We start from the raw sequence: 102602 nt of genomic DNA on the forward strand, positions 1-102602 counted from the left end.
GGCTCTTCGGGGCCGGCCCGCCGCCGTTTTTGCGCGCGGCAGTCTTTTTTGTGCGCGGCAGTCTTTGTGCGCGGCAGTCTTTGTGCGCGAAATCCGGCAGCCGTCCGGACGCAACGGCAGGATGCGCCGGTCCCTAAACAGGACGCAACGGTCCTGTCAGACTCCAACAGTCCCGTGACGATGCAACGGCCGCGTCAGGATGCAACGGTCCCGTCAGGAGGCAACGGTGCGGCGGCGCTGCTGCAGGACGAGCCCCACAATGCACAGCAGCACGCCCGCCACGCCCACGGACATGAAGCCGCCAGCGGGCCCGACGCCGTCGATGAAGAGCCCCGCCAACGGAGCGCCGAGCGCCACGCCGGCGGTCAGCGCAGACCCGTACCAGCCCATGGCCTCACCCCGCCTGGCCTCGTCGACGAGTTCGGCCACTTTCTCCGAGGCGGCCGAAAGGACAGGAGCGCACAGGAGCCCCGGCAGCAGCGACAGCAGGCTCAGGGTCAGGGTGTCGGTGGCGAAGCCCATGGGAATGGTCAGGGCAGCCATCCCCAGCAGCAGCAGGACCGGCGAGACGGGGCGGTGCATCGCCCCGTACACCAGGCCGCCGACCACAGAGGCGGCGCACCAGAACAGGAACACCAGGCCGATTTCGCCCTGGTGGCCGCCCGTCTCCAGCGCGGCCACGATTCCGACGTCGGTGCCGCTAAGAACCATCCCCGCCCCGCCGGCAACGGCGAACACCGCGGCCACGGCACCGGTGAACCAGCCGAAGCTGCGGACTACGCGCCGTTTCAGGGCCGCCCGGCGCCTGCTGCCCGCCGCCGGTGCGAGTTCAGCCGCCGCTTCCTGCAGATGTGCGGGGGCGGCGGCGACTACGGCCACCTCGGCGGCTTCCTGCTCGTCCGCTTCGCGCGCCTCCGAGCGGTCCGGGCTGCGGGTGGGCGGGTTGAACCACATCAGGAAGAGCCCGGCCAGCGATGTCGAGACGCCGACCGCGGTCAGCCCCAGCACGGAGTGACCGCTCGTGGCCACCACGGCGCCGACAGCCGGGCCGATCATGAAAACCATCTCAGTACTGACGGCATCCAGCGCGAAGGCGGTGCGGCGCTGGTCACCGTCGGCCAGGACTCCCAGCGACTGCCGCACCACACTGAAGATGGGGAGCGTCAGCAGGCCGCCCACGAACACAAGCGGCAGCAGCCACTGGTAGGAGACATGCGGGACGATGGACCAGATGACCGTCTCGGAAACCACCGAGGGTATGAGCGCCTTCCGCAGGCCTGCGGTATCCACCCGGCGGCCGCGCCAGGGCGCGCCGAGCGCGATGCCAATGGTCATCACGGCCGCCGCTGTTCCGGCAGCCGCGTAGCCTTCGCCGAGTGTCAGGACGATGTGCAGGGTCAGCAGGACGCCCGCCGCCGAATGGGGTATGCGGGCGATCATGCCGACGGCCAGGAGCCGGCGGATGGGCCGGACGGCCAGCAGCTCCCTGTACAGGCTGAAATTCACAGGTGGGTCCTCGGTTCCGCGGCCGGACAGCAGCGGAACGGGCCACGGACCCCCGGCTACTGCGCGGCGCGCCTTAGCTTGACTTCGATCGAATCAACGCGCTCAGCAAACAATACATTCCGGCTCCACTCGGCCTGGAGGCCGGCAACGAGCTCCTGGACAGCAGCCGCGTCGAGGCCGTCCTCGAGGTAGAGCACCACCCGCAGTTCCGGTCCGGCCCCGCCGCCGCCGACGGGTGCGCCTGAGGCTGTGGCGGTGGCCACTCCCCCGCCGGGAAGGACGTCGAGTCCGCGGACCGCGGGCTTGCCATCGGCTCCGGCGCGAAGCACGGCTGCCAGCTCCGGGTCCAGGTAGGCGGGCACCCACGGCCGTTGTTGCGCGAGTGCCCAGACGCCCGGCCGCCGGATCACGAAGGTCACGTCCGAGCCGGGGTCCACCACCAGCAGCTCGGCGCCTTCGGAGACGGCGGACAAGGCCGCCCTCGCGGCGTAGACCGCCACGGGCCGTGCCTCCGGGTGCCAGGCCGCCAGGGCTGCTGCCGAGGTGAACACAGGCATGGCACGCCGGCCATCCGGCGCCTTGAGCGTCACCAGTGCCATGTCCGCCTGCTTGTCGGCATGTACGCCGTGCACGCCCTCGGCTTCCTCTGCCAGCTGGGCGACCACGGGGACGAAGACGCGCGCGGTGGCGAGCGAGGCGACCACCGCGGCCTCATCGCCGTCGCCCGCAACGAGGGCGGAAACTGCGGTGAGATATCCGGCGTCGGCCGTGCCGTCGTCGTCCTCGAAGTTATGGATCCTGGCGTCGTCACCGGCCAGGCTGCGCCCGGCCCAGGGCTGGCCGGCAGAGTCGGCGGCGCCGCCGGCCCCCGCGAGGGCGGCCTCGATGTGGCCGGGCAACCGGCGGGGCTGCGCACCCCCGCCGGCAACGGGCAGGCCGTTTTCCGGCTGTACGCCGTCCGCGGGATTGGTGTGATGCTCAGCCACGGCGGTGCCTAGCGGCGTCCGGCGACGTCGAGCGCCTCGGGCAGGGTGAAGGCGCCGGCGTACAGGGCCTTGCCGACGATGGCCCCTTCGACCCCGAGCGGCACCAGGGAGCGCAGCACCTTCAGGTCGTCCAGGCTGGAGATGCCGCCGGATGCCACCACCGGCTTGCCGGTCTTCTCCACCATCTGGCGCAGCAGCTCAACGTTGGGACCCTGCAGCGTGCCGTCCTTGGTGACATCGGTAACCACGTAGCGGGCGCAGCCGGCCTCTTCGAGGCGGCCCAGTACATCCCACAGGTCCCCGCCTTCCTTGGTCCAGCCGCGTCCGGCGAGGGTGGTCCCCCGGACGTCCAGGCCGACGGCGATCCGGTCACCGAAGCGGTCGATTGCCCGGGCCGTCCATTCCGGGTTCTCGAGGGCAGCGGTGCCGAGGTTGACCCGGGCTACGCCCAGGTCCAGCGCCTTCTCCAGGGACTCGTCGTCGCGAAGGCCGCCGGAGAGCTCCACCTTGATGTCCAGCCGGCCCACCACCTCGCGCAGCAGCTCCGCGTTCGAGCCGCGTCCGAAGGCGGCGTCCAGGTCCACGAGGTGGACCCATTCGGCGCCCTGCTGCTGCCAGTTGAGTGCTGCTTCCAGCGGCGTTCCGTAGCTTGTTTCGCTGCCGGCCTCGCCCTGGACCAGGCGGACCGCCTGGCCGTTCACGACGTCGACGGCGGGCAGCAGTTCAAGTACCGGCAGCTCGTTTTGGCTGGTCATCGGGGTCCTCAGTTCTGTAGGCGCTGGTTTACGTGCCCGCCGCCCCAGGCGGCGCACACGGCGGTTTGGTTGGTTACTTGCCGGGAAGGGTCAGCAGGTAGGCGGCCAGCAGCGACATGGCCGCCAGCACGCCGAAGCCGATCTGGATCCACAGCGGCTTGCCCTGCTGCCTGAAGGACAGGGCGCCGCCTATCAGCAGGCCGCCCAGTCCCATCAGGAGGATCGACCACATTTAGGCGTCCGCCGATTGCCGGGAATGTGAACCCCGGAGCCCGTCGACCCAGTTCTTCAGCAGGCGCGCACCGGCGTCGCCGGACTTTTCCGGGTGGAACTGCGTGGCGCACAGGGGTCCGTTTTCGACGGCGGCGATGAAGGGTGCGCCGTGCTCGGACCACGTGACCAGGGGCGGGGCCATCCGGGGCTGGATGACGTCGAAATCCCAGGTCTGGACGCCATAGGAGTGCACGAAGTAGAAACGCTCGCCCTCGACGCCGTCGAACAGCTTCGAACCTTCCGGAACCTTAACCGTGTTCCACCCCATGTGCGGCACCACCTCGGCCGGGAGGAGTTCCACCTTGCCTGGCCATTCCCCCATGCCTTCGGCTTCGGTTCCGTGTTCAACACCGGCCTCGAAGAGCACCTGAAGGCCGACACAGATGCCCATGACGGGACGTCCGCCGGCAACGCGGCGGCCGATCATCCGGATGCCGTCCACGGCCTTGAGCTCGCGCATGACCGTTTCAAAGGCACCGACGCCCGGCACAACCAGTCCGTCGGCGTTCAGCACGTCTTCCGGCTTGGAGCTCAGGATGACTTCGGCGCCGGCACGTTCCAGGGCGCGCACGGCCGAGCGGACGTTGCCGGAGCCGTAGTCCAGGACGGTGACGGTGGGCTTGCCCTCCGGCGAGGCCGGTTTCAGAGTGGCGGAAGGATCGAGGATGGCGCCCTCGCGCAGTACTTTTCCGGTCACAGTGCCCCCTTGGTGGACGGGATGCCTTCGACGCGGGGATCCGGCTCGACTGCTGCCCGCAGCGCCCGCGCGAAGGCCTTGAACTGGGCTTCCACAATGTGGTGCGGGTCGCGGCCGGCGATGACGTTCATGTGCAGGCAGATGCCCGCGTGCAGCGTGATCGCCTCGAACACATGCCGGGTCAGCGACCCCGTGAAATGGCCGCCGATCAGGTGGTACTCCTGCCCGGCGGGCTCGCCGCCGTGCACCAGGTAGGGCCGGCCGGACACGTCGACGACCGCGTGCGCCAGGGCCTCATCCAGGGGCACGGTGGCCTCGCCGAAGCGGCGGATGCCCGCCTTGTTGCCCAGGGCCGTGCGCAGCACCTCCCCGAACGTGATGGCAACGTCCTCGACGGTGTGGTGCACGTCGATGTGGATATCGCCCGTGGCCTTGACGGTCATGTCAATCAGTGAGTGCTTGCACAGCGCCGTCAGCATGTGGTCGTAGAACGGGACCGACGTGCTGATGTCCGACACTCCGGTGCCGTCGAGGTTGATCTCCACCTGCACGGAGGATTCGCTGGTGGTGCGCTCCATGCGTGCAGTCCGTGCCTCGGCAGCCTTGATTCCGGTGTCGCTCATGGTGATAGATGTCCTTTGACGAAGGATGGGGGCGGACCAGACCTGGTCCGTATTCAAGTTTAGGCCTGAAGCGCAGCTTGCCGGGCCAGGATGCTTTCCAGGCCCTGCAGGAACGCTGTGGTTTCGCTCTCAGTGCCTGCGGTGACCCGCAGGTGTCCGGCGATGCCGACGTCCCGGACGAGCACCCCGGCATCCAGCAGCTCCTGCCAGACCTGATGGGGGTTTTCCAGCCCGCCAAAGAAGACGTAGTTGGAGTCCGAGGCCGCGGGCTTCAGGCCCATCCGTGTCAGCTCCGCGACGATGCGGTCGCGCTGGCGCTTGATGTCCTGGACATCCGCCATGAGCGCTTCCCGGTGCTGCAGTGCTGCGAGGGCGGTTGCCTGCGTAACGGCCGACAGGTGGTAGGGCAGTCGCACCAGCCGGAGGGCGTCAGTCACCTCCGGCGCGGCGGCCATGTAGCCGAGGCGGGCGCCGGCAAGGGCGAATGCCTTGCTCATGGTCCGGGAGACGATCAGCCGCTCCCGGCCGGGCAGCAGCGTGAGGGCGCTGGGCGTGCCATCGTGCGCAAACTCATGGTAGGCCTCGTCCACCACCACGATCGCCTGGCTCTCCTCGCCTGCCTCGTACACGGCTTCCACCACATCCAGGCCCAGGCCAGTGCCGGTGGGGTTGTTCGGCGAGCACAGGAAGACGATGTTGGGCCGGAGCTCCCGCACCTGCTGCGCGGCGGACTCGGCGCTCAGCCCGTAGTCCTCGGCGCGCCTGCCGGCGATGTAGGCGGTGTCCGTACCGCTGGCAAGGAGCGGGTACATGGAGTACGTCGGGGGGAAACTCAGGAGCGAACGGCCGGGGCCGCCGAAGGCCTGGAGGATTTGCTGGAGTACCTCGTTGGAGCCGTTGGCTGCCCAGAGGTTCTCCGGGGCGAGCCCGTGGCCCAGGTATTCCGCCAGTGCTTCCCGGAGCTCGGTGAACTCGCGGTCCGGGTACCGGTTAAGCCCGGCGGCGGCCTCACTGACCGCCGCCGTGATGGCCGCCCGCACATCGGCGGGCACGCCATGCGTGTTCTCATTAACGTTGAGCAGGATCGGGACGTCCAGCTGCGGGGCGCCGTAAGGGCTCAGCCCCTTCAGGTTGGTCCGCAGGGGCAGTCGGTTCAGTCGCTCAAGCTGATCAGTCACCAGGACAGTTTAAGGAACCCGGAGGGCCCGCCGGAAACTGTGACGGCTCCGGCACCCGGGAACCGCACGCAGCGCCACGTTTTTTGGGGGCATGGCGCTGCCGGCCTGCCTTGGCTGCACTTACTTGTTGGGCACAAAAAGCTGCTGCCCCGGCATGACCTTCCCGGCCTGAAGATCATTGAGCTGGACGATGTCCGCAATCACATCGCGGGGATCGCGCTCCGGGTCCACTTTTCCGGCGATGGCCCAGAGTGATTCGCCGGGCTGCACCGTGACGGTAACAGTGGGCGTCACGGCGAGTCCGCCGGCATTGTCCGCCGCTTTGGCCGGCGAGTTCAGCAGCCCCGCCAGTGACAGGATGAGGGCGGCCAGCAGAATGAGCGGCAGGCCGATCAGCACAATCCGGCCGCGGCGGGTCAGGCGGAGGCGCGGCGGTTTGCCCGGGCGGGCCGCGGCAGCGCGGCCGGCAGCTGCGAACTGGACTGCTGTTGGAGCTGTTGAAGCTGACATGGCGTGAGTCCTCCTGGACCAAGTTGGTACTGCCTCGCGTTCGAACAAACAGTTCGAACACCGGGCCGGCAAGCCGCCCTCACTAGAACACATGTTCGAACTTTGCTTTTCCTAGTTTTAGCACCTATCAACGAATTAAGTCGAGACTCGCTAGAACAAATGTTTGAAAAAGCTGTATGGCTGGCCTACGTTGGAAATCACAGAACAACCACATCTGCAGTTGATCAGCAGGGTCTGACATTTTTCAGGCCGGAAGTTCCCGGCACCTGCAGCTACGCGGCCGGGAGGAACGGAAAGGCGTTGGCGAACATGGCAGCACAGGCCTCTGACGGCAAGGCTCCCCAGCGCAGCCCGCGGTCACAGCGGACCCCCAAGGGACTCACCGTCCGGCAGAAGAAGATCCTGGAAACCATCCAGCGTTCCGTGAACGAGAACGGCTATCCGCCGTCGATGCGGGAAATCGGCGACACCGTCGGCCTTGCCAGCCTGTCCAGCGTGACCCATCAGCTATCGCAGCTGGAAAAGCTGGGCTACCTGAGGCGTGATCCGAAGCGGCCGCGCGCCATGGAGGTTCTGATGCCGCTCACCCTGGATGCGGGTGCTGCGGCAAAGTCCGGCGGCCCGGACAGGGCGCCGGCCCTGAAGCCGGCAGGGGCAACCGTGTCCGAGCTGCCCAGCGCGATGGACACCGCCATGGTGCCGCTGGTCGGCCGGATTGCCGCCGGCGGTCCCATCCTCGCCGACCAGATGGTGGAGGACCTGATGCCGCTGCCCCGCCAGCTGGTGGGACACGGCGAGCTCTTCATGCTCAAGGTCGCCGGTGACTCCATGGTGGACGCCGCCATCTGCGACGGGGACTGGGTGGTGGTCCGCCGCCAAAGCGACGCCGTCAACGGTGACATCGTCGCGGCACTGCTCGACGACGAAGCCACGGTCAAGACGTTCCGGCAGCGGGACGGCCACACCTGGCTGCTCCCGCAGAACACGCAGTATGAGCCCATCCTCGGCGACCACGCCGTCGTCATGGGCAAGGTGGTCTCCGTACTCCGCTCGCTCTAACGCAACACAGGGGCTCCCCGCCCCGGAAAAAGTCTTCAGGGAACCGAGCAGGCCCCGGGCAGCACTAAGCAGCCCGGGGCTTCCTTACGCCTGTGCGCCGGCGAGCCGTTCCAGCGCCGCCACCGCGGTCTTCCGGTCGGTGGTCGGCCAGAACGGCGGCAGCGCAGCACGCAGGAACCCTCCATAGCGCTCCGTGGAAAGCCTGGAGTCCAGGACAGCCACCACGCCCTTGTCGTTCGTGGACCGGATGAGCCGTCCTGCGCCCTGGGCAAGCCTGATGGCCGCATGCGTGGCAGATACGGACATGAAACCGTTGCCGCCGGCCTGCGCGACCGCCCGTGACCGTGCGGTCATCAGCGGATCGTCCGGCCGCGGGAAGGGAATCCTGTCGATCACCACGAGGCGGCATGAGCCGCCCGGCACGTCCACGCCCTGCCACAGGGACATGGTGCCGAACAGGCAGGTGTCAGGCTCGTCCGCGAACTGCTTGACCAGGGCGGTCATGGTGGATTCGCCCTGGCACAGGATGCTGACGTCCAGCCGCATGCGCAGGGTGTCCGCCGCTTCCTCGGCGGCCCGCCGCGAGGAGAAGAGACAGAGCGCTCCCCCGCCGGAGGCACGGATCAGTGACTCGAGCTCGTCCATCGCCTCCGGGGACGTGCCGCGGCCGGGTTTGGGCAGGTGGCCCGCCACGTACAGGATCCCCTGCCGGGGATAGTCGAAGGGCGAACCCACGTCGACGCCGGTCCAGCTCGGCGCGCCGTCGCCCACCAGGCCCAGGCCCCCCGCGGCGGGTTCGAAAGCAGAGCCGATGGCGAGCGTGGCCGATGTCAGCACCACGGTATGCCCGGCAAAGAGGCCTTCCCGGAGCCGGCCTGCCACACTCAGCGGCGCGATGTTGATCAGCGCGGGGGCGGTCTCGTCGGGCGCCGAGTATCCCTGTTGGGGATCAAAGGTGCTGTTCCGGGAGAACCAGACCACCTCGCGGTTTTCCCTGGCGGCGATGAGCCGCTCGCACAGCTCCAAGATCACCAGCAGGCGGGACCGCGCAAGCTGCCGCCCGCCGTCGGCCGTTGTATTGCTGTCCCCCTTGGAGTCGGACAGGGCCGCCCGGCAGGCCTCTCGAAGCTGGTCCACACAGTCCAGCTGTTCGTCGGTCAGGCCGTTCGGCAGCAGGCCGCCGGGAACACCGGCGAGAGCCGCCTCGAGGTTGGCGGCCGCGGCGTTGAGCGCGTCCACGGTAATGCCGGTGTGCTTGCGGGCGCCGGAGGCTGCGGCATGGACCATGGCCACGGACAGCTGGCCGGAAACCGCGCCGGTCACCCGGTCCTGGAGTTCGTGGGCCTCGTCCACCACCACGACGTCGTATTCCGGCAGCACGGCCAGCCCTTCGAAGGCGCTGACGGCCAGCATGGCGTGGTTGGTCACCACGATGTCGGCTTCCGCGGCATTGTGGCGGGCGAGTTCGCTGAAGCACTCTTCGGCCAGCGGGCACTTCTGCGAGCCGAGGCATTCCATGGAGGTGACGGACACCTGCCGCCACGCGCGGTCCGTCACGCCCGGAAGAAGCTCATCCCGGTCACCGGTGGTGGTCTGCTCCGCCCATTCGCGGAGCCGGACCACCTCCTTGCCCAGCTGCGAGGAGGGGCCGCCCATCGCCGCGGCAAAGTGCGGCACGCTGGTATCCTCACCCAGCGAGAAGAGCTGGCCTTCCGAGGGTTCCTCGGTGGGAAAGCCGCCCTCCAGCTTGTGCCGGCAGACGTAGTTGGCGCGGCCCTTGACCAGCGCCACCTTGACCGGCCGCTCGAGTGCCGGCTTCAGGCTTTCCAGCAGCCGGGGAAGGTCCCGGCCCACGATCTGGGTCTGCAGGGCGAGGGTGGCGGTGGAAACCAGCGCCGGCTTGTCGCTCTCCAGCGAGTGGGCGATCAAGGGGATCAGGTACGCCAGTGACTTGCCGGTTCCCGTCCCGGCCTGCACCAGCAGGTGGTCGCCGGTTTCTATTGCGCGCGCCACGTGCCTGGCCATCTCGTGCTGGCCGCTGCGGCTTTGGCCGCCCATGCCGGCCACGGCACGGTCGAGCAGCTCCAAAACATGCTGCTCGCCGGCCGTGGCACCGTCCGTCACGGCAGAGCCGTCCAGGGCCCCGGCTGCCGCCTCGTCAGTCATTGGTGCTGAAGGATTCCAGTTCAGCCGCGAGGCCTTCCCGGACCATGACCACGGCGCGGGTTCCGCCCTCTTCGTGGTCAAGGCTCAGGATCTCTGCGTCGGAGTCATGGAGCTTACTGATGAGGTCACCGCGATGGTACGGGACGAGGAGCTGCATCTTGACGTTCGGCCTCGGGATGGACTCGCTGATCGCCTTGAGCAGCTCGGCGATGCCCTCCCCCGTCCGCGCCGATACAACCACGTGCCGCGGTTCGCGCTGCTTGAGCCGCTCCACCACAAAGGGGTCGGCGGCGTCGGCCTTGTTCAGGACGATGATTTCGGGCACCTTGCGGGCGTCCACCTCTGCGAACACCGAGCGCACCGCGGCGATCTGGCCTTCCGGATCCGGGTGGGACACGTCCACGACATGCAGGATCAGATCGGCATCCGCGACTTCCTCCAGGGTGGAGCGGAAGGCCTCCACCAGCTGGGTGGGCAGCGAACGGACGAAACCTACGGTGTCGGCCAGCGTGTAGCCCATGCCGTCTGCCGTCTCGGCCTTGCGGACCGTCGGGTCCAGGGTGGCGAACAGGGCGTTCTCCACCAGGACACCGGCGTCGGTGAGGCGGTTCAGCAGCGAGGACTTGCCGGCGTTGGTGTATCCGGCGATGGCCACGGACGGGACCTCATTACGACGGCGGTTGGCCCGTTTGGTCTCCCGCGCCGGCTTCATCGCGGCGATCTCGCGCCGCAGCTTGGCCATCCGGGTGCGGATCCGGCGGCGGTCCAGTTCGATCTTGGTTTCACCCGGACCGCGCGAGCCCATGCCGGCGCCTGCGCCGCCCACCTGGCCACCGGCCTGGCGGGACATGGATTCACCCCAGCCACGGAGGCGCGGGAGGAGGTATTCGAGCTGTGCCAGCTCCACCTGGGCCTTGCCTTCGCGGCTCTTGGCGTGCTGGGCGAAGATGTCGAGGATGAGCGCCGTGCGGTCGATGACCTTCACCTTGACGATGTCTTCCAGGCCGCGCCGCTGGGACGGAGCGAGTTCGGCGTCCACCACGACGGTGTCGGCGCCGGTGGACATCACGACATCCTTGAGCTCCAAGGCCTTGCCCGCCCCGAGGAAGGTGCCGGGGTCCGGCTTGGCGCGCCGCTGGACGAGCCCGTCGAGGACCTCGGATCCCGCTGTTTCCGCAAGCGCGGCAAGTTCGCGCAGTGAGTTTTCCGCGTCGGCCAGCGTGCCCTCGGTCCAAAGCCCCGCAAGGACAACGCGCTCCAGGCGCAGCTGCCGGTATTCGACTTCGGTGACGTCTTCAAGTTCCGTTGACAGCCCTGCCGTGCGCCGCAGAGCCCGGCGTTCCTCGAGATCCTGCTGGTCGCCGTCGAACGCGCTGTGCTCTTCGGAGAGCTGCGAGATGGCCTGCGCCTTGCCCAGGACACCCTTGCTGTCGGAGCGGCCGCCGTCGGCTGCCGCTGCGTTCCTGGCCGGGACGTCCTTGGCGAGGATCCGGTCGATGACAGCCTGGATCTCCTCGGGACTCATGTCCTGGGCGGCTGGCTCGGATCCGGAATTTTGCTGATTGGTCATGGTCTCCTTTGAAGGTTCTGCATCTTCAGAATAGTGCTGATTCGCGCCCTTGGCTGCGGTATTCGCGCTGGGCTGACGGCGAGGGGTCATGGAGGTGCTCCTGACGTGCCGGCAGCGGACGCGCTGACGGCAGGAAGTGGACTGATCGAGTGCTGTTTGGGCGGCGCCTTTTGAATGGCAAACTGCGGAAGGTGTTGCACCTGCATCGCAGTGGGAGGGCGCCACGGGCCGGGGGCTGGCGGCCATGCTGCTGGGAGCTGCAAGCCGCGGGCAAGAAGTGCCGGCTACTCAAAAATCAGAAACATGCGTTCAAGGATACCAGAACTCCCAGGCCGGTTTTCGCGTTCCGCCCGGTTTCCCATCAGGCGGGCAGCCCACTAATCTGGCCAGTTATGGAGTCTGCCCATTATTTCAGCGCCTCACCTGCGGGCCCGTTCACCCGCAAGCCCCTCACAGTGGAACTGGCCGGTGAAACGCGGAAGGTGCAGACCTCGTCCGGCATCTTCAGCCCGGACGGCATCGATAAAGGGACGGCAATTCTGCTCGCCGAGGTCCCGGCCCCGGCACCGCAGGGAAACCTGCTCGACATCGGCTGCGGGTGGGGACCGATCGCCCTGACCATGGCCCTCCGGGCACCGCACGCGCAGGTCTACGCAGTTGACGTCAACGAGCGCTGCATCACGCTCACGAATGAAAACGCCGCGCTGCTCGGGCTGGCCAACGTCACCGCCAGCAAGCCCGAGGACGTGGACCCGGAGGTCCGCTTCGACACCATCTGGTCCAATCCGCCGATCCGGATCGGCAAGGACGAACTGCACTCGCTCCTGCTGCTGTGGCTGCCGAGGCTGGCGCCGGGCGGTTCAGCGTGGCTGGTGGTCCAGAAGAACCTGGGCTCGGATTCGCTTCAGCGCTGGCTGGCGGAGGTGCTGGATGAGTCCTTCACGGTGACGCGCGAAAGCACGTCGAAGTCGTTCAGGATCCTGCGGGTCAGGAAAGCGTCCCGGTAGCAACGATCGTTGCCGGGCCGCTCAGTTCAACGTGCTCGCGGCCGCCGGCGACGGTGAAGAACTTCACGCCGACGACGCCGCCCGGCACCTTCACCTGCCAGGCGTCCGGGGCACCCTGCCCCGCCCAGTGCCGGATGGCCACCGCTGCCGCACAGGCTCCGGTACCGCAGGACTGGGTTTCGCCGACGCCGCGTTCGTGGACGCGCATGGTCACGGTGCCCACGCCGTCGTGCACCAGCGGCTCGGCCGGCACGACGAACTCGACGTTGGTGCCGTTGGCCGGAGTCGGGTCGACGTGCGGGGCGGTGAACAGCCGGGTGTCCTGCAGTTCGGACAGCTCGGCGAGGGCGACCACGGTGTGGGGGTTGCCCATGCTGACGGAAAGTGCCGGCCGCGGCACCTCGAGGCCGTCGGCGCTGACAAGCGAGTCCATGGCACGGGCGGCTGCCTCATCCGGGAAGATGAACTCCCAGGGGCCCATGTCGACGGCGTAGCCGTCACCCGTGCGGACGATGGTCTTGACCCCGCCGCGGGTGCCGATGGTCAGCGAGCCGCCGGCAGGCAGTTCCGCCAGCCCTTCGGCCAGCAGGAAGTGGACGAATACGCGCACACCGTTGCCGCACATCTCGGACAGGGAACCGTCCCCGTTCCGGTAGTCCATGAACCATTCGGCGTCGGGATTGTCGGCCAGCAGCTGGCGCCCCTCGTCAAGGAGGCGGGACGGAACGGCCCGGATGAGGCCGTCGCCGCCGATGCCGCGGTGGCGGTCGCAGAGCTGGGCGACCTGCTCGGCGGAGATGGCGTGCACGCCCTCCGGGTCGGCAACCAGGACGAAATCGTTGCCGGTGCCATGGCCCTTGGAGAACCGCAGACCGCTCAGCGTTGAGCCCCCGGCGGGGGCTGCGGACCGGGCTGTTTCTGCAAGGGTTTCGTTCATGCCTCAAGGTTACCCGGCTGCCGGCGGCGCCAGGAAAACGGCATGGATCTGCCGCGCTGGCTCCGGGCGCTGGTGAGGAGGATGCCGGCGATGACCACCGCGCCGCCGGCAATCTGGGCGATGGAGTAGGGATGACCGGCCAGGATGGTGAACAAGGCGGTAAAGACCGTGATGAGGTTGAGGAACACTCCTGCGGTGCCGGCCGGGATGACGGTCAGCGCGCGGTTCCAGAGCAGGTACGACAGCACCGACGGAAAGAGCGCGATGAAGACCAGCGAGGCGACGGCGTCCGGCGGGGACGGCAGGGACGGACCGCCGCCGGCGAGGCTAAGTGGCGTGAGGACAACAACGGTGATGGCAGCCTGGACGGCCGTGGCGGTGATCGGCGGGAGCGGCGGGGCCAGGCGGCCGGTGATCGTATAGGCGGACCACGCTGCGATGGCACCGATCATGAACAGCTCACCGGTGCCGAATCCGGCCTGCAGCAGCTTGCCCGCGTCACCGTTGCTGAGGACCAGGAGCACCCCGGCCAGCGCGATCAGGACCCCGCCAACCGCCCTGCGGGTCAGCCGTTCCCGAAGAAAGGCGGCGGCTGCCAGGGTGATGAGTGCCGGGTTGAACGCGTTGATCAGGGACGCGCTGAAGGCATCAGTGTGTTCCAGTGCCGTGTACAGCAGCAGGTTGTAGCCCAACAGCCCGAACATGCTCAGCGCAAGAAGCCATGGCCAGGCAGCCAGCACCTGCCGCCATTGGGGGCGCTCCGCTATCTGGGCGATGGCCAGCAGCGGAAGCAGGGCGAGCGACCACCGCAGCAGGACGAGGCTGAGGGGGTCGATGCTCTCGACTGCGCCCGCCCCCACAATGTAGTTGCCGGCCCAGAAAAGTGTTGCCCCCAGCAGCGAGGCGACTGCAACGGTCAGGGCCCGCCTCCGGGCGCGCTTGGTTGTGGTGGCAGCAGCGAGGGTCATCGGGGCCCTTTCTTCCGGGCGCTTGCCTCAGTAGGTTGGTGCGGTTCGTATGTTGGTGCGGTTCAGCGGCAGAGGGCTGCTGCCTTGGCCGGCAGCTCCGGGTCCTGCCAGTCCAGCCAGCTGATGCGGGGGTCGGCCCGGAACCAGGTCAGTTGCCGGCGGGCAAACTGCCTGGTGGCCACAATGGTTTCTTCGGCTGCCTGCGCAAGGTCCGCCACGCCGTCGAGCACTTTGAGGAACTGGGCGTACCCCAGTGCGCGGGGGGCGGTCTTGCCCCGGCGGAGGCCCTGGGCGTCCAGCCGCTGGACCTCATCCAGCAGGCCGCGCTCCACCATCCGGTGTACCCGGAGGGCCAGCCGCTCCCGCAGCTGCTCCCGGTCGACCTCCAGTCCGATCTGGATGGCCGGCTGGTAGTACTCGCGCGTGGGCATGAAGGAACTGAACGGGCGGCCGGTCAGCTCGAAGACCTCCAGCGCGCGGATGATGCGGCGGGCGTCACCAAGGCGGCCAGCGGAAACGGGGTCAACTGCGCGGAGGCGGTCCAGCAGCGCCGCGGTCCCTGCCTCCGCATTCTCCTGCTCCAGCCGGCCGCGGATTTCCGGGTCGGTTCCCGGGAAGTCCAGAACATCCAGGGCGGCGCGCACGTAAAGGCCGGATCCGCCGGCCAGAATGGCGCGCTTCCCGCGCCGGTGGATGTCGGCGACGGCGGCCCGCGCCTGCTGCTGGAAGTCGGACACCGACGCTTCCTGCGTCACGTCCAGAATGTCCAGCAGGTGGTGGCGGACTCCCCGTTGTTCGGCCTCGGTGACCTTGGCTGTGCCGATGTCCATGCCGCGGTAGAACTGCATGGCGTCGGCGTTGATCACCTCACCGTTCAGGGAAAGGGCGAGTTCGACGGCGAGGTCGGACTTACCCGATCCCGTGGGTCCGACGACCGCTATGACGGGGGGCTGGCCCGCCACCGGGTCAGCGGCCCCGCACCGGGATTGACGGCATGCCGAGCGACACGCCGGGCCGGCCTCCCGGGCTCGCCGCACCAGGTGCCGGCGCACCGCAGGAGTCGGCCTGCGCCCTGTCCCAGGCATCGCCGGCACGGGACCGGCGCAAGGAATAGTCGGCTGCCGTTGCCGGATCGGCGATCAGGTGGAAGGCGGCCGCTTCGGTGATGGTGACCGTCACCAGGTCGCCGGGGCGCGGGGCGGGAGCCCCCCCGGGCACCGTGAAGTGGACCAGGCGCTGGTCCTGGGACCGGCCGGAGAGGCGGTGGGTTTCCTCGGACTTCCGGCCGGACTGGGCGGTGACCATGACCTCGACGCGGCGCCCCAGCTGCTTGGCGTTCTCTTCCGCCGCGATGCGGTCCTGCAGCGCGGTGAGGCGCTCAAAGCGTTCCTGCACCACGGCCTTGGGCAGCTGGTCCGGCAGGTCCGCGGCCGGGGTGCCGGGCCGCTTGGAGTATTGGAAGGTGAACGCCGTGGCGAAGCGCGATTTTTCGACGACGTCCAGGGTCGCCTGGAAGTCCTCCTCGGTTTCGCCCGGGAAACCGACGATGATGTCGGTGGAGATCGCGGCGTGCGGCATCTTGGCACGGACCTTGTCGAGGATGCCGAGGAACTTTGCCGACCGGTAGGAACGCTTCATGTCCCGCAGCACCTTGTCCGAACCGGACTGGAGCGGCATGTGCAGCTGCGGCATGACGTTGGGCGTTTCCGCCATCGCGTCGATGACGTCATCGGTGAAAGCAGCCGGGTGCGGGCTGGTGAAGCGTACCCGTTCAAGGCCCGGGATCTCACCGCAGGCGCGCAGCAGCTTGGAGAACGCCTGCCGGTCCCCGAACTCCACCCCGTACGAGTTCACGTTCTGGCCGAGCAGCGTCACTTCGATGGCGCCGTCGTCCACCAGCGCCTGGACCTCGGCGAGGATCTCCCCGGGCCTGCGGTCCTTCTCCTTGCCCCGCAGGGACGGGACGATGCAGAACGTGCAGGTGTTGTTGCAGCCGACCGAAATGGAAACCCAGCCGGAATAGACGGAGTCACGCTTGGTGGGCAGCGTGGACGGGAAGACGTCCAGGGATTCGAGGATCTCCAGCTGGGCCTCGTTGTTGTGGCGGGCCCGGTCCAGCAGGGCCGGCAGCGCGCCCACGTTGTGCGTGCCGAAGACCGCGTCCACCCAGGGCGCCTTCTTCAGGATGGTTTCGCGGTCCTTCTGGGCGAGGCAGCCGCCAACCGCGATCTGCATTCCCGGGTTGGCTGCCTTGATGGGCGCCAGCTGGCCGAGGTTGCCGTAGAGCTTGTTGTCGGCGTTTTCCCGCACCGCGCACGTGTTGAAGACCACGACGTCGGCCTGGGCACCGTCGGCCGGGACGTAACCGGCGGCCTCCAGCATGCCGGCCATGCGCTCGGAGTCGTGAACGTTCATCTGGCAGCCGAAGGTGCGCACCTGGTAGGTGCGGTGCGCAGCGGCGCCGCCGGTTGCTTCGTTTTCGGTGCCGGCTGCGGGGGAAGGAAAGGTCAAACTCACCCATTAAGGGTAACGGGTGCGCTCAGTCCCAGTGAGCGGTAGGTTCGGCACCTTCGGACGCAGCGTCCAGGACCTCGCCCACGATCCGGAAGGCCTGCGAAGGCTGGTACCCCTTGCGGGCGAGCATGGACGCGAGCCGCCGCGTGGTCTTGTCCCGTTCTGCGCGGTCGGTCAGGTCAGTTCCCGGCCGCAGCTTGCGTTCCACGAGATGGCGCGCGGCAGCTTCCTCGTCCTCGTCACTCAGCTGCGCCAGGGCAGATGCCGCAGTGTCAGCGTCAATGCCCTTTTCCGCGAGTTCACGCCGAAGCGCACCTTTGGCCAGCCTGCGCGACTGCGACCTGCTCCGCACCCACATGTCTGCGAATTCGGCATCGTCCACGAGCCGGACCTCTTCGAACCGGTCCAGCACAGCTGCGGCGACATCCTCCGGGACATTGCGCTCGGCCAGCTTACGCTCCAGCTGCAGCCGGCTCTTGGGCGATGCGGTCAGCTGGCGCAGGACGATGGCACGCGCCACCGACGCCGGATCGGCCTCCCGGTCCTCCTCAGGTTCCGGTCCGTTCCACGCGGGCCCGGCCTCTGCCGGTCCGGCCCCTGCCGGACTGGTTCCTGCCGGACCTGCCGAACGGTCCTCTCCGGCCCTGGCGAAAGCCGGAGAGGACCGGCGTCTGCTAGAAGCCGTCAACGGCCTTCAGCTTCGGTGAGGCTTCTGCGTCTGCAGGTTTGGTTCCTACGCCGAGCTTTTCCTTGATGAGCCGCTCGAGTTCCGCCGCCAGTTCCGGGTTGTCGCGCAGGAAGCGGCGCGAGTTCTCCATGCCCTGGCCGAGCTGGTCGCCGTCGTAGGTGAACCATGAGCCGGACTTCTTGATGATGCCGTGCTCAACGCCCATGTCGATGATGCCGCCCTCGCGGGAGATGCCCTGGCCGTAGATGATGTCGAATTCGGCGACCTTGAAGGGCGGGGCCATCTTGTTCTTGACGATCTTTGCCTTGGTGCGGTTGCCGACGGAGTCGGCACCTTCCTTCAGGGTCTGGATGCGCCGGACGTCGATACGCACCGAGGCATAGAACTTCAGCGCCTTACCACCGGTGGTGGTTTCCGGTGAGCCGAAGAACACACCGATCTTTTCGCGCAGCTGGTTGATGAAGATGGCGGTGGTCTTGGTCTGGCTCAGGCGTCCGGTGATCTTTCGCAGCGCCTGGCTCATGAGGCGCGCCTGCAGGCCGACATGGCTGTCGCCCATGTCGCCTTCGATTTCCGCGCGCGGCACCAGTGCCGCCACGGAGTCGATAACCACGATGTCCAGAGAACCGGAGCCCACCAGCATGTCCATGATCTCCAGGGCCTGCTCACCGGTGTCCGGCTGGGAGACGAGGAGTGCGTCCGTGTCCACGCCAAGCTTGGCGGCGTATTCCGGATCGAGGGCGTGCTCGGCGTCGATGAACGCGGCGATGCCGCCGTTGCGCTGGGCGTTGGCCACGGCATGCAGGGCGACGGTGGTTTTACCTGATGATTCCGGACCGTAGATTTCAATGACGCGGCCCCGCGGAAGGCCTCCGATTCCGAGCGCGACGTCCAGGGCGATGGAGCCGGTGGGGATGACCTCGATGGGGGCGCGTGTTTCGTCGCCCAGCCGCATGATCGATCCCTTGCCGAACTGCTTGTCAATCTGCGCGAGCGCTGCTTCAAGCGCTTTTTCGCGATCCGGGGCTGCCGCCATGGTTCACACCTCTAATGCTTTCTCGCTTTGGAGGGGCCTCTGCGGCCCTTTGTCTGTCATCACCGACGCTAGCGCCACCCGCTGACATTCTGAGCGGGCAGCCGCGCGTATGTGGATAACCCGCTGCCAAAAAGCATAGTCGCACCCGAACAGATATTCGAACAACCGGTCGGCGTGTCAGCTGCTTCGCGCGCGGGTCGGGGACGTCCTAGGCCAGGTCCGGCCCGTCCTGGCGCGGCTTGATGTCACGGCCGAGGCGCCGCTCCTCCGGGACGTCCTGGACGTCGCACACCGCCAGCCAGATGTCCCGCGGATTGATACCCGCCGCGAGGGCCTGGGCTGCCGTCCGGCCGCCGACGCCGGCAAGGACGAGGGACCCGCCCAGCACCCGCGAGTAGCCTGAGCCGAACTCGTCGTCCATCAGCCGCCAGAAATCACTAATCCTCACGAAATAGAGTCTCTCACGGACGCTGACTCTAGAATGGTTGCCATGAGCAACCCCGCTGAAGCCCCCGAAACCGCTGCCCCCGTCGAGGACATACTTGATGCGGCGCTGACCAACGTGGAGCATCAGATCAGCATCTTCTGGCGCCGCGCGCGGTCCATTTCCCAGCAGCTGTCCCGCGAGGTCCACCCGGACATGGAGCCCGCCGCCTATGGCCTGCTGACCGTGATCCGCAAGAACGGGCCCATCCGGCTGACCGAACTTGCCTCCTGCATCGGCGTCGGCAAGCCTTCCGTCAGCCGGCAAATCGCTTTCCTTGAAAGCATCGGACTGGTAGCCAAGGAAGCCGACCCCCTCGACGGCCGCGCCCAGACCATCAGGCTCACCGCCGAAGGCGAAGAGAAGATGCACCAGGTGCAGGATGCCCGGCGGCAGGTCTTCCGCGAGCGGCTGGGCGAATGGCCGGTGGCGGACCTCGAAGCGCTGGCCGGCTACATGGCAAAGCTCAACGCCACTTACGAACGCGACGGATTCCCCCGCGACGGCGCTCCCTAACCGCTTTGAGGCGGTCCCTAGCCTGCTTCAGGCACAGCGAAGGCCTCCGGCACAGAGCCGGAGGCCTTCGGTTGTAGTTAGGTGGTCCGGATTCCCGGGTTTGGGCTGCCCGGCTTTTGCTGCCGGGCCCCGTTTTTACCTTGCTTTTTTACCTTGCGCCTGAGAGCAGTTCCGTGGCGAGGTCGCTGTTGAGCTCGGTGTTCAGGTCACGCTCCAGGTCACGGGCGTAACGCTGGGAGAATTCCTGCGGGACGGTGTCCGGCACCGCAACGCCTTCAGCAACAGCCACGCGGTCGCTGACCTCGCGGAGCATGCTGGAAAGCGGAACATCCAGCGCCGAGCAGATCGAGGACAGGAGTTCGGAGGAAGCTTCCTTCTGGCCGCGTTCCACTTCACTCAGATAACCCAGGGACACCCGGGCACTGTGCGAGACTTCGCGGAGGGTACGCCCCTGACGCTGGCGGACATCGCGCAGGACATCACCGATTTCGTGACGAAGTACTACCATCTTGCGCTCCTTCTGTTCGCTCTTGGCCTGATCGGCGAGGCCCACGTCCTTCCAGCGGACAACGCCGTTTACGGACACGGGCTGCTTTACCATCTGTATCGCCTTGCTCCCTCATGGTTCCGGCCTACTGTGACGTAAACCGCATATGTTCTCTTCATCCTAGGCGCCTCCCTCAAGGAGAGGCGACACAATGTGACAACTATTCGGAATCGCTTTTTGTTCCCGGCAACCTTACTTCCGGTAGCTTAGCGCAGCCAGCGGGCGACCCGCCGGTAAATCGGCAGCATGCCGGAGTGTCAGCCCAGCGCACCGAGAGCTTCCTGAAGACGCTCCAGCGCGGCGCCGCAGGCGAGGCCGCGGATCTCAGCCCGCGTACCCTGGAAGCTGTAGGGAAAGGCGTGCGCGCCTTCCGGGGTGGCGACCCCCACAAAAACCGTCCCCACGGCCTTGCCGTCATGGGCATCGGGTCCGGCTACCCCCGTGGTGGAGACGGCGAGGTCTGCCCCGCATACCCGCCGCGCCCCTTCCGCCATGGCGGCGGCCACCGCTTCATCCACCGATCCGACGGCATCCAGCAGCGCCTGCGGGACGCCAAGAACGTCGCGCTTCACGGTGTTGTTGTAGGAAATCACGCCGCCCTGCAGCATGGCAGACGCCCCGGCGGTGTCGGCCAGGACGGCAGCGACCATGCCCGCGGTCAGTGACTCAGCGGTGGCCACGGTGACGCCGCGCGCGACTGCCGCCGCAACGGCTTCCCCGGCGACCCGGTGCAGATTCGTCACAGCTGGCCCTCCTGCCTTGGGGTGTCCTGATCAGGGATCTCCTGGTGGGCGTTGTCCTTCCGGCCAAGGTCCTGTGCCTGCCGGCGGAGCCCCTCAGACCTGACCTTCAGGGCCTGAACAACGTATTCGACGCCGGTCCAGACCGTGATCAGCACGGCCGCCAGCATCACACCGAGGGCCACCCAGGTCAGCCACGGGGCGATGGACGCCAGCGGCAGAAGGTAAAGGAAAATGGCGACGGTCTGCACAACGGTCTTGAGCTTGCCGCCGCGCGATGCCGGGATGACGCCATAGCGGATCACGAAGAACCGAAGCGCCGTGATCCCCCACTCGCGGACGAGGATCACCAGGGTAATCCACCAGGGCAGCTCATTCAGCAAAGACAGCATGACCAGGGCGGACCCGGTCAGCAGCTTGTCGGCGATGGGGTCGGCAATCTTGCCGAAGTCGGTGACCAGTCCCCTGCTGCGGGCGATGTCGCCGTCGAGCTTGTCCGTGTAGATGGCGACGGCGAAGGCCGCCACGGCGGCCCAGCGCCATCCGGTCGACTCGCTGTGCAGGGCCGGGGCATCGGCGATGAGGAACCACACGAAGAACGGCACCAGCACGATGCGCAGCATCGTGAGGATGTTGGGAAGATTCCAGATCCCGGAGCTGTTGGAGCCGGCCGCGGTCGCTTCGGTGCTAGTCACCCTTCTAGGCTACCGTCTCAGGCCTACCGGCCGGTGAGGGACCAGGCGTCCTCGGAACCGTCCTCGTCGCCGTCCGAACCGTCGGCGCCGTCGTAATAGTCGGTGCTCTGGGTGCGGTTGTCGAGGTCGGCGGCGACGAGGTCCTCGGCGTAGCCGCCCTGGGCGATGTTGGCGTTGGCGTTGTCGCTGAGTGCGGCGGTCTGCGAATCAGCCGTGGCCGGCGCCTCCTGGCCCTTCATGGCAGCCAGCACGGCGGCAAGATCGTCCGGCTTGACCAGCACGTCACGCGCCTTGGAACCTTCCGACGGCCCGACGACGCCGCGTGATTCGAGCAGGTCCATCAGGCGGCCGGCCTTCGCGAACCCGACCCGGAGCTTGCGCTGGAGCATGGACGTCGAACCGAACTGGGTGGTGACCACCAGCTCCGTGGCCTGCAGCAGCACCTTGAGGTCGTCCCCGATGTCGTCGTCGATCTGCTTCTTTTCAGCTTCGGGGGCAACGTCGTCCCGGTAGACGGCCTGGAGCTGGCCCTTGACGTGCTCAACCACCTTGTGGATCTCGGACTCGCTGACCCAGGCGCCCTGGACACGCATCGCCTTGGAGGCGCCCATGGGCAGGAACAGCGCGTCACCCTGCCCGATCAGTTTTTCGGCACCGGGCTGGTCCAGGACCACGCGGGAATCGGTCACGGAGGACGTGGCGAAGGCCATGCGGGAGGGCACGTTGGCCTTGATCAGGCCGGTGACCACGTCCACGGAGGGCCGCTGGGTGGCCAGCACGAGGTGGATGCCGGCGGCACGGGCCAGCTGCGTGATGCGGACAATGGAATCCTCGACGTCGCGGGGTGCCACCATCATCAGGTCCGCGAGCTCGTCCACGATCACCAGGAGATAGGGGTAGGGCCGGATGACGCGCTTGGAGTCAACCGGCGGCTGGACCTTGCCTGCCCGGACGGCCTTGTTGAAGTCGTCGATGTGCTTGAAGCCGTAATTGGCGAGGTCGTCGTAGCGGGCGTCCATTTCGCGGACCACCCACTGCAGCGCCTCGGCGGCCTTCTTGGGGTTGGTGATGATGGGCGTGATGAGGTGCGGCACGCCTTCGTAGGCAGTGAGTTCCACGCGCTTGGGGTCCACCATGACCATGCGGACCTCATCCGGCGTGGCGCGCATCAGCAGCGACGTGATCATGGAGTTCACGAAGGAGGACTTACCGGCGCCGGTGGCACCGGCAACCAGCAGATGGGGCATCTTCGCGAGGTTGGCCACGACGTAGCCGCCTTCGACGTCCTTGCCGACGCCCATGACCATGGGGTGGTCCGTGCGGCGGGCGTTCTGGCTGCGCAGGACATCGCCGAGCGACACCGTCTCGCGGTCCGTGTTGGGGATCTCGATGCCGATGGCGGACTTGCCCGGGATGGGGCTGAGGATGCGCACATCGCTCGAGGCGACAGCATAGGAGATGTTCTTGGACAGGGCTGTGACGCGCTCGACCTTGGTGCCGGGCGCCAGTTCAATCTCGTACCGGGTGACGGTCGGACCCCGGCTGAAGCCGGTGACCGTGGCGTCCACGTTGAACTGCTGGAGCGTGTCGGTCAGGGCGGCCACGACGGCGTCATTCGCCTCCGTGCGCTCCTTGGGAATGGAACCGGGGGTCAGCACATCGGAGGACGGCAATGTGTAGGTGACGTCGCCGGCGAGCGACAGTTGCTCCGTGCGCTGCGGAATGGGAGTGGGCGCCGGGGCAGGTGCCACGGGCTTGGAGGGCACGTGCACTGGAGCGGCCGGAGCCGCACCGGATGCGCCCGCCCCTCCGGCCATGCCCGGGGCCACCAGCGGGATCGCCTCGGTGGCGTTCTCGGTGTCGGCGCCCTTGGCGCCCAGCCCCTGGGCGGCCTTGATCTTTTCGACGGCGATCTCCGCCTGGGTGGGCCGGCGGACTCCGGGGGCCACAGCGGGCGGTTCCTTGCGGGCGGCAGGTGCCGCGTCGTCGTCGTCGATTACCGCATGCTCAAACGCTTCGTCTCCGACGTAGCCCTCGAGGCGGGGATCGGCTTCCTCATCCTTGCCAAAGAGGCGCTTGCGCTTCTTCTTCGGCGCGGGAGGGGTGTTTTCGTACAGGTAGCTGCGGTCGTGGACGTCGCCGTCATTCTCCTGGAGGTCGATGCCCATCAGGTGCTCATAGGCTGCGCGCAGCCGGCGCGGTATGGCCCCGAACGGCGTGGCCGTCACGATGAGCAGCGAAACGAAGGCCAGCAGACCGTAGAGGACCACCGGAACGGCGGGGTGAATGGCGGCGAGCGGTGCGGCTGCCAGGAATCCCAGCATGCCGCCGGCCTGCCGCAGCCCGTCGAAGCCCTCGCTGACGGTCGGCTGGCCGCCCACGATGTGCGCTATGCCGCAGCCGGCGAACGTCATGATGAGGAAGCCGATGCCCACCCGGTTGTTTCCGCGGCCGTCCACGGGATGCCTGAACAGCCGGCACGCGCACACGAAGAGCATGAGCGGAAGAACCAGCGACATCCAGCCGAAGGTGCCGTTGACAACCGCGTAGACGGCGTCCGGGAACCAGCCGCGGAGACCCCACCAGGCGAACGTGGCGATGAACACTGCCAGCGCCAGGTTGAAGAGCGCTGCCCCGTCACGCCGGTCCTCGGGCGCCACGTCGCTGACGTCCTGCCCGATGCGGCGCACTCCCCCGCCCACGAGGTGGCCGATGCCCTGCCAGGCCCCGCCAGCCACGCGCAGCAGCCACGGCTGCCGGTGTTCGACGGCGGGAAGCTGGCGTGTGCGGGCAGTGCCGCCGGACGATCCGGCCCGGCCGGACTTGGCTGCCGACGAGCCGCTGCGGCCGGTGGATGCGCCGGATTTACTGCTGGAGGTACGTTTTGGCGCGGGGGAAGTACGAGTGGCCATATCTGCCACGGTACTCCACTGGGGCCGAAGGACCCCGGATTTCCGGGCCTTCGGGGGCTGTGTTCAGCGCTGTTCTGCCGTGCCCAGCCCCCGAAACCGGCAGTTAGGCCTCCAGGACGACCGGGATGATCATGGGGCGCCGGCGCAGCTTCCGGTTGACCCAGGTGCCGATGACCCGGCGAACGATCTGCTGCAGCTGGTGGTTGGTGTGGTCCGCGTTGCTGAGCACGGCCTCCTCCAGTGCGGCGTTGATCTTGGGGATGATGTCATCGAAGACGGAGTCGTCCTCGGCGACGCCGCGGGCGTGGATCTCGGGGCCGGAGACGACCTTGCCGGTGGCCCGGTTTATGACCGTGATGATGGAGATGAAGCCTTCATCGCCCAGGACGCGGCGGTCCTTGAGGTCGGCGTCGGTGATTTCGCCGACGCTGGAGCCGTCCACGTACACGAAGCCGACCTCGACCTGGCCCACGATGTCGGCCTGATGGTCGCGGAGGTCGATGACCGTGCCGTTGTCTGCCAGCAGGACGCTGGCGGTCGGCACGCCCGACTCCTCAGCGATCCTGCCGTTGGCGATGAGGTGCCGGGTTTCGCCGTGCACCGGCATGGCGTTGAGGGGCTCGAGGATGTTGTAGCAGTAGAGCAGCTCCCCCGCCGCGGCGTGGCCGGACACGTGGACCTTGGCGTTGCCCTTGTGGATCACGTCGGCGCCAAGCTTCAGCAGGCCGTTGATGATGCGGAACACCGCGTTCTCGTTGCCGGGGATGAGGCTTGAGGCGAGGATGACGGTGTCGCCCTGGCCCACCACAACGCGGTGGTCGCCGTTGGCCATGCGCGACAGCGCGGCCATGGGCTCCCCCTGGGAACCGGTGGACATCAGGACCACCCGGTTGTCGGGCAGGGTGTCGATGTTCTTCAGGTCCACGAGGATGCCGTCCGGCACGTGCAGGTACCCGAGCTTGGCGGCGATGGCCATGTTCCGCACCATGGAACGACCCACGAAGGCGACGTTGCGGCCGTGCTTGTACGCTGCGTCCAGGACCTGCTGCACCCGGTGGACGTGCGAGGAGAACGACGCCACGATGATGCGCTTGCTGGCCTGGGCAAAGAGCCGGTCCAGGGTGGGGCCGATCTCCTTCTCCGCCGTGGTGAATCCGGGAACGTCGGCGTTGGTGGAGTCGGACATGAACAGGTCCACGCCCTCTTCACCCAGCTTGGCAAAGTGCCGGAGATCGGTGATGCGCCCGTCGAGGGGCAGCTGGTCCATTTTGAAGTCACCCGTGTGCAGCACCGTGCCGCCGGCCGTGCGGAGGAAAACCGCCAGGGCGTCAGGGATGGAGTGGTTGACCGCAACGAATTCGCACTGGAAGGGGCCGAACTGTTCCACCTGCCCCTCTTTGACGGACAGGGTGTAGGGCTTGATCCGGTGCTCCTGAAGCTTGGCTTCAACCAGGGCCAAGGTCAGCTGCGACCCGACGAGCGGGATGTCGTTGCGGAGCCGCAAAAGGTACGGAACGGCTCCGATGTGGTCCTCGTGGCCGTGCGTCAGGATGACGGCGACGATGTCGTCGAGCCGGTCCTCGATGTACGAGAAATCAGGCAGGATCAGGTCAACGCCGGGCTGGGTTTCCTCGGGGAACAGGACACCGCAGTCGACAACCAGCAGCTTGCCGTCGATTTCGAACACAGCCATGTTCCGGCCGATTTCGCCGAGCCCGCCCAGCGGAACAATCCGCAGGGTGCCTTGGGGAAGGCGGGGAGGCGTAACGAGGCCGGGGAGGGCTACTTGGGTCATAATGCACTTCTTTCCAGACGGAAGAGTGCCGGTCTCAGTCCGTCAGGAAAAGACCAGCCCTCCCTCCGCCAAGTCCTCGCGGATGGTTTCGATCTCGGCTTCATCCGGCTCCACGAGGGGCAAGCGGACAATCGAGTTGGGCAGGACTCCCTGCCATTTAAGAATTTGCTTCGCGGCGACGGCACCCTGGACGCGGGTCATCGTTGCGCGGACCACCGGCTCAAGCTCGAAGTTGATCTTGCGGGCCGTTCCGAGGTCGTTCGCATTGACCGCGTCAATGAGCTCCCGAAAGCGGCGGGTGGCGACGTGCGTAGTGACGCCCACGAGGCCGACGGCGCCCATGGCCATCCACTGCAGGGTCAGGCCGTCGTCGCCGGAGTAGAAGGCAAGGTCGGTCTCGGCCAGCACGCGGGTGGCCGCGGCGAAGTCCGCCTTGGCGTCCTTGACGGCCACGATGTTCGGGTGCTGGGCCAGGCGGATCATGGTGTCCGGGGCGATCTCGATGGAGGACCGTCCGGGGATGTCGTAGAGCATGACAGGCAGGTCCGTGGCGGACGCGACGGTCTCAAAGTGGGCCCGGACGCCGGCCTGGCTGGGCTTGTTGTAGTAGGGGGTGACGATCAGCAGGCCGTCGACGCCCAGCTTGGCGGCTTCCTGGGACAGGTGCACGGAGTGGGCGGTGTCGTTGGTCCCGGTGCCGGCGATGATGGCGGCCCGCCCACCGACTGCTTCCTTCACGGCACGGAACATGCCGAGGTTTTCCTCGTCAGTGAGGGTGGATGTCTCGCCGGTGGTGCCCGTCACGACGAGGCCATCGCAGCCGTCGTCAACGAGCTTGGTGGCCAGTTCCGCGGCCTGCTGGTAATCGACCTTGCCGTCCGTTGTGAACGGGGTGACCATGGCGGTCAGGAGGGTGCCCAGGGCAGGAATGTTCGCGGAAGTGTCAGCCATGGGAAAAACGTTACCCTGTCACGTGCAGGTTAGGACAATGGCAGCCCCGTGATGATCGTCAAATTGCGGCGCAGATGCCGGCACGGGGCCGGTTAGCGGTACCGGTTCAGGGAACCCCGCCGCAGCACCGCAGTGACCACTTCGGTTCCGGTGCCGCCTGCCTGCTGCATCGACAGCCCGTCGGGTCCCCAGAAACCGCTGAGACCGCAGGACTGCCCCAGCGGCGTGCGGCCACCCAGGTTGGCAAGGACGCTGTACATGCGGTTATCCATGGCCCGGGCTCCCAGGTGCAGCCCGAGCCGGTGGCCTTCCTCCTGCGTGTAGAGCGCCGAAACTGCGTACACGTCGGCTCCGGCGGCGGCAGCAGCGCCGGAATGTGCCGGATGGGCTGCATCGAAACAGATGGCCAAAGCAATCTTCCAGCCGTCGACGTCCAGCAGCAGCGGCTCAGGGCCCGCCGCATGTTCCGGCATGGGTTCATGTTCGGGCACGGGTTCATGTTCGGCCATGGCTTCGTGGCCAGGCCTGGCTTCGCGATCCGGCATGGCCGGCTTTTCGGGCGCTGCATCATATCCCGGACCTGCCTCAAATATGGACTCTTCGTCGCCGTGAAGGTGCGCCTTGAAGGCGGCCTCTTCCACGCCGTTCGGGTGTATCGCGAGGGATGCGAGCCGCGGTGTACCGTCCGCTTCCCGGACGGGTGCCCCGACGACGGCGGTGATGCCGGTTCTGCGGCAGATCTCCCGAATGGGGGCCAAACGGCGGTCGGCGGGCACCACCCACTGGCCACCACTTCCCTGCACAGCGCTTTCCTGCCCGGCGCTTTCCTGCCCGGCGCTTCCCTGCACAGCGCTTTCCTGCCCAGCGCTTTCCTGCTCCGCGCCTCCCTGGTCACCGCTCCCCTGGTCTTCCCCCGGTCCGCGATCGCCGCGAAGCAGCGGCAGGCCATAGCCCGTGAGGGACAGCTCGGGAAAGACCACGAGCCGGGCCCCGTGCGAGTCGGCGTCCTCGATGAGGCGCACATGCTCCGGCACGTTGGCTTCGATGCCTCCGGCCAGGGCGGCGTACTGGACGACGGAGACGGTCAGCGGCGCTGTCACGGGTGCTGTCGAAGGTGCTGTCACGAGCCCATCCTAGGCCGGGCGCGCCCGGGCCGGATCCCCTGCCACACGGGCGTTCCCCGACGAATAGTCCCCCTGCCAGCCGTAGGGGTTCACCCAGCCGAAGTCCGTACCGGGAAGAACCGGCACGACGAGAGACCTGCACCAGTCGGGCACGCACCAGGAAAAACCAGCACCAGGCCGCATGGACACCAGGCCGGGTGGACACTAGGAGGGGTCGGCACCCGAGCAGTATCGCTCCACGGCCGCCTCCCGCAGCGATTCAGCCCACAAGGCAAGGCGCTGGGCGGCGCGGACGTAGTGGAACAGCTCGGTGGGCGTCAGCGCGTCAATATCCGTTTCGGACAGCCGGCGCGCGAGCTCCGCGCCGGGCGGCTGGTCCGACAGCGCAACGCCTTCGCGGCCCCACTGGACGTCTTCGGCCGGCTCCCCCGCGACGAGCTGCCGGAAGAGGTAGTCCACCACACCGGGGCTCATCGCCTTCAGGGGGTCACCCTTGGGCGGACCGCCCTTTCCTGAATCTGCCCCCGATGGATCTGCCCTTGAGTGGATCTGCCCTTTGAGTGGATCTGCCCCGAGGGGATCAGTCATTGACGCCTCAGTCGTGGCTGGCCCAGCCTTGCGCGGATCGACACTGCCCGGATCGACACTGCGGCGATCGATTCCGCGCGGATCGATTCTGCGCGGCGCGACAATACGAGGATCGCTTCGCACACGGCCCCCGGGCGCGCTTCCACGTACGCGGCCGTTGTACCCATCAGCCCCAGGCGTTTGAGGCTGGAGGGGATCACTGTTGAGCCGGGAACCGCCGGGCTCACGCCCCTGTTCGAGCTGCTGCGCTGCGGAACGCCCGGATGACTTCTTCATGCGGGAATTCTATTCGAACATATATTCGAATACAAGACTCGCCCTTCTTCCGGGCAGCGCCGAGCAGGACCGGGCAGAGCCCAGCAGGACCCGGGCTCCGAAGACAACAGTTCATGAAACGCCCGGCCGGAGTGCCATGTGAGACGATCACATCATGACCTCGCGGAGCACGGCTGCATCGTCCAAAACAGCGAAGGGGCCGGCGGCTGGTGTCCGTCTGGCCGGTATTGACGCTGCCCGCGGCCTGGCCCTGCTGGGCATGATGGCCACGCACCTGCTCCCGACGTTCGAGTCCAATGCGGCACTGACCCCCACCTGGGTGGGCCTGACATTCTCCGGCCGCGCTGCCGCCCTGTTTGCGGTGCTCGCGGGCATCGGGCTCGCCTTGTCCACTGGCAAACAGCAGCCTCCCGACGGCCCCGCACTCACGGCCGCGCGGCGCGGCATCGCGATGCGTGCCCTGGTGATTGCCGTCGTCGGGCTAACGCTCGGCGGACTGGACGTCAACGTCGCGGTAATCCTTGTGCATTACGCGGTGCTGTTCCTCTGCGTGCTCCCGTTCATCGGGCTGCGCGTGAAGGCCCTGTGCGCCTGGGCGGCGGGCTGGATCCTGCTCTCCCCGCTGATTTCCTTCCTGCTGCGCCCCTGGCTCATGGCCTCAGAGCCGCCGCTGCAGCTCAGCCACAATCCCGGCTGGGAAGACCTCACCACGCCCGGCCAGTTGCTCGGCGACCTGTTCCTGACCGGCTACTACCCGGTGTTCCAGTGGATTTCGTACCTGCTGGTGGGGCTCATCATCGGCCGGCTCGCGCTGACCTCGGCGATCGTTCCGGTGTTGCTGCTGTTCGGCGGCATTGCGGCGGCGGCCTTTGCCAAAGTCCTGGGGACGGCGGCGATGGAGCAATGGGGCGGCCGCGCCGCCCTGCAGGACATCCTCACGGACCCCAACTATCCGCTGGCCAGCCTCCTGCAGGTCAATCTGGCCGGCGTCCGCCAGGAAGGATCGTGGTGGTGGCTGGCCAGCAGCGCCCCCCACTCCGGAACCACGCTGGACCTGCTGCATACCAGCGGTGTGGCGGCCGCCGTCGTCGGCCTTTGCCTTCTGGTGGGCCGGCTGGGGCAGTGGCTGGCTCTGGACCTCCTGCTTCCGCTGCGGGGGCCCGGAGCCATGACGCTGACGCTGTACACCGCCCACGTCTGCGTTGTGGCGTCCTTCCACCTCAAGCCCTTGCCCGTGGGCTGGACGGAGGACGGGATGTACTTCGCCCACGCGGCGCTGGCCATCGTGATCGGAATGGTCTTCGCGGTCCTCAAATGGCGGGGACCGCTGGAATGGCTGGCGCACGCAGCTAACCAGGTGGGCCGGCACCAGCGCGCCGGGATCCGCTGAGACAGGCCTGGGTGCCTGCCTTTAGCGGGCTACCGCATCCCCCGATGCGCGGAACAACCGCACGGCGTCGCGCATGGACGAGCGCGCCCGCTTCCGGTCACCGGAAGCGTCGTAGGCGCAGCTGAGCCGGAACCAGGACCGCCAGTCGTCAGGTGCCGCCTCCGTTTCCGCGCGGTACTTCTCGAACTCCTGGTCGGCGGCGGCCCTGATGATCCGGCCGGCCGGCGTGCGGGGCAGGTTATCCTCCGGCAGTCCGCCTTCGGCCTCGAGCACCCGAGCCATCTGTTCGGTCCGGGCTCCGAAGAGAAGTTCCCGGATCAGCGCCCAGGCGCCGATCACCGGCAGCACCAGGTACGCCGCGCCGATGGCCTTCGCCACAGGTTCGGGATCCGACAGCAGCAGAACCGAACGCTGGAACGACACCACAAGGTAGAAGACCAGCAGGAGCGTCACCGCACCCACCCAGATCTTGGTGCGGTTTGTCCGCAGCCAGCCAAGAAGCGGTTTCACTGCCTTACAGCCCCAGGTCCAGGTAACCGTCCAGGCCGACCGTGAGCCCCGGGTGCGCTGCGACGCTCCGCACGCCCAGCAGGACGCCGGGCATGAACGAAGCCCGGTCGAACGAGTCGTGACGGAGCGTCAGCTGCTCCCCCGGCCCGCCGAGCAGGACCTCCTGATGTGCCACGAGCCCGCGGAGCCGGACGCTGTGCACGCGCACGCCGTCCACCTTGCAGCCGCGGGCGCCGGCCAGCTCAGTGGTGGTGGCATCGGGGCTGGGGCCAACGCCGGCCGCCTCACGCTCCGCCGCCACCAGCTGGGCGGTGCGGACCGCGGTGCCCGAGGGCGCGTCAACCTTGTCCGGGTGGTGGAGCTCGATGATCTCCACGGATTCGAAATACTTGGCCGCCTTGGCGGCAAACGCCGACGTGAGCACCGAGCCCAGGGCGAAGTTGGGCGCAATCAGCACACCGACCTCCGGGTGGCCGACCAGCAGAGTCTCCAGCGACTCCAGCCTGCCCAGGTCCCAGCCCGTGGTCCCTACCACCGCGTGCATGCCGTTTTCGACGGCGAAGCGGACATTCTCCTCGGTGCTCTCCGGAACGGTGAGGTCCACGACATACCGGGCACCGGCGTCGATGAGGGAATCAAGGGAGTCACCGCGTCCCAGCGCGGCGACGAGCTTCATGTCCGGAGCGGCCTCCACAGCTTTCACGGCTTCGGCGCCCATGCGCCCGTTTGCGCCCAGAACGGCGACAGGAAGTTGTTGGGTCATGGATTCAACACTACCGTTCGCGCGTGCGCCGGACGGAACCGGAGGGCATGCGTTACCTCACGCAGGGCGTGTGCGCCCCAAGGCCCCTATTCCCCGGCCCTCCAGCCGTTACTCCCCGGCGCCGACCCATTCAACGGTGCCGTCGCTGAAGAACTGTTCCTTCCAGATCGGCACCTGGGCCTTGACCCGGTCCACCAGCTCGGAGCATACGGCAAAGGCCTGCCCGCGGTGGGCTGCCGCCACGGCACAGACGAGGGCGGGATCGCCGATCTCCAGCGGGCCCACCCGGTGCGCGACCCAGATCCGGACCGGCGGGTTCCCAACATCAGATCCCTCAGTCCCGGCCGCTTCGGCCTGCTCCGCGACCAGCTGCCTGACGACGTCGTCCAGCACCTTCCGGGCCGTCGGGTGGGCGCTGTAGCTGAGCCGGTCCACCGGCTTGCCGCCGTCGTGGTTCCGGACCACGCCGCTGAAGCTGACCACGGCGCCGGCGGTCTCCGACTCCACGGCGGCGATCGCCTGGTCCACGGAGATGGGTTCGGTGCTGAGCACCGCGTGTACTACTTCGAACGATGCCTCAGTGGCCATGTCCGCCCTCCAACTGGTCGCACAGGTGCCCGATCACCGGGTCCAGGACGGACAGGCCGTCCATGACCCCCTTGGGTGATCCGGGCAGGTTGATGATAAAAGTCCGGCCGGCTGAACCGGCATGCCCCCTGCTCAGCATTGCATGCGGCGTCTTGGCCGTTCCAACCTGCCTGATGCCTTCCATGATGCCGGGAATTTCGCGGTCCAGCAGCGGCAGCGTCATTTCCGGCGTCCGGTCATCCGGGCTCAGGCCGGTGCCGCCGCTGGTGATGACGACGGCGGGTTCCTGGGTCAGGAGCGCCCGGATGGCAGCCCCCACGGGCTCGCCGTCCGGCACCACCATGACCGGATACGGCACGAAGCCGTGTTCGGTGAGCCAGTCGGTGATGACCGGCCCGGTTTCGTCCTGGTAGACGCCGGAGGCCGCGCGCGTTGACGCGATGACGACGCCGGCCTTGCGGCCCTGCACTTCGCCGTGGACATGCGCCGACCTGGTCCTGGCGTTGGGCCCAGTTGTCGAATCGGCGCTGCTCACAGGGTCCAGTCCCCGCTCTTGCCGCCGCTCTTGGCCAGCACCTTGATGTCGGTGACGACGGCGTGCTTGTCCACGGCCTTGATCATGTCGTACACGCTCAGCGCTGCCACGGAGGCAGCCGTGAGGGCCTCCATTTCGACGCCGGTCACGCCGCGGGTCTTGACGGTAGCCAGGATGTCCACTGTCTCGGGACCGAGCTCGAAGTCGACCGTCACCTTGGAAATCGGCAGCGGGTGGCACAACGGGATCAGCTCAGGAGTCTTCTTCGCCGCCATGATTCCGGCAACGCGGGCCACCGCCAGGGCGTCACCCTTCGGCAGGCCACCGGTGCCGAGCAGCGCCAGGACTTCGGCGGTGCTGTGGACGGTCGCCGTGGCCGTGGCCTCGCGCGTGGTCTCCGGCTTTTCTGAGACATCCACCATCTGGGCGGTGCCGTCACGGCGCAGATGAGTCAGGGCGCCGTGGTCATGTTCTGCAGTCACAACATCCATACTTCCACTTCGGCGCCCTCGTTAAGAACGGCGGTGCCGGCAGGAATGTGCACGAGGGCGTTCGAGTGGGCCAGCGCCTGCACCAGGTGGGAGCTTTCGCCGCCCTGCAGCCGGACTGTCCCGTCCGCCTGCAGTGACCCCCGCCGGACCTGGTGCTTGCCGGCCGGGGAGGTCAGCGGCTGCCCCAACCGGGCCCGGATTGCGGGCCTGGGCGCCGGCGCACCAAAGAGTTCCCCGAGCACCGGCCGGAGAAACATTTCAAAAGAAACGAGGCAGCTGACGGGGTTCCCGGGGAACGCAAGGAGGGGGACGCCGTCGAACATTCCAAGCCCCTGGGGGCCGCCGGGCTGCATGGCGACGTGCTGGAATGTTACGTCCTGGCCCTCCATGGCCTGCCGCACCACCTCATACGCCCCCTTGCTGACTCCCCCGGTGCTGACAATCAGGTCCACTGCAGATGTGTGGGTCCTCAGCAGCGTCCGCAGGGCGTCCGGGCTGTCGGCGGAAATTCCGGCCCTGGTTACGGCAAGCCCTGCCTGCCGCAGTGCGGACTCAAGGAGGGTTCCGTTGGCATCGTAGATTTTGCCTTCCGTCAGGGTTTCCCCGGGTTCCACCACCTCGTCGCCGGTGGTCACCAGCAGGACGGACAGCGGCTTGTGCACCAGGACGTCCGGCAACCCCAGCGCCGCGAGCAGGCCGAGCTGGGCCGGACCCAGGCACGTTCCTGCGGCCAGGGCCTGCCGGCCGGCCTCGATGTCGCTTCCGACGGCGCGGATAAACGTCCCGGCTGCCGTGGCCGGCAGTTGCACCTCGGCTTCCTCGCCCGGGGCCGGAAAGGCGGACGGAACGGCGCGCTCAACGGGCACGACGGCGTCTGCCCCGCTGGGCAGCATGGCGCCGGTCATGATGGGGACGGCCGTGCCGGGCTGCAGGGGCGCGGGACTTGCGCCAGCCGGTACGGGGGCCGCGACGCGTAGGTGCGCGCCGCCGTCGGGCACGTCCCGGGAGCGGATCGCAAAGCCGTCCATTTGGGAGTTGGGAAACGGCGGCAGGCTTATCGGCGCCGTGATGTCTTCCGCCAGTCCGCGGCCCAGGGCCTGGACGAGCGGAATCCTTTCGGTCCGCCCCGGTGAGAGCAGCGGTTCAAGGAGCTCCCTGACCGCCTCCCGGTGATCCACGACGCTGTGGTGAGCGGTGTGGCCGTGCGTTCCATGTTCATGGGTGCCGTGCTGATGGGTAGCGGCGCCGGCGGGAGGTGCGGCGGCAATGGGTCCGGCAGAAGGTGCGGCTACATCGCCGTGCGGCTGCGAATGGCTGTGCATGGTCCGGCCTTAGGTAGGCTACGTTTTCACGTCCAGTCTAATGGTGTGAAGGCCAGTGGCACCGTCCGGGGCCACCGGGCGCCGCTCCTCCACCTGCACGGTTCCCCTCCGGTCCGTGGCCCGCACCTGCACCTCGTGTTCGCCGGGCTGCAGGTCAACGCCGAGCTCCCACTGGTACCACGTGTCCACCGAGATGCCGGGAGCCAGCCGGGCCGGCTGCCAGTTCCCCCGGTCCACACGCAGTTCAACCTTGCCGACTCCCGTGTGCTGCGCCCAGGCCACACCCCCGACGAGAACCTTTCCGGCCGGCACCGAGGCACCGTTGCGGGGCACGTCGATGCGGGATGAGAGCTTGATGGGGCCGCGCTCCGACCAGCCGCGTGGCGTCCAGTAGGCCACGTCGTCCGCGAACCTGGTGACCTTGAGTTCGATGAGCCACTTTGTCGCGGAGACGTACCCGTACAGCCCGGGGACGATCATGCGCACGGGGAAGCCGTGTTCGAGCGGAAGCGGTTCGCCGTTCATGCCGACGGCGAGCAGCGCATCGCGCCTGTCGGTCAGCACTTCCAGCGGGGTGCTGGCCGTAAAGCCGTCCGCGCTCCGGGACAGGACCATGTCCGCCTCCGGCCTGGGCCCGGCCATCGCCAGCAGCTCCCGGACCGGCCAGCCCAGCCAGCGGGCGTTGCCGATCAGGCCGCCACCCACCTCGTTGGAAACGCAGGCGATCGTCACGTGCCGCTCGACCAGGGGCTTGGCCAGGAGGTCGTCGAAGGTGAGCTCCACCTCGCGTTCCACCAGCCCGGTGACCTTGAGCTTCCATTCGCGGGAATCAAGCACGGGTACGGACAACGCAGTATCAATGCGGTAGAAATCGGGATTAGGCGTGACCAGCGGGGCCACGCCCGCCAACCCGAGGTCGGCTCCTGCCGGAATGGCTGGCGCCGGGGACTTCGCCTTGGGGAGCTGCAGGGTCCGGCGGACCTCGTTGACGCCTGCGGCCCCGCCCCGCCAGACCGCGACGACAGCGCCACCCACCACGACGCCGGCGGCCGTGCCTCCCAGCACTTGGAAAAAGCCCCGGCGGGCCGGGCCTTCGCCGGCCTGCCCTGCACCGTCCACCGCGGCGAGGCGCCTGACCAGCTTCAGCAGCACCGCGATGCCAATTCCGGCGGCCAGGAGCGGAAGTGCGACGGCGGCTGCGGTAACCTGCGCGCGGGTCAGGACCGCCGCGAGGCCCACGACGCCGAAGACGGCAAAGACGGCGGCACCCGCAAAGCGCCGGCGCAGCTCAAGGATGCCCGCCGCGGCGGCGACCACGGCAATGACCAGCGCCATGCCGGCCAGCAACGCAAGTTTGTCCGCCGTCCCGAACAGGGAAACGGCCCAGTCCTTGACACCCGGCGGGACCGCATCGATAACGGCGCCGCCCAGGGCTGTCATGGTTGACAGTGAAGGGCTGACGAAGCCGGCAATGAGTTCGCTGGCAACAACCCCGGTGCCGGCTGCGACCACTCCTGCAGCCGCTGCCCACCGGCGCCCGTGCCGGCCTGGCTCCTGGGACCCGTTCACCCTTCCAGCATAGATTCGCGGGCGCTTTCCGGCACGGTTATCCTGCGTGCCGGCCGCCGCAGGTGCGGGCCGGCAGGCTTGGCCCTGCGACAGGGCGCAGTCACGCTGAGACGGATGTGATCGGCGGCCCGCGGTGGCGTAGCCTGAAGTCATGAGTGTTCAGCTTGGCATACCGCAGTTCCGTGAAGGAGGCGCACCCTCTTCCGGTCAGCCGTCCCTCCCGGCTGCTGGTCCGGCCGGGGTTCCCGCCCGTCCGGCTGACGCGCCTGCCGGTCTCGCGGACCGCTACGGACGCCGGGCCACAGACATGCGGCTATCGCTCACGGACAAATGCAACCTGAGGTGCACTTACTGCATGCCCGCCGAAGGACTGGAGTGGCTCGCCAAGCAGGCGGTCATGACGGCCGAGGAAATCGTGCGGATTGTGGGCGTGGGCGTGAACCTGCTGGGGGTGCGCGAGCTGCGCCTGACAGGCGGCGAGCCGCTGGTCCGGGCCGATCTTGTCGATATTATCGGCGCCCTGCGCCAGGCTCACCCCGAGCTTCCGATCTCGATGACCACGAACGGCGTGGGGCTGGACCGGAAGGCTGCCGCCCTCAAGGCCGCCGGCCTGACACGCATCAATGTCTCCCTGGATTCGCTCCATGAGGAGACCTTCGCCCAACTCACCCGGCGCCCGTTCCTGGACCGGGTGCTCGCCGGTGTGGATGCCGCATGGGAAGCAGGCCTTGGCCCCGTGAAGCTGAACGCCGTGCTGATGCGGGGCATTAACGGCGCCGAATCGCCGTCGCTGCTGGCCTGGGCGCTGGAGCGCGGCTACGAGCTCCGCTTCATTGAGCAGATGCCTCTGGACGCAGACCATGGCTGGACCCGCCGGAACATGATCACCGCGGCCGAGATCCGTGAACTCCTTTCCAAGGAGTTCGTGCTGAGCCCGGATCCGCGCGCACGCGACGGGGCGCCCGCGGAGCGCTTTGAAGTACGACGCCGGGCGGCCGGTTCCGCTGATACAGACAGCCCGGTGCTGGGCACGGTGGGGATCATCGCCTCCGTCACCGAACCGTTCTGCTCGGACTGCCGCCGGACCAGGATTACCGCCGAAGGCAAGATCATGAGCTGCCTCTTCTCCCATGAGGAATTCGACCTGCTCGGCCTGCTGAGGAACGGGGCCAGCGACGAGCAGCTCGCCCAACGCTGGCAGGATGCCATGTGGCTAAAGCCCAAAGCCCACGGCATGGACCACGTGGGACTTGACGCTCCGGACTTCGTCCAGCCGGACCGCAGCATGAGCGCCATCGGAGGCTGATCCTTGAACGTACGATACTTCGCTGCCGCGCGCGCTGCGGCGGGCGTGGATGAAGAGCGCTTCGAACTTCCCGCAGGATCAACCGTGGATTCCCTGCTCGGCGCAGTGCTCGGCGTCGAACGCCCGAAACCCCCTGCCGGGACACCGTCGCTGGAGAGGATCCTGGCCCGCAGCAGCTTCCTGCTGAACGAGGTCGCGGTCCGTGACCGGTCCACAGTACTGGCCGACGGTGACGTGGTGGACGTCCTGCCACCCTTCGCCGGCGGCTAAGCCCAACCGTCTCCCCCACAACGCTGCCTCACCTTTGGCCGCCTTGAGACCAACGCTTCCTCACCTTTGGTCGCCTTGAGACCAACGCCTCCGCACTGTCCAACAGGACCTGAGGACGCGTCCGGGGAAACGCGACAGGACCTGAGGACGCGTCCCGGGAAACCCGACAGGACCTGAGGAAGCGTTTGGGGAAACGCGACAGGACCTGAGGACGCGTCCCGGGAAACCCGACAGGACCTGAGGAAGGGTTCGGGGAAACCCGACAGAACCTGAGGAAGGGTTAGGGGAAACGCGACAGGACCTGAGGACGCGTCCGGGGAAACCCGACAGGACCTGAGGAAGCGTTTGGGGAAACCCAACAGGACCTGAGGACGCGTTTGGACCGCTGCGTAGGTCAGGCGCGGCGGCAGACGGACGTCAGGAACGGCTGGAACTCCACGGCCTCCCCCAGCCGCAGCTCAGCTGTGTGAATCAGCACGCCCCGCTCGACCCGGAACGTGTGCCGGGCGGTGCCGCGGTCGCTATGCCGCTCCACCGTGAGCGTCGAGCCGTGCCAGACACCCCGGGCCGGGGCTGCCGGCGGCCGGCCCATGCTGTCGACGTAGTACCAAAGTGTTTCGTCATGGTCGGGGTCGACGGTGAAGACCCCGTGGCCCTCGAAGTGCGTGCCGTCGGGCTCGGTGTGCCGGTAGGACTGGACGACGGCGAAACCTCCGGCGGCGCGGGTGAACGTCACCTCCGCGGCGGCGGTTCGTGCCGGACCCCACGGGGACGCGGCCAGTTCGGTGGTTCCCAGCCATCGCCCGACAAAGACCTCCAGCGCCTCGTGCGCGGTACTTGGCTGGGGCGGGAAGCCCGGCTGCGGCTGGTCCACTGTTGCCTCCGTGGGGTCAGAGCCCGAAGGTTTCCGATTCTTCGAAGGGTCCGACCACAGTCACGGTCCGGGGCGCCGCGGCCAGTTCGCTGGCCAGCTCCTGGACCTGTTCCGCCGTCACGGCCTTGATGAGCCGCAGGGTTTCGTCGATGTCCTGGTATTCGCCGGAGACCAGTTCGGCGCGGCCCAGCCGGGACATGCGGGACCCGGTATCCTCCAGGGCCAGGACGATCCCGCCACAGAGCTGCCCCACGGCCTTGCGGAGCTCGTCGTCGGAAATGCCGCCGGAGGCGAGGTTGTCCAGTTCGGCGCCGAGAAGCTCCAGCACCTGCCGGACCTTCGTGGGCGTGCAGCCGGCGTACATGCCGAAGTAGCCGGCGTCCGCGTAGGACGAGGCGAAGGAGTAGGTGGAGTAGACGAGGCCCCGCTTCTCCCGGATCTCCTGGAACAGCCGTGACGACATCCCGCCACCGAGCACCGCGTTCAGCACGCTCATGACGTAGCGGCGTTCATCCGTGGCCACGATGGTGGGGCAGCCCATGATGATGTTGGCCTGTTCGACCGGCCGGGTGACCACGTGCAGACCCGCCGTCCCGGTGATCTGCGCGCGCTCGGTGGAGCGCCGCTCCACGGGAGCCGCCCCGGGCTCAAGTGACCAGCCGGCCGCGTGGAGGGCATCCACCACAAGCCGGCAGACGACGTCGTGCTCCAGACCGCCGGCGGCGGTGATGACCAGCTCGTCCGGGCGGTAGTAACGGCGGTAGTGGTCCCAGACGGAGTCCCGCGCGACGGCCCGGATGGCGTCCGGTGTGCCGCCGATGGGGCGCCCCAGCGGGTGGGTGCCCAGCACCGCGGCCACAAAGTGTTCATGGGCGACGTCCGTGGGGTCATCGCTGTCCATGGCGATTTCCTCGAGGATGACGTCCCGCTCCTGCTCCATCTCGGCCGGGTCCAGCACGGCCCCGGTGATCATGTCGGCGATGACGTCGATGGCCATGGGCAGGTCCGTGTCCAGCACACGGGCAAAATAGCAGGTGCTTTCCTTCGCCGTGGCGGCGTTGGATTCCCCGCCCACCTCATCGAAGGCGGAAGCAATCTCCAGGGCTGTCCGCCTCTTGGTTCCCTTGAACAGCAGATGCTCAAGGAAGTGCGTCGAGCCGTGCTGCCCGGGGGCCTCGTCCCGGGACCCCACGCCCACCCAGAATCCGATGGTGGCTGAACGCTGCCCCGGCATGGCCTCAGTCAGGACGCGCACCCCGCCGGGGAGGACCGAGCGGCGGACTTCCGAACCGCCGTCGGCTCCGTGGATCAGGGTGTCGCCGGGGTGGTTCTGCTCCAGCGGCAGGGGTACGACAGTCATCAAGGCCTTTCGGGAAGCGGAGCCAAATCTGCCTGCAATCGTACCAGCGGGCCCCGCCGTCGGCGTGGGTCTGGGTGGGCTGTTTTGCCGCCGCAAGCGGGGTTTTGGGAGCGGGTTTAAAGGGGGCGGGGCCGGTGGTACAACCAACGGCCCCGCCTAAATCGGCTGCGGCAGCACGCAGCTGCCGGAGTCCGGAACTACTCGGAGGCGTCCGAGCCTTCTGCCGGAGCCGAAGCGGAAACGCGCTCGGCCTCGCCGGCGCCTTCCTCTTCAGCAACCACCGGAGACAGGGACAGCTTTCCGCGGTCGTCGATCTTGGTGATCTCGACCTGGATCTTCTGGCCCACGGAGACGACGTCCTCGACGTTGTCCACGCGCTTGCCGCCGGCGATCTTGCGCAGCTCGGAGATGTGCAGCAGGCCATCCTTGCCCGGGGTCAGGGACACAAACGCGCCGAAGGTAGTGGTCTTGACGACCGTGCCCAGGTAGCGTTCGCCGACCTCAGGAACCTGCGGGTTGGCGATGGCGTTGATCGCGGAGCGCGCGGCGTCCGCGGACGGGCCGTCGGTGGCGCCGATGTAGACCGTGCCGTCGTCCTCGATGGAGATGTCGGCGCCGGTGTCTTCCTGGATCTGGTTGATCATCTTGCCCTTGGGGCCAATGACCTCGCCGATCTTGTCCACGGGGATCTTGACGGCGATGACGCGCGGAGCGAACTCGGAGAGCTCGTCCGGGGTGTCGATCGCGGCGTTGATGACCTCGAGGATGTGCAGGCGGGCCTCGCGGGCCTGCTTCAGCGCTGCTGCCAGCACGGACGCCGGGATGCCGTCGAGCTTGGTGTCCAGCTGGATCGCGGTAACGAACTCGGAGGTACCGGCAACCTTGAAGTCCATGTCACCGAAGGCATCTTCGGCGCCGAGGATGTCGGTCAGCGCGGCGTAGCGGGTCTGGCCGTCCACCTGGTCGGAGACCAGGCCCATGGCGATGCCGGCAACGGCGGCCTTCAGCGGAACACCGGCATTGAGCATGGATAGCGTCGAGGCGCAGACCGAGCCCATGGAGGTGGAGCCGTTGGAGCCGAGGGCTTCGGACACCTGGCGGATGGCGTACGGGAACTCCTCGCGGGACGGCAGCACCGGAACGAGCGCGCGCTCGGCCAGGGCACCGTGGCCGATTTCGCGGCGCTTCGGGGAGCCGACGCGGCCGGTCTCACCGGTGGAGTACGGCGGGAAGTTGTAGTTGTGCATGTAGCGCTTGCGCGTCACCGGCGACAGCGAGTCGATCTGCTGTTCCATCTTGAGCATGTTCAGCGTGGTGACGCCCATGATCTGGGTTTCGCCACGTTCGAAGATGGCGGAGCCGTGAACGCGGGGCAGGACCTCAACCTCGGCGGTGAGCTGGCGGATGTCCGTCAGGCCACGGCCGTCGATGCGGATCTGGTCCTTGAGGATGCGCTGGCGGACCACGTGCTTGGTTACGGAACGGAAGGCTGCGGACAGCTCCTTCTCGCGGCCTTCGAACTGCTCGGCCAGGGAGGCAACAACCTCGTCCTTCAGCTCGTCAGCGGCATTGTCGCGCTCCTGCTTGTCGGCGATCTGGAAGACAGTGGTGAGCTTCTCCGTGGCGGCAGCCTCGACCGCGGCGTAGACGTCGTCCTGGTAGTCCAGGAAGACGGGGAACTCGACCGTGGGCTTGGCGGCGCGGGCAGCCAGATCCTGCTGGGCTTCGCAAAGGGCCCTGATGAACGGCTTGGCAGCCTCCAGGCCTTCGGAAACAACCTCTTCGGTGGGGGCGGTGGCACCCTGTTCCTTGATGAGGCTCCAGGAGTTGTCCGTGGCTTCGGCCTCGACCATCATGATGGCGACGTCGTCACCGGCAACGCGGCCGGCAACCACCATGTTGAACACGGAGTTCTCGAGCTGCGAGTGCTTCGGGAAGGCAACCCACTGCGAACCCTGCTCGTCGGCGACGAGGGCAACGCGGACGCCGCCGATCGGGCCGGAGAACGGCAGGCCGGACAGCTGGGTAGACATGGAGGACGCGTTGATGGCCACGACGTCGTAAAGCTCGTCCGGGTTGATCGCCAGGACGGTGACGACGATCTGGACCTCGTTGCGCAGGCCCTTGACGAACGCGGGGCGCAGCGGACGGTCCATCAGGCGGCAGGCCAGGATGGCTTCGGTGGACGGGCGGCCTTCGCGGCGGAAGAACGAGCCCGGGATGCGGCCCGCGGCGTACATGCGCTCTTCGACGTCGACCGTCAGGGGGAAGAAGTCGAAGCCTTCACGCGGGTGCTTGCCCGCGGTGGTGGCGGAGAGCAGCGCGGTGTCCTCGTCGATGTACACCATGGCTGCGCCGGCTGCCTGCTTGGCAAGACGGCCGGTTTCGAAGCGGATTACCCGCTTGCCGAAGCGGCCATTGTCAATGACTGCTTCTGAGAACTGGATTTCGGGACCCTCCAAGAGAGTCACCTCCGTTTCTTTGTAACGGAAGTCCAGCCGCATCAACCCAGTCCAGCATCTGTCTACTGGCCCTGCACCCGGTCATCGATCGAGACCCACGGGCCGGCTTCAATCGGCGAAGCTTCCCGGGGATCACTACCGAGGACCGCGAATGCGTGATGCGGTTGATCCTCCTGTTTAGTTTTTATGAACTGAAGAGGGCGGCCCGTTCCGGGAGGAAAGGGCCGCCCCACACAAGACTAGCGGCGCAGGCCGAGGCGCTCGATGAGCGAACGGTAGCGGGCGATGTCGGTGTTCTTCAGGTAGGTCAGCATGCGCTTGCGGCGACCAACCATGGCCAGCAGACCGCGCTGGGTGTGGAAGTCGTGCTTGTGCTCCTTCATGTGCTCAGTCAGATCCTTGATCCGCTGAGTCAGAACCGCAATCTGGACCTCCGGCGAACCGGTGTCGCCCTCGGACGTTGCGTATTCCTTGATGATGGACTGCTTTACGGCGGCGTCAAGTGCCACAATAACTCCTAGAGATGTGCCGTGAGGCCCGAGTCAGAAAATCACTGCCGGGGGTGCCGGGCGGGGCTCCGAAGGAGATTCCGCACAAGACAGGATCCAGCAACCACGGACTGCAGCCGGATCCACCGCTTAGTTTACCGGCCGTATTGCAATCTTGTCGAAACGGCAACAGTGCGGTTCGGGACTCCGGTTCACGCCTCCGGAAGCAGGTCCCGGATGGCCGCCATGCCACGGTGGAGTTCGCTAAACCCGGTGCTCAACGGCGACAGTCCGATCCTGATGCCCTGCGGCGCACGGAAGTCCGGGATGACGTCGCGCTCCCACAGGGCCGCGGTCACCTCGCGGAAGGCGGGGTGGTCAACCGTGATGTGGCCTCCGCGGCGCTCCGGATCCCGCGGCGTGGCAAGCCTGACGCCGGCCGGCGCGAGCCAGGCGTCGTGCAGTTCCAGCGCGTAGGCAGTGAGCTGGCGCGACTTTTCCCGGATGGCGGCCATGCCGGCCTCTTCGATCAGGTCCAGGGTGCCGCGCATGGCGATCATGCCAAAGATGGCCGGGGTGCCGCTCAGGAAACCGCGGATGCCGGCGGCCGGTTCATACCCTGGCCCCATCTCGAACGCGTCCTTCCGGCCCATCCACCCCCAGATGGGCTGCGCCAGTCCCGGCAGGTGCCGGTCATTGACATAGGCGAAGGCGGGCGAGCCGGGGCCGCCGTTCAGGTACTTGTAGGTGCATCCTGCGGCAAAATCCACGTCCCAGGCGTCCAGCTGCAGCTCCACCGACCCGGCGGAATGGCACAGGTCCCAGACCACCAGCGCGCCGGCGCCGTGCACGGCCGCCGTGATGGCCGGCAGGTCAGCAAGGTACCCCGAGCGGTAGGCCACATGGCTGAGGAGAACGACGGCGGTGGCCGGCCCCACAGCCTCCCTCACCTGTTCGAGGTGGACGCCTGAGGCGGGATCCGCCTCGATCCAGCGCAGCGTCAGGCCCTCCTCCTTGGCGATGCCCTCGACGAGGTACCGGTCGGTGGGAAAGTTGTCCGTGTCCACCACGATCTCCCTGCGCGACGGATCTTCGACGGCGGCCAGGGCCGCCCGGATCAGCTTGTACAGGACCACGGTGGTGGAGTCGGCGATGATGGTCTGGCCGGCGGCAGCGCCGAGCACTGCCCGCCCCAGCTGGTCGCCGATGGTCTGCGGCAGGTCCAGCCATTCCTCGTCCCAGCCGCGGATCAGGCGGCCGCCCCAGCCCTCCTCGATGAAGGTGGCAATGTCGCCCGCGGTCCGTTTGAGCGGGCGTCCCAGGGAGTTGCCGTCGAGGTAGGACAGCTCGGTGTCGGCGCCGACGAACAGGTCCCGGTAGCTGGCCAGCGGGTCCGTGGCATCCAGGCGCGCGGCCTTCTGCAGCAGGGCGTCGCCTGCCTGCGTGGTCACTGCCCGATCTCCGTGCGCACGGCGAACAGCTCGGGAAAGAACGTCAGTTCAAGGGCCTTTTGCAGGAAGGCCGCCCCGGAGGAGCCGCCCGTTCCGGCTTTCATGCCGATGGTGCGCTGCACCGTTCGCAGGTGGCGGAAACGCCACAGCTGGAAGTTGTCCTCGAGGTCCACCAGTTCCTCGCACGCCTCGTAGGCGCCCCAGTTGGCGGCGGCGTTCTCGTAGATGTGCTTGAACAGGGGTACCAGGGCGGGCTCAAACTCGTGCGCGCGGGTTACATCCCTGTTCAGCACCTCCTCGGGAACATCGAAACCCTGGCGCTTCAGGTAGGCGAGGAACTCATCGTAGATGCTGGGCGCGTGCAGGAGTTCGGTCAGCAGGGCATGCGCCTCGGGATCGGACTCGAAGACGGGGAGCATCTTGCTGTTCTTGTTGCCCAGCACAAACTCCACGGCACGGTACTGGCTGGACTGGAATCCGGATGAATTGCCCAGGAAGCCGCGGAATTCGGCGTACTCCGTAGGTGTCAGCGTGGCCAGCACGGACCACTGCTCGGTGAGGGTCTTCTGGATGTGCTTGACCCGCGCGATGCCCTTCAGGGCCGAGCCGAGGTCGTCGGAACGCAGCCACCGGGCGGCGCTGCGCAGCTCGTGCAGCACCAGCTTCAGCCAGAGCTCTGTGGTCTGGTGCTGGATGATGAACAGCAGTTCGTCGTGGTGTTCAGGGACGCTGACCGGCTGCTGCGCGCTGAGGAGTGTTGGCAGCTGCAGATAGGACGCGTAGCTCATCCGGGAACTGAAATCCCGCACAATCCCCTTGTCCAGTTTCCTGGTGTTCTTCTCTACGGTCACAGCGTCGCCTTCCTTGCCAATACTGTGTGCTGCGGGACTGCCCGGGGCAGGTCAGTGCTTGAGCAGGATGTCGTGCGTCTGCAGCACGTCCTGGCGCATCTGCTCCACAAGGGCTTCAGGCCCACGGTATGCCACCATGCCACGGAGCCTGGCCACGAACTCCACAATTACTGTCTGGTCGTACAGATCGAAGTCCTCGATCCGTTCTTCCGGCCTGTCGATGACGTGGGCTTCCACTTGGCGGCTCACGCCGTCGAACGTGGGGTTGGAGCCGACGGAGATGGCGGCCGGCCAGCGCGTCCCGGCCTCGTCCACGAGCCAGCCCGCGTAGATGCCGTCGGCCGGAATCAGTCCGCTCGCATCGCTGGAGAGGTTGGCCGTGGGGAAACCAAGGTCCCGGCCGCGCGCTGCGCCGTGGACCACTTCGCCGCGCATCCGGTGCGACCGGCCCAGGACCGCTGCGGCGGTGGCAACGTCTCCCTCCCGCAGTGCCTCGCGCACCCAGGTGGAGGAACAGCGGCGGTCCGTCCCGCCGTCGTTATGAAGCGGGAAGCCCTCGGAACCGAACTCGCTGATCACCAGCACCTCAAAGCCGAACTTGTCCCCCAGTTCCTGCATGGTATTAAGGTCGCCCGAGTTGCCCTTGCCAAAGCGGGTGTCATGGCCGATGACGACGTGGCTGGCGTGGAGGCTGTCCACGAGGACCGAGCCGACGAACTCTTCAGGGGTGAGGCTGGCCAGTTCCAGGGAGTACTTCATGACCAGGATGGCATCGAGCCCCAGTTCGCCCAGGGCCTGCAGTTTGTCGTGCAGCCCCATGATCAGCTCGGGCGCGCTTTCAGGCCGGTGGACCAGGGCCGGGTGGGGATCGAACGTGACGGCGACCGACTTTGCGTTGTTGAGCCGCGCCGTCCTGATGAGCTGGGACAGCACCTGCTGGTGTCCGCGGTGGACGCCATCGAAATTGCCGATAGTGACAACGGAAGGACCAAAGTCTTCGGGGACCTCGGTCGGATCATTCCAGATGTGGACCATCAACCTCGCCTTTTACTGCCTGCCAGAACTTCCTTCCGGCGCACTCCGGGCCGGAACTCTCTAAGGTTACCTGCAATCACTGCCTGTCACGGACGGCCGGTGCGGGCGGCAGAGGCCCGTGAGTGGCCGCGTGAGCCTACCGCCTGCAAGGACACCCGGCTAGGATGCAAAGGCAGCGGCCGGGCAGCATCGCCCTTGGCTTTTGGAACGACAACGTCAAGACCGCCTGCGGGACGGGCGGGCCGGAAGGAGCCATGTCATGAACGACGTCCAGGAGCTGTTGGGACAGATCCCGGTCCAGCAGATCGCCTCCATGCTGGGGACGGACACGGCGTCCACTCAGGCGGCCGTCGAAGCCGCGGTGCCCACCCTCCTCGCCGGCATGCAGAACAACGTCCAGGCGCCGGACGGTGCAGCAGCGCTGGAGTCCGAGCTGGCGAGGCACCGGAATGGGCTGGCCGACGGCGGCGTGGACCCCTCGCAGCTGGACACCCAGGACGGCGAAAAGATCGTTGGCCACGTCTTCGGCGGACAGCAGGACCAGGTGGCGAACCGGCTGGCCGGAACAGCGAACCTCGGCGGAGTCGGCGGTGATTTGGTCCGAAAACTGCTGCCGATCCTCGCACCGATCGTCATGTCCTACCTGGCCAGGAAGGTCCTGGGCGGCGGCCAGGGTGCCGGCGGTCAGTCTTCCCCGGCCGGCGGCGGAATTCTTCCCCGGCCGGCGGCGGAATTGACCTGGGGAGCATTCTCGGAGGAATACTGGGCGGTGGTCTCGGCGGTCTGGGCTCCGGCGGACCCGGTTCCGGCGGCAACGGCGCCGGCGGGCAGGGCGGCGGGCTCGGTTCAGGCGGCCTTGGCGACATCCTGGGCGGCATTCTCGGCGGCGGCTCACAACCGCAGCAGTCCCCGCTGACAGAACAGGACGGGGAACCGCGCACGCAATCCGGCTCTGCACCGGACACTGGTGATTCAGACCTGACGGACAATCCGGTGCCGCCGGGCCAGCGGTCGGTGACGCCCGGAGAGCTGATCGAGGTGGACCTGCCCGAGGAGAACCGCTAGAAGTGGCTCCTAGACAGCTGGGGCTGAGGGCCGCCGTCGGTACAGCCAGATGAGGCCCAGGACCGGCAGAATCAGCGGAACGAAGGCATAGCCGCGGCCAAACGCGGACCACACGGTTTCGTGCGGGAACTGCACGGGGTCGAACAGGCTCAGCGCGCCCACGATGATGACGCCGACCAGTTCCCCCAGGACGGCGACCAGGGAAACCTTGAACCAGGTGCGGCCCGCCTTGGCCAGTGACACCGTGGCCACGACGTAGACGACGGCCGCGAAGGCGGAGAGCAGGTAGGCCAGCGGGGCCTCGGAGAACTTGGTGAGGATCTGGTAGCCGGCCCGTGCGGTGGCCGAGATGGCGAAGATCGCGTAAACGGCGATGAGGAGCCGGCCGGGTCCGGTGTTCCTGGTGTTACCGGGGTGCTGGCCGGCGTGTTCGGACGTTTCAGTCACTTTGGGTGCTTCTTCCACTTCAGTACCAGATCTGATTCATGCGGGCGGCCATAACGAGGGCCGTAACTCCGACGGCGGCCAGGACAAAGTTGCTCCAGCGGGTCCGTTCCAGGATGGACCAGTACACGGCGGCCAGCGGCAACAGGAGGGCGGTGGCGAGGTAGCCCCAGAACTCCCACGCCTCTCCGGCAATGTGCTCCCCCGCGATGACCCGCACTATGGACCCGACGAGGTAGACCAGCAGGGCCAGTTCGACGGCGGCCACCGAGAGGATGGTGATGTCGTTCGGGGCCTTCTTCATGATGCCCGCCGCGACGCAAATAAGGGTGGACAGCAGGCCGACGCCCAGGATGATGTAAAAATACGCGTCCAAAGCTAAGCCTGCCCGCCGTCGTCGGCCGTTGAACCGCTGGAAAGGCCAGTTCTGCTGGACGGGGCGGAACTGTTCGAGCCGGGCCCCGTCCCCGGGGCGAAGACCAGCACCGGTTTGGCAAAGCTGCCGCTGTCCGCGAGCAGCGCCACGAGCGATCCGTCGGGCGCGAACGCGGCTGCGGGCTTTTCCGCTGTGGCTGCCGCCGGTGTGCCCGCCGCGGCTCCGGCCGCGATACGCCGGCCGAAGGAAATCTCCGTGGTTTCGTCGGCACTCAGCTCCCGGTTGGGCATCAGCGCCCTCGCAGCCTGGGACATCTCCAGGATTTCGAGGTCTTCGGCGAGCTGCTCGAGGGTGCGGGCCTGGTCCAGCGAGTAGGGACCCACGTTGGTCCGCCGCAGTGCGGTCAGGTGGCCGCCGACGCCGAGGGAGTTCCCGAGGTCCCGGGCGAGGGCCCGGATGTACGTGCCCGAGGAGCATTCCACGGTCACGTCAACGTCCACCACATCTGTGTCGTGCCCTGGGGCCTGGTCGCGGCGGATTCCGTGAATGTCGAAGCGGTGGATGGTGACCGGCCGGGCGGCCAGCTGGACGTCTTCCCCCGAACGGACACGGGCGTAGGAGCGTTCACCGTTGACTTTAATGGCGCTGACGCTGCTGGGAACCTGCTGGATCTCCCCTGTCAGGGAGTCCACACCGGAGCGGATGGCATCCTCGGTGAGTGATGCGGCGCTGGTCCGGCTGACGACTTCGCCTTCGGCGTCGTCGGTGATGGTGGATTCCCCCAGCCGGATGGTGGCCGTATACGTCTTGGAGGTGCCCACGATGTACGTGAGCAGCCGGGTGGCCTTGTTGATGCCAAGCACCAGCACACCGGTGGCCATCGGATCCAGCGTTCCCGCGTGCCCCACTTTCCGGGTACCGGCGATCCGCCGCATCCGTCCAACCACATCGTGGCTGGTCCATCCCTGCGGCTTGTCCACTATTACCAGTCCAGAAAGCACGCCCATCAGTATATCGGTGCCGGTGCAGGGCCCCGGAGACGCGTAGGGATCATGGGGGTTGCCGCCGCGTGCCCGGCGCTAGGATGGCACTCATGCCCGAGCTTTCCGCGCACATATGCGACGTCCCCGTCAACCAGATCCGAGAAATCACTGAGGCGGCGTGGCGCACCCCAGGGGCGCTGATCCTCAGCATCGGAGAACCGGGGTTCCCGCTCCCCCGCCATGTCCTGGATGCCGGTATCGCATGCCTGGACCGTGACGAGACCAACTACACTCCGAACGCCGGTCTTCCGCCGCTGCGGGAGGCCTTCGCCACACGGTTCCGCGAGCAGTCCGGCGCTGACATCCGCGCGGACCGTGTCTACGTGGTGGATGGCGCACAGCAAGGGCTGCACTTCGCCATGAGCCTGCTGCTCGCCCCCGATGACGAAATCCTGATTCCCAATCCCGGCTATCCCACGTTTGCCATGACCAGCCGGCTGCTGCATGCGACCCCCGTGGGGTACCCCCTCTACCCCGCCCACGATTTCCAGCCCCGGATCACGGACATCGAGGCGCTCATCACGGACCGGACGCGCGTGCTCGTGCTCAACTCGCCGTCGAACCCGCTGGGAGCGGTCCTCCGGGAGGACCTGACCCGCGAACTCGTGGAACTGGCCCGCCGCCACGACCTGTGGATCATCTCGGACGAATGCTACGAGGCCTTCACCTACGACGTCCCGCACGTGAGTCCTGCCCGATTCGACAGCACGATTCCCGGCGAGGCGCGCGTCTTCACGTCGCTGACGCTGTCCAAGACGTACGGGCTCACCGGTTTGCGCATCGGTGCGCTGATCTGCCCGCCCGGCCTGGAGCAGCGGATGAACAACGTCATGGAGGCCATCGTCTCCTGCGTGGCGTCACCGTCCCAATACGCTGCCCTGGCTGCGCTGACCGGGCCGCAGGATTATGTGTCCGAGGCCCGCGCGCACTACCGGGCCAACCGTGATACTGCGTCAGCCGTGCTGGCAGAGAAGGGCATTCCCTATCTGAACGCCCAGGGAGCTTTTTATCTGTGGGCGGACGTCTCGCACGTGAGCGGCGGAAACGTCCGGGCCTGGGTTAAGCAGTTCCTCGCCGAGGCCGGCGTGTCATTTGCGCCCGGCACTGCCTTTGGCTCCATCGGCGAGGGCTGGATCCGGATTGCTCTCTGCGGCGACCAGCACGAACTGGTTGAGGGCGTGAGCCGGTTACCCCGGAGGCTTCCGGCCCCGTAGCCGGTTGCGGTAAAGGCCCGCCATAGCCGTGCACAGCTGATAGCGGCTATGAACGTCGGCGCCGGTTCAGCAGGCAAGGATTTCAGTAGTCGGTGCGGTCCGCGTTGTTGCGCCAGGCATCAAACGGGATGTCCGACGTCGGGACCGGAGTATGGCTGACCGGCAACAGTTCCGGACGGGAACCATTGAAGTATTCGTAGAAGACTGCATCGTCGAATCCCGCCGCAGCCGCGCCATGCCTGTCGGCGGCGAAGTACACCCGGTCGATCCGCGCCCAGAGCGCAGCCGCGAGGCACAGCGGGCATGGCTCGCAGCTGGCGTACAGGACAGCTCCACTCAGATCGAAGTTTTTCGTCTCCGCGGCGGCCGTCCGGATTGCCACCACCTCGGCGTGGGCGGTGGGGTCGTTGTCCCGGGTCACGCGGTTGACCCCTTCGTGAACAGTTCCGTCGGCTGTCACCACCAACGCGCCGAAGGGTCCACCCCCGGACGCAACGTTCCGTTCCGCCAGGGCCACCGCCTCGGTCAGGTAATCGGTCACGTCTGCAGCTGTTGGGTGCGCGCGCATGGTCTGATCATAGCCAGCCCGACGGTGCGGCGGGACAGCTGGTGACCGGCCCATTGCCGAAGCTGGCCTGCGTAGAGCGCCTCGGTTCACTGTTAGCGGCCATGAAAAACTGCCCGTAGATGGCCATGGAATTGCCCGCTGATGGCCACCGGGACTGCCCACGTATGGCCATGAGTTCTGCCCAGTTATGGCCGTTTGGTTTGCCCGCATTGTTCGCTGATCCCGCCGTGTCGTGAGACGGCGGGGGCCTCTTCCCGTTTGGATTTCGGTGTCGAATCGAATCCGCTGACAGGAAGAGGCCCTGAATGAAGGATGCCCTAGAAACCGTGAAAATTCTTGCTGCCTATGATCTGACCAGGTCGCTGCGCGCTGCAGCCGAGCTGTCAGGTTGTTCCCACCACACCGTCGACCGGCTGGTCCAGGCCCGTGATGCCGGCCGAGCACCGGGGGCCGTGTCCGACCGGCCCAGGGTCACCGATGCGTGGCTGCCGAAGATCGAGGAATGGGTCGAAAAGTCCAGGGGCCGGATCCGCGCCGATGTTGTCCATGCCAAGCTCGCCTCGATGGGCTACCGGGGTTCGGATCGCTCCACCCGCCGGGCCGTCTCCCAGGTCAAGGACGCTTACCGGCGCGGGAACAAGCGGGTCCACCGTCCGTGGATCACCGAGCCGGGCGCGTGGCTTCAGTACGATTTCGGTGACGGGCCGGTCATCGATGGAGTCAAGACCGTGCTGTTCGTCGCCTGGCTGGCCTGGTCCAGGTTCCGCATCGTGGTCCCGCTGCGGGACCGGACGGCGCCGAGCGTGTTCACCGCCCTGGACCGGTCCTTCCGGCTGCTCGGCGGCGCGCCGACGTATGTGCTGACCGATAACGAGAAGACCGTCACCACCATGCATGTGGCCGGCGTGCCAGTGAGGAACCAGCAGACGCTGGCGTTCGCGAAGCACTACTCCATCGAGGTGCTCACCTGCCAGCCGGCGGACCCGGCCTCCAAGGGCGGGGTCGAATCTTCCGTGAAGATCGCCAAGGCAGACCTGGTGCCCAAAGACACCAACCTGCGAAACGCCTACGCCTCGTTCGCCGAGCTCGAGGCGGCCTGCGCGGCGTTCATGGACCAGGTCAACACCCGCGAGCACCGGACCACCCGCCGCCGCCCGGTCGACATGCTCGCCGAGGAAGCCTCCTCCCTGCACCGCGTCCCGGACACCGCCCACACCCTCGCCTATGGGGTCGGGCGGCGGGTGCCGGACAACACGCCCATGGTCTCGTTCGAAAACGCCCAGTACTCCGTCCCGGCGCATCTGCTCGGGGCCGAGGTGTTCGCCCGGTTCCACGGGACCGGGCCGGACGCGCAGGTCGTGATCGTGCACGTCGGTGCCGGCGGCCCGGTCGAGGTCGCCCGTCACGCACTTGCCCGGCCGGGTTCCCCGGCGATCCTGGACGCACACTTCCCGGACCATCAGCAGAAGGTCCCCGGCGACTACAAACCCGTGCCCCGCTCCAAGGCCGAAGCCGAGTTCCTGGGCATCGGCGCCGGAGCGAGGACCTGGCTGCTGGAAGCCGCCGCGGCCGGAGCGCAACGGATCAACGTGAAGATGGCCGAGGCCGTTGCGCTGGCCAAAATCGCCGAGGCCGACGAGGTCGATAAGGCCCTCGGTGTCGCCGCGATCCACCACCGCTTCGCGCACGGAGACCTCGCGTCCTTGCTGAATGCGGGCGGAACCCGCACCGGGCTGCGGACCGCTGCGGAGGACAAGTCCCTGACCCAGGGCACCGCCGGGTGGGCAGGGCTCGGCAGCGCCGGCGCCGGGGAGTGCACCCGATGAGCATCACGACCGCGAACACGACCGCCCCGGCCCTGCCCGCCGATCTTGAGGCACTCATGCGGCAACTGAAAATGCCCCACGCCCGCGCGATCGCACCGGACGTCCTGGCCACCGCCCGCGCTCAACGCTGGGAACCGGCCGAGGTCATCAAAGCCCTCCTCGCGGAGGAAACCAACGGCCGGGCCCGGTCGATGCTTGCGACCCGGCGCAAAGCCGCAGGCTTCCCGACCGGCAAGACGTTCGCTCTCTGGGACGAAGCCGCGTCCTCGATCCCGGCACCGACCCAGCAGGCCCTGCGCACCCTGGAATGGATCCACCGGAAAGAAAACCTCGTCGTCTGCGGACCCTCCGGAACAGGGAAGACCTTCTTCCTCGAAGCACTCGGCCAGCAGGCCGTCGAAGAAGGGATGCGGGTTGCTTGGTTCACCCTCGAGGACCTCGGCGCCCTCATCCGCTCGCACCGGGCCGACGACACCGTCACCCGGGCCGTGGCCAGGATACTGCGCGCAGATTTGGTCGTCGTCGATGACATAGGCCTCCTCGCCGTGGCCACCGACGCCGCCGAAGGCCTCTACCGGGTCGTCGACGCAGCCTACGAAAAACGAGCCGTCGCGGTCTCCTCGAATCTTCACCCCGCCGGCTTCGACGAGCTCATGCCCAAAACCCTCGCCACCGCGACCGTCGACCGGCTCCTGCACCACGCCCACGTCTGCCAAACAACCGGCGATTCCATTCGCCTCACCCAGGCCCTGGCCGGAAAGGGCGTCATGCCACTGAACTAAACCCCAAACCGGTGGCCAGTAAACCTCCGCCAAGCGGGCAAACCAGCTGGCCACCACTGGGCAGTTCTACTGGCCACCAGCGGGCAGAAATACTGGCCACCTATGGGCAATTCCTACTGGCCGTTGACAGTTCACCTGCGCTCGCCAGCGTAGACCGTCCCAGTGCACCCGCAAGGACCAGCTCACCGGCAAGAACAACTGCACCTGCAAGGACCAGCTTATTTACCAGGACCACTGCACGGCAGGGGCCACATGTCCGTGGCGATTCAGCTCGCACCGACCAGCGCTCATTCGCGCCGGGGGCGTGATGTGAAGTATTGGTTGCGGCGTGGTTTTCGTTGGGGGTCGAGTTCTGGTGGGGGTTTGAACCAGGGCACTTCGTTGGTGACTTCGATGGTCCAGCGTTCTTTGTGGATGAGGTGGTGGTGGTAGCTACAGAGCAGGACGCCGTTGGTGGTGCTGGTGGGTCCGCCGCGGGACCAGTAGGTGATGTGGTGGGCTTCGCACCAGGGTGCGGGCATGGTGCATTGGGGGAACGCGCAGCCTTGGTCGCGGGCGGTGATGGCTTTGCGGATGTGGGGCGGGAAGATGCGTGAGGAGCGGCCGACGTCGAGGATGCGGCCTTGGCTGCCGAGGACGACGGGGGTGATGTCGGCGTCGCAGGCGATTTTGCGGATCGTGGCGGGGTTCACCGGGCCGCTGAACGCGAACAGTGCCGTCCCGGCGCCCGTGCTGCTGGTGAAGCCGGTGCTGCCGGTGGTGGCGGGTGGTTGCCCTCCTGGTGCGTCGGGGGTGTCCAGGAGGTTGTGGTTGTGCCATTGTTCGACTTGGGCGTAGAGGTCGCGGTAGTCGATGGTGGCCAGGATTTGGGGGCGGTGTCCGCCGTTGGCGGGCAGGGCGTCGGTGGTGAGGGCGGTCTGGCAGGCGCCGACGAGCCCGTCGAGGCGTTTCTGTCCCTGGGAGCGCTGGTCCAGGTCGGGTTCGGGGGCGCCGGGGGTGTCCCACTGGGCCAGGACAGCATCCGGGTCCGCCGCCGCGGCGTTGGCTTCACCGCCTGTCGCTTCGCCGTTCCCGTCGTTCCCGTTTGTGTCGTCGCCGGCCCCTTTTCCCGGGGCTGGGGTGCGGGGGTTGGTGGCGGTGTTCATGGCGGTGGTGAGGGTTTCGAACTGTTCGGGTGTGGCGAAGATTTCCAGGTGGTGCAGGCCGTGTTTGGGGCGGCGGATGAAGGCGCCCTGGATCTGGCGGAGTGCGGGTTCGGAGGGTTCGGTGCCGTCCTGGTCGATCGCTTCGGCCCAGTGCCGTGCGATCTGGGTGAGGAAGTCGGCGTCGTTGTCGACGGCGGTGAGGGTGAGTTCGTGTTCCATTTGGGCGGTGCGGGCGGGGGTGGTGAAGTGCCGGGCCCGGTCCAGGGCGAGGGTGATGGTGGTCGCGGCGCGGGAGCTGATCAAACCGGTGCCGGCCGCGGCGGCGAGTTCTTCGTAGCGGGGCGGGAGCTGCTGGCCGCCGAAGCCGGGCCGGGGCAGGATGGAATCGGCCAGGGTGAGGCGGCGGCGGGCTTCGCAGGCGCTGATGCCCAGCCTGGTGCGGAGGAACTCGGCGGTGTTCCGGGCACCGTCAGCATTGGGGTCCGCGCCCGCGTCCGGGCCGGAAGCGGCTTCGCCAGACACGGCCTGGCCGGTAACGGCGTCCGCGACGAGGGGTGCCGCCGCGGCGGTGAGGGCCGCGGTCCGCGACCTTTCCACGGCCCCGGCCGCGACCACCTGCAGATGCTCCACTCTCCGGGAGAGCCGCTCAACCCGGTCCGCGAAATCAGCCGCCCTGCCAAAGCCCCACAACGCCGTGTCCTCGGCCGTGATAGGGAGCGACTCGAGCCAGGCCATGGCCTGGTCAACGGCGTCTGCGTCTGGAACCACTTCAGGGGGAACGCTGTGAAGGGCGGTCGCGCCAATGGAAGCCGGCCCCGCGCTTTGGGCGGAAGCCAACCCACCGGCACCGGTCCCTAAGGCCCGGTCCGTGGTGAATCCCCCAACGGCTTCCATAGGAACAGTTTGAACGGGGGGTCTGACATTAATAGCCGCGCCGCCGGGGCCTTCCCCGCTCGCCCAGCCCCCGCCGTCGTTCTCGGCGGAAGAGCCGCCGGCAGGCGCCCGGTCGAGCCATCCCACGCCGTCGTTATCGGCGGAAGAGCCGCCGGTAGGCGCCCGGTCGAGCCAGCCGCCGTCGTTCCCTGAGGCAGCGGCCAGCCGACCGGGACCGGTCCCTAAGGCCCGGTCTGCGGTGGATCCCCCAACGGCTTCCATGGATCAGGTCTGATCGAGGGGTCTGACATTTTTCCGCAGCCGGTCCGCCAGCCAGATGCGAGCCCCGCCAGAGGAAACTACGCCAGCGTGATGAGGTCCAGGTAGTCCTCGTTCCAGAGGTCCTCAACGCCGTCGGGCAGCAGCACCACGCGCTCCGGGTTGAGGGCCTCGACGGCGCCCTCGTCGTGGCTGACCAGGACGACGGCGCCCGTGTAGTTGCGCAGGGCGCCCAGGATCTCGGCGCGGCTGGCGGGGTCCAGGTTGTTGGTAGGCTCGTCCAGGAGGAGGACGTTCGCGCTCGAGGCCACGATGGTGGCCAGCGCCAGACGGGTCTTCTCACCGCCGGAGAGCACGCCGGCGGGCTTGTCCACGTCGTCACCGGAGAACAGGAAAGAGCCCAGGATGCCGCGGACCTCCGCGTCCTTCATGTCCGGGGCGGAGGAGCGCATGTTTTCGAGGACGGTCCGGTCGTGGTCCAGCGTTTCGTGCTCCTGGGCGTAGTAGCCCACCTTGAGCCCGTGCCCGGGAACGATGTCCCCTGTGTCCGGCCGGTCGACGCCCGCGAGCATCCGCAGCAGGGTGGTCTTGCCGGCACCGTTGAGGCCGAGGATGACCACCTTTGAGCCGCGGTCGATGGCCAGGTCCACGTCCGTGAAGATCTCCAGCGAACCGTATGACTTGCTCAGGCCCTCAGCGGTGAGCGGGGTCCGGCCGCACGGCGACGGGTCCGGGAACCGCAGCGCTGCCACGCGATCCTGCTCACGGACTGCCTCCAGGCCGCTGAGCAAACGCTCGGCGCGCTTGGCCATGTTCTGCGCGGCAACGGCCTTGGTGGCCTTGGCCCGCATCTTGTTGGCTTGGTCCATGAGGACCTGCGCCTTCTTTTCGGCGTTGGCGCGTTCGCGCTTGCGGGCCCGCTCGTCAGTCTCGCGCTGCTGAAGGTAGCGCTTCCAGCCCATGTTGTAGAAGTCGATCTGGGCCCGGTTCGCGTCCAGGTGGTAGACCTTGTTGACCGTGGCCTCCAGCAGTTCCACGTCGTGGCTGATCACGATCAGGCCGCCCTGGTGGTTCTTCAGGAAGTCCCGGAGCCAGGAGATGGAGTCGGCATCCAGGTGGTTGGTGGGCTCATCCAGCAGCATGGTTTCGGCGCCGGAGTAGAGAATGCGCGCCAGTTCCACGCGACGGCGCTGGCCGCCGGACAGCGTCTTCAGCGGCTGGTTGAGGATCCGTTCCGGCAGCGCCAGGTTCGAGGAGATGGCCGCCGCTTCGGCTTCCGCTGCGTAGCCACCCCCGGACAGGAACTCAGCTTCGAGCCGGTCATACCGCCCCATGGCCTTGCGCTGGACCTCGGGATCGTCGCTGGCCATGTCCGCCTGCGCCTTCTTCAGCTTTCCGACGACGACGTCCAGGCCGCGTGCGGACAGGATCCGGTCCCGGGCCAGCTGTTCCATGTCCGGCGTACGCGGGTCCTGCGGCAGGTAGCCGATCTCGCCGCTGCGGGTCACCTTTCCGGCCGCCGGCAGGCCTTCGCCCGCAAGCACGCGGGTCAGCGTAGTCTTGCCGGCACCGTTGCGGCCCACGAGGCCGATCTTGTCACCCTTGTCGATGCGGAAGCTCACCTGGTCCATGAGCAGGCGGGCGCCGGCACGGAGTTCAAGTTCCTGAACGGTAATCACAGCAGGTAAGGCCTTTCACAACAGGGAGTGCCGCAGCACGGCGGGTTGCATGCCGCTCGGTGCAAAGGAAAGAACACCGGGGATGCCGGCCGGAGAACGGCCCGTTCAAGTCTACCGGCCGGTGCAACCCGGCCAGACCACGCAATCCACCCCCGGAGGAGCGGAGAATTTGTGCCCACGGCCAGACCCCAGGCAGCCCCTCTTGTAGGACAGCAACAAAATGCACCCAATCCCGGGCCAGTAACGTCAAGTCCAGCTGATAATTGTTTGTACCCCCTCGACAGGACCTCCCATGACCCAGACCCATTCCGCCGGCACCCTGCAGCCGGCAAAGCGCCGCCGCTGGAACGCCACCGACCTCGGGCTCATCGCCGTCTTCGCCGCATTGGTGGCGGCAGCAGCCCTCGTTGCGGCCATCCCGGTGGGCGGGCTCGGCGTTCCCATCACCCTCCAGACGCTCGCCGTCATCCTGACCGGGCTTGCCTTGGGCCCCGGCCGGGCGTTTGCCGCCGTCGGCCTTCACACCCTGCTTGGGCTCGCCGGACTCCCCATCTTCAGCGGCGGTCGCAGCGGCCTGGGAATCCTGGCCGGACCGTCCGCCGGCTACATCATCGCGTTCCCCCTCGCCGCCGCCGCGGTGGGCTGGCTGGCCGCCGTCGTCATCCGCCGTACCGTGAAGTACCGCGCCGCCCTGCTGTTCGCCGCCGCCATGGCCGCGAGTATTGTGCTGATCCACGGACTGGGCATCGCCGGCATGATGGTCAACGCCAAGCTCGATTTCTCCAAGGCGTTCCTGGCCGATCTTCCCTTCTACCCCGGCGACATCCTCAAGAACGTCCTCGCGGTCACGATCGCAATCGCCCTGCACAAGGCATTCCCCGACCTGCTGGTCCGCCGTGTCCGGCCGCTCCCCCAGACGGCGGCGACACAGACACCGGTGACACAGACACCCGTTACGCAGCAGGCCGAGACGCCGGAAGCCACTACCCAGCAGTGAGCATCATCTCCCTTAGGAACGCAGGGGTCAGCGTGGCCGTCGATGGCCGCCCTGACCCCAAAGTTCTGCTCCAGGACATCTCGCTGGAACTCACCGAGGAGCGCATCGGCGTGATCGGCGCCAACGGTTCCGGCAAGTCGACCCTTCTCCGCATGCTCAACGGGCTCGTGGCCCCCACGGCAGGGACCGTGACCGTCAACGGCGCCGACACCGTCCGCAACGTGCGCGCCGTGCGGCAGCAGGTGGGCTTCGTCTTCACCGATCCCCTCTCCCAGCTGGTCATGCCCACCGGACGGGAGGACGTTGAACTGTCACTGCGCCGGTCGGTGCGGAACGGGAAGGAACGCCGCGAGCAGGCCACCGCCGCCCTGGACCGGTTCGGGCTGCTTCCGCTGGCGGACCAGAGCATCTATGAGCTCTCCGGCGGTGAGAGGCAGCTCCTTGCCCTGGCCTCCGTGTTGGCGGTTGAACCTGACGTGCTGGTCCTGGACGAGCCTTCCACGCTGCTGGACCTCCGGAACCGGGAGCTGCTACGCCGCACCATTTCGGGCCTCAGCCAGCAGGTGGTCATGTCCACCCATGACCTGGAGCTGGTGCTGGACATGGACCGGGTTCTGGTGGTCGAGTCCGGAAAGATAGCGTACGACGGCGGTGCTGCCGCCGCCGTCGAATTTTACCGCTCGCTTTCCGCCCGGAGCGTGTCAGGCGGGGAGTTCCGGTGAGGGGCCACGGCTTCCTGCTCGCCAACTACGTGCCCGGCACATCCTTCATCCACCGCATGCCGCTGTGGCTGAAGTTCCTGCTGGTCCTGGCCTGCGGTTTCGCCTCCTTCCTCATCGTCGACTGGCGGCTGGCTGCCGCAGCCCTCGTAGTCCTGTGCGTGCTGTTCCTGCTCAGCGGGGCCGGGGCCGTGCGCCTTTTCCGTGCCGTCCGGCCGCTGCTCCCCATCCTGCTGGTCATTGGCGCGTTCCAGTGGTGGCAGCTGGGCGGTCCCGTTGCCGCCCGGATCGTGCTGAACATCCTGCTGTGCGTGGTGGCCGCGTCCCTGCTGACCGCCACCACGCCGCTGCACCGCCTGCTGGACGGCGTGGTCTCGCTCGCCCGCCCGTTCCGGCGCTTCGGCGCTGACCCCGAGCGTTTCGCCCTAACTATCGCCATCATGCTCCGGAGCATTCCGTTCATCGCCGGGGCATTCTCGGACGTGCGGGACTCGGCCCGTGCCCGGGGCCTGGAACGCAACCCGCGCGCTCTGGTCCTGCCGGTGTTCATCACCACCGTTGCCTATGCACGGCACACGGGCGAGGCGCTGGCCGCCCGCGGGCTGGGCGAACCGGAGGGCTGAGCGGCAGGTTCCGGTCTCCTGTGAGAATGGAAGCATGGAATTCAGGCGGCTGCTGCAGATCCGGCGCATCTATGCGCAGCCTGAGGCGCTCGAGCTTCCCAGAGGCAGGGAGATCGTTGAACGCTGGCCGGGTGCCGACGTCGTGCTTGTCGATAACCACTGGAACATCCCGGAGTTGCACGGAGATGAAACGAACGTGCCTCGGTGGTCCCGGATCAAGACGGAGGCGCTGGTCCTGGGTGTCAAGAAGGCGCTGACAGTCAAGCCGAACGGCCGGTCCGCGGACTTCATTGCGCCCTCGACATCGAACGGCTGCGCCATGGCGTGCGCCTACTGCTACGTGCCCCGGCACAAGGGGTACAGCAATCCGGTAACGGTGTTCGCGAACATCAGCCAAATTGCCCGCGCCCTGGAGCGGCACGCAACCCGCCAAGGCCTGAAACTGGAGCCCAACCAGTGTGACCCCGAGCTCTGGGTCTACGACATCGGGGAGAACGGCGACTGTTCCGTGGACGCGCTGATCAGTGACAATGTGGAAGATCTTGTCACCCTCTTCCGGGACCTGCCCACCGCCAAGCTCTCCTTTGCCACCAAGTATGTGAACCCGGCAATGCTCGGCTGGGACCATGGCGGTCACACCAGGATCCGCTTTTCCCTAATGCCTGCGGGGCTGGCCAAATCCGTCGACGTTCGCACGTCGCCCGTTTCGGAGCGCATGGCTGCAATCAACGACTTCGTTGAGGCCGGCTATGAGGTGCACGTGAACTTCTCCCCCGTGATTGTCACTGACAACTGGCTCAGCGATTGGGAGCAGCTGTTGCGCGAACTGGATGCCACCCTCACAGACGCCGCCAAAGCCCAGCTCGCGGCGGAGGTCATTTTCCTGACCCACAACGAGCGGCTTCACGAGGTCAACCTGGGTTGGCATCCGCAGGCCGAGAACGTGCTGTGGCGTCCCGACCTCCAGGAATCGAAGGTCTCATCGAACGGCTTCACCAACGTCCGCTACCGGTCGGGGGCCAAGGCGGCCTACGTGCGGCAGCTGACCTCGCTCATTGAGCGCATTGCCCCCTACTGCCGTATCCGCTACGCGTTCTAAGGGTCCGGGTCTGCCGGCGGCGGTGCTACGTGAGAGCGTGCTCGAGCTGTCTGCATTAGCTCGCCGTCGACCGCTTGGCGCACATGCCAGGCGTCGCTCAGAAGAGCGGGACTGAGGTGTCAAGGGGGTGTGACTCTTTAGGGGTCTGCTGGTGCTGCCGCCGGCATTTGAGTCTCAGGGGCCGGCCTTCTTTTTTGCCTTCTGGCGTGCCCGTTCGAGCGCTCGGTAAACGGTCGAGCGGCCGATGGAGAACAGTTCGGCGAGCTCGTACATGGTGTGTTCGCCGGCGTCATGCAGCTGAAGCAGGAGGGCCTCCTGCTTTGCCGAGAGTTTGGGCTGTTTCCCGCGCAGGCGCCCCTTGGCCTTGGCGATCTTCATGCCTTCCCGCGTGCGCGCCCGAATAAGATCGCCCTCGAACTCCGCGACCATGGCCAGGACGTTGAAGAGCAGCTTTCCTATCGGGTCGGCGGGGTCATGCAATGAGCCGCCGATACTCAGCTTTACTCCACGTGCCGCGAGGTCGTCAGCGATCTGGTGCGCGTCACGGACGGAGCGGGCCAGGCGGTCGAGTTTCGTCACCATGAAGGTGTCGCCGCTCCGGCACGCGGCCAGCGCTTCCCGCAGGCCTGGACGGTTCGTGTTGCTGCCGGTGAGTCCGTGATCGACGTAGATGCGATCAGCTTCGACACCCATGGCAGCCAAGGCATCCCGTTGCACGGTGACGTCCTGCTCGTCGGTGGAAACCCTTGCGTAGCCAACCTTTATTTCACCCATGAACAGGAGTGTCCGCCTATGCCTGCTAGTGCGCCGTATAGGAGTCCGTCACCGGACATTTCACCGGTCCGGTGATGCGGGACGGTTGCTTCCGCCAAGACGTAACCCTGCAGATCAGGTGGGGTTGCGTCCGTTGGGTGACCGGCTTACGGGACGCTACGGACGCTTTATACGACTGGATGACCTAGTTCGGAGTTGTGACATGAGGAAAGCGGGAAAGGTTCTTCTCCTTGTCCTGGCGGTCCTGCTTATTTCCGCGATCGCGGGCTGGATAGGTGGACCCGAAGCCGGCGGCACCGCATTACTCATGCTTTCAATAGGCTTGGGTGCCTATTTCGCCGTTGGATGGGGCGGTGATTACGCCACAAAGGTCGAAGTGTATCGCCAGGAACTGACCTCGAAAAGAAGATCCGACAGCAGCCAGATTCCTGACGTGACTGACAAAGGAGGCGAGGACAAGGGATAAACCAATCAGGTTCCCATGAAGAATAATCCCCTCCCGACAGATCCTCGCTCCGCTAATCGTTCCCTACAGGTCGTTATCGGTGCACCTGGCCGTTCCACTGACGAAACCGAAGCTCACGCCGGCACTATTCGTGGTGTCGGGGAGCTTCACTTCTTGTTGCAATACTTGTGTGGGCGTGACGAGTCGTTTTGCCCGTCGACTTTCACCGTCGAACGTGTATGAACCGAAAAGGGCCCTGTCTTTCTGGTGGCGCAGGATGAGAACAACATCGTTGTCCTGATGTTCTACCGAGATCGGATGGTACTCATCACGGTCTCGGCCCCAGATTGGAAGCGAGAGCGGGAAGCCCAACTTCACGGCGTCGGGAAAAGTGCGAGGAATCCTGTCCAGACTTAGCGATATTGATTCCTGGCCGTCGTGCAAGGACAAAGTTTGGGGATCAAAAGATTGAATTCTTCCTGTACTCAGGCTCTTGGAAGACCAGTAGAGCGTTCCAGGAATGATCACAATGGCCCACCGCTCGACTTCGCTACCGTATTGGAGCGTTGACGTCGCTTCGTATTGGTGCGCGCCACCCCCGCCCATTGCGGCGCCTATGGCCTTGGCCAGGTACTCGGCAGAAGTCAGCGTCATGCCAATATCCTTGCATGCCGGACACTTTCGCACCGATTGGACTAGTCCAACAGAACTGTTTCTGTTGCCGTTCCTGGAGGCCACGAAGGACCGGGGACGACTGCCTGGATTCCCAAGCGATTCAGGCAGGAGAACAATGAGAGAGTTTTAGGGGTTGATCGGGGTAGAGAAATGAGAAAAGCCCGGAAAGTACTGCTCGTCATCCTGGCTGTGCTGGCCATTTCTGGGATGGTCGGTTGGGTGGCTGGCCCCGAAGCCGCCGGCGGCGCTCTGTTGATGATGGCAGTGGGCCTTGGAGCCTTCTTTGGTGCTGGCTGGGGCGGAGATCGCGCCACAAAGGTTGAAGAATATCGGCGAGAACTTCTAAGCAAGAAGAAATTCGGAAGTCCTCAGCCGCCGGATAACACCACAAACTCCGGGGATAACAAGTCAGCATGATTGCTGCATGCCTCTTGGGCGCAGCAGGCATCGTGCTACTACTGCTCGCCGGCTACCGCACGATCGCTCCCCAGCGGAGCCGACTGCGCCCTTGAGCGTTACTCAACATGGCAATCTGCATCCCGAACCTGACCCACGCGTATACAACTGCAGCAATGGCATGGTTAGACTTCGGAATGAGTAAGAGCGAGATCCGCGTCGTCATTTTGCTCATGGCCCTTTCCCTGACGGCGGTTTCCTTTTCCGTTCTGTTCCCCGCATCCGAGCCGTGGATATTGGTTCTCCTCGGAACTGCCCTTCTCGCTACGGTTCTTATGTTGCTGGTTCTCTGGAAAGTCGTACTCAGGGAGCGCTCAAATAACTTCAGCGGACAGCGACCTCCCGCTCAGGGCAAGAATCGACGAGTGGATGAGGATGAGCGGCGGATAAGGGACCACTTGATGATGGTCGATGCCCAGGTGCGGGCGCTGGATCGCCGTGAGGAGGTCCTTCAGATGATCGAGGATTCAGAGGACGAGGGCGAAGCAAGACGTCGGGTGGGTCAGCTGTTGGGTGTGGGAGAGCTGGGCAGCCGGGCTGTCCTTGACATGCAGGTTAGAAGATTCACCCGAGACTACCGTCAGAGGCTCGATTCCGAGGCAGAAGAACTTAGATCAAAGTTGCCTGATGGCCGCTGAGGGACCTCCTGTTCTCCGTCGATCACCAATTCATCGTCCTTTAAAAGAGTCGCTGGGGCTCATCGGAGTTCCGCTTTCCCCTTTTGGAGTAGACCAAGGAAACTGGCCCAGTTGAGGTTAGGCAATGTGGCTCCCGTGGCTCCCTCGGAATCAGCGAGTATGCTCAGGCCATGCTGCGAGCTCGAGGTGGGGCAGGGGGACGAAGTGCCGGTGGCCCATTGGTATTGCTGTTCTTCTCGTTGTCTTAGGGAGCTGTGCCATGACCCCTGATAACGCCGACCTCACATCTGGTGCATCGGACCGATGGATCGTGGGTGTATCCGGTCCGCGGAGCGGGGTAATTGACCCATGCTTGGAAGACACGGTCATTGAAGAGTCAATTCAAAGTGCAGATCTGCCGTCCACGCACTTGAGCATCAAACTTCGAGCGGAGGCTAAAAAAGAAGACGCTGACCGGATTGCCGATTGCCTTAGGCATGGGTTGAAGAGCGGCGATGTGTCTGTCGTTGGTCCCCGGGACTAAAGAGGTTCTCCACGTTGCTCACATGGCCGTTCCCTACGCGGGTGCTGCCGCTCCCTACCCGGGGTCGCGTCTGAGACACTGCTGAGTTGTTCGATCTGCGAGACTGTGACCCATGATGCAGATGGTGCACACGACCTTCCACAAGGGGATTACCTCATTTTGGTTGGACCGCGATGGCCTTTGCACTGGCACCTTGATATTCGGCGTCGGAATGCGTGATGAACCGCCCATGCTTGCCGGGATAACGCACCTGGTAGAGCACGTGCTTTTGCGCCTTGTACAACCCGTAACGGTCCTGCACGGCGGTACCGTGACCACGGACTCACTCCAGTTATACGCCGTGGGCAAACCGGATGATGTTGCCGGCTTCCTGAATGCGATCGCGGACGCCGTATCAACCTTCCAAGAGTTACCTGATGAAGTTATCGCCCTTGAAAAGTCCGTCCTCGAGGCCGAGGACCCGCACAAGTTCAGCAATGTCTCCAGCGGCTTATTGACCTACCGGTACGGAACGAGCGGCGTGGGCGCTGCCCAATTCGGGGCGCCGGCCACGACCGGTCTGACCAAAGCTGAACTTATCGAATGGGCTTGCCGGTGGCTCACCGCCGGCAACGCCGCCCTCACCTTCACCGGCCCCGTGCCCTCCGCCCTGGGCATCCGTCTGCCAGCGGGTGGACCCGTAAGTCATCATCAGGATCCACCGCTCATCACGACTCCGACCCTGATCAAGTCCCGGAAGCAGGGCGTTGCGCTGTCTCTTCTGGTGTCGTCCCAGGACGCCGATCTTCTCTGTGAAGCACTGCGGTACGAACTGCTAACCCGGCTCCGGCACGCCGCCGGAATCATCTATTCCGTAGAGAACTTCACAACCGCGATCGATAACGACCAGAGCCAACTCGATCTCATTCTTGATCCGGTCCGGCAGAAGACCATCCCGGCTCTCAAGGAAGGCATCAACACTCTCCGCGGCCTTGTCGATGCCGGGTTCAGTGAGAACGCCGTCCAGTCGGCGCGGCACGCCCTGACGGCCGAGTTGGGATGGGACGAGTACGTTCCCCAGGACCACCTGGATCAATTGGCGATTGACGCCCTGCTCGGACGAAGCAGTCGGGACCGGCAGGAACTCCTCGACCGGGCGACAGCTATCGGCTCCGCGGAACTCACAAAAATCCTGAGAACCAGCATTGGCACGCTGATCGTCGCTTTTGATGATTCGGTGAAGCTCTCCAAAGCAGACGCCGGAAGCCTGGGGCTTGCGATGGATCGTTATGAGATCTGGCAGCGGACCAAGGAACCAAAAAATCGTCAGTCGCCAGTAGAGGGCCAGCCTGAAAATACGTGGCGCCATAAGTCTTCCCCCACCACACTCGTGCTGACCCCAACACATCTGATGAGTCAGAACTCCGGCAAAACGAAGACAATCTCCCTGGCCGACGTGGCCGTCGTCGGTGACCGCAGCTGCGGCTGCATTTCACTAATGGATCAACGAGGCAGAAGCAGCGACCTCAACATGGACGAATGGAAGGCCGGCAAGAAGCTCCGGAAGCAACTGCTCGACGCATTTCCGCCCGAGATCATCCGGCCCTTTCCCGAAGACTAGATGCTCGAAAGGCGGCCCGTCAGTTGAATCGAAACCCGCCCGTAAAAGTGTTTCCGAGAGGGAACATGGAATAGACCTAGCAAACTGTGCCGTGGAGGGTTCGTCGAGAGATGCGCCCGAGACGCAAGCGAAAATCTTCGTCCTCGTTCGTCGTGCATGGACCTATTAGCCAAGGGAGACAAGGTAGACGCCGACAACTGCAATAGCGCCCGCTCCCATGGCGATAGGAACCAGTTTCTTCTGGCGGAAAAGTTCACCAGTCCTGAGATAGTCGATGAGCAGATACAGCCCAAAGCCCACGAAGACAGGGCCAAAAATGGCCACGATCACGATACCCAACGTGTGCATTAGCTCGTCCCCTTCGTGGGCGTCCTGCGAACTATGAGAATCATGACTAGTACGGCTGCAATGCCGAGGAGGGAGTAAGGCCATCCACTGCTTCCGGTGGCTACCTCGACCAATAGCCGCACGAGGGTGAGAACACCAAGGAGCGATATACCGATAATAAGTACAAGCTTTCGGCGGGCCGGCATAGCCGGCAACCCAAACGGTCCTCGCTCAACCATGCATCCACATCCTTTTCTTCGCTGGCATCCTGGAGTCGTATTTATCGGCGCCTGTAAAGCGCTTTTCGACCTCCCTAAGCCCGTGTAGAACCGCGAATTGGAGCGAGTCTATGGCATTGCCATTCTTGCATCAATGAAAGTGATTTCCCGAGCAGCATCTACCGAATAGAGGGCGGGTCCTCTACGCCGAACGATTCGGACATGGGGGCCGCTGCGGACTTCGCATTACCGTCGATTACTGGTTTCTCGGTCCAACCCGATGGAGGTGCTGCTGCCCACTGATCAGACTTGTCTGCCTTCCCTTTTGGAGTAGACCAAGGAAACTGGCCCAGTTGAGGTTCCTCCGAAGGCCCGAAGGGCTGGGGCGATCACTGGCTGATGGGACGATACACACGGGGCGACTCTTCGGGAAGATGAGCGTGGGGAGAAAATGCGGCAGGAGTGTGTCGCCTCGTAGAGTTTGGGAACATAAAGCTACCGAAAAAGGGGGAATGGTGGCTGAGACGCTTGCCATAGGCAGGGACTACCCGTTCATTCGTAACATCGAGTCCCCGCTCACGAGGGACATGCTTCGTCCCCTCGACCCAAGATGTCACACCGTACAGTTCAGCCAAGCCCTCACCGAGAGCGACTACAGGACACTGTCCGACTGGATCGGCCAGTATCCCTCGGTCACCCTTCGAGCATACGGATCCTATGACGGCTCGATTCGCGACCTGGACTTCCTGCGGTTTTTCCCAAGCCTCCACAAATTCTCGGCAGATGCGCTCTACCACTCACTCCAGTCAATCGAGGGCCTCGACTACCTACCCGCGTCGGCGACCCTGCTCGGGCTTGGCCAGACGAAAAAGAAGCTGTCGCTAAAACCACTGGGACGCTTCACAGGCCTCCGCCGGCTTTACCTAGAAGGACAGACCAAAGACATCGACGTCATCTCAGACCTAACGAGTCTGCGGAGCCTCACCCTGCGATCCATCACCTTGCCGGACCTGTCAGTCCTACAGCCCCTCACGCAACTCCGGGCGCTCGACCTCAAGCTCGGCGGCACACGTGACCTCACGCTTCTTCCGACCATCGGACAACTGGACTACCTGGAACTATGGATGGTCCGCGGCCTACACGACCTCTCGCCCATCGCCGAGCTGAAAAGCCTCAGCTACCTCTTCCTCCAGTCCCTGAAGCAGGTCACCAAGCTTCCTGATTTCTCGCGCCTGACAAAGCTCCAGACGGTATGGCTCGAAAACATGAAGGGCCTCACGGACTTGTCCCCACTGCTGACCGCCCCAGCCCTTCGACAAATCGCGGTTATCGATATGGCCCATCTGCATCCAGAAGCCGTAGGAATTTTGGCCAAACACCCAGCGCTGCAACAGGTCCTGCCAGGGCTAGGGAGCAACCGAAAGAACGAAGCCGTCCGCAAGCTCGTCGGAGTACCTTCGGGCGAGGGCTGGTCCAAGCCGGACATTCTTCAAGTGGACTGATCCTCCAAGGTTCATTGGGCTGGACCTTCGAAGCTGCACCGTTAGCGGTTCGGCTGCGGTCTAGAATCCGCCAAAGCCGACGAAGACAGACAGGAACAGGGCGCAAAGGAGCCAAACGAAAGCCAAGCCAGCAAAGAAGAGGCTTCCCCACCAAGGGTCTTGTTTGAATACGAGCCGCGGTTTTGCACACAGGAATATCAAAGCCAGGAACGGAGCAAGGAGCACCGTTGCAGTCGTCACTCTGAACGCCTGAGACCAAGCGGGAACCGCAAGATCCGCAGACTGTTTGATCTTTATCGCAAACCAAGCACCTACAAGGCCGGCGAACAGGATGCTGGCCGTCGTTGCAAAGGTTTTCGCGACAACTGCTCTTACCGCCATTGTGCTTCCCCTAACCTCATATCCAAACACTACCGGCAGAGACGTCTCCAACTACTTGCTGGTCTCGGCACAGTGCGGAATATGCACCATTCAGCGTTCGGCTTAGGGCAGCTACCGGACCACTCTTGCAGTCGAGCCGTCAGTTGACCTTAGTCGTCGTCCCATTCATCGCGCAGCGACTTGCGCAGCACGTCCACCTGCACGGTTAGCGCCCCAAGCAATTCCTCACGACTGAGTCGATTAGTGGTTCGGTATGACCACGCCACGTCGCCGTCTCGGTCCAGGACTTTGAGGAGGATGAAGGCCTCCAGCACAGTCTCGCCTGGCTCGAGCGCATGCACTTCGAGCCCGTTGAGTACTTGCTCGACGGGTACTCTTTGTTCTCCCTCAGCCGGGGCTCCTGAATGACTTCCCATGTGAGGAAAGACTACACGCGGAAACGAGGGGGTCTCGCGTTGAAAACCCGTCCCCGTAAGGGGTTCCTTAAGTCAGTAGTCTACGTATCGGATGCGCTGGATTTCGCCGGCGTCATAGTGCCCGCCCCCGCCGGTCCCAATCAGCTCTCTTGGCCTCTTCCTGATCCCAGAAATGGCCATCATGATGACGAACGTACAAAAGGAACCCCAGGAACACCACGCCTAGAATGAGCGCTGCCAGCGATAGATAATCCACGAGATCCCAGACAGTTCCCGCGACCAGATTCCCAACTAACATCACCAGTTGCAGCGCGGTCCAGATCGACCACAGGACAAACTGCACGCGGAAACCGCCGCGGGTCATTTTGGGTTGCAACCTTCTGGCACCGTTAGCCTGGCTCATGTGCCGACGCTACAAGCCGCGTCGATTTTTTTGGGAATGGTCCGGGCTCAATAGGAGCTGACTCTGCCAATTCCAGCAATGTCCGAAGACGGCTTCCGAAGGGCAATGGACTAGACCTAGCTAACTGTGCCGTGGCGGGTTACGAAATCGGGCGGCCTGTGCCTTGGCGTGACGCCTTATGCTGGGGGCGCTCCCCAGGGATCAGGTGACCAATATGCGCCCGTCATGTTGAACTCTGACCGCCCGAATCGTCCTAGCGAATGCTCAAGTTCCTCCCATGAATCGGCGGATACTTGAGCAACTGCGGACCGCAGAAACGACTCGACACTCTGTCGGTCAAACCTCGCAACGACAACTTGTCCATGCCCGGCAATGCAGGGGTGCGAGTTCAGGCGCCGCGTTAGTTCCTCTATCGTCGTCACCGCTACCTCGTACCTCAGCACTGCAGAGTGCCCTGGCGACGTCACATACATCTCCAAGAGAGTCGGGAAGTCAGGATCGGTCGTATCGTCCTCGATGTCCGTCCACTGAAAATGCTTTACCTCCGCGAACATGCTTTTCCTGTCTAGATTAGATCGATATTCGGATGCTATCGGACAGAGAGCAGCCTCCGTGAAAGTCCGACCGCGGAACCCGTATAGGGTGCTGTAGGAAAATGGACTAGACCTAGCGGGCTGTGCCGTGAAGGGTTGCCTTGATGATCCTAGTCAGCCCAGCGTTCCCAGTAATTATCGGCGGCCTGCAGGAGTCGCCGTGAATGCGTTCGCACTCCGATGATGGGATGGCTGTCAGGCCTGCCCAAGAAACCGGAAGCGTTGTTACCCGGAGTGAAGCTGACACCTAGCAGAAATCCAAGAGCGAGGACGGGGGCGAAGCTCAGCAGCGTGAGAACCAGTCCGTAGGTCAGCCCCGGTGCTTGCCGGCGTCGAGTCCGTAGTCGGAAGCCGCCAAGATAGGTGCCCAACGTGTTTCCGCGGGCATATAGGAGCCAATTAGTCATCAGCGCCAAAAGCACCGCGGCAACGGCAACAGAGCCCTGATGGGTTGGTACGAGAAAGAACAACAGAAGAGCCGGTCCCCAAACCACAAGCGAATCGACGATAAGCGCGAACAGGAGTGAGGGCCAGTCCACGATTACGGGTTCAGGGGTTTCCACACGGTGATTCTGCCATGCGGCCGTAGCCATCGCTGTTAAGCTACATGACCCCTGGAGAGGTCCTGTCTCGTGCCCCAATAGGCGCCTTGTCGAGGGGTCTGTGGACTAGACCTATGGAACTGTGCCATCGAGGGTTCCTGCGCAGGTACGTCCGACCCTTAGGGACTCGCTTCAACGGCCTCAGCTGAAAACGGCCGTCGCACCTCAGAGATTGAACAGCAGGATCGGTAGCGAACACGAGACTGTCACCGCGTCGGCGGCTTGGCCAGGTCTAGAAAACCGGGCATGCTGACTTCTGGGGAACAAAAGCTTTTTCGGAGAGGAATAGTTGGGGGACGAGCATGTTCAACGAGAACCAGATCATCTGGATGCTAGGTCTTGTACTGGTTGCAGTCGGACTAGCTACGGCCGCAACCATCAGGGTGAGCTCTTTCGCCCGCTATACGCATCTCGAGGACATGGGCTTAGACGTCGACCAAGCCATAGGCGCCGATGTTTTCCGTCAATTAGTGGTCCTCACAATGCCGGAGAAGTTGGTCTTTCTTATCGCCGTGGGACTCGTGCCAATTGGCATCCTTCTCCTTATCCTCGGGTGGCTCCGGCAACGGCGAGCATCGGCCAGCCAGGCCTGACCGAAAGGAAAATGGAGTAGACCTACCGAACCGTGCCGCGAAGGGTTCCGCTCCAGACAGATTGGAAGGAACGATCCGGTCTTCCGTCCCCGTTTCTTCCAACCCGGCATCGGAATCAGCCCCACCGGAAACTCGTAGGTGGATGTCTTTACGGTGGAGCCATCGGGCAAGAAAACTTCAACGTGAGTGCGGCCAGGGGCACTAATCTCTCTGGAATTCCCGGTACATGCTGCCCGCACGACATCCTTGACGAACTTTACGTCCTCGGGAGACCAATCCAGTTCCCACCTGGCGCGTCCATCACCATAGAAGAGCAGCAATTCAAGGGTGCCGAGGCAGGCCAAACTTATGGGTGTCCCATCGCCACCGTGGGGATGGAAAATAACCTGCGCGAACCCGTATGCGCGCCCGCCGGGTTCGTCAGCGCTGACAATGGTCGCCACGTCCTGCAGGGAAGATCGAAGATCGTTGAGCAGCTCGTCCCATTTTTCATCGATCATAGGCGCACAATACTGAGGCCAGCCCTCCCCCACCAGCAGTAGACTTCCGAAATGAATCTGCGGGATAAGGAGCGACGCCGGGCCGTCCGGCGCATCTTCCTTGATACGGACTTGGTCGACCTGGGATTCGGCGGTGTCGTGTTCCCTGAATACGAATATGACACCCAAGCGGACTTGGCGATGTCTTGGCTTGCTAAAGGACAGTCGCCATCGGAGGTCGCAGCACGGGCGGCAGCCTTCATTGAGCGTGACTGGGGCGTCCCGGTCTCCGACCGCAAAGTACAGCAGCTCACGCAGGCTCTTGCTCTGCTCAGGTCTAAACCCGAATGGCAGAATTAGGAGCCGGCCGGGGACCCATTGATACTTCCTGAGGGGAAAGATGGACTATACCTAGCGGCTTGTGCCGTGAAGGGTTGTCCCAGCGGAGCCGGACGCGCTTGCAGACAAATGAAGCGGGTGCAATGTTAAGCACGGGCGCAGCTCGGGCTGTCTATTGAATCGGGGGTAGAGCGACATGCAATGGAGCAAGCTGATACCGGGAAATCCGTGGCCGCACGACATGGTGATCCGAGTGAATGACCTTCCGCACCACCTGACACTCTTGCTCTTTGTCCGGGAGGCATGGTCCCTAGCAGGTGACATGGACATCCACCCATTGGAGCCGGCACCTGATTGCGGACGTTCGCAAATGCCTGACTCCGCAGATGCCTCCACGTGGGATAGGCGCTGGAAAACTGCTTGGAATCAAGCATGGACTTGGTACGAGACCGAAGACAGGGACCACCATCCCACGCCTGTGGAGATGCGCGATTCCCAGGATCCAAGTCAAGGTTTGAACCCGCTCATCCCACCTTTCTGGACGCAGCAGTACGAATGGGAGGGCCTTGACCGAGACGCGTATCAGGCTTGGGAGCAACGCCTGATGCCCAAGTTTCCGCAAGATGCCGAACGCAGGAGTCTTCAAGCACTTATTCCTGCATGGAAGAGCGGGGTCGATACCATTATCGTCCTGCCATACCGCGGCTATTATGCCCATCGCCTCAGCCACCAGCACCTCGTGGTGTCTGCGGCCACTAGGAACAACGCAGCTGACTACAGCCGGGCTTTGAGGGAAAGCACTCGGTAAATGGACTAGACCTGGCGGCTTGTGCCGTACGGGGTTCGGCTCCCGGTAATCCGACCAACGCGAAATGGTGTGTTTAGGATGACCCCATGAGCATCGTTCACCGGACGCGGCCTGTGCTGCACTCTCGGTCTAGTGGAGCGATCGGGGCACGCTGCGCCTCATCGCCACACGAACGATGAGGTGGCATACGAATGCCGCAGGCACCAGAACGACCGCGCCCAGGGCTCTATCCCTCGCGCGTAGCGGCATCCCGCCGCGGGTAAGTTCCCTGCCTGCCGCGATCACGGCGGGCAGCATTATGGGCACCGCGGTCACGACGCCTGCCGTGTAGCGTCGCGCAAGCACAGTAGCGCAGACGTGCATCCCGACGTGGGCGCCTAGTCCTGCGACCACTGCCCGGTACAAGCGCGAACTGCCTGCCGTCTGCGCGCCGCGGATGCAAGCGAATCCGACGAGCACACCCATCAAGCCGACCGCTGTCCAGGACTGACGCGAGTCCATCCGCAGCGCTTGAATCCCGGTGCGGTCGGCCAGGTAGTTGCAACTGGCAGGAAAGGTTGCGGCTTCCTCGAGGTCGTGCAGCGCCCACGCGAGAAAGAGCCATGCCGGCCCACAACGCCATGTGCGACTCCGAAGTTTCTGGGGTGCTGCCACTCGTTCATCATTCCAGTAAAAGACCAAGTTAACGTCCGGTCACGCTTGCCACCCCTCGACTTGGGCTGGATAGGCCTATTGCCTTTCAACATCGAGTAAAAGGGGATCCCCTAGAGCTTGCACTTGAGGGGATCCCAACGGACGCAATGCCCCAGTGACTTCCGCCATGCAAGAATCGCCGCATGCATAAGGATGAGCGGCGGATAAGGGTCCACTTGATGATCGTCGATGCCCTGGTACGGGCGATGGATCGGCGTGACGATGTCTTTCAGATGCTTGGGGATTCAGAGGACGAGGACGAAGCAAGACGTCGGGTTGGTCAGCTGTTGGGTTTGGGAGAGTTGGGCAGCCGGACTGTCCTTGACATGCAGGTTAGAAGATTCACCCGAGACCACCGTCAGAGGCTCGCTTCCGAGGCAGAAGAACTTAGATAAAAGTTGCCTGATGGCCGCTGAGGACCCCTGTCTCCTCGTCCTCCGATAGAGCTGCTGCGGCCCAGCGATCCGATTTCCCGCCTCCCCTGTGGAGTAGACGAAGGAAACTGGCCAGTTGAGGTTCCTTGAAACGGAGTCGAACCGCAGGTCAGAGCTTCTCCGGCCGTGTAACGTCAGTCCCATGCCTCCGCAGCGCGTGATTCCATCTGCTATGAGATAGCCCGTGGTAGCGCAACGGCCCAAGTCGTCGCCGACACCGGCGAAGCGCTGGCGTTCACGGTTCTCGATTCCGCAGCACTCGCCTCCGGCCACGTGGTTGTTATCCCCAGACGTCATTGCGTGGGTGTCCACGACGCTGACTCAACCTCACTGAATGCGGTTGCAGTGCTTTGTCAGCAGGTGGCGCAAGGGATTCTTCGCGCTCTGCCAGCAACGGGCGTCAATCTCCTCAGCGCCTGCGGTCCAGGCAGCGACCAATCAGTTGATCATTGGCATATGCATGTCGTTCCCCGAAAATCGGGAGACGGAATTGAAACATGGCCGGAAAGTGAATCGACTGTTGTTAGACATTGTGCCGCCGGAAAGCTTCTCGCTACTGAGCTGAACAAGGTCAGCCCGGGCAAGTAACGGCCTGTGGTCCCGTGTCACCAAGCTTCATCCCCTAGGGGGCTACCAGGTGTGGCTCCGGTTTGTGGGTAAGTCTGCTGGTTAGGCTACTTCTGACATCGAACGAAACCCTGAATGAAATGGAGACGCTCATGCACGCAGTGCTCGAGTACACGTACGCGGACAATTACCTTGACACCCGCGAGAAGTACCGCGCTGTCCATCTCAAGGCGGCCTGGGAAGCAGTCGAACGAGGCGAGCTTCTGCTGGGTGGAGCCGTTGGCGACGGACCCTTCACCGGACTCCTGATCTTCACCGGCGAGAACGCACTCGAGGCTGCCAAAGCCTTTGCAGTCGTCGACCCCTATGTCACCGGCGGCGTCGTGACATCCTGGACCGCCCGCCTCTGGACAACGGTGGTGGGAAACGAGGCGGCCACACCCGTTCGCCCTAAACTCCTCCCCTAGGCAGTGGGTTTGCCCGCAGATCGTGGACAGTTGAGCAGGCGGCTTGTGCCGACCGAGGTTAGGTCTTGGGCCGCCGTTTCCCACGTGGCCCAAAGGGTAATCCCGCGTTAAGCGCCAGAACCCTTACCAGCGCTAAGGGCAGGCAGCCCACCAGCGTCTACAAGCGGTCTCACGTCATTCTTGGCTTTCCGGCTCCTGGAACTCCTGCGGCACAGCCTCGGGATCACCGTTCGGAGCCAAAAATACATGCACATGGCCCCCACCTGATCCAACAGTTAGTGTGTCCAGTTGTGCTGCCCCGGCCTGCCACAGGCGTACGGCGGCGTCGCGCCGCTGCGCTACCGTTGCTGTGATGACTTCGCGGCCATCAGCAGGCGCAGACAGAAGTTGATCGTAGCCGGCAGCTGCAGACTCGAGCAGCTCGGCAGCGCCAATGAGTGCCTCGCGGGCAAGCGTCTGTTCACTTGTGCCCTCTTCCACGGCTTCCAATGCAGACGTCGCAAGTGCCAAACGGTGGTTCCACCCGTCCACATCGATGGCGCTGACCGGACGGGAACTGACGGTTGCCTCCACTGGTAAGACCGAGGCGAGTTCCTGCAGGACCTGAGCCAAATGCCCGTGTGCGTCTTCGGCAGCTGTTGCCAGGTGGGCGTTGAGTTCGGCTTTTTCGCGGGCTTGGCCGGCGGCCAGTCTTTCCGCCACCGCTTCTATTGATCCGGCCTCGGGAGCTTTGCTGCCGGTCCCGGCTTGTCCAGCGCTGAGTGCACCTGCTCCGGCAAGGAGGACGCCGGCGGCCGCCGTTATGGTCAAGACTCGTACTTTGCGGAAAAGACGTGGAGAACGTTTCACGAGGATCGATTACCTTTACGGGGCACGGAGGGTTTGCTTTTCGGTGGGGCGTTGCCAGCGGTGGTGCACCGGCTGCACTGCGGCAGCCAGTGCACCAGATGACACGGTTACTGCAGTCCGCTCTGCCAGTCCTGCAGGTCGCGTACCTTTCCGAGCAGCAGGTCATAAGCGTCGGAATCACCGTCAACGTGCGCCCGGATCAAGGCAGCAGCTGCGTTCAGCTTGTCCGCAGCATCATCATGCAGACCGGCGTCCGCGAACTCCTGTGCCTTGTCCAGCTGCTTTGCCAGCAGCGTAGCGGCCTGCGATGATATCGCTGCTTCAGCCAGAAGGTCCGCTGTGGTTTCCTCAACCTCGGTCCAGGTGACACAGTCACCCCCACCGCTTACTGCACCGGCCGACCACGCGATCCCGCCCAGCAGGTGCCTCAGAAACACCGGATCCGCATAAGAGGCTTCCGTATGTCCTCCGCCGGTGTACCAGGACCGGGCGGATTCAAAGTTTTGGCACCAAGACAGCGGATGGTCCGCGCCCATGGCGTTGCCTCGGGCGTCATAGGTGCTTTCGTCAAGGCTTGTCAGGACCCGGACGCTGTCCCGGGGGCTCTGGTTGAAGTTGTACCACTCGTCAAAACGTGTCCAGGTGCCCGACAGGTGTTCTGTTGAAGGATGAGTGCTGTCTTCAACCACTTGAACGGCATTTTGCTGTTCAGGATGGCTGACAAAGCGGGCACCGCCACCCGTCAGCTGGCTGTACCAAGGAATGGTGTGCATCGAGTCTGTTGCCGCATGGACTCCGGCAAAGCCGCCACCGTTGCGGATGTAGCCCTGGAAAGCCGCCAGCTCGCTTTGATCGAGCAGTGTCGGTTTTGCCGGGTCAAGATTGTTGGTGCCGTCGACGGTGGAGACGAAAACGATGGTCTCGTACTTGGCGAGATCTGAGGCACTGGTAAATGGTGTGCTTGCCAGGGAACGCTCGGGTTGCCCCTGGTTCCTCTCCGAAGTCGGGGGGTCCCAGACGTCGACACTGAAGCCGTTTGCCTCGCCGAGGGCAATAATCGCCGTGGTTGCCTCGTCAATGCTGCTGTGCCGGAAACCGGTCGTCTTCCCTACCACGAGCACGTCGTAGTTCTGTGCCACCTCGACGTTGGCCTGAACGGGCGCGGCATGGGCCGTTGTTATTGCGAGGGCAGGAACGACGAGGGCCGTTCCAACGACGCCGAGAGTTGCCTTGCTGATGTATCGCTTCATTGCGCTCCTCTTGTATTCAGTGCCTTCGCACGGACAGCTCGACGACGGCACTGGGCTTCTTGAGTAATCCGTTCCGCAAGCTCTCCCTCCTGGGCGGGAAGGTTGTTGATCGGCAACTCCCCTTCAGTAAACACAGTAAAGGCGTCGATTTCTATCGTTATAGACCACTTTTTCTTTCGAAATGTCCCATTACTTGCGCTTGAGGTGTCTAACTTATGTCGGAGGAGCGCCAAGCTTCGACATAAGTCTCATGGCTGAGGGCTCGGCGGTCAGGAAGTCGGGATGAGCGGGTATCGAGGTTCCCTGCCTAACGGTGGCAACAACACAATCCGTTCGTGGCTCGTCCAGTTCATCCTGGCTTCCCTGACGCCAAGTGGTGAGCAAGTATTCGCTGACGCTTCTGACAGTGAAGTGTGGCGGCAGCTTCGTGCCGGTCTGTACAACAAATAACGACTCACGGGAGACTGACGCCATGCGCAAACTGACCTATGGCATGAACCTGAGCCTGGACGGTTACATAGCCGCGCCCGGCGACGAGATCGGCTGGAGCGTACCGAGCGACGAGCTGTTCCAATGGTGATCTAACCGGGTGGGGGCGACGGGCCTGGCGCTGTACGGGCGCAAACTGTGGGAGACGATGAGCTCCCACCGGCCAACCGCCGACCAGCAGCCGGGCGCCACACCGGCGCAGATCGAGTTCGCGCGCCGCTGGCGGGACATGCCAAAGATAGTGTTCTCCTCGACGATCAGGACGGTCAACTGGAATACCCGACTGGTCACCGGCGACGCGGTCACCGAGATCTCCCGGCTCAAGGCCGACGACGGCGGCCCAATAGACATTGGCGGTGCCACACTGGCCGCGGCGGTCATGCGGGCCGGGCTGATCGACGAGTATGTCCTGGTCACCCATCCGGTCCTGGTGGGCGGCGGTACCCCGTTCTTCACAGCCGTGGACAACTGGGTGAACCTGAGCCTGGTTGAGATTCGGACGTTTCCCGACGGAGTAATCCTCACCAGGTACGAGATCAGGCGCTGAATGCCCGACGTCGAATCAGAGCGGGCTTCCACTGCCGAGTTGTAGAGGAAGCTGGCCGGTCTTGCTTTTTTGGTTGGCGGCCGATTCGGTACCGAGCCTTCCCCGGGAAGAGTCGGATTTCAGGACCATCATGCTCAAGCTCAGAGATGCGCGGTCACGGCCGCGGTACATGCCATCCGACAAACGGGGGTAGTCCCCCGCTCTGGAGAACAGATCGTTTTTATCAGCGGCAACCGTTGCAGCGCTGACAAGGATGTCTTCGCCGAGAATTTTACGTGCCCGGGCGGCCTTCTCCTCGCTGTAGTCGCGCAGGGAGATCCACACCGTGTTCTTCTTCTCGTCCGGACCCCATTCCAGCAAATTCAACCCAAGCGCCTTGAGCACGCCCATATGTTTTGAGATTGAGTTGACGCGTGAAGCAAGGTCGTTGTAGGAGAATTCGACTTCATCGAGGACATGTTGTCCCGTTGGGTGCTCTTCGAGGGCTTTCGCGAAGTCCCGCGTTTTCCCGTGCTGCACGGCAACGTGGGTTATGCCTGCTTTATCCACCCAGATTCCGCCGAATCCTGGCATCTCTGAGACGATCGCTGCGATGGCATTGGATTCCTCATTCGCCCGGTTCCCTTCATCCACTGTTGAATCCGGCAACTTTGCTGGCGGTCCACTGGGCGACTTCGTGGGGCGGCTGATACCCGGGTCCGGAATTGGGTCCTGAACGGCGGGCAGGGCGGCAACAGCAGTGGATCTTTGAGAAGCGGCCAGAGGTTGCGACTGAGCGAAAATTGCTGGCTGTGCGGTGCTCGACGGGGTGCTGAGCCCGGTCAAAACGACAGCGGAAAGAACGAGTCCTGAACGAAGAAACTGACAGCCCATGTTTGCTACGCCCCTAGTCATGTGCTCCCCGGCAAGCTACTTCGCTCCCCTTTGTCCACATGTTGATCATGGGACCAGCCCACTGGATAAACAAGCACTGAATGAAAGGAACTGGCTCCAGTCGGACCAGTCGCATGTTCCGTTTCTGCCATGACCAGGTGTCCGTTTCAGGACGAAGATTTCTTGGGGAAAGAACAGACGGCACGCGGATGCCGGGTTAGCGCGTCAGGGCGGTCGCTACTTCGCCGCCCAGGGACACGTTGCCGCGGTACACATCGACATTTACATTGAGGCTGCGGCCGTTCGTGGCTTTCTGAATGAAGTCCAGAAGGAACGGTGTGGTGGCCTTGCCGCTGATCCCGTTCTTCTCTGCCTCCGCCCATGCCCGGGCGAGGATGTCATCGAGCTCGGCCGGAGGGAACTGCTTGTCCTCTGCCACCGGGTTTGCCAGAAGGATGGCCGATGCGATGTGCAGGTCATCGCGTGCCCTGCAGATTGCTGCAACTTCATCGGGACTGTTGACCGAGTATTCGACCTCAAACCCGGAGTCGGAAACGTAAAATCCGGGGTACTTATTCGTCTTATAGCCGACGACCGGGATGTTCAGTGTTTCGAACCTTTCAAGCGTCGCGGCGACGTCCAGGATGGACTTCACACCGGCGCTGACGACGATGATGGGTGTAGTAGCCAGGGTGGTCATATCGGCAGATTCATCGAAGGATGTTGCCGCACCGTGGTGCACTCCGCCCAGGCCGCCGGTTGAGAACACTTTGACGCCGGCGTGGTGTGCCAGGAAAGCCGTCGCGGCAACGGTGGTGCCGCCATGGAGGTGAAGGGCAGCAGCCACGGGAAGATCGCGGAGGCTGACTTTCTTGACGGCCCCGCCATTGGCGAGGGCGGTGATCTGTTCAACGCTGAGCCCCACCGTGGGAACGCCGGCGAAGACGCCGATCGTTGCAGGAAGCACACCCTGACCGCGGAGGCATTCCTCGGCTCCCAGCGCAACCTCGAGATTCCGGGGCCGTGGCAGGCCGTGAGTGAAAATGGTCGATTCCAAAGCGACGACGGCGCGTCCTTCAGCAACAGCTGCCGTCACTTCCGCTGAGACATGGATCGCAGCGCTGGTGCGGGCGGATGACATGGTTGGTCTCCCCGTAGAGAGTGATTTTGATGCGTGACTCACCAAGGTTCCCGCACGTGAGGACCAACAACAAGAATCAATGCCTCGCGTTCCCGCGTATGCCCTTCGTGGCCGACCTTGGCCGCTCTGGGGCCTCTGGACCTACGGCCCACGGCTCGGTAGCGTGCACCCCATGACCATCAGACTTGAGAACGTCGGCATCGCCGTCCGCGACCTCGAAGCCACGATCTCCTTCTTCACCGATCTCGGTCTTACCGTTGTGGGCCGCGACACGGTGCGTGGCGACTGGACCGACACCGCCGTCGGCCTCGATGGCAACCACGCGAAGATTGCCATGCTCAGAACCCCGGACGGCCACGGTCAGCTCGAACTGTTCGAGTACATTCATCCCGACGCGATCGAGACTGAGCCCACCCGGCCCAATGAGATTGGCATGCACCGCGTCGCGTTCTCCGTCGATGACATCGACAAAGCCTTGGAAATCGCTGCTAAACACGGCTGCCATCCGCTGCGCGGCGTGGCGACCTACGAGGATATCTACAAGCTGACTTACGTCCGCGGTCCCAGCGGCATCATCGTGATGTTCGCCCAGGAGCTGAAGAAGGCCTGAAGGGAAGCTCTTTCCCCTGCTTGAAGGGCAAAACACCTTGCGCAGGAGTCAAAGTGAACCACGCGCCGTCCTGCTGGTTCGCAAAAATGATGGATCGCTCGTCAGTCCCAAGTGGATCACCGTGCGGGTATGAGTCGCCGCCAGTACATGTCTCGGGAGTGGAGGAGATGCGGAGCGGGCCATCTGCCGGCTCACCTTTGAGCACACGTTCGACGTCGACCAGGTGGGTCGTGGCCCTGTATCCGTAGATGCTGGTTTCACCGACCTCAGCCGCAGACTTGCCGATGAGCACGAGGCCAGACTGGTCGTACTGTTCCTGAGGGGTTTTAAACCAGACCCAGTCGACGCACGTTTCGGCGCCACCGCCGGGAAGGATGCTGCACCCCGTCGCAAGCAGAATCACCAGCAGCCCCGCCTGAGCCTGCGGGAAAACTTTCCCCATACGTTGAAGCTACGCGGAGTTTGGAGCCACCACTACTCACCGCGGCTTGTTGAAACTCAACCGAGACCGACAGACGCGAATAGATATCGGCCGCTCCACTAGGAGATGCCCAGCGGCCCTTCCTGTCTCGACGGGCACTCCACTCCAGCCACCAGCCCCAGGGCTTAAGCTGGCCACATGGATTGGTGGTCTGTGGGGCTTCTGGTTGCCGTCGTCGTCGCAGTGTTCCTCGGTGTCCGGGCGCTGGGTTCCTACAGGCCGCCGGCAGGACGAGCCTCGTCCGGCGCGCTGGGAAGCATGCTCAGCATCATGGATTCCACCGGCGTGCCCACACGGGAAGAGGCGGCGGCCGCCGTCGAGGAGCAAAAACAGATGCGCCTGGAGGCTTATTCCGCAGGGCCAGGAACCAACGGGCGACCCGTACGGCGAGCGCGTCCGCATCCGGGCGCCGCGCCCACAGCCGCAGTCCGAGGGCGAGGCATAGCGCCAGTCGCTTCGGGCGAGCATCATGGGGTGACGCGGATTGTCGACTACGCGCCGGAGTACCCAGTGAATTGTCCCGTGATCCCTAGGAGGCAACCGTTGAACGATCTGGCGGGCCAGCCCGACCAAACAAATCCCGAACCGCCGCTGGCCGGTGACGAGACCGCTACCCTGTTGGGATTTCTGGAGCGGCAGCGGGCGACATTCGCCTGGAAGACCAAAGGGCTGGACGCTGCCGGCCTGCGGGCGACCCTCGGTCCTTCCGCTCTGACACTGGGCGGCCTGCTCAAGCACCTGGCCCGTTTCGAGGACGACATGTCCACAGAGTGGCTGCATGGCCGCAGGCAACTCCCGCCTTGGAACGCCGTGGACTGGGACGCTGACCCCGACTGGGACTTGAACTCGGCCAGCGAGGACTCGCCCGCACAACTTTATGAAAGGTGGCGCGACGCGGTAACCCGCTCCCGCGCCCTCTTCGCGGAGGCACTGATGGACGGCGGGCCCGGACGCCAGGGCACGGTTGCCTCAAACCCCAGCATCGAACTTCCCAGTCTGCGCTACATCCTGCTCAACATGATCGAGGAATACGCCCGCCACAACGGCCATGCCGACCTCATCCGTGAGTCGTTGGACGGTCTGGTCGGCCAGGACCCGCCGGGTTGAACTGCCCCCTGCTGCCTGCACAGTCAGCTGTCGGGATCGTAGTGGAATGCACGCACCTCCTGAGCGCAACGGCAGGCGGTTGCGAACTTCGCCGCCCACTCCAGGGCGGCATCGTACGAGGGCAAGTCCAGGACCGAGTAGCCGCCTTCGATCTGCGCCGTCTGAGGGTATGTCCCCTGACTCACGCTTCCGTCGCCGCTGACCATGACAGGCGGAATGCTCTCGTCGATCCCGCCGCCGAAGACCCAGACGCCCGCGTCCTTCGCCTCCTGAACGACCGCGTGCGACGTCTCAGAAACGGCCTCCAGGCCGCCGGGAGGGACGTCCATCGCGGCACTGGGAAACGAGATCAGGTACTTGGTCATCGTGTTACTTCCTCCTTCAGAGCACGGGCATCACAGTCAGCTCCGTTACCAGCCACCGCGCGTCGGCGTGTGTCCCTGCCGGGCGTCGTCGGGCATGGTCATTTCGGCCCGCAGGCCCAGCAGCCGTATTGGCCGGCCTGCCTCGATTCCGCCTGCAAGGTCCAAAGCCCGCGCGAGGATTTCGTCCCGGTCATACGTCTCGGGAATCTTCCGCGCGTGGGTCCTGGTGAGAAACGGCGCATACCGAACCTTGAGGGTCAGCCCGATCACCGGCCGCCCTTCGGCCACGACGTCCGCAAGGACGCGCGCCGCCAGCTCCCGCACGGCGTCGTCCACCTGGGCGGGCTCGGTCAGGTCGTGCTGGAAGGTGGTTTCCCGGCTGTGCCCGCGGGCAACCCACGGGGTGTCATCCACAACGCTGGCGCCGTCCCCGCGTCCGAGCGACGCATACCAGGGACCCATCTTGGGGCCGAACTCCGGGACCAGGTCCTGGGGGTCGCATGCGGCGAGCTCGGCGACTGTGTTGATGCCGAGTTTGGCCAGCCGGCCCGACACCTTGGCCCCGACGCCCCACAGTTCCCTTGTGGGCCGGCTGCCCATAACGTCGAGCCAGTTCCCGGCCGTGAGACGGAAGACACCGGCCGGCTTGCCGAATCCGGTGGCGACCTTGGCCCGCACCAGCGTGTCGCCGATGCCCACGCTGCAATGCAGCTGCGTCCGCTCCAAAACAGCGGCCTGCACCTGCCTGGCGTACGCTTCCGGGTCCTCGGTCTCAGTGCCTACAAAGGCTTCATCCCAGCCCAGCACCTGCACGGTGGCGCCGGGCTGGGCGCGCAGGGTGGCCATCACCGTCTCAGAGGCCTCCAGATAAGCCTCCTGGTCGACGGGCAGGATCACCGCGTCGGGCACCTTGCGGGCCGCAATCCGCAGGGGCATTCCGGAACCCACGCCGAACGCCCTGGCTTCATAGGACGCGGTGGCCACCACTGCCCGTTCCCTGGGGTCACCCCGGCCGCCGACAATGACCGGCTTGCCCGCCAGCTCCGGCCGCCGAAGCACCTCGACCGCCGCGATGAACTGGTCGAGATCGACGTGCAGCACCCACCGGATTCCGCTCACGCCACCAGTCTGGCCTAAACACTCCTGCCAGGCACCGGGTTCCAAAGGACAGGCTTCAGCGACGGCCCGTAAGGGCGTCACCGCGCCTAGCCTTCCGATGCCAGATGGCCCAGACGAGAATCCACAGGAGGATGATGGCAGCTGCTAGCAGAAAGCTGGCGAAGGAGTCATTCCGGATACCGTACGTTTCCTGATAATACGGGTCCCCGGGCGCATGCCTCGAATCCAACCACTCCGTGAGCATCATGGCGTGCCCAGCGGAGACGGCCGCCACGACTATCGCGGCAGACAGGACGATCGCCGCGGCAAAAGAGAAAGCCTGCCGCAGGATTCTGTGGCCGGCAAATAGGGCGTTTGCACGGTCGGACTCTGGCGAAGTCGGCGTACCCATGCATGCTCCTCCGGCTTGTCTCGGCACCAAGGGCGGCTGTACGGGGCCGCCGGATGCCCAAGACTACGCCTCGGGCGCTGTCAGCACCACGGGATAATCCAACGAAAGTACAACAGGCCGGCCAGCGAAGCCGCGAAAACGCCGCCGTGGTTTACTGGGAGGACGGCGGAGCGCCCAACCGGGCGGAAAACGCCGCTGTTCGGTTCTTTGGGGAAACATGAGATCGCTCCGGTTGTCCGTGTCACCGTTTCTGGTGGCAATCGCACTGTCAGCATGTACCAACGTGGAGGCTCCGGTGAGCCGGCCCACCACTTCCTCCCCCGCTACAGCAGCGCCGGGCCATTGGACGGAGGTGTTCGAGGGCGAGTTCATATCGCAGGCGGCAACCACACAGGGCAGGGCAGTCCTCAATGTCACCCCCACCAAGGTGGAGCTGAACCTGGAGAACTTTTCCACGGGTGCAGGCGGCAACCTGTACGTGCACCTCAATCCAGGCAGGCTGGGCTCCAATACGGCGGGCGAAAAAGGACTCAGTTCCACACAGACGTATATTGTGGCGCCGCTAAAGGCACGCCGTGGTGACCAGTCCTACGATCTGACCCCGGTGTGGAAGGGCCTGCCGGAGATCCGAAGCGTCACGATCTATCAGTACAGTTCCCGGACCCGGCGTGCCTACGGCACCGCCAACCTGGTCAGCCGCTACTGATTCCAAAATCCTCTTTCCCACGTCCGGTCACTCAGCAGTACTCACTCGCCAGCCGCGGTGCCGGAAGCCCTCACCGTCCCCGCGCTGCCATCCACAATGACTGGCTGGCCTTCGGCAAGTATCCGCGTTGCAGTACCGGTTCCCATGACGGCCGGGATGCCGTATTCCCGCGCCACAATCGCCGCATGGGAGCCGAGCCCGCCCATATCGACGACGACGGCGGCCGCGCGCTGGAACAGCGGCGTCCAGGAGGGGTTGGTGTAGGGACAAACAAGGATGTCGCCGCTGCGCAGCAGCCCAAACTCCTCCGGTCCCCTGATGATCCGGACCGGACCCTCCGCGCGGCCGCGGCTCGCCGGCGTGCCGGAAACCAGCACACCCGCTGCGCGGCGGCGGTCCTTGAACAGCAGCGCCGCGTCCAGCAGCGGAACCCCCTCGAGTTCGCGGCGCCTGGCCGCCCTGGCCAGCACCAGCGGCCGGTAATGCCGCAGGACTGATGCCGGCAGCGCACCGCCGTCGTCCGTTATTGCCTCCAGTTCCTCGAACCGGAGGTGGTACACATCCTGGGGATCATCGATGACACCGGCGGCGGCGAGGCGGCGGCCGAGCTCACGGTACGCGCTGCGCATGGGCGGGATGACCTTGGTGGCGTAGAAGTGGCTGTCCTCGCGGAACGCGATCCCGGCCTTGGCGGCATGGACGGCGGCCAGCGCCCGCCGCCGCACGGGACCGAAGCGGAGGAACGGGTGGCGGGTCAGCTCCGCAAGCGCCGCGCCGGTTTGGTTGGCCGTGGCCAGGGGCTGGCCAAGGAGCGCCTTGACCAGCCCCAGCACCACCTCCGGGGCATCAGACCACGTGGGTGAACTGCTTAGCACCACGCTGACGGTCTCACGGTTGCCATACTCGCGCAGGAACTCATGGAACGCTTCGCGGAAGGCTGCATGCTCAGGGTTCCCGACGAGCTGCAGCAAGCCCGCCCCTTCCGATGCTGCAAACGCGCCGGCGAGCCGCGGATCCGCACGGACCAACGCGGCCAGCTGCTCCAGGGACCGGTTCGCCTGGTTTGTCCTGGTTTCCGTACCCGCGATCAGGGCAGGCGCGAGCCCCGGCCTGCCCAGAAACAGGAGCATCAGTCGCAGCTTGAGCAGGGGCAGGAATATGCCGGGCATGTAGGAGATCCGCAGATCTGTGATCCCCCGCATCGTGGCGAAGCACTCCCGGGCAAGGCCCACAACCTCCGGCCAGCGCAAGGCTTCCGGGTCACGTTCGTTCACCCGGTCCACCTGTTCCAGGAAGGCGATGAACCTGGGATCGTTCTTCCAGTTGGCCACTTTGAACTGCTTCGCGCGGCGGGCAAGGCTGAACGGTGCAGCCAGGACGCGGACTGTCGGCCGCGGCGACGGGGGAACCAGCTGCAGCACCACGCCGTCCTCCTCGGGCAGCAGTTCCTCGACTGAGGGGAACCGCACGCCCACGCTTCCGCCCATCCGCTGCAGCATGGCCAGGATCCCCTGCCTCATCCACCCGGACACGTCCAGCGGGTAGGGCCGCGTCTGGAACATTTCGATGAAAAACGGCGCCACCCGCCGCTGAACCAGATTGAGCCGCAACGGCTGCGGCGGCAGCGCCGTCATGGGCCGCGACTGCAGCACGTGGATCCGGCCCCCGGCCAGCGCCCATTCCATGTCCTGCGGCCGGCCAAAGTGATCCTGCGCCCTGCGGCCCAAACCGGCGAGCTCCCGCAGCTGGTCCGCGGTCAGGGAAGGCTCCGAGCTGCGCCTGCCGGCGTGCTCCCGCGTCCCACCGGCGCCGTCCGGGATGATCACCACCTCCCGGCTTCCGGGCATGACGCTGCGGAGCGTACCACTGCGGTCCAGCACGTAGTGTTCGGGGGTCACCCTCCCCGAGACCACGGCCTCCCCCAGCCCCGGGCTGGCGTCCACGACGATCTCGCTGCGCTCACCCGTGACCGGGTTCGCCGTGAACAGGACGCCTGCGGCGTCGGCCGGCACCATCTTTTGGACGACGACGGCGAGCGCCACCTCGTGCGGGTCGATCCCCTGCCGCTGGCGGTAGGCGATGGCCCTGTCAGTCCAGAGGGAGGCCCAGCAGTCAACAACAGCCTTGGCCACGGCCTCCTCACCGACGACGTTGAGGAACGTGTCCTGCTGGCCGGCGAACGCCGCCCCGGGCAGGTCTTCGGCCGTGGCGCTGGACCGGACCGCCACGGCTCCCCCTCCCAGGGCCGCATAGGCCTCGGCTATTTCTGTTTGCAGAGCCTGGGGCATACCAAAGGAGGCGAACAGCTCACGGAGGGCGCCGCCGTCGGCCGCCCTTTCATTTCTCCCTGCCAGTGCGTCCCCGAGCCGCGTCCCGGCGAGGAGCAGGCGGTAGGCGTCTGTGCTGATGATGAAACCCGGTGGGACCGGAAAACCCTGCCGCACCAGTTCCCCCAAGGCGGCGCCCTTGCCGCCGGCCGACGCAAGATCCGCCCTGCCAAAATCGCCAAGCGGACGGATTGTCCTGTGTGTCATGCAGACTCCTCAAGGCCGGGGTCAGCGGAGCTGGTGACGGTTCATCGCACATCCGCCCGGGCGTGTAAAAAATACTCCACTGCCACTTCGCCTGAACAGGTTTAGGCCCGCAGAATGGCCCTGTGCCGCCGGGTTGCGCGAGGTTACGCCCGGCTCTTGACCCCCCGCGGGCATCGGGATCAAACTCTTTACTGATTACCAATTTAGAGATTCGTGAATTCCAGTATCTGGGCTGTGTGTGGGGCGATATTGCACGTTTTGTGGCGCCGGCGGGGGTTATTCCGGTAGCTGCTGTCGATTTAGGTAGGGTCTCAAATCCGAGGAGCACCTCATGGGCCAACGGCCGATTGTTGAGTGGTGGAATGAGCTTGATGAGGCCACAAAGAAGTGGCTCGTTGAGAATCCCGGTTGCGTAATTCTTCCGCGGACCGTGGCGAACGTGGTTCATCAGGTGTCGGGCGGCCATGTCACCCAGGACCAGCACGGCGAACTCCAGCTTTCGGAGGCGGAGCAGTCCTTCATCAGGGCCAAGTGCAAGGCCGCCGGGGTATCCGCCGGCAGACACACGTGATTCCATGCTGAAGAGCCTCAGCCCCAGAACTTTGTGAGCTGCCCTGCCAGGGCGCTGCCTTGGCTGTACCCTGCCCGGGCAGCGGCCGGACGCAGCGACGCATCCATCGCGTTGGCCCCGAACATGTGCTCGGAGCCGCTGTCCGGGAAGATCGTCTGGACCGTGCTGCCCCCCGTGCGCAGCTCTTCCACCTGCGCTGCAAGCTGCATGCCCCAGGCCAAGGGCATCCGGGTTCTCCCGCTGAATGGTGAGAGCACCAGCACCCGCTGGTATCCGGCTGCCAGATCGGCATTCTCGTTGCGCCGGTAGCCGCCGTCGATGTAGCTGTTCTCTCCGATCCGGTAGGCGAACCCACTGGCACAGCTGGCGGCAACGGCGTCCGCCAGGTGAATTCCGCTGTGGCGGTGGAACACCACGGGTTCACCGGTGCGGGCATCCACCGCGGTGAGGAGCACCCTTTGCTGCGGCCAGCGCTGGCTGGGCAGGCGGGAGCTCACTGTCGCACGCCACCTCGCCTGCCCGGAACCGTCCGACGCCGCCGCCATGTCGAGTGCCGCCGCGCCCATTCTGCGGCGCATGTCAGCCGCGTCTCCGGCGGCAGCGATGATCCTGCCCGTTCTCTCCAAGTGTTCCGAGGCCGGCCTGGCCCGGCCGGGCCCGTCGGGGCCTGCGGAGCCGGCTGTTCCGGCCGGATGGATGGGCTGCCGCGCCGCCGCGGCGAGTATGGCGGAAAACAGTTCGGTGGGGCTTGCGCCGCTTATCTGGGCCGCGGCCGTCGATCCGGCCGACGTGCCGATGACCAGATCTGCCCCGGTCACATCCAAGCCGGCATCGAACAGGCCGGCGATGACGCCGATCAGCCACGCGTTGCCTGTCGATCCACCGCCGCCGAGGACCAGCGCCCGTTCGCCCGCAACTGCCGGAGTCGAAGTGGAGCGGGGAGCTGAAGAAGAAGTTGCGTTCATGGGAGTCGCCTTTCGCGAATTGCCTGCTGCGGCGCTCCCGGTGGCGGCTGCTTTAGCCGCGCGATCGTGGACTGCGGGGAGCGCCCATTACGGATACTGCGTTCATGGGTCTCACCTCCTGCGGCCTGATCACGATCACCGGAATAATCGCACACAGCAGTCGCGTGCGCAATGCTGACAGGACAAGGAAGCGGGGACCGCCTGCTGGCGGCCCCCGCTTCCTTTGTTACTGCTCAGTGGTTGTTCCGGATTACCTTGTTCCGGTGGTGAACGTCCAGCTCCGCGGGACGAACGGGTTGCCGGCCAGGTCACGTAGCGACGAGATCGACACCGTGTATGTCCGGTTCGCCGCCAATGTCACCGACGGGTTCAGCGTCACCGTCCGGGTGGCGGTGTTGTAGCCCACCGCCGCGGGGACGGCCATAGTGCCGAGCCGCAGCACCACGGTCCGTGTGCTGGTGCCGGTGATCGGTTCGCTGAAGCGGGCCGTCACGTTGGCCGTCCGGGACACTCCCCGTGCCGAAATCCCCGGGCTCACCGCTGCCAGCGTGGGGGCCGGCCCTGTAGTGAACTGCCAGGAGGCGAGCGGCATTGTGTTTCCGGCCGCGTCACGGACGGAGGAGACCGCCACGCTGTAGGTCCGGTCAGCCAGAAGGTTTGAGCCCGGGTTCAGCGTCGCCGTCCGTGTCGTGTTGTTGTAGCTCACCGTGGCCGGAACCACGGTGGTGCCGAGCCGCAGCACCACCGTCCGGTTGTTGACGTTGGCTACCGACTCACTGAAGGTGACCGTCAGGTTGTTCGCCTGGCTGACGGACTTTGCTCCCGCCACAGGGGTCCGTGCCGTAATTCTTGGGGCGACGAACTCCGTGCGCGGCGTGGTGACTGCCGTCCGGGCCGACCGCGCTCCGGTGCCGGCCGCGTTGACTGCTGCCACGTCGAACGTGTAGCCGGTGGCGTTGATAAGTCCATCCACGACGGCGCCCGTGCCGGTTCCGACCGCCAGGGTCCTTACCGGTGTGGTTGCCGTGCCGATGAACGTCCGCACCTCGTAGCCGGTGACCTGTGCACCGCCGTCGGAGGCCGGCGCCGTCCATGCGAGCGTTGCCGCCGCGTTACCCGCCACTGCGGTTACGCCGGTGGGAGCGCCGGGTACCGTGGCCGCCGGCGGTTCGACGGGTTCGACAGTTGCCGCCGGAACCACTACGTTGGAGGCTGCCGAGAACGGGCTGGTGCCCTGGGCGTTCGTTGCCGACACCTGGAACACGTACTTGCTGCCGTTGGTCAGGCCCGTCACGACGAGGCTGGTGTCGGTACCCGGTGCGGTGAGCAGGTCGCCCACCTGCACGCCGGCCGGGTTCGTCGTCACATCGAGCGTCTTCACGTTGAAGCTGCTGGCGACACCGATGGTTGGGGCGGTCCAGTTGACCGTGGCCCGGGCGTTGCCCGGTGTTGCGACGCCGATGACAGGTGCGTTGGTGACGACCGTGTCGGCGAAGGCAAGGGCCTCGATGTTCCGCAGCGTATCGGTTCCGTCGGCACCGACGTTGTCGGTGACCGTCGTCGTCGAACCGGGTGAGCCGAGGGTGCCGTCGCCGCCCGTGGTGGTGACGGTGTAGTTGGCCGCGGGGCCGGAGAACACTGCGGTGTCAACGGTGCCGGCAGTCTGCGCCGGCGTCGGGTTGATCACTTCACGGACGGCCACCAGGTTGCCGGGGTCGATGACGCCGGCGGCGACGTCGGCCTCCAGGGTGTGCGGGTTGCCCGTCTGGTACGTGTGCTCCATGAGGTCGGTGCTGCCGATCTCGGTCGTCGCGTCGGCCGGGTTGCTGCGGACGCTGATCCGGACCTTGACGTACCGGTCGCCGTCGAGGACGTCGTTGGCGCCGCGGCCTTCGAGCTTGTCACTGCCGAGGCCACCGAGCAGGATGTTGCCCTCGCCCCAGACCGGGCCCTCGAGCGGACAGGCTCCCATGGCTGACGCTGCTGCGATGGGATCCAGCGGAGTGGTTGGCGCCGGGAGGATGTCCCCCAGGCCGGCGATCCTGTCGATGCCTGCCTGGTCGAGGACGTCGCAGCCGCTGAAGCCGGCGCCGCCCACTGTGCTGGGTGCGCGGTCGTCGCCCTTGATCACGTCGTCGAACGCGGACCCGGAGTTGGCTTCCGTCTCCTGCCAGCGGTCGCGGTTGACCACAATCTGCAGCGGCAGCCCGCCCAGGTTCTGGTTGATCTTCATGTCATCCTTGGCGCCCACGGTGTCGTACTGGTGGATTGCCCAGTCGAACCCGGCAGCACCGGCGAACCGGTCGATGGCGGCGTTGGATGCCATGAGGTCGTCGCCGCCCTCGGCGTCGTAGTCGTTCTCGCCGACCTGGCCGACCATGATGTCGTTGCCCGGCCTGGTCTGCGCCGGGTCGTCGAAGAACGGTGCGCCGTGGTCACCCTGGAGCAGGTCCTGGCCCGAGCCGCCCTGGATCCAGTCGTCCCCGCCGTCGCCGAACACCGCATCGGCACCGTCGCCGGCCCGGACGAAGTCGTTGCCCGGCCCGGCGAATGTCTCGTTGTCGTTGGCGCCGCCGTTCATGAAGTCCTGGCCGTCTCCGCCCATCATGATGTCATCGCCGATGCCGGCATTGGTGTAGTCATTGCCGGGGCCGCCCTTGAGCACGTCGGCTCCGGACAGGTCCGTGATCCGGTCGTTGCCGTCGCCGCCGAGGGCCACGTCATCGCCGCCCTGGCCTTCAATGACGTCGTTTCCGGCGTTGCCCCAGAACGTGTCGTTGTCGTTGCCGCCGGTGACCCGGTCCACGCCGTCAGTGCCGTTGTACACGGACTGGCCGTTGATGCCGGAGGGATCGACGGTGTTCTTTTCCATGTACTGGATGGTGCCGTCGGGCTTCCGCAGGAGCAGTGCGTTCTCGTTGCAGTCGGTGGTCGTGAGGTCATCTGCGACCGTCGGACCTGACGCGGTGTAGCCGTCCGGCGTGCCGGCGAGGCTGCCCAGCTGGAACTTGCAGTCCGCCGTCGCGAACACATCCGCCTTCAGCGTGTTCACGCCGTCGGTGTTGCGCATGATCATTTCGGAGAAGCTGTTGCCCTCGAGCTGCGTGCGCAGGTTCATGCCGGGCGTGCGGGCCAGGTAGTAGAGCCGGTCGCCGTTCTGGAGGTCCGTCAGCTGGTTTTCAAAGACGTAGTTGAACGTGCTGCCGAGGAGGCCGCCGAAGAGGTTTGTCTTCTCGGCGAGGCCGCCGACCCACAGGTCAACCTTGTTCAGGCCGCTTTCCTGATTGGCCCACGCGCCAGAGCTGTTCATGAAGTCGATCATGTCGGCCGTAGGAGGTGTTGCGCCGATGCCCGGATCCACGATGGCCTTGGCGGCTGCCCGCTTGTCCGCCAGGGTGGTGGCGTTCACGATGGACGGGTAGGTGCCGTAGGCGGCCACGAAGTTGATCAGCGACTCGGGGTGCTTGATGTTCTGCCCGTAGTCCGCCCAGCTGGTGTACGGGGCAAGCTGGCCGTCGCCGGTCTCGTCGTGGAGCTGGCGGCGTACCTCGTTCAGCGGCGGTACGCCGGCTTCACGCGCACGGGTCATGTTGATCGTTGCGAGGTCCAGCGGCAGGCCCAGCAGGTTGTTGCGGAGGGTGTCCGTGACGAACTCATCGAGTTCGTTGCCCGTCTGGTCGCTCATGCCCATGACGACGGCGCCCGCCGCCTGCTCGGACGTCAGCTGGTGGCCGTGCCCGTCGTCGGTAAACGACGGCGGGTTCAGGAAGCCGTTCAGCAGCGGGATCGAGTTGTCCGTTCCGTCCAGGTTTTTACGGGCGATGGTCTCGGTCAGCATCGAGTGGCCGAACCGGTACACCGCGTGCGCAAACTCGGCGTGGATCGCACCGTTGACGTCCGTGTGGTAGACGTGGAACGGCTGGATGGCCGGCTGGACCTTGCGGGCGAACTCCTCAAAGACGAGGTGCTGGTACTCCATCTCGGTGACGAATCGGGCGGCCTGGAAGAGGCGTTCGCCGTTCCAGCCGTCAGCGCCGCCAGCCAGCTTCCACTCGGCCAGGGCGGCGGTGCCGGTGGCCGACGTGTCGTGGGTCAGGGTGTTCTTGAAGTCGTCCACGAGCCGGTCGTGCTCGGAGTGGAAAATCTGGTGGATGGTGGTGAGGCCGATGTTCTCGTTGACGCGGCCGTCGCCGGCGATGAAGTGCGCGTTCAGCATCTCGTCGTCGTAGGTGCCGGGGGCCTGGCTGGCGAAGTCAGCGGAGGCGACAGTGTCCGTGTCAGGCTTGGGCGTGACCGGCGGGGTGCCCGGGTTGTGGTCCGTGTCCTGCGGGGACGGGTCCGCATTGTGCGCAATGTCGGTCAGGAACGGGGTGTCGAAGTACCGGACATTGGCCGGCACCAGGGTACCGCGGCCCTCGTCATCGGCCGGGTTTGCCTCGACGAGGCCGGTGGCGGTCACGAACTGCGGGAGGCCGCGTGCGGGACCGGGGATGAACTTGCCGTAGGGGTCGACGGCGAGCTGCGGCACGTTCAGGACGTCCTTGTCCAGCAGCTGGATGCCGAGCATGGTCTTGGCCTGTTCCTTGACGTCGGCCCAGTTGGCCATGCCCTTCTCGGCGCTGGTGCCTGCCTTGCCGCCAAGCAGCTTGCCGGTGGAGACCGGTTTACCGTCGGGGTCGTTGACATACTGGCGGAGGAAGACCTGGTGGGACGGATGGGACGTGTAGGTCTGGGACTGGTCCACATACGGGGAATCGGTGTTGGAGGCTTCGTGGACGTCGTCTTCGGTGCCGAGGACGCCGTCGGGTCCCGGCTGGTTCTGGGCACGGGTCAGCACCATGAAGCGCTGGCTGGCGGGCAGATCGTCCGCGTTGCCGAAGACGTGGTCCTTGCCCGCTACCAGCGGGTCGTCAGCGCGCAGCGGCACGAACACGTTGCCGCCGCTCTTGACGGTCTGGTCCACGCCGTGGTCGAAGAACTGTCCGAACAGCGTGAACATCGAGTTGTAGGGCGGCGAAAGGCCGACGTCGGTGGTCACGTTCGGGATGAAGAGCGTGTTGTGCGACGGGACGCAGCCATCCGGAACACCGGTGACGGGAGGATCTGCCAGCGGATCCGGGTCGGTGGTGCAGGGGTGGACACCGACGTTGCCCTGCGTGCGGACCGGGAATCCGGCGGCAGCCACGGCGGCAGGGTTGGTGGAGGTCTGGTCCACGATCAGGTTGCTGATGTCGCGTGGCTTGCTGTCGAAAACGTTCCCGCTCGTCTGCTTGTAAGAGGTGGGGCCGGCGGGACCAAAACCGGCGGGCACCGGGTCTGCATCGTTGAAGACCGGGGCGGTGTAGCGGGGGAACTTTTGATCAGCTGCGCCGTAGGTTTCGCGGCCGGCCAGTAGATTGTTGCAGGATCCGTCGACGGTACGGAGCCCGTAGGACGTCAATGCGTCCGGGATCTGGTTGGGGCCCGTACCGATGAGGGCGCCGCAGGGGCCGGTGGCTGACGTTGTGTTGGCCACGTGGGCTTCGGCGATCTTGATCTGCTTGAGGATGAAGGCGAGGTCCGAGGCCGTGACGGTGAAGCCTTCGCCCACCGGGGCGGTCACCGCCTGGGCCGCGATGGTGGCTGACTGGCCGATAGCCGCCACCAGGGACAGGGCCACACCCGCCGCGACGACGCGGTTGGGGCCGCCGAACAGGCGCCGCCGGCTCCCGCGCGGGTGCTTCGGCCTCCGTGGCGCTCCCCGTGACGCCGTCGGATCACCTCCGCTGGTTCTGATTGGGTGGAACGCTTTCATAACGCACCTGCCTCACTTGTTGATGGAACGTCTGGTTGAACGTTGCATTGGACGGTGCAAGATTGCGGAGGGTGCCTTGCGGAAACCTTGGGTCGTTTTGGCCAACAGGGATGCGGTTTGCACCGGCACAACCGTGTGTGACCGGTGTTGTCAAAGGCAAGCCACCCTCGCGGCGCCGGCGTCCTCCCCCAGATCAGGGGGTAGACCCGGTCGACAGCCGTCTTCCGCCGTTTTCAGGCAATTCCCAGCCGCTAACAAGCCTGTCCGAAGAATTGCCGGATTACCTTGTCCCCAGTTGCCAAACCGATAGGTGCAACTGCCGCTAGGAAGGCCCCGCACCGCCCTGACGAGGGTGGGCGGGGCACTCTCCTGTCCCCTCCAAAGGAAGGAATGTCACTGACCAAATCCAGCATCCATCTGCATCCCTAATCGCTACTTTTCGGTATGCCTAAATTTCCGCTATCCTCGTCTTATCGGTACCCCCAATGACGAGGATGGATGATGGCTGTTTCGACCCTTTCAGAACGCACCGCACCCGCACGGGTCTGGTCGCGCCTGCTGTTGCTGGGTCCGGCGTTCGTGGCGGCCATCGCCTACGTCGACCCGGGGAACGTCGCGGCAAACCTGACGGCCGGAGCCAGCTACGGCTACCTCCTGGTCTGGGTCCTCGTGGCCGCCAATGCCATGGCCGTGCTCATCCAGTACCAGTCCGCCAAACTGGGCCTGGCCACCGGCATGAGCCTGCCCGAGATTCTCGGCAAGCGCCTGGGGACCCGGCGGCGCCGGGCCTACTGGGCGCAGGCGGAAATCGTGGCCGGAGCCACCGACATGGCCGAGGTGATCGGCGGGGCCGTCGCCCTGAACCTGCTGTTCGGGCTTCCTCTGCTCGCCGGTGGAATCATCATCGGTCTCGCCTCCATGCTGCTGCTGTCGCTGCAGTCGAACCGGAGCCAGAAATCGTTCGAAGTCGCCATTCTGACCCTGCTCGGTGTGATTGCCGTCGGGTTCGTGTCCGGCCTGTTCGTCAATCCGCCGGACGCCGGCAGTGCCCTCTCGGGCCTCGTTCCGCGCTTTGAAGGAACGGACACCATCCTGCTGGCTGCCAGCATGCTCGGTGCCACCGTGATGCCGCACGCCATCTACCTGCACTCCGCACTCGCCCGCGACCGTCATGGCTTCTCGGAGAACCCCGCCGTCCGGACCCGCCTGATCAAGGCCACGCGCTTCGACGTCGTCGGTGCCCTGCTGCTGGCGGGCGTCGTCAACATCGCCATGCTGCTGCTGGCGGCCTCCAGCCTGCGCGGCGTGGAAGGGACCGATACCATCGCCGGCGCCCACGCAGCCGTGACCTCGGCACTGGGCCCGGCGATCGGCGTCGTGTTCGCCATCGGGCTGCTTGCCTCAGGCCTGGCGTCCACGTCCGTCGGCTGCTACGCCGGCGCCACCATTATGGGCGGCCTGCTCAAGGTCCGCGTCCCCCTGCTGACGCGGCGGGTCATCACCCTGATTCCGGCGCTGGTGATTCTTGGCGCCGGCATCGAACCGACACTGGCCCTGGTCCTCAGCCAGGTGCTCCTCAGCTTCGGCATCCCGTTCGCGTTGATTCCGCTGATCCGGCTCACGGGCAAGCGCGAAATCATGGGAATCCACACTGACTCAACGCCGCTGCGGGTTGCCGGCTGGACCAGCGCCACGCTTATCGTCGGCCTGAACTGCGTTCTCATCGTCCTCACCGTGCTCGGAGTGTCCTGACGGCGGCCTTACCGCAGTTCCGCCCGCTTCTACTCGGCTTCGAAGCCCAGCCGGTCGCGGACAAGCTTCGCAACGATGGCCGCATGCTGATCCCTGTCCGGGCGGGCACCCGACTTGAGTGTCGCCAGATAGGCAACATACGCGGCAGTGCGGGTGTCGTAGGCCGCGGCCCGGGTCTCAAACGCGAGGGCAAGAGTTGCATGCGCCTGGGCCAGCCTAATCTGCAGTTCGGCGTCCACATCAGCACCTGAAAGTGCTTGCTCCGCGGCGGAGAGAAGGGACTGTGCGACGTCGGCGTGCTCGTTCGCGGCGCGCTGGCCAAGGTCCGGCTGCATCGGCTCTGCCTCTCTTTATTCAGCCCGCGACAGGCGGACGCGCGCTGTGGGCTAAAGCCTAAATCACGTTGCCCACTTCTGTTACGCCTCCTGACCGTCCATCCGGGACAGCCCGGTTGCGATTTCTTCGACCGCGCCGACAAACGCGGCCCAGCACTGCGGCCCGCCATGCCCTTCGTTCTCGATGACGGTGAGCCGGCTTCCTTCCCAGCGCTGATGAAGCATCCAAGGCGTGACGACCGGCCCACTTACGTCTTTCCGACCGTGAATGAGATAGCCGGGAACCCCGTTGAGTTGATGGATTCTTTCCATGATGGCCTGTCCGTCCGGGAGGAAGGCGTCACGGGACCAGTAGTGGGTGACGAGGATGGCGATGGTCATCCGCTCGCGATCGTCGTCGAACATCGGGCCGGGCTGCCAGAGCGGATCCAGCGAGACGTGCGTCGATTCCCACCGGTCCCATGCCAGGGCTGCGGTTTCGGCATCGTCCCGGTCAGTGCCGGCGAGGCGCCGGGCATATGCATCCACCACCCGCTCCCCCGGTCTGCGCCCGGCGGCCTTCGAGAACTCCTCCCACGCTTCCGGGAAGATCCGCCCGACGCCCTCCGTGATCCACTCAACCTCTTCGCGGCTCGTCGTTCCCACCGCCATCAGGGCGAGCCCAAGCACCCGGTCTAGGTGCTGCAGGGCATAGGCCAGGGCCAAAGTGCTGCCCCAGGACGTGCCCGTGACGATCCACTTCGCAATTCCGAGGTGCCGGCGAACGGCCTCGATATCCTCGATCAGGGCCTGGGTGTTGTTGCCAGACAGGGAGCCCAGATCGTCCTGAACAGTGGGTTTGCTCCTCCCGCAGCCGCGCTGATCCAGGCCGACCGTCAGGAACTTCGAAGCATCGAGGCGGCTCCGGTATCCGCGACCCAGGCCGGCGCCGGGGCCGCCGTGGAGGTACAGCACGGGAACCCCGGCCGGATTCCCCGACGTCTCCCAGTAGATTTCCGCCCCACCGGCTTTAACCGTTCCGGCGCTCTCCCCTGTCATCCAACAAACAGTACGAGATCGGCCTGGGCGCGGGTAGGGTCAGTGCAAGCGCCGTATGGGGATGGGGGAACGGATGAGGCTGGAGGGCGACAGCGCCGGAAAAGTGACGGAGCCGCCGCGGGCCGCTACGTACCGGACGGGATCGGCTCGCCCGCTTGCCGCAGTCCTGTGGCTGTTCGCTGCCGGAACGGTCACGTGGCTCCTTGCTGCCGGAGCCGGCAAAGCCGCAGGCGGCGCAGCGCCATGGCTGCTCCTCTTGTCGTGGTTCGCCTACGCGGCCTTGTGGCGGCCGTGCCTGCGTGTTGGCGGGGACGGATTTGAGGTGATCAACGGCTTGCGCGACCACCGGATACCCTTCGGAGCGATTGAGGACATCGAGGTCCAGTACACCACTGCCATCCGGGCAGCCGGCAAGAAGTACGTCAGCTGGGGTGCGCCGTCTCCGCCGTCCGCATTTGGAGCCGGGTTCCAGCACCTCAGCGATTTGAAGAGTCAGCCCCACAGCGCCCTTCCCGGCAACGAACGGATCAGCCAGACCGAGGCGAAAACTGGACGGGACGACATCGTGGCGGCCTGGCTGCAGGCCCGCTCCGGGAGGGCCGCCGACAGCCCGGCGACAGTCACGTCAACGTGGAACAGGCCGGTGATCGCTGCTGGCGCGGTCTCAATTCTCGCGGTGGTTATTGCAGCTCGTTCATGGGTCACGGGCTAACAGGAGGTGCGGGAGCGTTTCGCCCCGAGCGACAGGATCTGATGGGGCGTCGCTCGAAAGCCCGCAGGAACTGATGACGCGTCGCTCGAAAACCTGCAGGATCTGATGACGCGTCGCTGGAAAACCTGCAGGATCTGATGGGGCGTTACTGGAAGGGTCGCCCAGCTGGGCAAGCTGAAGGAAGTCATGGAGGCCGGCTGAGGCCGCGGCGGCCCCGGCCACCGGACTACAGCCGGATGTGGCGGAACAAGGCCGCGGTGCCCATGCCGCCCGCGATGCTGATCATGGCCAGGGCCAGCTTTCCCCGTTCTGCGTCCCCCGGTTCCCGCCGAGCCTGTGCCAGCAGCCGGGTGACCAGCACGGCGCCTGATGCCCCGTAGGCGTGGCCGATGGCCAGGGCGCCGCCGTCGGCGTTGGCGCGAAGGGGGTCAATTCCCAGGTGGTCGAGGCAGGCGAGAGTCTGCGACGCGAACGCCTCGTTGAATTCCACCAGGTCCACATCCGCAGCAGCCACCGACTGCCCAGCCAGCAGCCTTGCGGCGGCCGCCGCGGCCCCGATGCCCAGCAGCTTCGGGTCCACCCCCGCCGTCTCGGTGCCAATAACGGCCAGGCCGTCGCCCGCGCCCAGTTCCCGCGCTCTGGCCAGGGAGGTGATGACGACGGCGGCCGCACCGTCCGCGTCGAAGCATGAGTTTCCGGCGGTGACGGTTCCGCCCTGCACGAATGCTGCCGGGAACCGCGCCATCAGTGGTGCGCCGAGTTTTGCTCGGGGTCCGTCGTCGGCGGTTATGGCCGTCTGGGCCGCCCCGGGGGCGGCGGGCAGCGCAACCGTTTCCCGGGTGAACGTTCCGTTGGCCTGCGCAGCGACAGCCCGGCGGTGGCTGCGCAGCGCGAACTCGTCCTGCCTTTCACGGGTGACGCCGTACTCCCGTGCAACATTCTCGGCGGCGACCCCCATGTCCGGATCACCGTGGTGCTTAGGCGCGAACTGGGCGCGGCTGAAAAAGGCGGGTTCGCCGCCGTCGTTCCGGTGCGCGCGCAGCGGCGCGGTGCTGATGCTCTCCACCCCGCCCGCAAGGTAGGTGCCGCCGCCGGCCGCGACGAGCCGCGAGGCGAGGACAACGGCGTCCAGGCCGGAGCCGCACTGCCGGTCGACAGTGAGGCCGGGGACTGTGACGGGCAGGCCGGCCTCGAGTGCCGCGAGGCGCGCGACGTTGCCGCCGGCACCGACCGCGTTGCCGATCACGACGTCGGCCACCTCAGCCGGCTCCACGCCGGTTTTAGCGAGCAGCGCGGTGAGGACCGGGGACAGGATCTCGTGGGAGCGCAGGTGCTTCAGCGCGCCGTTCGCCCGGCAGACGGGTGTGCGCAGCGCTGCGATGATCACCGGCTGCCGGTCGTCAGGCAGTCCGGACTGCGTGCTGCCGGTTCCCGAGCTGCCGGGTCCCGGGGTGGCCGGCACGCTAGACAAGGTGCCGGACCCGGCTGTCCCGGGCAGCGATCCAGTCAAGGAGCAGGCGCCGGCTGACCTTTCCGCGGTCAGTCACTGGCAGCTCATCGAGGGCATAGTACTGCAGCGGCCGCTTGTCCTTGGCCAGGACATCCTCCAGACCTGTCTTGAGCTGGGTGGCCGTGACTCCCCCGTGCGAAGGAACAATGCCGGCCACCACGCGCTGGCCGCGGAGGTCGTCGTCCATGCCGGCCGCAATGGCCGAGGCGACGCCGGGGACGGAGGACAGTGCCAGCTCGACCTCATGCGGGTAGACGTTCTTTCCCGCGGTGATGATCATGTCGGCCCGCCGGCCGAGGATGTGGAGCACGCCGTCGGACAGGTAACCCTGGTCGCCCACAGTGAACCAGCCGTCGAAGCAACGCAGTGCCTGGCCGTCGTCGCCCCAAAGGTAACCATTGCTGACCATGCCGCTCTGGACGCTGATGTTGCCTGGAGTCCCGTCGGGAAGCTCCGCGCCGGAATCATCCAGGATCCGCACCTCGACGCCCGGGAACGGCCTGCCGATGGCGGTGCTCCCGGCGGCGAACGGCGCCCCCGCCGGCAGACCGGCGCCGGAGACGAAACTCAGCTCGGACGCGCCGTAGTACTCAAAAATGGTGGCATGCGGGGCCCAGCGCCGTGCCGCCTCCAGCGTGCGGGCGTCCAGCTTCGAGCCCGCGCAGATGATGGTCCGGACGCCGGACGCGTCCACGCAGCCCAGCAGCCCGCGTTCACTGAGCAGCCGCAGCATGGTGGGCACCAGGACCAGCCGGGTGATGCCGTCATGGGCGATCGCAGCGTGGACGTCCCCGACGTCGAACGACTCCAGCGTGTGGAACTCGGAACCGGCGTAGAGGCACTCGGCCAGGGCGTACAGGTTGAGGCTCGCGGCCAGCGGGCCGGGTGCCAGGGTCTTGTCGTCCTGCCCAAGCCGGAAAAATTCCATGGACGCGTCGAAGGACTGCTGCCACGACCGGCGCGAGCGGGTGAACGCCTTGGGCACCGAGGTGGTGCCGGAGGTCAGGCCGATGAGGAATGACGCCGCCGGGTCCCCGTCCATGAGTTCCGGGCCCGCGCTGCCCGGCACCGGGTCGACCCGGCCGCCGAGTCGCCGGACGATCTCATCCTGCAGCGCTTCGGGCCAGGTGGGGTCCAGGACCGCACACTCGCGGTCGCCCGCCACTGCCGCGGCGAAGTCGACTGCGAACCGGGTGGAATTGGGCTGGGCGAGAACTGTGACCGGGGCGGTGCCGCTGCCTGCCGCCGCCTGTGCGGCGTCGCGCAGTTCGGCCCAGCTGAGCCGTTTTCCGGCCACGACGACGGCGGTGTCGTCGGGGCGTTCATCGGCCCAACGCTGGAGGTTGTTGAGAAAAGGCATCGGATCAACTTTACCGGGCCGAACCCGCCACTGGCCTGCGTCGGCGGCTATTGTGACAACATGAGCTTCAATGACGGGGTCGAACTGGACCCATCACAGGTGGAAGACCGGCGCGGCGGCGGATTGGGCCGCGGCACTAAGATCGGCGGTGGCATCGGCGGCGGCGTTGTCCTGCTCCTCGCGGCCCTGTTCGGCATCAACCCGCAGCTCCTGGGCGGACTCCTGGGCACGGGCCAGGAACAGCCTGCCCAGAGCACGGGAACGCCCCTCACACAGTGCAAGCTCGGCAGCGACGCAGACAGGGACCTCGACTGCCGGATTGCCGGGACCGTGAACAGCCTCAACGCGTTCTGGCCGGCGTACCTGGCTGACTACAGCGTGAAGTATCCGCGGCCGAAGGCCGTGCTGTTCGAGGGCGCCACACGCACCGGCTGCGGCACGGCCTCGTCGGAAGTGGGCCCCTTCTACTGCCCGGCTGATACCACCGCCTACTTCGATCCCGGGTTCTTCCAGGACCTCGTGACCCGGTTCGGTTCATCGGGCGGCCCGCTGGCCCAGGAGTACGTGGTGGCCCACGAATTCGGCCACCATGTGCAGAACGTGCTGGGCGATCTGGACGAGGCACAGAAGGATCCGCAGGGTGCGGAATCCGGCGCCGTCCGCGTCGAGCTGCAGGCGGACTGTTATGCCGGCCTCTGGACCCGTTACGCCACTACACAGAAGGACCCGAAGACAGGCAAGCCCTTCCTTGAACCGCTCAAGCAGCAGGACCTGAACGATGCGCTTTCGGCGGCCTCCGCCGTCGGCGACGACCGGATCCAGAAAGCCGCCACCGGACGCGTCTCGCCCGAGGGTTGGACGCACGGCTCCAGCGCCCAGCGGCAGAAGTGGTTCTACCAGGGCTACAGGACCGGCGACATCAACCAGTGCGACACGTTCAACGCCACGACGCTCTAACAACCCCGTCCACTGCTCCGTAAACGTCCTTTTGCCCCGTCAATAGGGCGGTTTCGGAGCAGCGGATGAGTGGGTTGTGGGGAACGACGACGGCCGGTCACCTTCGCTGGGACTG

At 65.6% G+C, this 102602-nt stretch carries 96 protein-coding genes and 1 pseudogene; 30 read left to right on the plus strand and 67 right to left on the minus strand.

The window, feature by feature from the left end; all coding sequences use genetic code 11:
• Positions 1 to 213 precede the first annotated feature (213 nt).
• The 8 genes from ACFUTU_RS08925 to ACFUTU_RS08960 all read right to left on the minus strand — a co-directional run bounded on the left by ACFUTU_RS08925 (position 214) and on the right by ACFUTU_RS08960 (position 6528).
• Positions 214 to 1506: an MFS transporter gene (locus ACFUTU_RS08925; RefSeq protein WP_377963306.1), complete on the minus strand. Its 1293-nt coding sequence runs from the start codon at positions 1504 to 1506 to the stop codon at positions 214 to 216.
• Between the two features lie 56 nt (positions 1507 to 1562).
• Positions 1563 to 2441, minus strand: coding sequence for an SseB family protein (locus ACFUTU_RS08930; RefSeq protein WP_377963474.1), 879 nt, complete (start codon positions 2439 to 2441; stop codon positions 1563 to 1565).
• 59 nt (positions 2442 to 2500) lie between these two features.
• A complete protein-coding gene (gene priA, locus ACFUTU_RS08935) occupies positions 2501 to 3247 on the minus strand; it encodes a bifunctional 1-(5-phosphoribosyl)-5-((5-phosphoribosylamino)methylideneamino)imidazole-4-carboxamide isomerase/phosphoribosylanthranilate isomerase PriA (RefSeq protein ID WP_377963308.1) in 747 nt (248 codons plus the stop codon).
• A 73-nt stretch (positions 3248 to 3320) separates the two neighbouring features.
• Positions 3321 to 3479 carry a hypothetical protein gene (locus ACFUTU_RS08940; protein ID WP_377963310.1) on the minus strand — a complete coding sequence of 53 codons (159 nt, stop codon included), beginning with the start codon at positions 3477 to 3479 and terminating at the stop codon, positions 3321 to 3323.
• The gene (gene hisH, locus ACFUTU_RS08945; RefSeq protein ID WP_377963312.1) at positions 3480 to 4217 is read right to left on the minus strand and encodes an imidazole glycerol phosphate synthase subunit HisH; all 738 of its coding nucleotides are present in this window, start codon (positions 4215 to 4217) and stop codon (positions 3480 to 3482) included.
• Complete coding sequence (hisB, locus tag ACFUTU_RS08950; protein WP_377963314.1) at positions 4214 to 4840, minus strand: imidazoleglycerol-phosphate dehydratase HisB; 627 nt, start codon at positions 4838 to 4840, stop codon at positions 4214 to 4216. The genes hisH and hisB overlap by 4 nt, the downstream gene beginning before the upstream one ends.
• A gap of 59 nt (positions 4841 to 4899) precedes the next feature.
• Positions 4900 to 6018 (minus strand): histidinol-phosphate transaminase, encoded by a 1119-nt coding sequence (locus tag ACFUTU_RS08955; protein WP_377963316.1) that lies wholly within the window; start codon positions 6016 to 6018, stop codon positions 4900 to 4902.
• 120 nt (positions 6019 to 6138) lie between these two features.
• Positions 6139 to 6528: a LysM peptidoglycan-binding domain-containing protein gene (locus ACFUTU_RS08960; protein ID WP_377963318.1), complete on the minus strand. Its 390-nt coding sequence runs from the start codon at positions 6526 to 6528 to the stop codon at positions 6139 to 6141.
• Positions 6529 to 6837: 309 nt separating this feature from the next.
• On the opposite strand from ACFUTU_RS08960, the gene lexA reads away from it, so the two are divergent.
• The gene (gene lexA / locus ACFUTU_RS08965; protein ID WP_377963320.1) at positions 6838 to 7587 is read left to right on the plus strand and encodes a transcriptional repressor LexA; all 750 of its coding nucleotides are present in this window, start codon (positions 6838 to 6840) and stop codon (positions 7585 to 7587) included.
• 84 nt (positions 7588 to 7671) lie between these two features.
• On the opposite strand, the gene ACFUTU_RS08970 is transcribed toward lexA, so the two are convergent.
• The gene (locus ACFUTU_RS08970) at positions 7672 to 9753 is read right to left on the minus strand and encodes an ATP-dependent DNA helicase (RefSeq protein ID WP_377963322.1); all 2082 of its coding nucleotides are present in this window, start codon (positions 9751 to 9753) and stop codon (positions 7672 to 7674) included.
• Positions 9746 to 11323 carry a GTPase HflX gene (hflX, locus tag ACFUTU_RS08975; protein ID WP_377963323.1) on the minus strand — a complete coding sequence of 526 codons (1578 nt, stop codon included), beginning with the start codon at positions 11321 to 11323 and terminating at the stop codon, positions 9746 to 9748. Before hflX ends, ACFUTU_RS08970 begins: the two co-directional genes overlap by 8 nt.
• Positions 11324 to 11715: 392 nt before the next feature.
• On the opposite strand from hflX, the gene ACFUTU_RS08980 reads away from it, so the two are divergent.
• Positions 11716 to 12330, plus strand: coding sequence for a class I SAM-dependent methyltransferase (locus ACFUTU_RS08980; protein ID WP_377963325.1), 615 nt, complete (start codon positions 11716 to 11718; stop codon positions 12328 to 12330).
• Here the strand turns inward: ACFUTU_RS08980 and dapF are convergent.
• The 7 genes from dapF to ACFUTU_RS09015 form a co-directional block, all read right to left on the minus strand.
• Entirely contained in the window at positions 12311 to 13267 is a 957-nt protein-coding gene (gene dapF, locus ACFUTU_RS08985; RefSeq protein ID WP_377963327.1) for a diaminopimelate epimerase, read from the minus strand. The genes ACFUTU_RS08980 and dapF overlap by 20 nt on opposite strands.
• The gene (locus tag ACFUTU_RS08990) at positions 13264 to 14235 is read right to left on the minus strand and encodes a DMT family transporter (RefSeq protein ID WP_377963329.1); all 972 of its coding nucleotides are present in this window, start codon (positions 14233 to 14235) and stop codon (positions 13264 to 13266) included. The genes dapF and ACFUTU_RS08990 overlap by 4 nt, the downstream gene beginning before the upstream one ends.
• A 62-nt stretch (positions 14236 to 14297) precedes the next feature.
• Positions 14298 to 15197, minus strand: coding sequence for a tRNA (adenosine(37)-N6)-dimethylallyltransferase MiaA (gene miaA / locus ACFUTU_RS08995; RefSeq protein WP_377963331.1), 900 nt, complete (start codon positions 15195 to 15197; stop codon positions 14298 to 14300).
• A 4-nt stretch (positions 15198 to 15201) separates the two neighbouring features.
• Complete coding sequence (miaB, locus tag ACFUTU_RS09000; RefSeq protein ID WP_377963333.1) at positions 15202 to 16752, minus strand: tRNA (N6-isopentenyl adenosine(37)-C2)-methylthiotransferase MiaB; 1551 nt, start codon at positions 16750 to 16752, stop codon at positions 15202 to 15204.
• A 22-nt stretch (positions 16753 to 16774) separates the two neighbouring features.
• Positions 16775 to 17269 (minus strand): regulatory protein RecX, encoded by a 495-nt coding sequence (locus ACFUTU_RS09005; protein ID WP_377963476.1) that lies wholly within the window; start codon positions 17267 to 17269, stop codon positions 16775 to 16777.
• A 154-nt stretch (positions 17270 to 17423) separates the two neighbouring features.
• The gene (gene recA / locus ACFUTU_RS09010) at positions 17424 to 18473 is read right to left on the minus strand and encodes a recombinase RecA (RefSeq protein ID WP_377963335.1); all 1050 of its coding nucleotides are present in this window, start codon (positions 18471 to 18473) and stop codon (positions 17424 to 17426) included.
• A gap of 208 nt (positions 18474 to 18681) precedes the next feature.
• On the minus strand, positions 18682 to 18921 hold the full coding sequence (locus tag ACFUTU_RS09015) for a DUF3046 domain-containing protein (RefSeq protein WP_377963337.1): 240 nt from the start codon (positions 18919 to 18921) through the stop codon (positions 18682 to 18684).
• 42 nt (positions 18922 to 18963) lie between these two features.
• Between ACFUTU_RS09015 and ACFUTU_RS09020 the strand changes: the two genes are divergently transcribed.
• On the plus strand, positions 18964 to 19473 hold the full coding sequence (locus tag ACFUTU_RS09020) for a MarR family winged helix-turn-helix transcriptional regulator (RefSeq protein ID WP_377963339.1): 510 nt from the start codon (positions 18964 to 18966) through the stop codon (positions 19471 to 19473).
• Positions 19474 to 19621: 148 nt separating this feature from the next.
• Here ACFUTU_RS09020 and ACFUTU_RS09025 read toward each other — a convergent pair whose 3' ends face one another.
• The 8 genes from ACFUTU_RS09025 to ACFUTU_RS09060 all read right to left on the minus strand — a co-directional run bounded on the left by ACFUTU_RS09025 (position 19622) and on the right by ACFUTU_RS09060 (position 28711).
• Positions 19622 to 20074: a helix-turn-helix domain-containing protein gene (locus tag ACFUTU_RS09025; RefSeq protein WP_377963341.1), complete on the minus strand. Its 453-nt coding sequence runs from the start codon at positions 20072 to 20074 to the stop codon at positions 19622 to 19624.
• A gap of 203 nt (positions 20075 to 20277) precedes the next feature.
• The gene (locus ACFUTU_RS09030; RefSeq protein WP_377963343.1) at positions 20278 to 20763 is read right to left on the minus strand and encodes a CinA family protein; all 486 of its coding nucleotides are present in this window, start codon (positions 20761 to 20763) and stop codon (positions 20278 to 20280) included.
• On the minus strand, positions 20760 to 21455 hold the full coding sequence (pgsA, locus tag ACFUTU_RS09035; RefSeq protein WP_377963345.1) for a CDP-diacylglycerol--glycerol-3-phosphate 3-phosphatidyltransferase: 696 nt from the start codon (positions 21453 to 21455) through the stop codon (positions 20760 to 20762). The genes ACFUTU_RS09030 and pgsA overlap by 4 nt, the downstream gene beginning before the upstream one ends.
• Before the next feature lie 23 nt (positions 21456 to 21478).
• A complete protein-coding gene (locus ACFUTU_RS09040; protein WP_377963347.1) occupies positions 21479 to 24367 on the minus strand; it encodes a DNA translocase FtsK in 2889 nt (962 codons plus the stop codon).
• Between the two features lie 103 nt (positions 24368 to 24470).
• Complete coding sequence (locus ACFUTU_RS09045) at positions 24471 to 26162, minus strand: ribonuclease J (RefSeq protein ID WP_377963349.1); 1692 nt, start codon at positions 26160 to 26162, stop codon at positions 24471 to 24473.
• 42 nt (positions 26163 to 26204) lie between these two features.
• Positions 26205 to 27113, minus strand: a complete 909-nt coding sequence (gene dapA, locus ACFUTU_RS09050; protein WP_377963351.1) for a 4-hydroxy-tetrahydrodipicolinate synthase — start codon at positions 27111 to 27113, stop codon at positions 26205 to 26207.
• A 92-nt stretch (positions 27114 to 27205) separates the two neighbouring features.
• Positions 27206 to 28237, minus strand: a complete 1032-nt coding sequence (locus ACFUTU_RS09055; RefSeq protein WP_377963353.1) for a carbon-nitrogen hydrolase family protein — start codon at positions 28235 to 28237, stop codon at positions 27206 to 27208.
• A 204-nt stretch (positions 28238 to 28441) separates the two neighbouring features.
• Positions 28442 to 28711 (minus strand): hypothetical protein, encoded by a 270-nt coding sequence (locus tag ACFUTU_RS09060; protein ID WP_377963478.1) that lies wholly within the window; start codon positions 28709 to 28711, stop codon positions 28442 to 28444.
• Positions 28712 to 29255: 544 nt separating this feature from the next.
• Here ACFUTU_RS09060 and ACFUTU_RS09065 point away from each other — a divergent pair.
• Positions 29256 to 30491: a heparan-alpha-glucosaminide N-acetyltransferase domain-containing protein gene (locus ACFUTU_RS09065; protein WP_377963355.1), complete on the plus strand. Its 1236-nt coding sequence runs from the start codon at positions 29256 to 29258 to the stop codon at positions 30489 to 30491.
• A 21-nt stretch (positions 30492 to 30512) separates the two neighbouring features.
• Here the strand turns inward: ACFUTU_RS09065 and ACFUTU_RS09070 are convergent, their stop codons facing one another.
• From ACFUTU_RS09070 to ACFUTU_RS09100, 7 genes are all read right to left on the minus strand, one after another.
• The gene (locus tag ACFUTU_RS09070; RefSeq protein ID WP_377963357.1) at positions 30513 to 31001 is read right to left on the minus strand and encodes a hypothetical protein; all 489 of its coding nucleotides are present in this window, start codon (positions 30999 to 31001) and stop codon (positions 30513 to 30515) included.
• A 4-nt stretch (positions 31002 to 31005) separates the two neighbouring features.
• The gene (gene dapB, locus ACFUTU_RS09075; RefSeq protein WP_377963359.1) at positions 31006 to 31764 is read right to left on the minus strand and encodes a 4-hydroxy-tetrahydrodipicolinate reductase; all 759 of its coding nucleotides are present in this window, start codon (positions 31762 to 31764) and stop codon (positions 31006 to 31008) included.
• Between the two features lie 108 nt (positions 31765 to 31872).
• On the minus strand, positions 31873 to 32352 hold the full coding sequence (locus tag ACFUTU_RS09080) for a molybdenum cofactor biosynthesis protein MoaE (protein WP_377963361.1): 480 nt from the start codon (positions 32350 to 32352) through the stop codon (positions 31873 to 31875).
• Entirely contained in the window at positions 32342 to 32887 is a 546-nt protein-coding gene (locus ACFUTU_RS09085; RefSeq protein ID WP_377963363.1) for a molybdenum cofactor biosynthesis protein B, read from the minus strand. The genes ACFUTU_RS09080 and ACFUTU_RS09085 overlap by 11 nt, the downstream gene beginning before the upstream one ends.
• Positions 32884 to 33378 carry a cyclic pyranopterin monophosphate synthase MoaC gene (moaC, locus tag ACFUTU_RS09090; protein ID WP_377963365.1) on the minus strand — a complete coding sequence of 165 codons (495 nt, stop codon included), beginning with the start codon at positions 33376 to 33378 and terminating at the stop codon, positions 32884 to 32886. Before moaC ends, ACFUTU_RS09085 begins: the two co-directional genes overlap by 4 nt.
• Positions 33366 to 34700, minus strand: a complete 1335-nt coding sequence (gene glp, locus ACFUTU_RS09095; RefSeq protein ID WP_377963367.1) for a gephyrin-like molybdotransferase Glp — start codon at positions 34698 to 34700, stop codon at positions 33366 to 33368. The genes moaC and glp overlap by 13 nt, the downstream gene beginning before the upstream one ends.
• A gap of 18 nt (positions 34701 to 34718) precedes the next feature.
• A complete protein-coding gene (locus tag ACFUTU_RS09100; protein WP_377963480.1) occupies positions 34719 to 36140 on the minus strand; it encodes a molybdopterin-dependent oxidoreductase in 1422 nt (473 codons plus the stop codon).
• A gap of 280 nt (positions 36141 to 36420) precedes the next feature.
• Between ACFUTU_RS09100 and moaA the strand changes: the two genes are divergently transcribed.
• Together moaA and ACFUTU_RS09110 are read left to right on the plus strand one after the other, a co-directional pair.
• Positions 36421 to 37575, plus strand: coding sequence for a GTP 3',8-cyclase MoaA (gene moaA, locus ACFUTU_RS09105; protein ID WP_377963369.1), 1155 nt, complete (start codon positions 36421 to 36423; stop codon positions 37573 to 37575).
• 3 nt (positions 37576 to 37578) lie between these two features.
• Positions 37579 to 37845: a MoaD/ThiS family protein gene (locus ACFUTU_RS09110; protein WP_377963371.1), complete on the plus strand. Its 267-nt coding sequence runs from the start codon at positions 37579 to 37581 to the stop codon at positions 37843 to 37845.
• Positions 37846 to 38239: 394 nt separating this feature from the next.
• Here ACFUTU_RS09110 and ACFUTU_RS09115 read toward each other — a convergent pair whose 3' ends face one another.
• The 7 genes from ACFUTU_RS09115 to ACFUTU_RS09145 form a co-directional block, all read right to left on the minus strand.
• Positions 38240 to 38719 (minus strand): DUF1579 family protein, encoded by a 480-nt coding sequence (locus ACFUTU_RS09115; protein WP_377963373.1) that lies wholly within the window; start codon positions 38717 to 38719, stop codon positions 38240 to 38242.
• A gap of 16 nt (positions 38720 to 38735) precedes the next feature.
• Positions 38736 to 40079 carry a M16 family metallopeptidase gene (locus ACFUTU_RS09120; protein WP_377963375.1) on the minus strand — a complete coding sequence of 448 codons (1344 nt, stop codon included), beginning with the start codon at positions 40077 to 40079 and terminating at the stop codon, positions 38736 to 38738.
• Positions 40080 to 40276: 197 nt separating this feature from the next.
• Positions 40277 to 42541 (minus strand): polyribonucleotide nucleotidyltransferase, encoded by a 2265-nt coding sequence (locus ACFUTU_RS09125; protein WP_377963482.1) that lies wholly within the window; start codon positions 42539 to 42541, stop codon positions 40277 to 40279.
• A 239-nt stretch (positions 42542 to 42780) separates the two neighbouring features.
• Positions 42781 to 43050, minus strand: a complete 270-nt coding sequence (gene rpsO / locus ACFUTU_RS09130; RefSeq protein ID WP_003798808.1) for a 30S ribosomal protein S15 — start codon at positions 43048 to 43050, stop codon at positions 42781 to 42783.
• Between the two features lie 191 nt (positions 43051 to 43241).
• Entirely contained in the window at positions 43242 to 44480 is a 1239-nt protein-coding gene (gene kynU / locus ACFUTU_RS09135) for a kynureninase (protein WP_377963377.1), read from the minus strand.
• Positions 44477 to 45331 (minus strand): tryptophan 2,3-dioxygenase, encoded by an 855-nt coding sequence (gene kynA, locus ACFUTU_RS09140; RefSeq protein ID WP_377963379.1) that lies wholly within the window; start codon positions 45329 to 45331, stop codon positions 44477 to 44479. The genes kynU and kynA overlap by 4 nt, the downstream gene beginning before the upstream one ends.
• Positions 45332 to 45382: 51 nt before the next feature.
• Positions 45383 to 46366: a bifunctional riboflavin kinase/FAD synthetase gene (locus tag ACFUTU_RS09145; RefSeq protein ID WP_377963381.1), complete on the minus strand. Its 984-nt coding sequence runs from the start codon at positions 46364 to 46366 to the stop codon at positions 45383 to 45385.
• 259 nt (positions 46367 to 46625) lie between these two features.
• On the opposite strand from ACFUTU_RS09145, the gene ACFUTU_RS09150 reads away from it, so the two are divergent.
• Positions 46626 to 47282, plus strand: coding sequence for a DUF937 domain-containing protein (locus tag ACFUTU_RS09150; RefSeq protein WP_377963383.1), 657 nt, complete (start codon positions 46626 to 46628; stop codon positions 47280 to 47282).
• 158 nt (positions 47283 to 47440) lie between these two features.
• Here ACFUTU_RS09150 and ACFUTU_RS09155 read toward each other — a convergent pair whose 3' ends face one another.
• Genes ACFUTU_RS09155 through truB form a run of 3 tightly spaced genes read right to left on the minus strand, consistent with a single transcriptional unit; the run spans position 47441 to position 49252 of the window.
• A complete protein-coding gene (locus tag ACFUTU_RS09155) occupies positions 47441 to 47878 on the minus strand; it encodes a hypothetical protein (RefSeq protein ID WP_377963385.1) in 438 nt (145 codons plus the stop codon).
• 19 nt (positions 47879 to 47897) lie between these two features.
• Positions 47898 to 48251 (minus strand): hypothetical protein, encoded by a 354-nt coding sequence (locus ACFUTU_RS09160; RefSeq protein WP_377963387.1) that lies wholly within the window; start codon positions 48249 to 48251, stop codon positions 47898 to 47900.
• Positions 48252 to 48253: 2 nt separating this feature from the next.
• Positions 48254 to 49252 (minus strand): tRNA pseudouridine(55) synthase TruB, encoded by a 999-nt coding sequence (truB, locus tag ACFUTU_RS09165; protein ID WP_377963484.1) that lies wholly within the window; start codon positions 49250 to 49252, stop codon positions 48254 to 48256.
• Between the two features lie 92 nt (positions 49253 to 49344).
• Here truB and ACFUTU_RS09170 point away from each other — a divergent pair, with 92 nt between their 5' ends.
• Positions 49345 to 50508, plus strand: a complete 1164-nt coding sequence (locus ACFUTU_RS09170; protein ID WP_377963389.1) for a pyridoxal phosphate-dependent aminotransferase — start codon at positions 49345 to 49347, stop codon at positions 50506 to 50508.
• A gap of 82 nt (positions 50509 to 50590) precedes the next feature.
• Here the strand turns inward: ACFUTU_RS09170 and ACFUTU_RS09175 are convergent, their stop codons facing one another.
• Complete coding sequence (locus tag ACFUTU_RS09175; protein WP_377963391.1) at positions 50591 to 51076, minus strand: nucleoside deaminase; 486 nt, start codon at positions 51074 to 51076, stop codon at positions 50591 to 50593.
• Positions 51077 to 51381: 305 nt separating this feature from the next.
• Between ACFUTU_RS09175 and istA the strand changes: the two genes are divergently transcribed.
• Both istA and istB read left to right on the plus strand, forming a co-directional pair.
• Positions 51382 to 52902 (plus strand): IS21 family transposase, encoded by a 1521-nt coding sequence (gene istA / locus ACFUTU_RS09180; protein WP_377963393.1) that lies wholly within the window; start codon positions 51382 to 51384, stop codon positions 52900 to 52902.
• Complete coding sequence (gene istB, locus ACFUTU_RS09185; protein ID WP_377963395.1) at positions 52899 to 53684, plus strand: IS21-like element helper ATPase IstB; 786 nt, start codon at positions 52899 to 52901, stop codon at positions 53682 to 53684. The genes istA and istB overlap by 4 nt, the downstream gene beginning before the upstream one ends.
• Positions 53685 to 53971: 287 nt before the next feature.
• Here istB and ACFUTU_RS09190 read toward each other — a convergent pair whose 3' ends face one another.
• Together ACFUTU_RS09190 and ACFUTU_RS09195 are read right to left on the minus strand one after the other, a co-directional pair.
• Entirely contained in the window at positions 53972 to 55597 is a 1626-nt protein-coding gene (locus tag ACFUTU_RS09190; protein ID WP_377963396.1) for a DUF222 domain-containing protein, read from the minus strand.
• A 464-nt stretch (positions 55598 to 56061) separates the two neighbouring features.
• The gene (locus ACFUTU_RS09195; protein ID WP_377963398.1) at positions 56062 to 57660 is read right to left on the minus strand and encodes an ABC-F family ATP-binding cassette domain-containing protein; all 1599 of its coding nucleotides are present in this window, start codon (positions 57658 to 57660) and stop codon (positions 56062 to 56064) included.
• A 292-nt stretch (positions 57661 to 57952) separates the two neighbouring features.
• Here ACFUTU_RS09195 and ACFUTU_RS09200 point away from each other — a divergent pair, with 292 nt between their 5' ends.
• The 4 genes from ACFUTU_RS09200 to ACFUTU_RS09215 are packed head-to-tail and all read left to right on the plus strand — an operon-like array spanning position 57953 to position 61098.
• The gene (locus ACFUTU_RS09200) at positions 57953 to 58657 is read left to right on the plus strand and encodes a biotin transporter BioY (protein ID WP_377963400.1); all 705 of its coding nucleotides are present in this window, start codon (positions 57953 to 57955) and stop codon (positions 58655 to 58657) included.
• Positions 58654 to 59379: an energy-coupling factor ABC transporter ATP-binding protein gene (locus tag ACFUTU_RS09205; RefSeq protein WP_377963402.1), complete on the plus strand. Its 726-nt coding sequence runs from the start codon at positions 58654 to 58656 to the stop codon at positions 59377 to 59379. Before ACFUTU_RS09200 ends, ACFUTU_RS09205 begins: the two co-directional genes overlap by 4 nt.
• On the plus strand, positions 59376 to 59999 hold the full coding sequence (locus ACFUTU_RS09210; RefSeq protein WP_377963404.1) for an energy-coupling factor transporter transmembrane component T family protein: 624 nt from the start codon (positions 59376 to 59378) through the stop codon (positions 59997 to 59999). Before ACFUTU_RS09205 ends, ACFUTU_RS09210 begins: the two co-directional genes overlap by 4 nt.
• A gap of 34 nt (positions 60000 to 60033) precedes the next feature.
• On the plus strand, positions 60034 to 61098 hold the full coding sequence (locus ACFUTU_RS09215; RefSeq protein ID WP_377963406.1) for a spore photoproduct lyase family protein: 1065 nt from the start codon (positions 60034 to 60036) through the stop codon (positions 61096 to 61098).
• Between the two features lie 174 nt (positions 61099 to 61272).
• Here ACFUTU_RS09215 and ACFUTU_RS09220 read toward each other — a convergent pair whose 3' ends face one another.
• Positions 61273 to 61872, minus strand: coding sequence for a recombinase family protein (locus ACFUTU_RS09220; RefSeq protein WP_377963408.1), 600 nt, complete (start codon positions 61870 to 61872; stop codon positions 61273 to 61275).
• 202 nt (positions 61873 to 62074) lie between these two features.
• Between ACFUTU_RS09220 and ACFUTU_RS09225 the strand changes: the two genes are divergently transcribed.
• Positions 62075 to 62338, plus strand: coding sequence for a hypothetical protein (locus ACFUTU_RS09225; RefSeq protein ID WP_377963410.1), 264 nt, complete (start codon positions 62075 to 62077; stop codon positions 62336 to 62338).
• A gap of 63 nt (positions 62339 to 62401) precedes the next feature.
• Here the strand turns inward: ACFUTU_RS09225 and ACFUTU_RS09230 are convergent, their stop codons facing one another.
• Positions 62402 to 62971 (minus strand): hypothetical protein, encoded by a 570-nt coding sequence (locus ACFUTU_RS09230; RefSeq protein WP_377963412.1) that lies wholly within the window; start codon positions 62969 to 62971, stop codon positions 62402 to 62404.
• A gap of 171 nt (positions 62972 to 63142) precedes the next feature.
• Between ACFUTU_RS09230 and ACFUTU_RS09235 the strand changes: the two genes are divergently transcribed.
• From ACFUTU_RS09235 to ACFUTU_RS09245, 3 genes are all read left to right on the plus strand, one after another.
• The gene (locus ACFUTU_RS09235; protein ID WP_377963414.1) at positions 63143 to 63409 is read left to right on the plus strand and encodes a hypothetical protein; all 267 of its coding nucleotides are present in this window, start codon (positions 63143 to 63145) and stop codon (positions 63407 to 63409) included.
• Positions 63410 to 63516: 107 nt separating this feature from the next.
• Positions 63517 to 64086 carry a hypothetical protein gene (locus ACFUTU_RS09240; protein ID WP_377963416.1) on the plus strand — a complete coding sequence of 190 codons (570 nt, stop codon included), beginning with the start codon at positions 63517 to 63519 and terminating at the stop codon, positions 64084 to 64086.
• Between the two features lie 635 nt (positions 64087 to 64721).
• A complete protein-coding gene (locus ACFUTU_RS09245) occupies positions 64722 to 66209 on the plus strand; it encodes a hypothetical protein (RefSeq protein WP_377963418.1) in 1488 nt (495 codons plus the stop codon).
• Between the two features lie 165 nt (positions 66210 to 66374).
• Here ACFUTU_RS09245 and ACFUTU_RS09250 read toward each other — a convergent pair whose 3' ends face one another.
• A complete protein-coding gene (locus ACFUTU_RS09250) occupies positions 66375 to 66557 on the minus strand; it encodes a hypothetical protein (protein WP_377963420.1) in 183 nt (60 codons plus the stop codon).
• A 709-nt stretch (positions 66558 to 67266) separates the two neighbouring features.
• Here ACFUTU_RS09250 and ACFUTU_RS09255 point away from each other — a divergent pair.
• Complete coding sequence (locus tag ACFUTU_RS09255) at positions 67267 to 68256, plus strand: hypothetical protein (protein WP_377963422.1); 990 nt, start codon at positions 67267 to 67269, stop codon at positions 68254 to 68256.
• A 60-nt stretch (positions 68257 to 68316) separates the two neighbouring features.
• On the opposite strand, the gene ACFUTU_RS09260 is transcribed toward ACFUTU_RS09255, so the two are convergent.
• The 5 genes from ACFUTU_RS09260 to ACFUTU_RS09280 form a co-directional block, all read right to left on the minus strand.
• Positions 68317 to 68637: a hypothetical protein gene (locus ACFUTU_RS09260; protein ID WP_377963424.1), complete on the minus strand. Its 321-nt coding sequence runs from the start codon at positions 68635 to 68637 to the stop codon at positions 68317 to 68319.
• Between the two features lie 149 nt (positions 68638 to 68786).
• Positions 68787 to 68978, minus strand: a complete 192-nt coding sequence (locus ACFUTU_RS09265; protein ID WP_215052125.1) for a hypothetical protein — start codon at positions 68976 to 68978, stop codon at positions 68787 to 68789.
• A gap of 187 nt (positions 68979 to 69165) precedes the next feature.
• Positions 69166 to 69456, minus strand: a complete 291-nt coding sequence (locus ACFUTU_RS09270; protein WP_377963426.1) for a hypothetical protein — start codon at positions 69454 to 69456, stop codon at positions 69166 to 69168.
• 176 nt (positions 69457 to 69632) lie between these two features.
• The gene (locus tag ACFUTU_RS09275; RefSeq protein WP_377963428.1) at positions 69633 to 70010 is read right to left on the minus strand and encodes an Imm8 family immunity protein; all 378 of its coding nucleotides are present in this window, start codon (positions 70008 to 70010) and stop codon (positions 69633 to 69635) included.
• 1104 nt (positions 70011 to 71114) lie between these two features.
• Positions 71115 to 71744, minus strand: coding sequence for a hypothetical protein (locus ACFUTU_RS09280; RefSeq protein ID WP_377963430.1), 630 nt, complete (start codon positions 71742 to 71744; stop codon positions 71115 to 71117).
• A 51-nt stretch (positions 71745 to 71795) separates the two neighbouring features.
• Between ACFUTU_RS09280 and ACFUTU_RS09285 the strand changes: the two genes are divergently transcribed.
• Positions 71796 to 72083 carry a hypothetical protein gene (locus ACFUTU_RS09285; protein ID WP_377963432.1) on the plus strand — a complete coding sequence of 96 codons (288 nt, stop codon included), beginning with the start codon at positions 71796 to 71798 and terminating at the stop codon, positions 72081 to 72083.
• Between the two features lie 916 nt (positions 72084 to 72999).
• Here ACFUTU_RS09285 and ACFUTU_RS09290 read toward each other — a convergent pair.
• Positions 73000 to 73524, minus strand: a complete 525-nt coding sequence (locus ACFUTU_RS09290; RefSeq protein ID WP_377963434.1) for an HXXEE domain-containing protein — start codon at positions 73522 to 73524, stop codon at positions 73000 to 73002.
• Positions 73525 to 74174: 650 nt separating this feature from the next.
• Here ACFUTU_RS09290 and ACFUTU_RS09295 point away from each other — a divergent pair.
• Positions 74175 to 74585 carry an HIT family protein gene (locus tag ACFUTU_RS09295; RefSeq protein ID WP_377963486.1) on the plus strand — a complete coding sequence of 137 codons (411 nt, stop codon included), beginning with the start codon at positions 74175 to 74177 and terminating at the stop codon, positions 74583 to 74585.
• Between the two features lie 131 nt (positions 74586 to 74716).
• Positions 74717 to 75031 (plus strand): YciI-like protein, encoded by a 315-nt coding sequence (locus ACFUTU_RS09300; protein WP_377963436.1) that lies wholly within the window; start codon positions 74717 to 74719, stop codon positions 75029 to 75031.
• 174 nt (positions 75032 to 75205) lie between these two features.
• Here the strand turns inward: ACFUTU_RS09300 and ACFUTU_RS09305 are convergent, their stop codons facing one another.
• Entirely contained in the window at positions 75206 to 75880 is a 675-nt protein-coding gene (locus ACFUTU_RS09305; RefSeq protein WP_377963438.1) for a hypothetical protein, read from the minus strand.
• 107 nt (positions 75881 to 75987) lie between these two features.
• Entirely contained in the window at positions 75988 to 77181 is a 1194-nt protein-coding gene (locus ACFUTU_RS09310) for a ThuA domain-containing protein (protein WP_377963440.1), read from the minus strand.
• A 421-nt stretch (positions 77182 to 77602) separates the two neighbouring features.
• Between ACFUTU_RS09310 and ACFUTU_RS09315 the strand changes: the two are divergent.
• Positions 77603 to 78166: pseudogene (locus tag ACFUTU_RS09315) on the plus strand (dihydrofolate reductase family protein).
• A gap of 15 nt (positions 78167 to 78181) precedes the next feature.
• Here the strand turns inward: ACFUTU_RS09315 and ACFUTU_RS09320 are convergent.
• Positions 78182 to 78799, minus strand: a complete 618-nt coding sequence (locus ACFUTU_RS09320; protein WP_377963442.1) for a hypothetical protein — start codon at positions 78797 to 78799, stop codon at positions 78182 to 78184.
• Between the two features lie 457 nt (positions 78800 to 79256).
• The gene (locus tag ACFUTU_RS09325) at positions 79257 to 80180 is read right to left on the minus strand and encodes a pseudouridine-5'-phosphate glycosidase (RefSeq protein ID WP_377963444.1); all 924 of its coding nucleotides are present in this window, start codon (positions 80178 to 80180) and stop codon (positions 79257 to 79259) included.
• A 172-nt stretch (positions 80181 to 80352) separates the two neighbouring features.
• Here ACFUTU_RS09325 and ACFUTU_RS09330 point away from each other — a divergent pair, with 172 nt between their 5' ends.
• Positions 80353 to 80790, plus strand: a complete 438-nt coding sequence (locus ACFUTU_RS09330) for a VOC family protein (protein WP_377963446.1) — start codon at positions 80353 to 80355, stop codon at positions 80788 to 80790.
• Positions 80791 to 81814: 1024 nt separating this feature from the next.
• A complete protein-coding gene (locus ACFUTU_RS09335) occupies positions 81815 to 82378 on the plus strand; it encodes a DinB family protein (protein WP_377963448.1) in 564 nt (187 codons plus the stop codon).
• 23 nt (positions 82379 to 82401) lie between these two features.
• Here the strand turns inward: ACFUTU_RS09335 and ACFUTU_RS09340 are convergent, their stop codons facing one another.
• Together ACFUTU_RS09340 and ACFUTU_RS09345 are read right to left on the minus strand one after the other, a co-directional pair.
• Positions 82402 to 82743 carry a YciI family protein gene (locus ACFUTU_RS09340; RefSeq protein ID WP_377963450.1) on the minus strand — a complete coding sequence of 114 codons (342 nt, stop codon included), beginning with the start codon at positions 82741 to 82743 and terminating at the stop codon, positions 82402 to 82404.
• Between the two features lie 45 nt (positions 82744 to 82788).
• The gene (locus ACFUTU_RS09345) at positions 82789 to 83844 is read right to left on the minus strand and encodes a DNA polymerase IV (protein ID WP_377963488.1); all 1056 of its coding nucleotides are present in this window, start codon (positions 83842 to 83844) and stop codon (positions 82789 to 82791) included.
• A gap of 704 nt (positions 83845 to 84548) precedes the next feature.
• Here ACFUTU_RS09345 and ACFUTU_RS09350 point away from each other — a divergent pair.
• Positions 84549 to 84959, plus strand: a complete 411-nt coding sequence (locus ACFUTU_RS09350; protein ID WP_377963452.1) for a DM13 domain-containing protein — start codon at positions 84549 to 84551, stop codon at positions 84957 to 84959.
• Between the two features lie 41 nt (positions 84960 to 85000).
• Here the strand turns inward: ACFUTU_RS09350 and ACFUTU_RS09355 are convergent, their stop codons facing one another.
• Entirely contained in the window at positions 85001 to 87493 is a 2493-nt protein-coding gene (locus ACFUTU_RS09355) for a PEP/pyruvate-binding domain-containing protein (protein ID WP_377963454.1), read from the minus strand.
• 331 nt (positions 87494 to 87824) lie between these two features.
• On the opposite strand from ACFUTU_RS09355, the gene ACFUTU_RS09360 reads away from it, so the two are divergent.
• On the plus strand, positions 87825 to 88064 hold the full coding sequence (locus tag ACFUTU_RS09360) for a hypothetical protein (protein WP_377963456.1): 240 nt from the start codon (positions 87825 to 87827) through the stop codon (positions 88062 to 88064).
• Between the two features lie 17 nt (positions 88065 to 88081).
• Here the strand turns inward: ACFUTU_RS09360 and ACFUTU_RS09365 are convergent, their stop codons facing one another.
• Together ACFUTU_RS09365 and ACFUTU_RS09370 are read right to left on the minus strand one after the other, a co-directional pair.
• Entirely contained in the window at positions 88082 to 89029 is a 948-nt protein-coding gene (locus ACFUTU_RS09365; RefSeq protein WP_377963458.1) for a patatin-like phospholipase family protein, read from the minus strand.
• Between the two features lie 250 nt (positions 89030 to 89279).
• Positions 89280 to 94823 carry a peroxidase family protein gene (locus ACFUTU_RS09370; RefSeq protein WP_377963460.1) on the minus strand — a complete coding sequence of 1848 codons (5544 nt, stop codon included), beginning with the start codon at positions 94821 to 94823 and terminating at the stop codon, positions 89280 to 89282.
• Positions 94824 to 95324: 501 nt separating this feature from the next.
• Here ACFUTU_RS09370 and ACFUTU_RS09375 point away from each other — a divergent pair.
• Positions 95325 to 96575, plus strand: coding sequence for an Nramp family divalent metal transporter (locus ACFUTU_RS09375; protein WP_377963462.1), 1251 nt, complete (start codon positions 95325 to 95327; stop codon positions 96573 to 96575).
• Between the two features lie 29 nt (positions 96576 to 96604).
• Here ACFUTU_RS09375 and ACFUTU_RS09380 read toward each other — a convergent pair whose 3' ends face one another.
• A complete protein-coding gene (locus tag ACFUTU_RS09380) occupies positions 96605 to 96910 on the minus strand; it encodes a hypothetical protein (RefSeq protein ID WP_377963464.1) in 306 nt (101 codons plus the stop codon).
• 81 nt (positions 96911 to 96991) lie between these two features.
• On the minus strand, positions 96992 to 97948 hold the full coding sequence (locus ACFUTU_RS09385; protein WP_377963466.1) for an alpha/beta fold hydrolase: 957 nt from the start codon (positions 97946 to 97948) through the stop codon (positions 96992 to 96994).
• 73 nt (positions 97949 to 98021) lie between these two features.
• Between ACFUTU_RS09385 and ACFUTU_RS09390 the strand changes: the two genes are divergently transcribed.
• Positions 98022 to 98660, plus strand: coding sequence for a hypothetical protein (locus tag ACFUTU_RS09390; protein ID WP_377963468.1), 639 nt, complete (start codon positions 98022 to 98024; stop codon positions 98658 to 98660).
• A gap of 226 nt (positions 98661 to 98886) precedes the next feature.
• Here the strand turns inward: ACFUTU_RS09390 and ACFUTU_RS09395 are convergent, their stop codons facing one another.
• The gene (locus ACFUTU_RS09395) at positions 98887 to 100122 is read right to left on the minus strand and encodes a thiolase family protein (protein WP_377963490.1); all 1236 of its coding nucleotides are present in this window, start codon (positions 100120 to 100122) and stop codon (positions 98887 to 98889) included.
• A 1-nt stretch (position 100123) separates the two neighbouring features.
• Positions 100124 to 101530, minus strand: a complete 1407-nt coding sequence (locus ACFUTU_RS09400; protein WP_377963470.1) for a class I adenylate-forming enzyme family protein — start codon at positions 101528 to 101530, stop codon at positions 100124 to 100126.
• 60 nt (positions 101531 to 101590) lie between these two features.
• Between ACFUTU_RS09400 and ACFUTU_RS09405 the strand changes: the two genes are divergently transcribed.
• Complete coding sequence (locus ACFUTU_RS09405; protein WP_377963472.1) at positions 101591 to 102487, plus strand: neutral zinc metallopeptidase; 897 nt, start codon at positions 101591 to 101593, stop codon at positions 102485 to 102487.
• The last annotated feature ends 115 nt before the right edge of the window (positions 102488 to 102602 follow it).

The organism is Arthrobacter sp. NPDC057388 (assembly GCF_042668165.1).
Classification (GTDB): Bacteria; Actinomycetota; Actinomycetes; order Actinomycetales; family Micrococcaceae; genus Arthrobacter.

Coding starts and splice junctions, on each gene's coding strand:
- ACFUTU_RS09355 (WP_377963454.1), bottom strand. CDS start 87,493: ATGACACACAGGACAATCCGTCCGCTTGGCGATTTTGGCAGGGCGGAT.
- ACFUTU_RS09285 (WP_377963432.1), top strand. CDS start 71,796: ATGAATCTGCGGGATAAGGAGCGACGCCGGGCCGTCCGGCGCATCTTC.
- ACFUTU_RS09080 (WP_377963361.1), bottom strand. CDS start 32,352: ATGGCCACTGAGGCATCGTTCGAAGTAGTACACGCGGTGCTCAGCACC.
- dapA (WP_377963351.1), bottom strand. CDS start 27,113: ATGGCTGACACTTCCGCGAACATTCCTGCCCTGGGCACCCTCCTGACC.
- dapB (WP_377963359.1), bottom strand. CDS start 31,764: ATGACCCAACAACTTCCTGTCGCCGTTCTGGGCGCAAACGGGCGCATG.
- recA (WP_377963335.1), bottom strand. CDS start 18,473: ATGGCGGCAGCCCCGGATCGCGAAAAAGCGCTTGAAGCAGCGCTCGCG.
- ACFUTU_RS08960 (WP_377963318.1), bottom strand. CDS start 6,528: ATGTCAGCTTCAACAGCTCCAACAGCAGTCCAGTTCGCAGCTGCCGGC.
- ACFUTU_RS09390 (WP_377963468.1), top strand. CDS start 98,022: ATGAGGCTGGAGGGCGACAGCGCCGGAAAAGTGACGGAGCCGCCGCGG.
- ACFUTU_RS09405 (WP_377963472.1), top strand. CDS start 101,591: ATGAGCTTCAATGACGGGGTCGAACTGGACCCATCACAGGTGGAAGAC.
- istB (WP_377963395.1), top strand. CDS start 52,899: ATGAGCATCACGACCGCGAACACGACCGCCCCGGCCCTGCCCGCCGAT.
- priA (WP_377963308.1), bottom strand. CDS start 3,247: ATGACCAGCCAAAACGAGCTGCCGGTACTTGAACTGCTGCCCGCCGTC.
- ACFUTU_RS09340 (WP_377963450.1), bottom strand. CDS start 82,743: ATGACCAAGTACCTGATCTCGTTTCCCAGTGCCGCGATGGACGTCCCT.
- ACFUTU_RS09060 (WP_377963478.1), bottom strand. CDS start 28,711: ATGAGCCCCGGTGTGGTGGACTACCTCTTCCGGCAGCTCGTCGCGGGG.
- moaC (WP_377963365.1), bottom strand. CDS start 33,378: ATGGATGTTGTGACTGCAGAACATGACCACGGCGCCCTGACTCATCTG.
- ACFUTU_RS09230 (WP_377963412.1), bottom strand. CDS start 62,971: ATGACGCTGACTTCTGCCGAGTACCTGGCCAAGGCCATAGGCGCCGCA.
- ACFUTU_RS09370 (WP_377963460.1), bottom strand. CDS start 94,823: ATGAAAGCGTTCCACCCAATCAGAACCAGCGGAGGTGATCCGACGGCG.
- ACFUTU_RS09220 (WP_377963408.1), bottom strand. CDS start 61,872: ATGGGTGAAATAAAGGTTGGCTACGCAAGGGTTTCCACCGACGAGCAG.
- ACFUTU_RS09245 (WP_377963418.1), top strand. CDS start 64,722: ATGATGCAGATGGTGCACACGACCTTCCACAAGGGGATTACCTCATTT.
- ACFUTU_RS09045 (WP_377963349.1), bottom strand. CDS start 26,162: ATGACCCAAGTAGCCCTCCCCGGCCTCGTTACGCCTCCCCGCCTTCCC.
- istA (WP_377963393.1), top strand. CDS start 51,382: ATGAAGGATGCCCTAGAAACCGTGAAAATTCTTGCTGCCTATGATCTG.
- ACFUTU_RS09255 (WP_377963422.1), top strand. CDS start 67,267: ATGGTGGCTGAGACGCTTGCCATAGGCAGGGACTACCCGTTCATTCGT.
- ACFUTU_RS09300 (WP_377963436.1), top strand. CDS start 74,717: ATGCACGCAGTGCTCGAGTACACGTACGCGGACAATTACCTTGACACC.
- ACFUTU_RS09145 (WP_377963381.1), bottom strand. CDS start 46,366: ATGGTCCACATCTGGAATGATCCGACCGAGGTCCCCGAAGACTTTGGT.
- moaA (WP_377963369.1), top strand. CDS start 36,421: ATGAGTGTTCAGCTTGGCATACCGCAGTTCCGTGAAGGAGGCGCACCC.
- ACFUTU_RS09065 (WP_377963355.1), top strand. CDS start 29,256: ATGACCTCGCGGAGCACGGCTGCATCGTCCAAAACAGCGAAGGGGCCG.
- ACFUTU_RS09385 (WP_377963466.1), bottom strand. CDS start 97,948: ATGACAGGGGAGAGCGCCGGAACGGTTAAAGCCGGTGGGGCGGAAATC.
- ACFUTU_RS08940 (WP_377963310.1), bottom strand. CDS start 3,479: ATGTGGTCGATCCTCCTGATGGGACTGGGCGGCCTGCTGATAGGCGGC.
- ACFUTU_RS09250 (WP_377963420.1), bottom strand. CDS start 66,557: ATGCACACGTTGGGTATCGTGATCGTGGCCATTTTTGGCCCTGTCTTC.
- ACFUTU_RS09025 (WP_377963341.1), bottom strand. CDS start 20,074: ATGGTAAAGCAGCCCGTGTCCGTAAACGGCGTTGTCCGCTGGAAGGAC.
- ACFUTU_RS09275 (WP_377963428.1), bottom strand. CDS start 70,010: ATGTTCGCGGAGGTAAAGCATTTTCAGTGGACGGACATCGAGGACGAT.
- ACFUTU_RS09200 (WP_377963400.1), top strand. CDS start 57,953: ATGACCCAGACCCATTCCGCCGGCACCCTGCAGCCGGCAAAGCGCCGC.
- ACFUTU_RS09120 (WP_377963375.1), bottom strand. CDS start 40,079: ATGACTGTCGTACCCCTGCCGCTGGAGCAGAACCACCCCGGCGACACC.
- ACFUTU_RS08990 (WP_377963329.1), bottom strand. CDS start 14,235: ATGACCCTCGCTGCTGCCACCACAACCAAGCGCGCCCGGAGGCGGGCC.
- ACFUTU_RS09360 (WP_377963456.1), top strand. CDS start 87,825: ATGGGCCAACGGCCGATTGTTGAGTGGTGGAATGAGCTTGATGAGGCC.
- ACFUTU_RS09225 (WP_377963410.1), top strand. CDS start 62,075: ATGAGGAAAGCGGGAAAGGTTCTTCTCCTTGTCCTGGCGGTCCTGCTT.
- ACFUTU_RS09150 (WP_377963383.1), top strand. CDS start 46,626: ATGAACGACGTCCAGGAGCTGTTGGGACAGATCCCGGTCCAGCAGATC.
- hisB (WP_377963314.1), bottom strand. CDS start 4,840: ATGAGCGACACCGGAATCAAGGCTGCCGAGGCACGGACTGCACGCATG.
- ACFUTU_RS09175 (WP_377963391.1), bottom strand. CDS start 51,076: ATGCGCGCGCACCCAACAGCTGCAGACGTGACCGATTACCTGACCGAG.
- ACFUTU_RS09280 (WP_377963430.1), bottom strand. CDS start 71,744: ATGATCGATGAAAAATGGGACGAGCTGCTCAACGATCTTCGATCTTCC.
- ACFUTU_RS09365 (WP_377963458.1), bottom strand. CDS start 89,029: ATGAACGCAACTTCTTCTTCAGCTCCCCGCTCCACTTCGACTCCGGCA.
- ACFUTU_RS09020 (WP_377963339.1), top strand. CDS start 18,964: ATGAGCAACCCCGCTGAAGCCCCCGAAACCGCTGCCCCCGTCGAGGAC.
- ACFUTU_RS09100 (WP_377963480.1), bottom strand. CDS start 36,140: ATGACAGCCCTGGGCGGCGCCGTTATCGATGCGGTCCCGCCGGGTGTC.
- ACFUTU_RS09215 (WP_377963406.1), top strand. CDS start 60,034: ATGGAATTCAGGCGGCTGCTGCAGATCCGGCGCATCTATGCGCAGCCT.
- ACFUTU_RS09235 (WP_377963414.1), top strand. CDS start 63,143: ATGAGAAAAGCCCGGAAAGTACTGCTCGTCATCCTGGCTGTGCTGGCC.
- ACFUTU_RS09270 (WP_377963426.1), bottom strand. CDS start 69,456: ATGAGCCAGGCTAACGGTGCCAGAAGGTTGCAACCCAAAATGACCCGC.
- ACFUTU_RS09170 (WP_377963389.1), top strand. CDS start 49,345: ATGCCCGAGCTTTCCGCGCACATATGCGACGTCCCCGTCAACCAGATC.
- ACFUTU_RS09240 (WP_377963416.1), top strand. CDS start 63,517: ATGGCAATCTGCATCCCGAACCTGACCCACGCGTATACAACTGCAGCA.
- ACFUTU_RS09375 (WP_377963462.1), top strand. CDS start 95,325: ATGGCTGTTTCGACCCTTTCAGAACGCACCGCACCCGCACGGGTCTGG.
- dapF (WP_377963327.1), bottom strand. CDS start 13,267: ATGAACGAAACCCTTGCAGAAACAGCCCGGTCCGCAGCCCCCGCCGGG.
- hflX (WP_377963323.1), bottom strand. CDS start 11,323: ATGACCAATCAGCAAAATTCCGGATCCGAGCCAGCCGCCCAGGACATG.
- ACFUTU_RS09400 (WP_377963470.1), bottom strand. CDS start 101,530: ATGCCTTTTCTCAACAACCTCCAGCGTTGGGCCGATGAACGCCCCGAC.
- ACFUTU_RS09380 (WP_377963464.1), bottom strand. CDS start 96,910: ATGCAGCCGGACCTTGGCCAGCGCGCCGCGAACGAGCACGCCGACGTC.
- ACFUTU_RS09330 (WP_377963446.1), top strand. CDS start 80,353: ATGACCATCAGACTTGAGAACGTCGGCATCGCCGTCCGCGACCTCGAA.
- ACFUTU_RS09325 (WP_377963444.1), bottom strand. CDS start 80,180: ATGTCATCCGCCCGCACCAGCGCTGCGATCCATGTCTCAGCGGAAGTG.
- ACFUTU_RS09040 (WP_377963347.1), bottom strand. CDS start 24,367: ATGGCCACTCGTACTTCCCCCGCGCCAAAACGTACCTCCAGCAGTAAA.
- glp (WP_377963367.1), bottom strand. CDS start 34,700: ATGCACAGCCATTCGCAGCCGCACGGCGATGTAGCCGCACCTTCTGCC.
- ACFUTU_RS09260 (WP_377963424.1), bottom strand. CDS start 68,637: ATGGCGGTAAGAGCAGTTGTCGCGAAAACCTTTGCAACGACGGCCAGC.
- ACFUTU_RS08970 (WP_377963322.1), bottom strand. CDS start 9,753: ATGACTGACGAGGCGGCAGCCGGGGCCCTGGACGGCTCTGCCGTGACG.
- lexA (WP_377963320.1), top strand. CDS start 6,838: ATGGCAGCACAGGCCTCTGACGGCAAGGCTCCCCAGCGCAGCCCGCGG.
- ACFUTU_RS08980 (WP_377963325.1), top strand. CDS start 11,716: ATGGAGTCTGCCCATTATTTCAGCGCCTCACCTGCGGGCCCGTTCACC.